The 115,343-nt window shown below is 40.3% G+C and carries 105 protein-coding genes (1 of these 105 running past the window's edge); 46 read left to right on the forward strand and 59 right to left on the reverse strand.

The window, feature by feature from the left end:
• The 3 genes from AC04Q1_RS02920 to AC04Q1_RS02930 all read right to left on the reverse strand — a co-directional run.
• Positions 1-834: the 5' portion of an EboA domain-containing protein gene (locus tag AC04Q1_RS02920; RefSeq protein WP_478361647.1), read on the reverse strand. Its footprint begins 21 nt before the window's first position; the window shows 834 of its 855 coding nt (coding positions 1-834); it begins with the start codon at positions 832-834; its stop codon lies beyond the left edge, outside the window.
• Positions 835-867: 33 nt separating this feature from the next.
• Entirely contained in the window at positions 868-1,248 is a 381-nt protein-coding gene (locus tag AC04Q1_RS02925) for a transmembrane 220 family protein (RefSeq protein WP_478361649.1), read from the reverse strand.
• A 240-nt stretch (positions 1,249-1,488) separates the two neighbouring features.
• Complete coding sequence (locus tag AC04Q1_RS02930) at positions 1,489-1,770, reverse strand: hypothetical protein (RefSeq protein ID WP_478361651.1); 282 nt, start codon at positions 1,768-1,770, stop codon at positions 1,489-1,491.
• Between the two features lie 173 nt (positions 1,771-1,943).
• Between AC04Q1_RS02930 and AC04Q1_RS02935 the strand changes: the two genes are divergently transcribed.
• Together AC04Q1_RS02935 and AC04Q1_RS02940 are read left to right on the forward strand one after the other, a co-directional pair.
• A complete protein-coding gene (locus tag AC04Q1_RS02935; RefSeq protein WP_478361653.1) occupies positions 1,944-2,798 on the forward strand; it encodes an AraC family transcriptional regulator in 855 nt (284 codons plus the stop codon).
• Between the two features lie 75 nt (positions 2,799-2,873).
• Positions 2,874-3,566: an SIP domain-containing protein gene (locus AC04Q1_RS02940; protein WP_478361654.1), complete on the forward strand. Its 693-nt coding sequence runs from the start codon at positions 2,874-2,876 to the stop codon at positions 3,564-3,566.
• A gap of 10 nt (positions 3,567-3,576) precedes the next feature.
• On the opposite strand, the gene AC04Q1_RS02945 is transcribed toward AC04Q1_RS02940, so the two are convergent.
• The 4 genes from AC04Q1_RS02945 to AC04Q1_RS02960 are packed head-to-tail and all read right to left on the reverse strand — an operon-like array spanning position 3,577 to position 6,027.
• Positions 3,577-4,560, reverse strand: coding sequence for a hypothetical protein (locus tag AC04Q1_RS02945; protein WP_478361656.1), 984 nt, complete (start codon positions 4,558-4,560; stop codon positions 3,577-3,579).
• A gap of 13 nt (positions 4,561-4,573) precedes the next feature.
• Entirely contained in the window at positions 4,574-4,912 is a 339-nt protein-coding gene (locus AC04Q1_RS02950; protein ID WP_478361658.1) for a DUF3817 domain-containing protein, read from the reverse strand.
• A 15-nt stretch (positions 4,913-4,927) separates the two neighbouring features.
• The gene (locus AC04Q1_RS02955) at positions 4,928-5,392 is read right to left on the reverse strand and encodes a hypothetical protein (protein WP_478361660.1); all 465 of its coding nucleotides are present in this window, start codon (positions 5,390-5,392) and stop codon (positions 4,928-4,930) included.
• Between the two features lie 50 nt (positions 5,393-5,442).
• On the reverse strand, positions 5,443-6,027 hold the full coding sequence (locus tag AC04Q1_RS02960; RefSeq protein WP_478361662.1) for a TetR/AcrR family transcriptional regulator: 585 nt from the start codon (positions 6,025-6,027) through the stop codon (positions 5,443-5,445).
• Between the two features lie 280 nt (positions 6,028-6,307).
• Here AC04Q1_RS02960 and AC04Q1_RS02965 point away from each other — a divergent pair, with 280 nt between their 5' ends.
• From AC04Q1_RS02965 to mug, 4 genes are all read left to right on the forward strand, one after another.
• A complete protein-coding gene (locus AC04Q1_RS02965; RefSeq protein WP_478361664.1) occupies positions 6,308-6,829 on the forward strand; it encodes an N-acetyltransferase in 522 nt (173 codons plus the stop codon).
• Between the two features lie 88 nt (positions 6,830-6,917).
• Complete coding sequence (locus AC04Q1_RS02970; protein WP_478361665.1) at positions 6,918-7,820, forward strand: aldo/keto reductase; 903 nt, start codon at positions 6,918-6,920, stop codon at positions 7,818-7,820.
• Positions 7,821-7,833: 13 nt separating this feature from the next.
• Positions 7,834-8,217, forward strand: a complete 384-nt coding sequence (locus AC04Q1_RS02975; protein ID WP_478361667.1) for a nuclear transport factor 2 family protein — start codon at positions 7,834-7,836, stop codon at positions 8,215-8,217.
• A 102-nt stretch (positions 8,218-8,319) separates the two neighbouring features.
• Positions 8,320-8,817: a G/U mismatch-specific DNA glycosylase gene (mug, locus tag AC04Q1_RS02980; protein WP_478361668.1), complete on the forward strand. Its 498-nt coding sequence runs from the start codon at positions 8,320-8,322 to the stop codon at positions 8,815-8,817.
• A gap of 300 nt (positions 8,818-9,117) precedes the next feature.
• Here the strand turns inward: mug and AC04Q1_RS02985 are convergent, their stop codons facing one another.
• From AC04Q1_RS02985 to AC04Q1_RS03010, 6 genes are all read right to left on the reverse strand, one after another.
• Positions 9,118-9,348, reverse strand: a complete 231-nt coding sequence (locus tag AC04Q1_RS02985; protein ID WP_478361669.1) for a hypothetical protein — start codon at positions 9,346-9,348, stop codon at positions 9,118-9,120.
• A 9-nt stretch (positions 9,349-9,357) separates the two neighbouring features.
• A complete protein-coding gene (locus AC04Q1_RS02990) occupies positions 9,358-10,983 on the reverse strand; it encodes an MFS transporter (protein ID WP_478361671.1) in 1,626 nt (541 codons plus the stop codon).
• The gene (locus tag AC04Q1_RS02995; RefSeq protein WP_478361673.1) at positions 10,980-12,029 is read right to left on the reverse strand and encodes an HlyD family secretion protein; all 1,050 of its coding nucleotides are present in this window, start codon (positions 12,027-12,029) and stop codon (positions 10,980-10,982) included. The genes AC04Q1_RS02990 and AC04Q1_RS02995 overlap by 4 nt, the downstream gene beginning before the upstream one ends.
• Positions 12,030-12,041: 12 nt before the next feature.
• On the reverse strand, positions 12,042-13,403 hold the full coding sequence (locus AC04Q1_RS03000; protein WP_478361675.1) for a TolC family protein: 1,362 nt from the start codon (positions 13,401-13,403) through the stop codon (positions 12,042-12,044).
• A gap of 106 nt (positions 13,404-13,509) precedes the next feature.
• Complete coding sequence (locus tag AC04Q1_RS03005; protein WP_478361677.1) at positions 13,510-14,373, reverse strand: helix-turn-helix domain-containing protein; 864 nt, start codon at positions 14,371-14,373, stop codon at positions 13,510-13,512.
• Between the two features lie 166 nt (positions 14,374-14,539).
• The gene (locus AC04Q1_RS03010) at positions 14,540-14,878 is read right to left on the reverse strand and encodes a hypothetical protein (RefSeq protein WP_478361679.1); all 339 of its coding nucleotides are present in this window, start codon (positions 14,876-14,878) and stop codon (positions 14,540-14,542) included.
• A 151-nt stretch (positions 14,879-15,029) separates the two neighbouring features.
• Between AC04Q1_RS03010 and AC04Q1_RS03015 the strand changes: the two genes are divergently transcribed.
• Positions 15,030-15,209 carry a hypothetical protein gene (locus AC04Q1_RS03015; protein ID WP_478361680.1) on the forward strand — a complete coding sequence of 60 codons (180 nt, stop codon included), beginning with the start codon at positions 15,030-15,032 and terminating at the stop codon, positions 15,207-15,209.
• 38 nt (positions 15,210-15,247) lie between these two features.
• Here the strand turns inward: AC04Q1_RS03015 and AC04Q1_RS03020 are convergent, their stop codons facing one another.
• From AC04Q1_RS03020 to AC04Q1_RS03030, 3 genes are all read right to left on the reverse strand, one after another.
• A complete protein-coding gene (locus tag AC04Q1_RS03020) occupies positions 15,248-16,120 on the reverse strand; it encodes a helix-turn-helix domain-containing protein (protein ID WP_478361681.1) in 873 nt (290 codons plus the stop codon).
• 55 nt (positions 16,121-16,175) lie between these two features.
• Positions 16,176-16,637 carry a DUF983 domain-containing protein gene (locus tag AC04Q1_RS03025; RefSeq protein WP_478361683.1) on the reverse strand — a complete coding sequence of 154 codons (462 nt, stop codon included), beginning with the start codon at positions 16,635-16,637 and terminating at the stop codon, positions 16,176-16,178.
• 124 nt (positions 16,638-16,761) lie between these two features.
• The gene (locus tag AC04Q1_RS03030) at positions 16,762-17,172 is read right to left on the reverse strand and encodes a nuclear transport factor 2 family protein (RefSeq protein ID WP_478361685.1); all 411 of its coding nucleotides are present in this window, start codon (positions 17,170-17,172) and stop codon (positions 16,762-16,764) included.
• Positions 17,173-17,399: 227 nt separating this feature from the next.
• Between AC04Q1_RS03030 and AC04Q1_RS03035 the strand changes: the two genes are divergently transcribed.
• From AC04Q1_RS03035 to AC04Q1_RS03060, 6 genes are all read left to right on the forward strand, one after another.
• Positions 17,400-18,263 carry a helix-turn-helix domain-containing protein gene (locus tag AC04Q1_RS03035; protein WP_478361687.1) on the forward strand — a complete coding sequence of 288 codons (864 nt, stop codon included), beginning with the start codon at positions 17,400-17,402 and terminating at the stop codon, positions 18,261-18,263.
• 202 nt (positions 18,264-18,465) lie between these two features.
• Positions 18,466-19,449, forward strand: a complete 984-nt coding sequence (locus AC04Q1_RS03040; protein WP_478361689.1) for a type I glyceraldehyde-3-phosphate dehydrogenase — start codon at positions 18,466-18,468, stop codon at positions 19,447-19,449.
• Positions 19,450-19,472: 23 nt separating this feature from the next.
• Positions 19,473-19,700 (forward strand): hypothetical protein, encoded by a 228-nt coding sequence (locus AC04Q1_RS03045; protein WP_478361690.1) that lies wholly within the window; start codon positions 19,473-19,475, stop codon positions 19,698-19,700.
• A complete protein-coding gene (locus AC04Q1_RS03050; RefSeq protein ID WP_478361885.1) occupies positions 19,628-20,089 on the forward strand; it encodes a pyridoxamine 5'-phosphate oxidase family protein in 462 nt (153 codons plus the stop codon). The genes AC04Q1_RS03045 and AC04Q1_RS03050 overlap by 73 nt, the downstream gene beginning before the upstream one ends.
• Positions 20,090-20,601: 512 nt before the next feature.
• Complete coding sequence (locus AC04Q1_RS03055; RefSeq protein ID WP_478361691.1) at positions 20,602-22,152, forward strand: DHA2 family efflux MFS transporter permease subunit; 1,551 nt, start codon at positions 20,602-20,604, stop codon at positions 22,150-22,152.
• 1,088 nt (positions 22,153-23,240) lie between these two features.
• Entirely contained in the window at positions 23,241-23,837 is a 597-nt protein-coding gene (locus tag AC04Q1_RS03060; protein ID WP_478361693.1) for a GIN domain-containing protein, read from the forward strand.
• Between the two features lie 72 nt (positions 23,838-23,909).
• Here AC04Q1_RS03060 and AC04Q1_RS03065 read toward each other — a convergent pair whose 3' ends face one another.
• Positions 23,910-24,803 (reverse strand): LysR family transcriptional regulator, encoded by an 894-nt coding sequence (locus AC04Q1_RS03065; protein WP_478361695.1) that lies wholly within the window; start codon positions 24,801-24,803, stop codon positions 23,910-23,912.
• Positions 24,804-24,875: 72 nt separating this feature from the next.
• Between AC04Q1_RS03065 and AC04Q1_RS03070 the strand changes: the two genes are divergently transcribed.
• Together AC04Q1_RS03070 and AC04Q1_RS03075 are read left to right on the forward strand one after the other, a co-directional pair.
• The gene (locus AC04Q1_RS03070) at positions 24,876-25,421 is read left to right on the forward strand and encodes a GNAT family N-acetyltransferase (protein ID WP_478361696.1); all 546 of its coding nucleotides are present in this window, start codon (positions 24,876-24,878) and stop codon (positions 25,419-25,421) included.
• On the forward strand, positions 25,421-26,296 hold the full coding sequence (locus AC04Q1_RS03075; protein WP_478361698.1) for a DMT family transporter: 876 nt from the start codon (positions 25,421-25,423) through the stop codon (positions 26,294-26,296). Before AC04Q1_RS03070 ends, AC04Q1_RS03075 begins: the two co-directional genes overlap by 1 nt.
• 9 nt (positions 26,297-26,305) lie before the next feature.
• Here the strand turns inward: AC04Q1_RS03075 and AC04Q1_RS03080 are convergent, their stop codons facing one another.
• The 9 genes from AC04Q1_RS03080 to AC04Q1_RS03120 all read right to left on the reverse strand — a co-directional run bounded on the left by AC04Q1_RS03080 (position 26,306) and on the right by AC04Q1_RS03120 (position 38,198).
• On the reverse strand, positions 26,306-26,938 hold the full coding sequence (locus AC04Q1_RS03080; protein ID WP_478361700.1) for a DUF5710 domain-containing protein: 633 nt from the start codon (positions 26,936-26,938) through the stop codon (positions 26,306-26,308).
• 128 nt (positions 26,939-27,066) lie between these two features.
• Positions 27,067-27,750, reverse strand: coding sequence for a lipid-binding SYLF domain-containing protein (locus AC04Q1_RS03085; protein ID WP_478361701.1), 684 nt, complete (start codon positions 27,748-27,750; stop codon positions 27,067-27,069).
• Positions 27,751-27,863: 113 nt separating this feature from the next.
• The gene (locus tag AC04Q1_RS03090; protein WP_478361703.1) at positions 27,864-28,985 is read right to left on the reverse strand and encodes a redoxin domain-containing protein; all 1,122 of its coding nucleotides are present in this window, start codon (positions 28,983-28,985) and stop codon (positions 27,864-27,866) included.
• Positions 28,986-28,995: 10 nt separating this feature from the next.
• Complete coding sequence (locus AC04Q1_RS03095) at positions 28,996-30,120, reverse strand: redoxin domain-containing protein (RefSeq protein WP_478361705.1); 1,125 nt, start codon at positions 30,118-30,120, stop codon at positions 28,996-28,998.
• A 32-nt stretch (positions 30,121-30,152) separates the two neighbouring features.
• Positions 30,153-31,121, reverse strand: a complete 969-nt coding sequence (locus AC04Q1_RS03100) for a discoidin domain-containing protein (RefSeq protein WP_478361706.1) — start codon at positions 31,119-31,121, stop codon at positions 30,153-30,155.
• A gap of 16 nt (positions 31,122-31,137) precedes the next feature.
• Positions 31,138-32,511, reverse strand: a complete 1,374-nt coding sequence (locus AC04Q1_RS03105) for a RagB/SusD family nutrient uptake outer membrane protein (RefSeq protein ID WP_478361708.1) — start codon at positions 32,509-32,511, stop codon at positions 31,138-31,140.
• Positions 32,512-32,521: 10 nt separating this feature from the next.
• Complete coding sequence (locus AC04Q1_RS03110; protein ID WP_478361710.1) at positions 32,522-36,010, reverse strand: SusC/RagA family TonB-linked outer membrane protein; 3,489 nt, start codon at positions 36,008-36,010, stop codon at positions 32,522-32,524.
• 387 nt (positions 36,011-36,397) lie between these two features.
• Entirely contained in the window at positions 36,398-37,504 is a 1,107-nt protein-coding gene (locus AC04Q1_RS03115) for a FecR family protein (protein ID WP_478361712.1), read from the reverse strand.
• 124 nt (positions 37,505-37,628) lie between these two features.
• Positions 37,629-38,198: an RNA polymerase sigma factor gene (locus AC04Q1_RS03120; RefSeq protein WP_478361714.1), complete on the reverse strand. Its 570-nt coding sequence runs from the start codon at positions 38,196-38,198 to the stop codon at positions 37,629-37,631.
• Positions 38,199-38,315: 117 nt separating this feature from the next.
• Between AC04Q1_RS03120 and AC04Q1_RS03125 the strand changes: the two genes are divergently transcribed.
• From AC04Q1_RS03125 to AC04Q1_RS03150, 6 genes are all read left to right on the forward strand, one after another.
• Positions 38,316-38,954 (forward strand): NAD(P)H-binding protein, encoded by a 639-nt coding sequence (locus AC04Q1_RS03125; RefSeq protein ID WP_478361715.1) that lies wholly within the window; start codon positions 38,316-38,318, stop codon positions 38,952-38,954.
• 257 nt (positions 38,955-39,211) lie between these two features.
• On the forward strand, positions 39,212-39,835 hold the full coding sequence (locus tag AC04Q1_RS03130) for a response regulator transcription factor (RefSeq protein ID WP_478361717.1): 624 nt from the start codon (positions 39,212-39,214) through the stop codon (positions 39,833-39,835).
• A gap of 91 nt (positions 39,836-39,926) precedes the next feature.
• Positions 39,927-41,024, forward strand: a complete 1,098-nt coding sequence (locus tag AC04Q1_RS03135; protein WP_478361719.1) for a DUF4856 domain-containing protein — start codon at positions 39,927-39,929, stop codon at positions 41,022-41,024.
• Between the two features lie 81 nt (positions 41,025-41,105).
• On the forward strand, positions 41,106-42,221 hold the full coding sequence (locus AC04Q1_RS03140; RefSeq protein WP_478361720.1) for an imelysin family protein: 1,116 nt from the start codon (positions 41,106-41,108) through the stop codon (positions 42,219-42,221).
• A 6-nt stretch (positions 42,222-42,227) separates the two neighbouring features.
• Complete coding sequence (locus tag AC04Q1_RS03145) at positions 42,228-43,601, forward strand: HTTM domain-containing protein (RefSeq protein ID WP_478361722.1); 1,374 nt, start codon at positions 42,228-42,230, stop codon at positions 43,599-43,601.
• Positions 43,598-46,027: a TonB-dependent receptor domain-containing protein gene (locus AC04Q1_RS03150; protein WP_478361724.1), complete on the forward strand. Its 2,430-nt coding sequence runs from the start codon at positions 43,598-43,600 to the stop codon at positions 46,025-46,027. The genes AC04Q1_RS03145 and AC04Q1_RS03150 overlap by 4 nt, the downstream gene beginning before the upstream one ends.
• A gap of 276 nt (positions 46,028-46,303) precedes the next feature.
• Here the strand turns inward: AC04Q1_RS03150 and AC04Q1_RS03155 are convergent, their stop codons facing one another.
• Positions 46,304-46,834 (reverse strand): STM3941 family protein, encoded by a 531-nt coding sequence (locus AC04Q1_RS03155; protein ID WP_478361725.1) that lies wholly within the window; start codon positions 46,832-46,834, stop codon positions 46,304-46,306.
• A gap of 40 nt (positions 46,835-46,874) precedes the next feature.
• Between AC04Q1_RS03155 and AC04Q1_RS03160 the strand changes: the two genes are divergently transcribed.
• A complete protein-coding gene (locus AC04Q1_RS03160; protein WP_478361727.1) occupies positions 46,875-47,234 on the forward strand; it encodes a hypothetical protein in 360 nt (119 codons plus the stop codon).
• A 162-nt stretch (positions 47,235-47,396) separates the two neighbouring features.
• Here AC04Q1_RS03160 and AC04Q1_RS03165 read toward each other — a convergent pair whose 3' ends face one another.
• The 3 genes from AC04Q1_RS03165 to AC04Q1_RS03175 all read right to left on the reverse strand — a co-directional run bounded on the left by AC04Q1_RS03165 (position 47,397) and on the right by AC04Q1_RS03175 (position 50,737).
• Positions 47,397-48,503: a glycoside hydrolase family 88/105 protein gene (locus tag AC04Q1_RS03165; protein ID WP_478361729.1), complete on the reverse strand. Its 1,107-nt coding sequence runs from the start codon at positions 48,501-48,503 to the stop codon at positions 47,397-47,399.
• A 32-nt stretch (positions 48,504-48,535) separates the two neighbouring features.
• On the reverse strand, positions 48,536-48,871 hold the full coding sequence (locus AC04Q1_RS03170) for a hypothetical protein (RefSeq protein WP_478361730.1): 336 nt from the start codon (positions 48,869-48,871) through the stop codon (positions 48,536-48,538).
• A 291-nt stretch (positions 48,872-49,162) separates the two neighbouring features.
• Positions 49,163-50,737 (reverse strand): family 43 glycosylhydrolase, encoded by a 1,575-nt coding sequence (locus AC04Q1_RS03175; RefSeq protein WP_478361732.1) that lies wholly within the window; start codon positions 50,735-50,737, stop codon positions 49,163-49,165.
• A 276-nt stretch (positions 50,738-51,013) separates the two neighbouring features.
• Here AC04Q1_RS03175 and AC04Q1_RS03180 point away from each other — a divergent pair, with 276 nt between their 5' ends.
• Entirely contained in the window at positions 51,014-54,199 is a 3,186-nt protein-coding gene (locus AC04Q1_RS03180) for a ligand-binding sensor domain-containing protein (protein WP_478361734.1), read from the forward strand.
• Between the two features lies 1 nt (position 54,200).
• Positions 54,201-54,977 (forward strand): response regulator transcription factor, encoded by a 777-nt coding sequence (locus AC04Q1_RS03185; protein ID WP_478361736.1) that lies wholly within the window; start codon positions 54,201-54,203, stop codon positions 54,975-54,977.
• Between the two features lie 89 nt (positions 54,978-55,066).
• Here the strand turns inward: AC04Q1_RS03185 and AC04Q1_RS03190 are convergent, their stop codons facing one another.
• The 7 genes from AC04Q1_RS03190 to AC04Q1_RS03220 form a co-directional block, all read right to left on the reverse strand.
• Positions 55,067-56,422: a Gfo/Idh/MocA family protein gene (locus AC04Q1_RS03190; RefSeq protein WP_478361738.1), complete on the reverse strand. Its 1,356-nt coding sequence runs from the start codon at positions 56,420-56,422 to the stop codon at positions 55,067-55,069.
• A gap of 8 nt (positions 56,423-56,430) precedes the next feature.
• Positions 56,431-57,168 carry a 3-keto-disaccharide hydrolase gene (locus AC04Q1_RS03195; protein ID WP_478361739.1) on the reverse strand — a complete coding sequence of 246 codons (738 nt, stop codon included), beginning with the start codon at positions 57,166-57,168 and terminating at the stop codon, positions 56,431-56,433.
• A gap of 302 nt (positions 57,169-57,470) precedes the next feature.
• Positions 57,471-58,472 (reverse strand): DUF4973 domain-containing protein, encoded by a 1,002-nt coding sequence (locus AC04Q1_RS03200; RefSeq protein ID WP_478361741.1) that lies wholly within the window; start codon positions 58,470-58,472, stop codon positions 57,471-57,473.
• Positions 58,473-58,488: 16 nt separating this feature from the next.
• Positions 58,489-60,567 carry a RagB/SusD family nutrient uptake outer membrane protein gene (locus AC04Q1_RS03205; protein ID WP_478361743.1) on the reverse strand — a complete coding sequence of 693 codons (2,079 nt, stop codon included), beginning with the start codon at positions 60,565-60,567 and terminating at the stop codon, positions 58,489-58,491.
• A gap of 12 nt (positions 60,568-60,579) precedes the next feature.
• Complete coding sequence (locus AC04Q1_RS03210; protein ID WP_478361745.1) at positions 60,580-63,714, reverse strand: SusC/RagA family TonB-linked outer membrane protein; 3,135 nt, start codon at positions 63,712-63,714, stop codon at positions 60,580-60,582.
• Positions 63,715-63,738: 24 nt separating this feature from the next.
• Positions 63,739-65,124, reverse strand: a complete 1,386-nt coding sequence (locus tag AC04Q1_RS03215; protein ID WP_478361747.1) for an IPT/TIG domain-containing protein — start codon at positions 65,122-65,124, stop codon at positions 63,739-63,741.
• Between the two features lie 1,080 nt (positions 65,125-66,204).
• A complete protein-coding gene (locus tag AC04Q1_RS03220; RefSeq protein WP_478361749.1) occupies positions 66,205-67,338 on the reverse strand; it encodes a DEAD/DEAH box helicase in 1,134 nt (377 codons plus the stop codon).
• Between the two features lie 128 nt (positions 67,339-67,466).
• Between AC04Q1_RS03220 and AC04Q1_RS03225 the strand changes: the two genes are divergently transcribed.
• From AC04Q1_RS03225 to AC04Q1_RS03235, 3 genes are read left to right on the forward strand one after another with little or no spacing between them, the layout of a single operon-like run.
• Positions 67,467-68,036, forward strand: a complete 570-nt coding sequence (locus AC04Q1_RS03225; protein ID WP_478361751.1) for a Crp/Fnr family transcriptional regulator — start codon at positions 67,467-67,469, stop codon at positions 68,034-68,036.
• A 45-nt stretch (positions 68,037-68,081) separates the two neighbouring features.
• Positions 68,082-68,450 carry a DUF4260 domain-containing protein gene (locus AC04Q1_RS03230; protein ID WP_478361753.1) on the forward strand — a complete coding sequence of 123 codons (369 nt, stop codon included), beginning with the start codon at positions 68,082-68,084 and terminating at the stop codon, positions 68,448-68,450.
• Positions 68,451-68,497: 47 nt separating this feature from the next.
• Positions 68,498-68,842: a lipocalin-like domain-containing protein gene (locus AC04Q1_RS03235; protein WP_478361755.1), complete on the forward strand. Its 345-nt coding sequence runs from the start codon at positions 68,498-68,500 to the stop codon at positions 68,840-68,842.
• Between the two features lie 23 nt (positions 68,843-68,865).
• Here AC04Q1_RS03235 and AC04Q1_RS03240 read toward each other — a convergent pair whose 3' ends face one another.
• The gene (locus tag AC04Q1_RS03240; RefSeq protein ID WP_478361756.1) at positions 68,866-69,450 is read right to left on the reverse strand and encodes a hypothetical protein; all 585 of its coding nucleotides are present in this window, start codon (positions 69,448-69,450) and stop codon (positions 68,866-68,868) included.
• Positions 69,451-69,754: 304 nt separating this feature from the next.
• Between AC04Q1_RS03240 and AC04Q1_RS03245 the strand changes: the two genes are divergently transcribed.
• The 3 genes from AC04Q1_RS03245 (at position 69,755) to AC04Q1_RS03255 (ending at position 75,615) form a co-directional block, all read left to right on the forward strand.
• Entirely contained in the window at positions 69,755-71,119 is a 1,365-nt protein-coding gene (locus tag AC04Q1_RS03245) for an APC family permease (RefSeq protein ID WP_478361758.1), read from the forward strand.
• 199 nt (positions 71,120-71,318) lie between these two features.
• Entirely contained in the window at positions 71,319-72,017 is a 699-nt protein-coding gene (locus AC04Q1_RS03250) for a DUF1826 domain-containing protein (RefSeq protein WP_478361759.1), read from the forward strand.
• A 529-nt stretch (positions 72,018-72,546) separates the two neighbouring features.
• Positions 72,547-75,615: a beta-L-arabinofuranosidase domain-containing protein gene (locus AC04Q1_RS03255; protein WP_478361761.1), complete on the forward strand. Its 3,069-nt coding sequence runs from the start codon at positions 72,547-72,549 to the stop codon at positions 75,613-75,615.
• Between the two features lie 213 nt (positions 75,616-75,828).
• On the opposite strand, the gene AC04Q1_RS03260 is transcribed toward AC04Q1_RS03255, so the two are convergent.
• From AC04Q1_RS03260 to mnmE, 4 genes are all read right to left on the reverse strand, one after another.
• The gene (locus AC04Q1_RS03260; RefSeq protein WP_478361763.1) at positions 75,829-76,389 is read right to left on the reverse strand and encodes a hypothetical protein; all 561 of its coding nucleotides are present in this window, start codon (positions 76,387-76,389) and stop codon (positions 75,829-75,831) included.
• 34 nt (positions 76,390-76,423) lie between these two features.
• Complete coding sequence (locus tag AC04Q1_RS03265) at positions 76,424-76,978, reverse strand: hypothetical protein (protein ID WP_478361765.1); 555 nt, start codon at positions 76,976-76,978, stop codon at positions 76,424-76,426.
• Between the two features lie 852 nt (positions 76,979-77,830).
• Positions 77,831-78,325 (reverse strand): hypothetical protein, encoded by a 495-nt coding sequence (locus tag AC04Q1_RS03270; RefSeq protein ID WP_478361766.1) that lies wholly within the window; start codon positions 78,323-78,325, stop codon positions 77,831-77,833.
• A gap of 887 nt (positions 78,326-79,212) precedes the next feature.
• Positions 79,213-80,571: a tRNA uridine-5-carboxymethylaminomethyl(34) synthesis GTPase MnmE gene (mnmE, locus tag AC04Q1_RS03275; protein ID WP_478361767.1), complete on the reverse strand. Its 1,359-nt coding sequence runs from the start codon at positions 80,569-80,571 to the stop codon at positions 79,213-79,215.
• Between the two features lie 243 nt (positions 80,572-80,814).
• Here mnmE and AC04Q1_RS03280 point away from each other — a divergent pair, with 243 nt between their 5' ends.
• Positions 80,815-81,939 (forward strand): AI-2E family transporter, encoded by a 1,125-nt coding sequence (locus tag AC04Q1_RS03280; protein WP_478361769.1) that lies wholly within the window; start codon positions 80,815-80,817, stop codon positions 81,937-81,939.
• 191 nt (positions 81,940-82,130) lie between these two features.
• Here the strand turns inward: AC04Q1_RS03280 and AC04Q1_RS03285 are convergent, their stop codons facing one another.
• Complete coding sequence (locus tag AC04Q1_RS03285) at positions 82,131-82,907, reverse strand: sulfite exporter TauE/SafE family protein (protein ID WP_478361771.1); 777 nt, start codon at positions 82,905-82,907, stop codon at positions 82,131-82,133.
• 75 nt (positions 82,908-82,982) lie between these two features.
• Entirely contained in the window at positions 82,983-84,755 is a 1,773-nt protein-coding gene (gene argS / locus AC04Q1_RS03290) for an arginine--tRNA ligase (protein ID WP_478361772.1), read from the reverse strand.
• Between the two features lie 302 nt (positions 84,756-85,057).
• Between argS and AC04Q1_RS03295 the strand changes: the two genes are divergently transcribed.
• The 5 genes from AC04Q1_RS03295 to AC04Q1_RS03315 all read left to right on the forward strand — a co-directional run bounded on the left by AC04Q1_RS03295 (position 85,058) and on the right by AC04Q1_RS03315 (position 91,335).
• A complete protein-coding gene (locus AC04Q1_RS03295) occupies positions 85,058-86,503 on the forward strand; it encodes an arginine deiminase family protein (protein ID WP_478361773.1) in 1,446 nt (481 codons plus the stop codon).
• Positions 86,504-86,627: 124 nt separating this feature from the next.
• Positions 86,628-87,542 (forward strand): citrulline utilization hydrolase CtlX, encoded by a 915-nt coding sequence (gene ctlX / locus AC04Q1_RS03300; protein WP_478361775.1) that lies wholly within the window; start codon positions 86,628-86,630, stop codon positions 87,540-87,542.
• Positions 87,543-87,953: 411 nt separating this feature from the next.
• Entirely contained in the window at positions 87,954-88,532 is a 579-nt protein-coding gene (locus tag AC04Q1_RS03305) for a PhnA domain-containing protein (protein WP_478361776.1), read from the forward strand.
• A 360-nt stretch (positions 88,533-88,892) separates the two neighbouring features.
• Complete coding sequence (locus tag AC04Q1_RS03310; protein ID WP_025146786.1) at positions 88,893-90,281, forward strand: arginine decarboxylase; 1,389 nt, start codon at positions 88,893-88,895, stop codon at positions 90,279-90,281.
• Between the two features lie 157 nt (positions 90,282-90,438).
• The gene (locus AC04Q1_RS03315) at positions 90,439-91,335 is read left to right on the forward strand and encodes a DUF72 domain-containing protein (RefSeq protein WP_478361779.1); all 897 of its coding nucleotides are present in this window, start codon (positions 90,439-90,441) and stop codon (positions 91,333-91,335) included.
• 142 nt (positions 91,336-91,477) lie between these two features.
• On the opposite strand, the gene AC04Q1_RS03320 is transcribed toward AC04Q1_RS03315, so the two are convergent.
• Positions 91,478-91,975: a DUF1579 domain-containing protein gene (locus tag AC04Q1_RS03320; RefSeq protein ID WP_478361781.1), complete on the reverse strand. Its 498-nt coding sequence runs from the start codon at positions 91,973-91,975 to the stop codon at positions 91,478-91,480.
• Positions 91,976-92,148: 173 nt separating this feature from the next.
• Here AC04Q1_RS03320 and AC04Q1_RS03325 point away from each other — a divergent pair, with 173 nt between their 5' ends.
• The 6 genes from AC04Q1_RS03325 (at position 92,149) to AC04Q1_RS03350 (ending at position 98,952) form a co-directional block, all read left to right on the forward strand.
• Complete coding sequence (locus AC04Q1_RS03325) at positions 92,149-92,703, forward strand: PH domain-containing protein (RefSeq protein WP_478361783.1); 555 nt, start codon at positions 92,149-92,151, stop codon at positions 92,701-92,703.
• Positions 92,704-92,875: 172 nt separating this feature from the next.
• Complete coding sequence (locus tag AC04Q1_RS03330) at positions 92,876-93,589, forward strand: 3'-5' exonuclease (protein ID WP_478361785.1); 714 nt, start codon at positions 92,876-92,878, stop codon at positions 93,587-93,589.
• Positions 93,589-93,846 carry an Imm32 family immunity protein gene (locus tag AC04Q1_RS03335; RefSeq protein ID WP_478361786.1) on the forward strand — a complete coding sequence of 86 codons (258 nt, stop codon included), beginning with the start codon at positions 93,589-93,591 and terminating at the stop codon, positions 93,844-93,846. The genes AC04Q1_RS03330 and AC04Q1_RS03335 overlap by 1 nt, the downstream gene beginning before the upstream one ends.
• Entirely contained in the window at positions 93,846-95,549 is a 1,704-nt protein-coding gene (locus AC04Q1_RS03340) for an ABC transporter ATP-binding protein (RefSeq protein WP_478361788.1), read from the forward strand. The genes AC04Q1_RS03335 and AC04Q1_RS03340 overlap by 1 nt, the downstream gene beginning before the upstream one ends.
• Positions 95,550-95,798: 249 nt before the next feature.
• Entirely contained in the window at positions 95,799-97,931 is a 2,133-nt protein-coding gene (gene rnr, locus AC04Q1_RS03345) for a ribonuclease R (protein ID WP_478361790.1), read from the forward strand.
• A 46-nt stretch (positions 97,932-97,977) separates the two neighbouring features.
• On the forward strand, positions 97,978-98,952 hold the full coding sequence (locus tag AC04Q1_RS03350) for a polyprenyl synthetase family protein (RefSeq protein WP_478361792.1): 975 nt from the start codon (positions 97,978-97,980) through the stop codon (positions 98,950-98,952).
• A gap of 121 nt (positions 98,953-99,073) precedes the next feature.
• Here the strand turns inward: AC04Q1_RS03350 and AC04Q1_RS03355 are convergent, their stop codons facing one another.
• From AC04Q1_RS03355 to AC04Q1_RS03375, 5 genes are all read right to left on the reverse strand, one after another.
• Complete coding sequence (locus AC04Q1_RS03355) at positions 99,074-99,931, reverse strand: hypothetical protein (protein WP_478361794.1); 858 nt, start codon at positions 99,929-99,931, stop codon at positions 99,074-99,076.
• A gap of 325 nt (positions 99,932-100,256) precedes the next feature.
• The gene (gene rpmA / locus AC04Q1_RS03360) at positions 100,257-100,682 is read right to left on the reverse strand and encodes a 50S ribosomal protein L27 (RefSeq protein WP_478361796.1); all 426 of its coding nucleotides are present in this window, start codon (positions 100,680-100,682) and stop codon (positions 100,257-100,259) included.
• 52 nt (positions 100,683-100,734) lie between these two features.
• Complete coding sequence (rplU, locus tag AC04Q1_RS03365; protein ID WP_025146774.1) at positions 100,735-101,046, reverse strand: 50S ribosomal protein L21; 312 nt, start codon at positions 101,044-101,046, stop codon at positions 100,735-100,737.
• Positions 101,047-101,309: 263 nt separating this feature from the next.
• Positions 101,310-101,684 carry a hypothetical protein gene (locus AC04Q1_RS03370; RefSeq protein ID WP_478361798.1) on the reverse strand — a complete coding sequence of 125 codons (375 nt, stop codon included), beginning with the start codon at positions 101,682-101,684 and terminating at the stop codon, positions 101,310-101,312.
• 213 nt (positions 101,685-101,897) lie between these two features.
• Entirely contained in the window at positions 101,898-103,280 is a 1,383-nt protein-coding gene (locus AC04Q1_RS03375) for a dicarboxylate/amino acid:cation symporter (protein ID WP_478361800.1), read from the reverse strand.
• Positions 103,281-103,441: 161 nt separating this feature from the next.
• On the opposite strand from AC04Q1_RS03375, the gene AC04Q1_RS03380 reads away from it, so the two are divergent.
• From AC04Q1_RS03380 to AC04Q1_RS03390, 3 genes are read left to right on the forward strand one after another with little or no spacing between them, the layout of a single operon-like run.
• Entirely contained in the window at positions 103,442-103,939 is a 498-nt protein-coding gene (locus AC04Q1_RS03380) for an RNA polymerase sigma factor (RefSeq protein ID WP_116250910.1), read from the forward strand.
• A complete protein-coding gene (locus tag AC04Q1_RS03385) occupies positions 103,926-104,525 on the forward strand; it encodes a hypothetical protein (RefSeq protein WP_478361802.1) in 600 nt (199 codons plus the stop codon). Before AC04Q1_RS03380 ends, AC04Q1_RS03385 begins: the two co-directional genes overlap by 14 nt.
• Before the next feature lie 35 nt (positions 104,526-104,560).
• Complete coding sequence (locus AC04Q1_RS03390; protein ID WP_478361803.1) at positions 104,561-105,127, forward strand: DUF922 domain-containing protein; 567 nt, start codon at positions 104,561-104,563, stop codon at positions 105,125-105,127.
• On the opposite strand, the gene AC04Q1_RS03395 is transcribed toward AC04Q1_RS03390, so the two are convergent.
• The 6 genes from AC04Q1_RS03395 to AC04Q1_RS03420 all read right to left on the reverse strand — a co-directional run bounded on the left by AC04Q1_RS03395 (position 105,116) and on the right by AC04Q1_RS03420 (position 112,812).
• Positions 105,116-105,487: a diacylglycerol kinase family protein gene (locus tag AC04Q1_RS03395; protein WP_478361804.1), complete on the reverse strand. Its 372-nt coding sequence runs from the start codon at positions 105,485-105,487 to the stop codon at positions 105,116-105,118. The genes AC04Q1_RS03390 and AC04Q1_RS03395 overlap by 12 nt on opposite strands.
• A 53-nt stretch (positions 105,488-105,540) precedes the next feature.
• Positions 105,541-106,161 (reverse strand): hypothetical protein, encoded by a 621-nt coding sequence (locus tag AC04Q1_RS03400; protein ID WP_478361806.1) that lies wholly within the window; start codon positions 106,159-106,161, stop codon positions 105,541-105,543.
• Positions 106,162-106,221: 60 nt separating this feature from the next.
• Positions 106,222-108,132, reverse strand: coding sequence for a beta-N-acetylhexosaminidase (locus tag AC04Q1_RS03405; protein WP_478361808.1), 1,911 nt, complete (start codon positions 108,130-108,132; stop codon positions 106,222-106,224).
• A 577-nt stretch (positions 108,133-108,709) separates the two neighbouring features.
• On the reverse strand, positions 108,710-109,666 hold the full coding sequence (gene trxB / locus AC04Q1_RS03410) for a thioredoxin-disulfide reductase (protein WP_478361810.1): 957 nt from the start codon (positions 109,664-109,666) through the stop codon (positions 108,710-108,712).
• A 229-nt stretch (positions 109,667-109,895) separates the two neighbouring features.
• Complete coding sequence (locus AC04Q1_RS03415; RefSeq protein ID WP_478361812.1) at positions 109,896-111,059, reverse strand: dipeptidase; 1,164 nt, start codon at positions 111,057-111,059, stop codon at positions 109,896-109,898.
• A gap of 124 nt (positions 111,060-111,183) precedes the next feature.
• Positions 111,184-112,812 (reverse strand): acyl-CoA carboxylase subunit beta, encoded by a 1,629-nt coding sequence (locus AC04Q1_RS03420; protein WP_478361814.1) that lies wholly within the window; start codon positions 112,810-112,812, stop codon positions 111,184-111,186.
• 237 nt (positions 112,813-113,049) lie between these two features.
• Between AC04Q1_RS03420 and AC04Q1_RS03425 the strand changes: the two genes are divergently transcribed.
• Positions 113,050-113,493, forward strand: a complete 444-nt coding sequence (locus tag AC04Q1_RS03425) for a DUF2721 domain-containing protein (protein WP_478361816.1) — start codon at positions 113,050-113,052, stop codon at positions 113,491-113,493.
• Positions 113,494-113,514: 21 nt separating this feature from the next.
• On the opposite strand, the gene AC04Q1_RS03430 is transcribed toward AC04Q1_RS03425, so the two are convergent.
• The 3 genes from AC04Q1_RS03430 to AC04Q1_RS03440 form a co-directional block, all read right to left on the reverse strand.
• Positions 113,515-113,925 carry a hypothetical protein gene (locus AC04Q1_RS03430; RefSeq protein WP_478361818.1) on the reverse strand — a complete coding sequence of 137 codons (411 nt, stop codon included), beginning with the start codon at positions 113,923-113,925 and terminating at the stop codon, positions 113,515-113,517.
• Positions 113,926-114,110: 185 nt separating this feature from the next.
• A complete protein-coding gene (locus tag AC04Q1_RS03435; RefSeq protein ID WP_478361820.1) occupies positions 114,111-114,575 on the reverse strand; it encodes a MaoC family dehydratase in 465 nt (154 codons plus the stop codon).
• Positions 114,576-114,675: 100 nt separating this feature from the next.
• Positions 114,676-115,269 (reverse strand): LOG family protein, encoded by a 594-nt coding sequence (locus tag AC04Q1_RS03440; protein ID WP_478361821.1) that lies wholly within the window; start codon positions 115,267-115,269, stop codon positions 114,676-114,678.
• Positions 115,270-115,343 lie beyond the last annotated feature (74 nt).

Here is a 115,343-nt window from a genome sequence, read left to right on the forward strand (position 1 = left end):
CTGCCCATCAGCAAGGGCAATCTTCAATTCTGGAAAGGTATAAATATAATCTTTGGCGGGCTGATCATCCGATTGCGCAATTGCAAGTGCAATGGCACGCTGTTCGGTTTGTTTATAGCGCTGCAGACCGGTTTTTAAAGCCTCAAAAATTTCCGCATTAATAAATTTGGCTACCAAACGCCAAAGCTGTGGATTTACGTCCCTACCTGCAGCCCAACGTTCTTTTGCATAATCTGTAAGCGTTAAGGCTAGCGCCAAATTAGCACGTTCATCCAGACCAATAATCAGCTTAATATCCTTTTCGGTAAAAAAAGCCTTTAATACCAATTGGTTCCAGGCGGCTTCATCAAGGTATGCCGAAGGATAGGGATTGTTTTCCATGATGGCCTCCAACACCGAACCGATATTGCTTCTAATTCCTTCTGCACAACGTTTCACCCAAATTTCGGGATGGGCCAAAAATGGCAGCGCCGAATATAAAGCTACGGCTTCATTCATCTCGGCTGATAAAAATAACCTATCGATTGTAGCATATAATCTATCCTTATCTTCTTTATTTAAAGCGCTCAATAACCAAACCCGGCAAAGCCTGTCGATGGTCCACTTAGCAACATAACCTAAGCCAATAGCATTGATCAATACCTTTTGCCCATCACTCAGCTGAACAGGCAACTTGCCCGTTTTACGCGGAACCATCACAAAAGCCTGACTTACTTTGGCCGGATCTGATGACTGCACTACTCCTTCCAGCCAGTTTTGACATTCTGCACTAACATTGCTTTTTACAATACTTCCTAAAGCCTGATGTGCAGCTATAATATCATCATCTATCATTTTACACAGAATATTTATTAAAGAAACACAATATTAGCTGGTCATGCCTGCCGAAACAAAATAATTGATCAACAAAGCACCTGCAATGATCAGTAAACCAAAGAACTCGCGGGTTTGCTCAATGTAAGGTTTGGTAGCCTGCATGCTCTGCACCAGACTTTCTCGTCTATATTTTGTAATCCAGTCGCGTACCCCATCTTTCGCAAAAAACAGAATAATGGCGTAAATGAGATAAAAGGCAGTTAAAAATAAATAAGCAAAAGGATAAAACTTCCCTGCCGCAGCCAATCCACATGATATTGCGGCACTTAAGTAGATGGAAACCCAAAGAAAAGCATCGTTATCGTTTAAATTTACATAAGCGAAGCCCAAAAACGAGATACAAAAAATAATGTTTAGAATAATTAAAAGCATTTTAAATTATTTGGTTTAAAATAAACTAAATCGATTTCCGATTCTTTTACCGAAAAACAAAGTTATTTAAACTCACTGCTTTTTCTGCATTAAAATTTGTAAATTATATACTGCTATTTAATATTTTGACATCAGTTAGCACTTAGGAAGTTGCACCTACAATTCCAAAATCTGAAAATTAAGGTGCTAAAGGAATCAAATAATGCTTAAAAATTGATTAACGAAGTCGCATTATTTACTTTACTGCCGCTTTCGACTATTGAGATTGAGGTAAGTTTTAACTTTTTTCCGGAAGCGTTCCAGTTCCTTTATAGTGGGATCTGATTTCATCAGTTTCAACTTCGAAAACTTTTTAAGTAGTTGCGCTAACGGAACAAGAAATTGATCGGTATGGCGGTACATTGCACATAAAACGGCTTCGTTAACGGCACTGTTTACCTCTAGTTGTTCATGCCCGTCTTTTGAGGAGAGTTCCAAAAGGCATTCGAAAAGTAGTTTTTCTGCACTGATCAATTTGTTCATGGTTTTCTTCACGCTGCTTGAGGATATTCATAAACCATGCCAATTTAGTTGTATTTCTCCCCGAATTTATACCTGCACTTAAACCAAATAGTGATACTGCTCAGGTTGATTTCAAAAGCCTTTAAGTTCAGATTTCAGATCACATCAAATAAACAAAATGATTAACTTTGGACATGAACCACATCCCGGTACATTCGTTACAAGACAGAACTACACATGGACTGCAGATTAAACATTTTAATAAGGATGAACTGCCTAAAGATGATGTGATCACACTCGGTGCACACCGCGACGACCACTATATTTTCTTTTTATTGGAAGAAGGTGTCGGATCATTGATGATCGATTTCAATGAAGTGCATTTGTCCGGAAATATGCTATACTACGTATTACCTGCCCAGGTACACCACCGGATCCGAAACGAAGCTGCAACCGGATGGTTTGTTGCCGTTGATACCTCGCTCATTCCGCGCGAATGCAGAAATGTTTTTGAGAGTCAGCTATCACTTCAACAGCCCTACCCACTCCTTGCCAACGAGTCCAGGCAATGTCATGAATTACTGTTGCTGCTCAACGAAAAACAAGGCGAAGATACAAGTGCGCCTTTTTATACCACCATCGTGCATTCTTTACTTCAATCTTTTATTGGTATGGCAGCAGGTTGTTACAGTCAATATGCCGGTTTAAACCTCAATTTATCACGTCCGGCGCAGATCAGTGCACAATTTAAACGTTTGCTGGGTACTGAACTCCACTCAAAAAAAAGTCCCGCAGAATATGCTTCACTTTTAAATATTTCAGAATCTTATCTGAGCGAGGCGCTAAAAAAACATACCGGTTTTCATGCCAGCTACTGGATCCAGCAGGAAGTGATGATGGAAGCCAAAAGGTTGCTGTATTACAGTGAGCTTACCGTGAAAGAAATTGCACATAGTTTAGGTTATAATGACCACTCCTATTTCTGCCGTTTATTCCGCAAGGTAACCGGAACTCCCGCAATAGCCTTTCGGCAGCAGTACCGGAAATAGTCCTATCATTACAACGATTCGGCTATTTTAACAAGCCTGAAAACGGAGTTTCTTTGTAGTATTAAAACATACGATATGGAAACCTCTATTTTACATCAGATCAGAAAAAGAGCCGGAAAGATTATTGAAAACCAATTGCTCAAAACCGGGCGTGTGCTTGATGTGCGTTGTTGGGAATCTTCCGATATGATCGAAATCGACCTGCACCTGCCATCTGCCGATATGCATACCTGGAACCAGATCCCATATATTAAACTTTGCGTGGATGACTTTACTTTTCGCGATTATACACCGTTTGGATGGGATGCAGAAATAGCCACCTGTTCACTGTTGATCGATACCGATCACGACGGTCCGGGAAGCCGTTGGGCCAAATCACTCCGTACCGGCGACACCATCCATTACCTGAAAACGGAAAGTACACGCCAGGCGCCACATCCAACTGATTTTGTGGTTGGCCTGGGCGACGCCAGCAGTCTGGGCCATCTGCTCGCCCTGCAACAGCTCACCATGCCCAAAGCCCGTTTTGATGGTGCAGTGCTCTTACCCAACCCAATCAATGGAAAGTTACTATTAGAATATTTTTCTACACCATTGAATATCCTACCGACAGCTTCGGAAATTACAGATTGGTTATTAAAACAAGGATATTGTACTGCACACACCTGGTTTTACCTTATCGGAAATGATCATTTTGTTGCAGAATTACGCAAATTATTGAAAGGCTTAGGACATCACAATATCCGGGTAAAGGGATTTTGGTCTTGATCAGGTACATCTATGGGATTTCGCTGATGTATTTTTTAATCAGCGCTACCCCATCCCTGTCAATAATAGTGGTACCGATTTTGGGCATATGGTACTCGCCCATTTCGGCCGTTCTTACAATGATATTGCTTTTATTAAACCTGATACCTGTATGGTCTAAATCCGTCTTATAATCAAGATTTAAAGTCGTATGACCAGCAACACCACCCGGTTGATGGCAATGTGCACAATTGATATCCATATATGCCCTGGCTCTTTGTACCAATGGTAAGGAAAGATCATGGTAGTTGGGTAAGCTGGTTAAAGCATCGATTGGTGTCTTTTTAAAAATTCCTTTTTTCATCAGGTAAACCAACTGGTTGATACTTTTGCCATCCCTTTCAACCCTGATGTTGAGGTTTCTGATTTTTGGTCCGATTGGAAGGATTGTTTCATTTAACCGGTGGCAGCTTCCACATTCTTCCCTTGTAGGGATGTGATAGGCGATTTTGAGTTGCTTACCAGTTTGGTTGGTAAAATGGATTGGAACCCTTGCACCTTTGGTTACCAGGAAAGCTTCATTTTGCGCCGCATTCCACCGGAAAGTGGCTACATTCCATTTCGATTGACGTAATATAAGTAAACGCGTTTCTATTATCTGCCTGCCTTTATTGACCACATGTGTATAATAAAAAGTTTTGGCGATAATCGTCCCTTCGGGGAAAACAGGCAAGCCCTCCCCATTTAAGATCACCTGCCTGCCTCTGGGCAATTTGATTAAACGCTGTTTTTCTGCCTCATCGGTAAAAAGCGTAGAAGAAAGCTGCAGGGTCTCCACGCCATTATTGGGTTCGAGGCCAGCCATGTTTCCCTTAAAAAGCTTGTAAAAAGATAACTTGCTATCGAAACTGATTACATTATCAATATTTTTTGTACCTGAGTTATGGCACGACAATACATAAACTACCGGACACAGCAAAACAGCCATGATGAGGAGGTATTTCTTGAATTTCATACAGAAAAGCCGCTTAGTTTAACCTTTTTCCGTCATCTTCATGGATAATGGATTGAGGGATTAAAATATACCTATCGACGTAAAAAGTACCGAAGGGAATTACACAGGCAACGAGCACTTTCCATGTTAGTTTAGAGAATATCCATTTATAGGAAACGCCAACACTGAGCGTAATGAAAACAAACAGGCAAAAAAGCAGGCCATGTATCGGGCCCATGAATTTTACCAGTTCGGGCCGGTTTAAAAAGTATTTAAGCGGAACGGCAACAAATACAAGTACCAACAGAGAAATGCCTTCGAGAAAACCAATGATTCTGAGTCTTCCGATAGGGGTTTTTAAAAGATTGAACATAACAATTGAATGGATTTAAAATGATCTTATAAACGGACGGTTGGCAAGCGGGGAAAATGGCCATGGAATAGCCACAATGATAACCAACAGCGCAAGGACAAACCATATGAGCATGGTAGAAAATTTCTCCTTATCGGCTGGCATTCTTTTGGCTTTGGCCGAACCGATGGTGATCAGTACAACAGCTGTGGCCATAAGCCAAATATGTACATACTTAAAAAATACATGTTCGCTCAGTAATTGATGGGATTCGTTTGTTGGCAAAGCATATTTAACCACCGGGCTAATCATATATAGACTTAACCCCAGCAGCAGCTGAATCTGTGCAATTGTAGCCGTAACATGCCTCATCATATTATCATGGGCGGTAAATGCCCTTTGTAACCAACGGCCCCTACCCGCAATATAAATGCTGTAAAGAAGCGATAAGAGCACGAGCCACCTGTTAACCGAATGTAGACTTAAAAGAATCTGATGCATAAATAAAAGTTTAAAACATACTAATTAGTATGTTTTTGGATAAAAAAATATTAAAGATTGGTTAAATACATTTTAAGGCCTTTCAAATAGGTTTTATAACTTGCTTTACCCAAAGCCTTGCCCACGTTCCTCACTCCCCCATATCCCGAAATGATCAGCATGGCGGTTTCTTCCGGAACAAAAGCACTTTTAAACAGCCGAGCAGATTGTCCCTTATTAAGGGAGGCCACAATTGCATTCTGCCAGTGCAAAACCAGTTTGGACAATGCTTTTTTAAACGTATCGTTCATTGGCGACATTTCTTCAATCATGTTAATTGCAGGACAGCCGTAATCAACATCAAAAAAGGGATCCTTAAGCAAAAGATTTTCCATCATCTCATAGATATCTTTTTTCGGATCATTGCCTTCCACTAATGGCTTAATCAATACGTTATACATACCCGGGTAAAGAAATTCGTTGATCAGGCTTAAACCCATCTCATCTTTCGTCTTAAAGTGATAAAAGAAAGCACCCTTGGTGAGCTGTGTAGTTGCCACGATTTCATCGATACTGGTTCCCTGATAACCTCTGCGGTAGATCAGATCAAAAGATTTCTGCAAAATCATCAAACGGGTATCAGTTGCCTTCGACATAACATACTAATTAGTATGTTGCAAACATAAAGAATATTTTAAGTCGAATTCTAATGGATTTGTCATAAACATCTTGAGGTCATGGTGGAGATCAAACATCATTATATAAAGGCTATTTCGACTAATATCAACGCAATTTCGCCTACTCTCAGCGGCTTTTTAACCTGAAATTTGATTGTAAAGTAATTCATGAGAAAATGGGATCGCAGAGATATCAACTTCATGAACAAGGAATTTAGCGATTCCTGTAACAGAGCCAAGGACTTACAGATTAAATAAAATGGCAACTAGCATCATAACAAAATTCACGATTGGAACCGAGGAAGGCATCAATACCTTATTTTTTATCAGCAGTGAAATAACAAGAGAGCGGTTGAAGGAGAAAATTTCAGATCAGGAACTTGAGGATTATATCAGTACAAACTTTAATAAAGACACCTTAATGGGCGAATTAAACAGCTTGTCTAATCAATACCTTATTGTTTACGCAGATGATAAGCCTGCTGGTTATGCCAAAGTAAGTTCCAAAGGAATAAGGCCATCGATTTTTGGTGGCAAAACACTGGCCAGAATAAGTGATTTTGGCGTATTGGCTAAATATGATGATCCTTTGATCTGTAAATCGTTATTCGAAAAATGCCTTTCGATATCCAAAATGCAACAAGTGATCTGGATAAGTGATTTCGAAGGCAGTCCTTATCTGGACTTATTTGAATGTTATGGTTTCAAAAAAGAAATCAATATTACACTCTCAAAGGAACTGTCCTTGCCTGTAACTCACTTTGTGAAAGAGAAACCGTAAATTTAATAGCTTCACGCTTTTGGCAAAGGTCAATCTAACTGAATTTCTTAATCAATACTGATATAAACACCATTAAATATAGCATTAAATGAATACCAGAAATAACGAATTGAATATGCCAATGCTTGGTTTTGGCACTTTAATACCGGATGCCGCCACTACAATCAGCGCTACAAAGTATGCCTTAGCGGCTGGGTTTAGGCATTTTGATGCCGCAGAACGGTACCGCAACGAAACAGAGGTTGGCATAGCCTTACATGATGGAATTGCCAGTGGCATTAAACGCGAAGATATTTTTGTAACCACTAAACTGTGGAATACCAACCACAGGCCAGAGCGTGTTGAGGCAGCATTTGAGGCCAGCTTAAAACGGTTGCAGCTTACTTATATTGATCTATACCTGATCCATACGCCATTTGCATTTCAACCTGGAGACGAACAGGATCCCAGGGATGGAGATGGAAACCTTATTTACGACCATAGCATTAGTTTGCCCGATACCTGGAAAGCAATGGAACACCTGGTAGATGGTGGTAAATGCAGGGCCATTGGTCTTTCGGATATAAATTTAGAACAATTAAAAGAGATCTACGAATCAGCGAGGATTAAACCAGCGGTGATACAGGTGGAAGCACACCCATATTTGCCTGAAACAGAATTATTGGAATATTGTAAAGAAAAAGGCATTATATTTTTGGCTTTTGCACCACTGGGTCATGGAATAAGACCGGGTCTGCTAGAAAACCCGGTAATTAATGCGATTGCTTCCCGTGTAGAGAAAACACCAGCTCAAGTGCTTCTGGCCTGGGCAGTACAGCGGGGTACAGCACTACTTACCACACCAAAAACAGCTGAACGTGTAAAAGAAAATTTCGATATCTCTCCCCTTCCGGAAGATGCGATGGAAGAAATTAATGCGATAAAAACCAGGCAACGTTACAATCACGTGGTAAAAACTGGTTCGCCAGGTTTCATTCCACAAGGCAGTTAAACAAGTTAAGCTGATGAAAGACGAAAAAATACGTGAAGCCCTTATGGCACACTGGCATGCTTCGGCAATCGGTGATTTTGATGCAGAACATGAGATTTATGATGATGATGCGATTTGCGATTATCCGCAATCGGGTGAACGGATTATTGGACGGCGTAATTTACAGGCTTTAAGGAGTCACCATCCTGATAAACCTTCGGGCTTCGAGATTAAGCGGATCACTGGAAATGGCAACCTCTGGATCACAGAATATAGCATTGATTACCGGGAGCAGTCTGCCTATACCGTAAGCATTATGGAATTTGTTGATGGAAAAGTAGTACATGAAATACAATATTTTGCTGAAGGCTTTCACCCGCCTGCCTGGAGGAGTAATTGGGTAGTGCTGATTCCGTGATGCACATTAGTGATAAATGTTTATGCTGATCCTGCAAAATAATCGATATTAATAACCAGATCCGATAATAAAAAGAGTAATGGCTAATTAGCCCCACCATTTATGCTAACTGATATTATTGACAAAGACCTTAAAATAATTTTCTGTAGAATTAACCCAGGACTAAAATCGGCATGGGACGGACATCATTTTTCGGGCCGCAGCAACCGGTTCTGGAAAACACTTCATCTGGCCGGCTTTACACCCTACCAAATTGATGGGATGAACGATACAAGTATTCTCGATTTTGGTTATGGACTAACTACCGCGGTAGATAGGGCAACCATACGTGCTGACGAACTTTCTAAAGAGGAATTTGCGGCTTCCATCGAAGCCTTTAAGAAAAAAATGATTCACTATCAGCCAAAATATATTGCATTTCTAGGCAAAGCAGCCTACATGGCTTTTTCAGGGAATAAACATTTAACCTGGGGCCATCAGGAAGAAAAATTCTGTGGTGCCTCTGTTTGGATATTGCCTAATCCCAGTGGCTTAAACAGGGGGTTTACACTTAACGATCTTGTGAAACATTATAGCGAATTATATTCAGCTATGTTCTGACGATCCAAATTTCCCTCTTTATCCATATTGCCTAAAACAATCCACGAGACTGAAATCGCTTTACCATTTAAGAAATATAAGGTCATTTTAAATGACATGTCTTATATTTCTTATGGTAAAAGCATGGGCAAGTTAGCTGATAAAGGAGATATTTAACCACCTGGGTGTTTCTAGGTGTCTAAGGCTTTCGATTAAATCTGAAGTTTATATTTTTAAACCCCTAACACCTTAGCGCTCCTGAGTTTCTCTTACCATTTCTCATTGGCGATAGCCCCGATGCATACTTCCAACTAAGCTTTTTTATTGCAATATATTAATGTTAGCATAGCCTTCACAAGGCGATTGAGACTTTTCATTGATGGTCTTATACAATAAATTTATTGGTCCTTCCTTAGAAAATATCTCGTTTAAGTAATCAGGTATGGGTGTTGATTTCTTGAACTCCTGCCCTTTAGTATTAAGCTCATCATTATTTTGAATACTGGTCATCTTTTCTATTGATTTTTCTGTTTGCTGCGCTGGATTTTCCATTTTATTTAATTATTTTAAAGTTTTTAGATTTGAACGATAGTTTAGGTTGTTGATGGTGAATCTCTTCTTACCCCAGTGATAGCTTTTACCTATTGATGGAATAAAGATAATAAGCAAGGCGATGCCGATTAATACCATGCCAAACAGCATAAATATGTCTCGGTTGCCGAGCAATTGACTCTGTTGATTCAGGTTTTGCCAAATGGCAGCATTTGCCAGTGCCGAGGCCTGATCGGCTGTAAAACCCTTAGTGATATATAATCCCCGGTAGAAACTCAGCCTTTCGGCCATATTTTGGCTTTCAGGGCTTAAATAACCTAGAAATCTTTCCTTAAACCTTTGGCTAAGATAGAGTTGCAGGTTATAAAAGCCTGCAAAAGAATTTAAAGTTGCGGTAAACCGCGTACAGGCCGCGAGTACCAATCCTGTTGCACCGGTATCAGCTGGTGCTGAAGATAATACATATATCATCAGGGGAACAAATAACAAACCTGAAGCTGCTCCCTGAATAAATATGGGAGCCAGGAGATCTGCAAAAGAAAGATCGGGGGTGAGCAAAAAAGACATCCACATGTTAACCGCACCCATGAGGCCAAATCCAGTTATAAAAAGCATTTTTAGTCTGACTCTTTTCGCAAGCAGCAATTGAATTGAAATCACCAGCATTCCAACCATTGCTACAATATTGCAGAGCCCCAATTCGATTACCTCCAGTGTGCTCCATTTCAGGATACCTGTTGCATAATTGTAAATTAGGTTAATACTATCCTTACTTCCATAATAAATGGCCAAAAGGCAAATGCCTATTACAAAACTGCGCAATTTAAACGCCTTAAGGTGTACCACGGGCCTTTTAACAATGTGCTGCCTGTACAGAAACATTAGCGCTCCGGTTATCGTGGCGAGGGTGCTGTAACATATGCGTTTATCAGCGAACCAATAATATTTCGATCCATAGATGATAGTATAGGCTGACGCCAGTGCTGTAAAGGCAAAAATCACCATTCCACTCCAATCAATCTGGTAAAGCGGGTAAGCTTTATGACCTGATGACTGCTTCAACATGAGCAGAATGATCAGCACCATTAACAATTGAAACATGATCAGGTAATCATAGCTTACCTTCCAATCGGATGATTCGACCACTATACCCGCAACCAAACCGATAAGCACAGTATTGCTCAATATGGTCCCATAAAATACCGCAGGGGCAATGGTCTTTACCTTTTCGGCCGGCAACCTTGTAAATATCAGGAGCAGTGTAAATACCAACACATTGCCTGTTAAAATCCCTTGAAAAAATCTGATCACCAAAAACAGGTTGATATCCCTACAATAAATACAAAGCGCGTTTAAGCATATCGCCAATAGCAAACTCAATATCAAATAGCTCCTTGCCTGGAAATATCTAAAAAAACGGAACTGGAGGGGGATAACGGTAATGATGCCTGCATAGGTTGCCATTACTGCAAACGAAATATCCTCGGGCTGGGCACCAAGATAGCCAACCATATAGTTCTGGGTAAGTACGAACATACCCAGTTGCGATAACGAAGATAGCAATAATAGGAAAAGTGCAATACGTATGCCCCAGTGCCAGCCAGTTATCCAATCTTTAAAATAAACCGGCTTCATGATTTCGCCTGTTTTTTAACTGCAACAGTTACACTCATACCTGCAAGTACGTTTCGCTCTTCTCCCTTATCAAAGCTTATTTTTACCGGAATCCGTTGAATGATCTTCACAAAATTTCCTGTCGAATTATCAGGTGGCAAAAGCGAGAAACGCGAACCTGTTGAGCCCGCAATAGCGATAATCTTGCCTTTAAATACTTTTCCATCTATTGCATCCACCCTGATTTCTACAGGCTGCCCTACATACATTCCGCTCACCTGTGTTTCTTTATAATTCGCCGTAATCCACTTCTCTTTTTCATTTATAATGCTTACCAATGGCTGCCCACTTTGTATCTGCTGGCCTTCCATAATATTTTTGCGTCCGAGTCTGCCGCTATAGGGTGCACGGATAACAGTATATGATAGGTTTAACCTAGCCAGCTCTAATGCGGCTTGTTTTCTTTTGATATCGGCCTGCAGAATGGCGAAATGGCTTTTTAGTTCTATAATCCGGGATTCACTGGTTTTAAGTCCGTTTTGTGCGCCGCTATAATCGCTCGCCGCTACATCATAACGTGCTTTTACCTGTTCGAGATCGGCACCCGTTGCTGCCTCTTCCTTTACCAGATTGCTATAGCGCTCAATGTCTTGCTGCTGCTGTACATATCGCGCCTTTGCACCATTAATCTGATCCTTATTAACCCGCGTACCTGTTTTGGCCGAACTGATACCTGCGCTAAGCACGGTAAGCTGTGCCCGGGCATCATCCATCGCAGCTTCAGCAGCCTGAAGCTGTGCACGGTACTCCCTGTCGTCTAACACCACCAAGGTATCGCCCTGTTTTACGATCTGATGTTCGTTAAAACGCACTTCCTGTATATAACCTCCAGCCCTGGCCGAAACCGGATTGATGTACGATTCTACCTGTGCATCGTTTGTTTCTGCATAAGCATTACTATATTTCCAGTATTGATAAAAATATACTATACCAACAAGTACCAGTACTATTCCCGCAACCGTGATCACGACGTTTCCCGGATGTATTTTATGATTCTCTTTTTTCATTTTTATTTTTTATTATAAATTGCCACTGCTGTAAAGGACATGGTAATAGATGGCCAGGGCATCAGTTTGTGCCTTTACCAGATTAAATCTCGATTCTTGATAGAGATTATCGGCATCAAGCAGATCAGTCAGCAGAGATAACTGGTTCAAGTATTTGGTATTTACGATCTTGTAATTTACTTGGGCCTGCAGTACAGAATGTTCATTAACTGATATCCGCTTAAGGGCTTCTGCATATCTGATGGCGTAAGATTTTAACAAAATCCGTGCGTCATCACGGGAGGCTTCTTTCTGTATTTCAAGTTCTTTTACCCGTAATTTACTTGCAGTAAGTTTGCTTTTGTTGTGGTATATGGAAGAAATGCTATACTGTACCTTGAAACCCACAAAACCAATGGAATATGCCTGGTCAACAGGTGGAAAGAAAAGGTAATTGGGATAATTTAAGCCATAGCCTGCGTACAAACCAAAGCTGGGTAAATTGCTACTTTGTATTCCTTTTAGTTTCGTTGCTTGCAGTTCCATGTTTTCGGTAACTTTCTGTACCGGGTAGGAAGAAACATCTCCCAGGCCAACAAGGGGTAATAGCGAGGCAATATCCGGTTTGCGCATGCCAGCAGAATCGGCAGGGATGATCATTACCGAATCGGGTACATTCATTAGAACATCTAGTTTTTGGTTGGCTATCGAAATATCATTTTCATTCTGCTCAAGCGAAAGGGCTACATTTGATAAGGCTACTTCTGCGCGTAACACATCACTCCTGGTTACCTTCTGATTTTTATAAAGCGAATTGATATTCTTTAACCGCGTTTGTGCTCTTTTAAGCTGCTCAGCGATAAATTTTCGCAGATCGTATAGCCTTAACAATTCAAGATATTGATTGGCCGTTTGTAAAGCAATATTCCCTGCCTGTTCCCGTGTATTCAGTTTGGCTAGGCTTAACCGCAAATCGGCCTCGCTTTCAAATGCCCGTTGCTTGCCTCCGCTGTAAATATTGAACAACGCATCAATACCTAAAGCAGCACTGTTCGAACCTGGTTTTCTCGGCCCAGTAGTAGCATGATTAAGGCCTTCAGTAAAAAGCGTTAGCCCTGAGAAACGCTGATAAGAAGCGTTCGCATTAACCGTTGGCAAGGCATTGCGATAAGCATCCTTACTGTCTTCGGCACTGGCATCTTGCCCGATATTGGCGGCCATTAGCCATTTATTCTGACTTTTGGCAAATTGTATGGCCTCGGCAAGGCTAACCTTATAGTTCGCCCCAGCTAATACCTGAGCGCTTACCCTGATTGGCTTTGATAAAAAAATATTGAGCAATAAAAGTAAAATTATTAAAAACGGACCTTTGCCGTTACAAGCATATTGATACATGGCTTATTGTCTTTTGATTAGACAAAAATCCTGTAAAATATGGCCCTATAGTCGATTATATTGCGCTAATATTAGTCGAAATGGCGTATTACACTGAAAAGAGTTTTTAATTAAACTGTTTGCGGTACTCGAGGGGCGATATACCGGAATTGGCCTTGAAAAACTTACCAAAAACAGATTGCTCAGAAAAGTTTAACATGCTGCTGATCTGTGATACTGTAAGTGTTTTGTTCTGAAGTAAAACCTTGGCTTCGAGCATCACTGCATCATCGATCCATTTTCCTGCAGATTTGCCGGTCTGTTTTTTTATAGCTGCTGAAAGTGATTTGGGCAATAAAAAAAGCTGATTGGCATAAAAATCGAGTTTACGTTCGTACATGTAGTTTTTGGCCAACAGCTGCCTGAATTTTTTAAAAAGCAGATTGCCTTTTAACGCAGAAGCCGTATCGGGAATGTGCTGACGGTAATAAGCATCAATTTCATAAACCAGTGCAAAAATATAACTCCTGATCAGTTCTTCCTGATGAAAACCACCTGAATCCTGAGTTAATTGAATGAGTTCGTATATTTTGTTGATTTTGATAAAATGGGCATCTTTGAGCGGTAAAACAATAAGTTCGCTATTTTCGAAAAAATTATACTTAAACAGGAAAAACAGATCGGCATAACGTTCCAATAAAAAGGTATCCTTAAAAAATATTACATCCATTTTCAGAAGGTCGCTGCGTTTGCTAAAATACCGGATAACAGATGGTCCTAGCGTAATAATCGCTGGTGCATCAACATCCCATGAGCTTAGCCCAACATTAAGCCTTACGCCCCCTTCTTTAATATAGGCAATGGCATAACTTTCGGCCCTGTAAGGTTCTTCATGGTAAGGATGATCGCCCGAACCAATGAAAAGATACTCCCTGTTATGATCCGGCACTGAGAAAAGCCGGCTGTGCCTTGCAAGAGAAAAGGTCTTCATGTTATCCATTAATATAAAAATACAAAATAGAATCGTTTTCAATGCCATGTGCATTGTTGTATTCTTTTACGATACGCGAAGACCATACCTCACCATTGGCAGAAATATCCCTCAAGAAGGTAATCGCGAAATTTAATGTTGTTTTTATGCTACTACAAAAGAGTAGTTAAGCTTCATCATCGGCTGAAGCAATCCCTAGATTTCTGACCACATTTAATACGCCTGTCCGCCAGTGTAAGTAACCCAATGTTCCACAGATTTCGATTACCTGCTCTTCGATTTTAGCGGGCACGTCATTAACGACACGGAAACGGATTTTATATTTTGGATTGTAACTGATATAGATGATGACATCGGCATTACGCTCCCCAACATCTGAAAGAAACGCCAGATGTTGATCACGCAACTCTTCTGCAGCACGCTGTAAACGTTCATTCATTAACTTCGAAAGCGCTTTATCCGGAACAAAATCAGTCTCCAGAATCGCCAGTACCGTAACAACCATGCCTGCAAAAATAAAAACCTAGGCCATATCTACAAACCCAATTTACCAAAGCATTGAAAATGAGCTATAATAATTTCTCATCCCCATATAAATTTAAATTCTTTTATATCAGCTTAACAGCCTGTTAATAGCAGGCTGTTAATTTGCGTACATGCAGATCACCAGACATAGCTCCAGCCAAATACTTAACGCCATCAAAATAGGCGACCAGATAGAAGATCATCTTGGTAACGAGGGAAGAGTAGTTGATATCGAAATCCTGAAAAAAAATATCGGAATCCAATATTATTTCCGCTTGCATAAGAAAAAAACGATTTTAATTATAAAATAAGCTGATAAAAGTGATTGATCAGTTTAATGAATATACGCTTACATTGCGTAATCTCTTTTAAATTGCTCAGGGGTCAAACCTGAATATTTTTTAAAAAACTTGGTGAAATAGGAATTGTCGTTAAAATTTAACTCGTTTGCAATTTGGGAAATATTGACCTCGCCACTCACTAACAGGCGTTTGGCTTCGAGTAAAATCCGCTCCCGGATCACCTCCCCTGCCTGCGCCCCAATAAGTTCCTTACAAATGGCATTTAAGTGATTAGGTGTGATAAACAGCATTTCCGCATAATCCTTGGGCATTCGTTTCAAGAGATAATTTTCCTCTACCAGCTTTTGAAAATTGCGCAACACCAACATATTGTGTGTTTGGAACTGCGGCAGCTGCGTAACGGCCATATGCTGCTCTACCAATAGGAGAAGGGATAGTAACAGCACTTTTTGAAAATCGATATTTTTATTTTGTACTGTATTAACCTGGTTGTACAATTGTTTACAAATGATCTCTAAATCTGCCCTAACTTCACGGGGTATGGCTTTAACATTTGAATGATGGGTACCTGAAAAAAAGGGGAAACTTTCCAGATAATCTGGTTTTAGCAAAAATGACTGGAAAAAATCCTTTTCAAAATTAACAATATAGCCATCCACATCATCGTTAAAATCCCAGGTGTGCACCTGCCCGGGCGACATAAAATAAATCTGCCATGGAGTTACCTCATATTTATTAAAATCGATAGAATGCCTACCAGCACCAGAGGTAAAAACCACAAAATGATAAAACGTATGCCGATGAGGAAAAATGAGGTTTTTGTGTGTATCCAGATAGTGCTTTAACCGATCGACTAAAATATCACCACGTTGGTTGTCGGTTATTGTACAAGAATCTAGAATGGGGATAACTTCTTTCATTCGCAATATTAATGATTGCGAATCTAATCAATTTAAGAAAGCTCCCCAATAGAAATTAATTTCCATTTGTATTTTCGCCTATCCGGGAGGGATCGTAATGTAATCCCGGAGAGAGCCAGTACAACAAAACCATTCTGGAATACCTGTAATTAAAAGGCGAAAGTAAGGCTACACCAGCGAATATCACAACTACGAAATACCAAAGATTTTCATAAACAATATCAAGACCAAAAACATAAGCGGCTACACTAATCGAAATAATTTCCGCTACATTCATGGCATAGCTTACAAACATGGCCACATAAAAGTATCCGGGTTCGCGTTCGAATTTTAACGCACATACCTTACATACCTCGTTCATCTTTTGAATTTTCAGTCCATAAACCGCACCGGTAAAAACCGATCCCATCCTGCACCTCGGGCATTTTGAATGCACAAAACCACTCCACTGAGATACGGTATGTTTTTCATGACTTAATTTTAAATCTGAAAATTGATTGTTGATGTGCTTTTCCATAAAAAAATTCCTTTATCAAAGGTAAATAGCCAATTGAGATTTTTCATTGTATCAATCAACTTATTAATGGTATTATTTATGGGCTAGTTAATAATTTAACTGTTGCGATTTTGCCTTATCTATTTTATAATCTACGTTCATCTTCTTGTATTGGGAGATCATTGATACTTGCAAATCTTTTTTGCATCAGACCGTTTTCGTCAAATTCCCAATTTTCATTACCATAGGCACGGTACCATTGTGCGTTAACATCGCAGTATTCGTACTCAAATCTAACAGCAATGCGGTTACCGGTAAAAGCCCAAAGCTCTTTTTTAAGTTTATACTGTAATTCTTTTTCCCATTTTCCGGAAAGAAATTCAACAACGGCTTCCCTCCCATTAATAAACGTGGATCTGTTGCGCCACTCCGTATTTTTAGTATAAGCAAGCGAAACCCTAACCGGGTCCTGGCTGTTCCAGGCATCTTCTGCCAATTGTACTTTCTCTATCGCGGTTTCGCGGGTAAATGGTGGTAAAGGAAATTTCTTTTCCATGTCTTTTTGCTTTCAACTTTACCTAAAATTACGCAACCTATGATGAAATAAAATTTATTTGAAAATTTACAGCAAAAAGTACCACAACTCAGTTGAATAGTACCATTTGTGCCTTAAAGGCTATATTCTTCGTTTTCTTTGAGAATAACTGCAGATATACACGCATGGAGAGGAATTAAGCCTATCTCAAATAAGCCTCTTGCTTGAGACTTAAAACAAAGTTATATTTGGAAACAGATCGTTTTACAGCCATGGTTTTTAAAAATAATTCAAATGAGTTTCTATGTGTGACGGAACTGAACAAAGAAAACCAAAACAGCGTTTTCAATGTCCGGGAAACAGATATGACCTTTATTTGGAATACAGGTGATGATTTAAACATCACGGTTGATAAAGTTCCGTACCACCTTTCGAGAAATGAAATTATTTTTCTGACAGAGTTTCATAAAATTGATGCGATTGATATTGATACGGCAAGAATGGTGCGTTTTAATCAACCATTTTTTTGCATCATTAACCATGATAATGAAGTTGGAAGTAAGGGGCTTCTATTTTTTGGGGCAACAGGTGTACCTGTTGTTACAGTTGAGGAACAGTTTGTTAGGGATTTCGAAATCTCATGGGACATTTTCATGAGAGAGATGAGCCAGGATGATATTCTTCAAAAAGATATGTTACAGTCGATGCTTAAACGGATGCTGATCCTATCCGTAAGGATTTTAAGAAAATCGACCAATCTAAATAAGTTGGAAAACAGTCAGGCTGATATGATCAGAGAATTCAATTACCTGGTAGAAAGTCATTTTGCTAAACACCATGATGTTGCCTTTTATGCTTCGAAGCTGAATAAATCGCCCAAAACCCTTTCCAATTTATTCTCTATGGTATCTCAGCGTGCGCCCTTAAACATTATCCACGATAGGATCATGGCGCATGCGCGGCTACAGATACATTACACCAACCTTTCGATTAAAGAAATCGCTTATAAATTGGGTTATGAAGATATCCAAACCTTTAGCCGGTTTTTTAAAAATAAAGAAGGAATATCTCCGGTACAATTCCGCGAAAAAAGTGCCTTGCTTCAAAATTAACCTTCCTTTTCCTCTCGTTTAAAGTTTTCATTAAGGGCATTGCCAGGCCCTTTTTTCCCACTTGCAAACTCATTTGATCCTTTTTTAACCTAAAGGAAAAAATGCCAACTCTTCGGGAAAAGCTGCCTATCAACAGCCTTATCTTTCTTTGCAAATTTGTCCTGTCAAAAAGAAAATAGTGTTTAAATAAAAAAATCAGAAAATGAAAAATATAGCAATTAATGGATTGGGCAGAATAGGCAGAGCAGCACTAAAAGTAATTTTAGAAACTAAAGATTTACAGCCGGTTGGCATAAACGATTTAATGAGCATCGAAAATGCAGTGTATCTTTTGAAACATGATAGCATTTATGGAACTTACGAAAAAGAAGTCAGCCATAAAGACAACTTTATTTATATTAACGGCCAAGCGATCAAGTATACTTCGTTTAAAGAAATAAATGATTTACCCTGGAAAGCGTTGAATGTAGATGTGCTTATAGAAAGTACCGGAGTATTCACCAATAAAGCAGATGCAGAAAAACACATTGCTGCAGGTGCCAGGTTTGTCGTCATTTCGGGACCGACCAAAGATACGCCAACTGTAGTACATGGGGTAAATACAGCAGACGGTAAAGTGAATATATTCTCTTGCGCCAGTTGTACAACCAATAACATTAGTCCAATTATAGAAATTATTGGGCGAAGGATAGGCATAAAAAAGGCCATATTAAATACTACTCATGCCTATACCGCCTCGCAGAGCCTGGTAGATGCACCTTCTAAAAAAGAACCAAGAATGGGTAGGGCAGCCGGAATGAACCTTGCCCCTGCTGCAACTGGTGCAGCCATTGCCACCACCAAAGCGCTACCACAATATTTAGGTAAATTTGATGGCGTGGCCATCCGTGTGCCCGTAGCTATAGGTTCAATTTCTGATATTACATTTATTTCCGAACGGCCAACTACTATAGAAGAAATCAATACCATTTTAAGCGAAGAAGCCGCTACAGAAAGATATCAAAGTGTAATCAGTACCAGTAACGAACCCCTGGTTTCAACAGATATTATCAAAAGCCCTTTTGCTGCGATTGTAGACCTGGAAATGACCCGTGTAGTAGATGGCGATCTGGTTAAAGTAATGGCCTGGTATGATAATGAGTGGGGTTTTACAAATCAAATGATCAGACAGATCCAGTCTCTTTAATTAATAAATCAATACCAATTAAGATGAATTATTCAGAACTGGCATTTACGGATGCCATTAAAAAACTGCAGGAAAGATTGGGCAGCAGGCTCAGTTATGAAAGGATGGAAAAGATGAGCCATGTTGATGGCCTAACGGATTCAGAACAGAGTTTATTGCCCATCTCGATAGTTTTTACATTGCATCTTTTGGTGAAAACGGATATCCTTATATCCAGCACCGTGGTGGACCGAAAGGCTTTATCAAAGTAATCGACAAAGCCACCATTGGCATCGTCGATTTTATCGGCAACCGTCAGTATATTTCCACTGGCAATATCTCAGAAAACCCAAAGGTTTCACTTATTTTGCTCTCCTACCCACTACGGGCAAGGTTAAAAATTTATGCAGAGGCAGAGATCGTCGAAATTGATGAAAATCATAATAATCTGTATGATTTCCTTAAACCCGAAGATTATAAGTTTAAACCCGAACGGATGCTGGTTTTTCATATCAAGGCGTACGATTGGAACTGTCCGCAGCACATCACCCCTAAATACAGTGTAGCGGAAATACAGGAGTTATTTGAACCTCAAAAACAATACATTACAACCTTAGAATTGGAAATTAAAGCCTTAAAGGAAAAGCTCAACAAACAATAATACTGTTTATTATACATCCTATAAGAATCATAAAAGAGGGCGAACATTGATCATGTTCGCCCTCTTTCCGTTTAAAGTCATCACACGTTAAACAGACCTATTTACAGTGAATGGATAGACGATCAATTCATGTGCAACAAAAATAATACAATTAACCGGCTTTGTGTCAGAACGCAAAAGATTAATATATCTCAATAGCAAAAAACAAAAGATCTTTTACCTTCCCAGTAGAAAAATCTCTTCTATCTTAATTTCTGCCATGTAACGGTAATATTTATCCAGGCCAGGCCACAAATAAATACCAATCGGTATATTCGCAACGTAAATTCTATCATTGATAAATCAACCCGGCATTTTGCCCTGCAGAACAAAGACGAATAATAATAAGAAAGAGGATTTCAGACCATAAAAGACGGATTTGGTGTGACTACCACAATCCATTTTTTGATGAAATAAAAGAACAAAAAAATTTAAATTAAAAAATACCGATCGGTATAAAAAACCAATAAAAGATGAACGGATTAAAACGGATCATGTTGCTGATCACAGTAATCGCAGCTGCGATCATGGAGCTTATCGATACCTCAATTGTAAATGTTGCCTTGAACTACATGAGCGGAAACCTCGGTGCTACGCTCGAAGATACCTCCTGGGTGATTACCTCCTATGCCATCGCCAACGTCATTATTATACCAATGACGAGTTTTCTGACAACCAATCTGGGCAGGCGAAATTATTATATCGGATCCATTATCCTCTTTACTTTTTGTTCTTTTATGTGTGGAAATGCCACCAATATCTGGGAGCTGGTGGGTTTCAGGTTTTTTCAGGGATTGGGCGGAGGGGCCTTGCTTTCGGTTTCGGCAGTAGTGGTTTATGAGCTTTTTCCAAAAGAAAAACAAGCCACCGCTGCAGCCTTGTTCGGCATAGGAATTTTTATTGGCCCTACCATTGGTCCTACGCTAGGTGGTTTTATTACCGAAAATTTTTCGTGGCCATGGATTTTTTACATCAACATCCCTTTGGGTATCGCGGCGGCTGTATCCTGTTATTTTTTATTGATGGAGCCTGCCATAAGTTCTGCCAAGCGAAAAATCGACTGGCCGGGCATTGCATTGCTGGCCATTGGCGTTGGCGCCTTACAAACGGTACTGGAGCGTGGCGAAACTGATGATTGGTTTGATGCAGGTTATATTATATTTTTAACGGTTTTAGCCATAATCAGCCTCACCAGTTTTATCTTATGGGAATTAAAGGTAGATAATCCGGTTGTAAATCTTCGGATTCTGAAAAGCAGGTCATTAAGCGTTGCAGCAATTCTTACCTTTATCACCGGCATCGGAATGTATACCTCCATATACCTTACCCCTGTGGTTGCCCAGCGCATACTTGGTTTTACACCCACACAAACCGGACTGATGTTATTGCCTGGCTCGATACTGGCTGTTCTGGCGCTTGTTGTATCAGGCAAATTACTTCAAAAAGGCGTTTCGCCTGCACTTATTATCTTTTTCGGTTTTTTATCCTTTATCTATTTCAATTATTCCATGTTTGGTATAAATCTCGATTCGAGCGCAGCATCCATCACCGGGAATTTGATTTTCAGGGCCTTGGGTATGGCACTGTTAACCGTCCCCCTGGGTACACTTGCCGTTTCTTCTCTCGAGGCTAAGGATATCCCTCAAGGCACAGCTTTCAATAATATGATGCGACAGCTTGGCGGATCGTTCGGAATATCGATCATCAATACCTATATCGCCAGACGGGTGGCCGCACACCGTACCGATCTGATCTCAAATATCAATCCCTATAATGAGGCCGCTGTTAGCCGGATAAATGCCTACACCAATGCATTCCACCAGAAAGGCCACACCTGGAACGACTCGAAACAACAGGCCATGATGTTAATGGAAAAAGTAGTGGTTAAACAGTCATCTTTTGCAAGTTATCTCGACGGTTATTTCTTAATCGGACTTTTTTTTGTGATCGTAATCCCGCTATTGATATTGGTAGCCAAAAGAGATAAAACAAAACCAGTTGTAGTGGCCGGAGGAGATCACTAAATGATTCATTATTTTAAAAGCAAATCTACAAGATCTTCTTTTTCTTTGCAAAGCAGGTGTAGCCTCTTCGGTTGCGGCAGTCCTTCTTTCCGCTCCTATCTTTTTGCGTTCGTAAGTAGATAATGATTGGACCTGCAACAAAAAGGATAACCGCTGCAATAAGGTTTAGGGAACAATAGACCCTGCAAGAAAACATCGCGAAATAACTATAAAAGAACAAATTGGCAACTATGCATCGGATTCCTTGCAGAAATGCCCGTACCTAGCCCCGGGCGCAGCGGCATCCCCGAAGCGCAGCGAGGGATACAGCGAAGCACGGGAACAAACCCAAATAGTTGCACAGTCATTGCGCTCCTAAAAATGAATAATTTAAAAAATGTACAGTGCCTTTTTGTAAAGCAAGTTCATTGCTTTTCGGTCAGGCCAGTCCTTTTTTCCGCTCTTATCTTTTGCGATCGTAAGTAGATAATGATTGGCCCTGCAACAAAAAGGATAACCGCTGCAATAAGGTTTAGGGAACAATAGACCCTGCAAGAAAACATCGCGAAATAACTATAAAAGAACAAATTGGCAACTACAACATCAGATTCCTTGCAGAAATGCCCGTATCTAGCCCCGGGCGCAGCGGCATCCCCGAAGCGTAGCGAGGGATACAGCGAAGCACGGGAACAAACCCAAATAGTTGCACAGTCATTGCGCTCCTAAAAATGAATATTTTAAAAAATGTACAGTGCCTTTTTGTAAAGCAGGTTCATTGCTTTTCGGTCAGGCCGGTCCTTCTTTCCGCTCCTGTCTTTTTGCGATCGTAAGTAGATAATGATTGGCCCTGCAACAAAAGGATAACCGCTGCAATAAGGTTTAGAATACACGGGATACTGCAGGAAACATAGTCAAATATCCAACAGAGGATAAATAGATGATCAACAGTTAAAATGAACGGTTTTTGGCCGATTTATAAAACCCGTTGGTCGAGAATTAAGCACTGTTGGTATAAAGCAGGAATAACCACTGCAACGTTTTGGCTTTACCTGCGTCTCATTATCAAAACAATCACAAAAACATTATATAAAAATATAAACAACAGTATTATGAAAACCTCAATCAAAACCCTGGCAACATCTGTATTCGCAGCAATCGTTTTAACTTCTTCTATCTTCGCTACACATGTAGTTGCAAACGAAAAACAACCTGTTAAAATCTCTGCACCTAAAGGTATCACCAAAGTAATGGTAAGTGGAAATGTAGAAGTTACCCTAATCCAGAACGGAACGGAAGGTGTGCGTTACAACGACGACAATACCGGCAAGGTAAAAGTGATGCAAGATGGTTCTGGCTTAAAAATCAGTTCGGAAGATCAAAGCCCGGCTAAAATTACCGTTTATGTAAAAAACATATACCGTATACAGGCATCGGATGATGCAGTGGTAAAAACAGAAGGCAAACTGGATGTCAAAAATCTTCAGGTATTCTTAACAGGAAACGCCGTTGCCAAAATCAATTCAAATACAGAAAGTTTATATACTGTAATTGAAGATCATTCAGACCTAAAATTAAGCGGTGCAACACAAAACCATAGCCTGGTAATGGGCAGAACACAAAAATTAGATTTAGATCGTTTTTCAGCATTAAAAACAGAGCTGAACACTCCTGAAGCTACCGTGCAAACAGCTTCATTCATTGGCTAAATAAGGCAATATAACATTCACGAAAAGGCGGTAGAAAAATTTTACCGCCTTTTTTATTTATAGTATATGGGGTTATCTTTCATTTTCTTCATGCTCGCCATAATGCTCAAACAGGAGATTTAAAATATTGGCCAGTACAGGGTTATGGTCGTCGGCACGCCAATTGATAAATATATCGGATTTAAAAGGCAGGGAAATAAACCGTAAACCCGGACTTTCGTGATGCAGGTAAGAATCAGGTAAGATGGCTATCCCAAGCCCCCTCCTCACCAGTGCAATAATGGTTGATCCGAATTCGGAGTGTAGAAATGCATCCGGGACAAAGCCGTACGACCTGAACAGCGAATGGATAATGTCGCTATAACTACTTCCCTCATCCTTGGTAGGCAAAATGAATTTTTCCTTTTTAAGGCTTTCGGCAGATAAATCACCGAATACTTTTAAATGATGTTCTTCCGGAACCACCAAAGCCAAATGATCGGAATGTAATTTCTTGGATTTTATACCTGCCTCACTGTTAATGTCTCTGGTAATGGCCAGGTCAATCTTATAGTTCTTCAGAAAATCGAGCTGATTTTCATATAACACCTGCACGAGTTTAATTTGAAGCTGAGGAAATACCTCACTGATCTTGACCAAAATATCGGGCATAATGGAAGCCGATATCGAATCGGGATGTGCAATGGTGATAGCACCGCGTTCGCCCAAGTGGATCTGTTTGGCAAACTGGTGGATATAATCCAATTCGCTCAGTTCTACCTCCCATTTCTCTTTTAAAAACTGACCAGCGGGTGTGAGTTTTACATTTCTTTTATTCCGGTCGAACAGTTGCAAACCCAGCTCACTTTCCAGCGACTGGATCTGGCGGCTTAAAGCAGATTGGGTGATGTTTACCTTTTCTGCTGTTTTCCAATAATGCAGCTGCTCTGAAAGGGCCAGAAAATACTTAATCCGTTGTAAATCCATTAATGCAATTTATGCATTAATAAATGAATAAATAGCATTTTAATACATTTAATAAGTGATTACATTCGTGCCATGGAAAATATCGCAATCGAAAGGGCAATACTTCAGGATGTACTCAAACTTCAGGAAATAGGAAGAACAACATTTGGGCAAACCTTTGCCGAACTCAACAGTGAAGAAAATATGCAAAAATATCTTCTGGAGAGTTTTTCGATAGATAAATTGACCAAAGAACTCAGCAATAAAGATTCTCAAATTTATTTTGCCATCCTCGATACAAATGTAATTGGCTATGTAAAGATTAACCTGAAGCAGGCCCAAACTGAACAGCTTGATCTGGATGCCCTGGAAATTGAACGGATTTATGTTAAAAAAGAATTCCATGGCCAAAAGGTAGGTCAGTTGCTTTATCAAAAAGCCATTGAAATTGCCCATAAAATAAAGGCTACTTATGTTTGGCTGGGTGTATGGGAAGAGAATCACCGGGCCATCGGATTTTACACCAAGAACGGATTTGAGCCTTTTAGCAAACATACGTTCTGGTTGGGAGACGATGAGCAGACCGATCTGTTGATGAAAAAAGTATTGGTAAGGGATAGCGAATCAACATCATCATAATGGATAAAAGAAATACTTTTCTTGTACTACTCATATTAGGAACTGCTTTCTGGGGCATTTCCTTTTCGGTTACCAAACTTGCTATCGGCCCGAACCAGTCTGCTTTATTTTTGTGCTATCGTTTTCTGTTGGCCACAATGGTTTTATCGATTGTTTTCTGGAAACATGTAAAAACATTAAATGTAAACCAGATCAAAACCGGTGCCGGACTAGCAGTTCCGTTAATGCTGGGTATTTATTTGCAAACACTGGGCATTACTCATACCTCTGCTTCGCAGTGTTCTTTTGTAGCCGGTATTACGGTAGTGATGATTCCTGTTTTTAAGTTGATTATTTACAAAAAGGCCGCACCATTAAAAATATGGCTCGCTGTGGTTATTGCGTTGATCGGCTTAGCGGTGATTTCCATTCAGGATAACTTTAACATTGGCACGGGCGACCTTTACACTATTGCAGGTGCATTTTTCTTTGCGGTATATTTAATTCAGATTGAAAGAGAATCAAAAATCAGGAATATTATCCCGACGATTGTTCCCATGTTTGCAAGCTGTAGTGTATTGACTTTTTTGTTATCCTTGAGCCAGGGAAATATAGCCTGGATTCCACAGGAAAGCACTTTTTGGATGGGGATCATTTATTGTGCGCTTTTCTCCACAGCTTATATGTATACCATATCCAACATATCGCAAAAATACATCAGTGCGGAACGGGTATCCATAATTTACCTTTTCGAACCCGTTTTTGGGGCCTTCGCCGCACACTTTATATTGGGCGAACACATTTCTTCCCGGCTTTTGATTGGAGGAGGATTAATCTTTATGGCTACTGTTGTACCCGAAATTAAACTGAAATGGCGGGTAGCAAATGTTACTTAGGACTTAAAATTACTGAAAGGCAGAAAAATCCATCTCTTCAAACTGCTGGCCGCCATATTCTCCTTCAATCGCATAATCATATAGGAGTTCGAAAGAAATAATCTTAATATCAACGGGATCGTAAACAATAGGAAAAAAGGGGCCACCCGGTTCGTCGTGGAGTTCAAAATCACCCTGTAAAACCCCACACGATTTGCAGGTATTTGCCCAATAGGAAGATTGGATGGATTTAGAAAAAGTATATTTGAGCTGTGGGTGAACTTTCTTGAAATATTCCATCGCATCGAGATCTGCACTTTGTACGTAACTAAACAAGGTTGGGTTCTCGCCTTTTACCCATATTACCGCTTCATTGTCAGGATCATCTTCATCTACCTGTTCCAGATGGTAATAATTTGTGGCTGCCGGAGCTACAACGGGAGTATTTTGTCCACACTTCCAGCAGGTTCTATTTGCGAAGGCCAATAGATAAGGTTTTCTGATAATACAGTCTAAACGCCCGGCCGGGATCCATTTGGCAAAACGGTTTACATCAGAAAGATGGTCTGGAATTACCCATTTTTTGATATCAGTGAGCCAAAAGGCGCCGAGTGCTTTGGCCTCGTCTTTATCGGCAAAAGGAACGTTAAGAATGTAAGGCATTTTAGATTAGGCTTGCTACACAAAAATAATCAAAATCTGCATATTCCTAAATCAAGGAACCTGTTATACTAAAAATTGTGATCGGTGTTGTCCTTGGAAAACCCCGATCACAATTTAATTCTTTCCTGTTATTTCATTAATGACAGACTTGCCTTTAATTCCTTCACTTTGGCATCTGTACTGTTTTCGGCACTGAATATGGTATTTGCACTGATTTCTTTTCCATAAAATGCCTTATTCGCTGCTGCATCCACATCCAAAGAAGCACCGTTTAATGAAAGTCCAGCAAAGAGGCCTTTACTCCGTGAGTAAGAATAAACTTCAGCATCCAGCTTATAATCGGTATTGGCCGAAGAACTCCGGCCCACCGGACCGGCCGCAACAGATAAATCGCCACCAAGGGTGAAACTACTTTTCTTGATATCGGTTAAACTGGTGCTGTGTTTAAAAACCAATACCAGCTCTACGGATTGAACACCGATCTGCAATCCAAAACTTCCTCCTGTAATGGTTACAAATACCGGGTTACTCCAGCTACCATCGGCTTTTTTGATCATGGCAATTCCTCTTCCTCTTTTCCCACCAACAACGAAACCGGCATTGATCATCTTGGGTACCACAATAATTCCTTGTGTAACAGCCAACAGTTCAGCAGGTATTGATTCTTTCATTTTGCCAAAATCGGAAAGCGCTACGGTAGCGGTCTCTATTCTTTTTGCTTCTTTATCCTGCGCAAATGCGCCTGAAGTGATTAATAATGCGGCGCACATACATGCCGTAATTTGTAATTTGATTGTTTTAATAAAGTTCATATTTCGGGTTTATAAAATTGCCGGAAGTACTTAAACCGCCGCAACATTGTATAAACGGATAGATGTGAAAGATGATACAGGGCAATGTTTTTTTGATATTCGGATGATTAATTTCATTTGATAAAGGCAGCGATTTTTGCATTTACATCTTCTCCCCTTAAATCTTTTGCTATTACTTTGCCCTCAGGATCAAGCAAAACATTTTGCGGAATGGCAGTGATGCCAAACCTTACTGCAACTTCAGTTTTGAAGCCTTTTACGTCGCTTACCTGTGTCCAGGGTAAATTGTCGTGTTTAACCGCACCTAACCATGATTCTTTTTTGTCATCAAGTGATACCCCTACAATTTCGAAGTTTTTGTTCTTCAATTCACCATAAGCTTTTAACAAAAAAGGATTCTCGGCACGACAAGGCACACACCAACTTGCCCAGAAATCGACCAGCACATATTTTCCTTTTAATGAAGACAGTTTGAATTCATTTCCGTTAGCATCCGGAAGGGTAAAGTCGATCACTTTCCCAACAGCAAACTGCTTTGCTTTATTGTATTTATCTGTTATTTTCTGACCGGTAAAACTCGACAGCACCCTTTTGCTTAACGACTTATAAATCGGGTCAAATTTATTTACGTCAATCACTGCCATTTTATTGCCGATTACCAAAGTTGCAGAATAATAAGAATCGGGATGGCTTGCAATAAATTGATCTAATGTAGATTCCATTTTAGCGATCAGAGGTTTTGCATCTACTGATATTTGTTTTAGTTCGACCGAGTCTTTTGCAGCTTTTGCCTTATAATATCGGTCCACTATTTTTTTGTATTGCATCTGCAAAGGTTTCATTTGCGAATTGTAGTCACTATAATCGCTCTGTGCCCCGGTACCCGAAATAGATGCTGTTGCAATACTGTCATTTCCGGTTACAACGGTGTTGCCTTTTTCTAAAAAGAATTCCTGAAAATCAGCCCTCGTTCTTTTTTCACCTTCTTTTTTTACGGGCCTAAGTTCAAGGTAAGCTGCATTGGCAAATTTAGTAGTACCGGCTAGCAAAAATTTGCCATTCCTGGTTGTTGTACTGTCTTTTACAGATTTCCCTTCGCTATTTATATAGCTCAAAAGAACCATGTTTTCATTTCCGCTTTTAGGAAGATTTCCTGTGATTTTAAACTGATCTTGCGCAACAGCGCCAGTTGTGCTGCATGCAAATAAGGCAACAATTAATATGTTAAGTTTCATGGTTTTATTTTTATTTGATGAATGTTTTAAGTTGTTCTAACAGGTTTTCGCCCCGTAGGTTTTTGGCAACAATGATGCCTTCAGGGTTGACTAAAATGTTTTGTGGCACCGAATTGATGCCGTACATCAACGCGACTTCGTTCTTCCAGCCTTTGAGATCACTTACATGGATCCAGGGCATACCGTCGGTTTTAATGGCATTTGCCCACGCATCTTTATTTCCCTGATCAAGCGATACACTAACAATCTCAAAATTTTTGTCTTTTAACGCCGTGTATGCTTTTACTACATTTGGATTTTCTGCACGACATGGTCCACACCAGCTCGCCCAGAAATCAACCAGTACATATTTTCCTCTTAAAGAAGATAATTTAAAAGGCTGGCCGTTCAGATCCGTTTGTGTAAAATCAGTTGCCCTGGCACCAGCTTGCCTGCGTTTGCCTATTTCTATTTTCTCGACAGTTTTTTTACCAAGCGGGGAAGATTTGAGTGCTGCAGAAAATTGATTAAATACAGGTTCTACCACTACAGGATCAAATTTTGAATCAAGAATAGAATAGTAAAACGTGTAGAGTCCCATAAAAGAATTCAAATGCGTATTCACAAAGTCCAGCTGAATCTTTTTGATACCGGCAACCAGGTTCATTACGGTATCGGAAGCCATTTTACGTTGTTCGGGGGTTGCATGGATTGGCGTTTTATTATACTTCGAATATTTATTGTTCAACCGTATAATATTATCGGTTAAAGGCCGCGTCGATGCATCCAGTGCCCGTCTTTCCTGATCAGATACAGATCCGCTAACTTTTGCATTCTGAATGGAATCGGTACCGGTAATGGAAATTTTGGCGTTTTCCATGAAGAAACCCTGGCTATCTCTGTCGGCTTTTGCAGTATGCTGGCGTTTAACCGCAACCATAACCTGTTGAGGTTCATCAAGTGTTCCGGTAAACTGAAATTTGCCGTTTTTGATTTCTACAGAATCGGTTTCTTTCCATGCACCATCCCGTATGGTAACCAGATAGGCTTTGGCGGGTTCTTTTAACGCGGAAAGATTTCCTGAAAGTGTATAGTTTTTTTGAGCTGCTGCCATACAAGGAAGCATGATCATCATTGAAATTATTATTTTTTTCATCTTCTATTTTTATAAATTACGGGTAGCTTTATTTAATTTCTAAGTAAAATTCCACCCACAAAACCTATGCTGTAAGTAAGCGTTCCAGATACGTAGGGAGTTGCGGTTAAAATGGTGAAACGCAGATATCTTGCGGTAGTTAATACGGGTAGGTTTATGGTCTGCTTTTTCAGTGTATTATTCACGTCAACCGTGTACGTGCCTTTATCTACCCAGGTGGTGCCATTTGAACTTGTTTCTATTTTAGCAGAGGTGGTATACCCGCCAATGGTTGGCGTTACAGTAGTTGGAAAAAAATAGTCCAATCCCGAAAAATCAACGTCCCGTCCAAAATCAATACTAACAAATTGTGGCAATGCCGCTGTGGTAGCACTTGCCCAATAGCTTGTACCTGTGGCCGCATCCACTGCCCTGCCGGCTACATTCGTTCCGGATGTGGAAGATGCGGTGGCCGTTAGGGTAAATCCAGTATGGTCTACATAAAGTGCTTCACCGGTATTGAATACATAATAGACCACCCTGCGTGTTTTTGGATCCTGCACCTGACCGTCAACAGATGCAATAACCAGTGGAAGTACATAGGTACTGCGGGGCCTTAATACGGTTTGAAAGCTAAGATTTAGTACCGCAGCTTCAGAAATGTTGGTTCCGGCCGTAATGGCTACCGTTGGTTTGTAGTAAAGATAGGTTGCTGTAGGAAGCAACAGGGCACTACTTCCATACTTAGCTCTATAGTCAGCAATTTTAGTGGTGTCCGTTGCGAAAGTAACATAATGTACATCTGAAGAAGCAGCACCTTGCAAAGCAGCTTTCATTTCCATACTCACTAAGGTGATATTCTTAATGTCTAAAGATCTTGCTACTACATCTGTTGATGTTGGCAGATCAAAGGTTACACGCCCCTCTGCCAGGGATTCGCGACTGGATTCGTCTTTTTTACAAGCCATAAGCAACAGCACTACTGTGTATATTGCCAGTATATTCAATTTATATATCTTCATTTCTTGTATTTATAGGTTATGGATTCTGTATCATATCCGGATTAAATGCCAATACCTGTATGGGCACCTGCAGGGTATACTTGCTGCTATGCGGCTCCAATGTGGCAACTACCGTATTCTGCGCATTGGTACGGGTAACCACGGGCATCCTGTTTTCCATATCAAACCTCCGCATATCAAACCAGCGCAAGCCGTGAAAAGGTAATTCGCGCCTTCTTTCAGCCAGTGCCTCAGTTAAAACCTCCTCCTGACTTGTAGAACTAAAATCCCTGCTGGTAATGGGTGTACCTGTATACCGATTCCGGCGCACCTCATTGAGATTGGCAAGTGCCTTAGCCAGGTCATTGCTGCGTGCTGCACACTCTGCTGCAATTAGCCGCATCTCCTGTACAGTTGTACCAGAATTCGTTAACTGAAAAGCTGGTGTAACAGCGGCCGCATAAAATAATGTTGCCCCTCTTGTAGTACCTGCCCAGTTATAATACAACACTGTTCTTCTTGCATCATTGGTGGCGAACATACTTTTTAATTCGGCAGATAGTGGCAAACCGGCCGCGGCCGACGCCCTGCCGTAAATCACATCAGGATGCGATACCACATTGGTTGTGGTTGGGAAAGTTGCAGGAGTGGTATAATCAATCATTGTTGCATGTGTACTGGTTAAAGCCAACTCCGCATAGCGTTGGGCTTCACTGTATTCTCTTCTGTAGAGATAAATACGCGCCAATACGCTATATGCTGCAGCCTTTGAGCCACGAAACCGTGCATTGCTATTATCATCAGGAAGGTTGGGAATAGCCGTATTGATATCATCGATAATATGCTGATAAATTTCTGCTGCAGTACTTCGGGCGAGTGTTTTCTGACTTACATCGTCTGATGTAATATAAGGCACGGCAAGATCGGTTGCAGCAGTTGCCGCATTATAAGGCTTTGCATATTCATTTACCAGGTAAAAATACGAATGTGCCCGGCCCAACAGCGCTTCTGCCTTAATACTGCTTTTCTGAGATGCAGTACCGCCGCCAGCAGCATCAATGCCTAATAATACGGTATTAAATAAGCTAATTCGCCGATAATGTTCGCCCCACAAATAAGTGGCCGAGCTTACATCAGTTGTAAACTGTGGCGCCCAGGTATAAATAAGTTCAGCAAGAGTAGTTGGCGGAGTGTTTAGGTTCTGTAAATCAATATTATCCGTCATGTAATTCATGATATTATCGGAATTCGTTTCAGTGGTAAGCACCTGGCTGTTTAACCATAAGTCGAAGTCGTTAGTTGTTTTTAGCAATTGCTTGCCTTTTGGTTCTACATCGAGATATTTATCGCAACCACTTAAAACCATACAACAAAGGATGAGTTGGGCAGCTATATATTTTAATTTCTTCATGACATCATTTTTAAAAGTTGGTGAATAAACCAAGGGTGTACGTAGGGGTTACATAGGGTTTTGCATAACTTCCCGTGGCCATACTAAAGTTATATCGGTTAAAACCAACGGTGTACAGATTTGAAGCCTGGGCCTTGATCTCAAAGTTTTTAAAACCAGCCTTTTTTATAAAAAGTACATTATTTAACCGGTATGAAACCGTTACATCGCCTAATGTCAGGTAATCGCCATGAACCACGTAATTGCTGTTATAACGGTAAGCCCATGATGGGTTAGCACTGTTCAGGTCAACCAGGTTTGGAATGTCGGTGTTTAGTTCATCGCCAGCAACCCTCCAATAGTTATTTGCTCCTGTTAAAGGCCTGTTATCTGCAGGCGTGGGTCTGGGTACCCTAACCTTAAAACCGCCATAATAGTTAATCATCGCAAAGAAGTAAAAGTTGCCAACATCCACCCGGTTACTTAATCCGGCGCTAATGCTTGGAATAGTAGTACCTGAGTATTGTACAAATCCTGAATCTTTATTGGACATCGCGATAACCAAAGGATTGACAGAGGAACTGGTATTTACTACATAAGGGGTTCCGTTAGGATCCAGAATAATTGGATGGCCCTCGTTATTCAGCCCTGTAGTATTGTACGAAAACATAGCCCCTACGGGATAACCATTTACATAACCCAGTACATCAAGGGCCTGGGGATCGTACCGTCCTGCTCTGTAAACATCAAGCACCTTACTGCCATTTTTGGCGATTACAATGCCCGTATTCCAGTTAAAGTTTTTGCTGGAAATCCAATCGGCTTTTAAACTGAACTCCAAGCCATTATTCCGGATGGTAGCATAATTAATTAAGGCAGAAGTGGCACCAAGCGTGGGGTCGATAGTAGAATTACCCATCACATCAGTCGTTTTCTTGGTGTAATAATCAAAACTACCGCTGATATTTTTGAAAATATTGAAATCCAGTCCCAGGTTAAAGTTTTCGGTCTGTTCCCAGCGAAGGCCACTATTGGCATTTGAGGCCAATACAAGCGAAGTAAGCGTAGGTGTATTGGATGTATTGTTCTGCGCTTGCGCGATTACCTGTGGAAGCGAAAGTTTGGCTACATTCCCATTAAACCCGAAGGCACTGCGCAGCTTTAACTGGTGTAACCAATTAATATTATGCATAAAGTTTTCTCGGTCCATATTCCAGGCGGCACCTAATGACCATAATGGTTTATACTTATATCTGGGATCGCTTCCAAAAAGGTTCGACTGATCAATACGGATACTGCCTGATAAGGAATAGGTATCTTTAAAGGAATACACAACATTAGAAAAAGCCGATATAAACCTGTCATCATTGTAGCTCTGATTAAAGAAACTGGTTAAAGATCCCAGTGTATTTCCGGTAACAAGTGTACCCCTAACTGTAGCCAGCCCGTTAAATATGGAAGCATAGTCTACAGGCTGTTGCAGTAAACTCTGGTCATTATAGCCAAAATAAGAGGCTAAATTACCTTTGTTTAATATACTCCGGATTTCACCACCTGCTATGGCATTAATGGAGTGGTTACCAAATCTCCTGTTATAGTTCAATTGCGCGCGCGCAGTATAACCGGTTGAACTGGCATTCTGCTGACGAAGGAAATCACCATCTGGAAGATTTCTTTTGAATGTTCCACCCGCTGTTACGGTATAATTATTTACCCAGGCATTCACCTCCGAGGAACCCTGACCAGCAAGGTGCCTGATTTCTGAACGGGAGGTTTCATATACTCCGCCAAACAAAAGATTAAAGCCCTTTCCAATGTTGTAATTGAAATTGGCAATCGTCTTAATATTCACTGTTTGTGTTTTATCGCTTACTGCATACGCATCAACCAGCGGATAATAATTTTGATCTAACAAACCCTGCGATAGCAGGAAATTATTATAAACCGGTGCATAACTTCTGGAGATGATGGCATTAGGGTTACCATTTACATCTTCATAGCGCTCATAACCTGCAACATCTGCAACTCCTGGGATTGGGGCACCATTAATACGCTGCTCCTGATATTCTGTGGTCAGTTCTAAGCCTAGTCGTTTGGCCAGTTTAAGCGTGGTCCGGCCAGTCAATAAAAATCTGTTGTTATCATTCAGGATGGCATTACTGTGGTTACCCGTATAATTGGCAGTAATATAATAGAGCGCATTGGGTACACCACCTGAAACATTTAAGGTATGCGTTTGCGTAACTGCTGTCCTTTGAAATATGCGGCTATAATCATCCAGATTATCATAGTTAGCCAGATCAGCAAAGGCGCTTTCAGCCTGCGAAGGTGAAATAATACCTGCGGCGAACTGAGACTGAATAAAGAAAGGGATAGAACGGCGTATGCTGCCTACACCTGGATTAAATAAGGTAGACCAGGTAGATGGCGTAATATTAAGGCTCTGTCGCTCCCGTTGATAACTGGCGTTGATCGCCGATGCGTTTGGGTCCCAACGGTAGCGGCTATAATCTTCCTCTGGTTTTAGCCCCAGTGTAGTCCTGAAATTGAATTGTGCCGCACCAGGACTAGCCTGTTTTCGTTCAATAATAATCACACCGTTCGATGCCCTTACCCCATATACCGTGGCTGAAGCAGCATCCTTAAGTATGGTAACCGATTTGATTTCGTTCGGATCGATCATATCGAGCGATAACTCTGTTGGATAACCATCTACAACGATTAACGGACTTTGATTGGCCGACATGGTAGAAATACCGCGGATATTAAATAAGGGCCTTGAAGAGGTATTGCCATTGGGATCGGTACTGTTAAACAGGACGGTGTTATTGATCATTAAGCCTGGTAAACGGTTGACCAGCCCATCAAGAAAATCGCTGCTTACCCGCGATTCATATTCTTTTGTACCAATTTGGGATACTGCGCCGGTACTTTGCTCGGGTTTAATACGCTGATAACCTGTATTTATGGTTACTGCTACATCCTTTAGCTTGCCAACATCAATAGACATGCGGACTATGCCAAGATCTTTTGCTGATTTAATCTCTAGCGGTGTATAACCAACATAGCTGATCACCAATGTAGCACCTTCATCTACATTTTGCAATGTAAAAGTACCATCCGCACCGGTTCTGGTGAAGGATTTTGAATTTTTCACCTTCACGGTAGCGCCAACCAGAGGATTGCCTGTAAGCGAATCAACAACTTTACCTGCTACATTAATGCCTAAAAAATGGTCAAGTACCTCTTCCAGAAAAGGCTTTGTCTTTGATTTTAATGTTACCGTGTTGCTGTTGATTTCGTAAGCAATCGGCTGTTTCTCAAAAATCTCATCGAGCACTTTTTTAAGGTCGCCATTTTTAACCTGAATGTTTACTGGTTTTGCCTTGTCAAGAAGTGCGCCCGGCACTACAAAATTGTATCCACTTTGTATTCTTAAATTCTTGATAATATCTTCCAGCGAAGCATTAACCTTGTTCAGGCTAATTTTCTGTGCGAAGCTAGTGGCACTAACTTGCATGATCGCGGCTATTAATATCACGGTAGTTAATCGCATAATTAGCCATAGTTTATGGGCACACTTCCGTATACCCGGGTTCGTTTTCGGTTGGTTTAACACTTTGTTTGGTTTGTGACAGAAACTTAGCGGCAAAGTGTAATGCCGTCAATATTGCGATAATGGGCAATATTACCTAAGTTTGTTTGTCTGGTTAATTGCAGGCTGCCGGCGTAGTCGAACTTATGGCATCTGCGGTTCAGTTGATAATTTGTGTCAGGACCATACTAACCATATCCTGATTGCAGTCAGGGTATGGTTTAATACAATCTTCATTTCGGTTGTTTGGTTTTTATGTTAAGTTTCTCTACATAAGCCTGGGTTTAGTGTTAAGGTTAAATTGAATAATGATTAGCGTCGCACATAAATTTTTCTTCCTTCAATTTTAAAATGTACGTCGCCGGTAGCTTCGAGCGGAATTAAAACCTTCGAAATATTGTCAAACCGGGATACGGAGCCCCAAAAAGTACCCGCAGGAATTTCTTCCTCATAAATCACTTCAACGTTATACCAACGTGCGATCATCTTCATAATCTCTTTGATATCCAGACGGTCGAAAACAAAATTGTTGTTTTTCCAGGCAATGGCAAATTCGGTATCTACTACACTTAAGTTTATATTTCCACCAGTGTTCGAAGCCTGATTTCCAGGTTTCAATATTTTGCTTTGGCCCCTATCCCCGATTTTAACACTTCCTTCTAATAATGTGGTACGATATGCTTTTTCATCCGGATAAGCATTTACATTGAAATGCGTTCCCAAAACCTCTACCGATTGTGTTCCACTTTCCACAATAAAAGGATGTTCTTTATCTTTAGCCACTTCGAAATAGCCCTCACCGGTGAGTTTAACCCTGCGCACGCCATTGGCAGTTAGCGCTTGATGATAAGTTAAACTTGATGCTGCATTAAGCCAAACTTTGCTTTGGTCGGGAAGGATTAGCATGTAGGTTTCTCCAATTGCTGTCGTTAACGTATTTAGTCCATTGGATTTGCCCTGCCCGCGTTCAATGTGATAAACAATTTGTCCACTGGCAGTCTTTGAAATGGATAAACCCAGCTCTTTTGCGATCTCTCCGTTGCTTGCACCAGTTAAACTGATTTTTTTACCGTTTGCCAGGGTTAGCGTTGCCCCCATTTTCCCTGGGGCTATATCGTTCGCATATTGGGGATGCGATCCGCTATCTTTTAACCACCAAAAAGTTGCCGAAACTACTATAGCTAACAATGCCGCTGCGGCAACAATCCGTGGCCATAATTTTATGGTGCGCTTTTCATACTGTAAAGGCAAACTCGATTTTAGCTTTTCTGACAAAAGATTTTCTTTCTCTATCGGCAATTCCGATTGGCTTTCGGAGGCAAACTTTAGGTACCAGATGTCCAGGGCAGTTTTTTCATCCTGCTGTAATGTTCCTGCATTATATTTCCTGATCAGTTCAGCAACTTGCTGTTCGTTCATTTGTAGACGGTATAAGGTTAATCAATAGATAATCTGAAATAACAGCGCATTGCTGGGTAAATCTCCAGAATATACAGCTAAGACCCCTATCTCCGCCTACCGTCATACGCGGATTAAAAAAAAATTATAGAAAAGGAAAAATAGCTAAAAAGCCATCAATTTTCGGCTTAAGGATTTTCATGGCTTTGTATACCTGCTGTTTGGCCGTTTGGTCGGAAATGTTCAGTCGCTCGGCAATTTCCTTATAAGTAAGTTCTTCTTTTTTGTTCAGGATAAAAACCTCGCGCATTTTTGCCGGCAAGGCCTCGATTTCTTTGGCAATAAGGGCAGATAGTTCCTTTTCCATCAAACGGTCTTCCACAATATTATAGCCTTCAACCAGAAATGCACTGATCGATTCAGCATATCGCAGTACCACTTTTTGATGTGCAAAAAGCTTAAAAATCTTGTTTTTAACCGCTGTGAAGAGGTAACCCGACAGCGAAGTATTAAATTCAATCACCTCGCGTTTTTGCCACAGCTGCATAAAAACATCCTGAACAACATCATAAGCTTCATCATCGTTTGAAAGCAAACGGAAAGCATGGCGGAGCAGGATTTTATTGTACCGTTCAAAAATCTCAGTATAGGCATAGGCATCCCCTTTCCTGAGTAAGGCGGCTAGTTCGTGATCTTTAAGTTTAGGGTATTCCATTTACATCCTGGGGCTGTGCAAGATCGCAAATTATATGTAAAATAAGAATAGGCATGCTATTAATTGTAAAGCTTCTCGGTCCCTTAAGATTTATTTAAGTAATTTTAAAGAAAAAACATGAAAGCGCTGATCATTGGAGCCACGGGTGCTACCGGAAAAGACCTCGTCAACGTATTGCTGCAAGATCCCGGCTATACAGAGGTGGTCATATTTGTACGCCGTCCTACTCAAATTATCCACCCCAAACTGGAAGAAATCCTGACTGATTTTGATGATCTGGAAAAAGTATCCGGAGATATTAATGGCGATATATTGTTTATATGCCTTGGCACCACGCTAAAGGCTGCAGGATCAAAGGATGAACAGCGACATATCGATTATGCCATCCCGCTAAAATTCGCGGAGCTGGCCAAGAGAAACCATATCACCAGGATGGTTTTATTGTCGGCTTATGGTGCATCGCCAACAAGTAAGGTATTTTATTCCAAATTAAAAGGCGAACTCGATGAGGGTATTTCAAAATTAGTGTTGGATCAATATATTATTTTCAGACCAGGGCTTTTATTGCGAAAAGACTCTGACCGATTGGGTGAAAAGATATCTGCCGGCCTGTTAAAATTCCTGAACAGTTTAGGTTTGATCAGGAAATTCAAACCTCTGCCCACTTCCTTACTGGCCGAAAAACTGGCCAAGGCACCAGTCAGTCTAGCAGATGGAAAACACATCATAGCGCTGGATGAGATCTTCAGATTTTAAACGAACAAATAATTGTTATACCACTTCTCTAAATGGTCTACATTTGAAATTTTATTCTTTTAAATCTAATAACCTTCACAACAACCATCACTGATCCTCAAATTGAAAGCGTGCCTAAAAAAACCTGACTGGGCAACCCATTGGGATTTAATTGCGTATTGTCATAAATGGTTGATTAAACCTATCAATACCATTACAATTTTCCAACGAACATATAATTTGCGTAATTTTGTTTATACAAAGTCTAAATAACAACAATGATCAACGTAGTAATTGCAGATAACCAGATCCTTACTCAGGAAGGACTGGTATCAATTTTATCTACCGTTGATGACATCGGTATTGCCGGTACGGCATCAAACATCGCCGAACTGGAAGAATTGGTAAAATACCTTAAGCCTGAGGTGATCCTGATGGACAACGATTTTAGTAATGCTGCACTCGCCCATTCTCATTTTAAAGACTCAAGGCTTCTGATCCTCTCCAACAAAGAAAACAGGGAGCATATTTTAGAGCTCATCAATAAAGGGATGCGGAATTCCATCTTTAAAAGATGTACGCGGCATGAGATTATTCAAGGTATATATGCAACTGCCAGGGGTGAGCGATATTATTGTGAACAAACCTTACAGATCCTACGCGGACAGGATGCAGTTAATCCTTTACAGGGTATAGAACCTAATCTTTCGTACCGGGAAGTGGAAATCGTACAGCTGATAGCGGATGGAATGACGAATAGGGATATTGCCGATAAGCTGTTTCTAAGCGTACATACCGTCAAAACACACCGAAAAAACATCATCAAAAAACTGGGCTTTACCTTTAAACATGCTTCAGAACTGATCCTGATTTTAAGTTATCTCAACGATATCTTTATTTAGATTAATTATAAATATACCCCCAAGGGGGTATTGATTGCCCGTGCTGTCCGTTCTAATTTTGAGCCATAAAATTAAACTAATCAGCAACGATATGAAAAAGTCCTTTACGGCAATCATCCTTTCTTCGGCGGTACTTCTGTTTACGGCAGGCTGCAAAAAATCAGATACACCCACACCAGAAGAACCGACACCAGTATATACCGTACCTACAACCTATAATTTTGCCAATGCGAATTTCGCCGATGCCACTACCCGCCTGGGCATGGTTACCGAAATATCAAACCTGATGAAAAATGCCTTAACAGGTACTTTCGACGGTGCTAAAGCAAAAGCAATGTTGACCAATACAAATGCTCCATTTGCAACAGCAGCATATAATACTTCAGGAATACAGCTTAACGATCAGTTTTCGGCGGCATATAAAATAGACGTATTGAGCGCTATCGATTCGCTAAGTAAAGTAAATGCAGTAGCTTCTACCACTGCCAGCAGAGGCGTAGCGGGTGTAGCCGCAAGTTCGGCAAATGCTGCATCAAAATATGCACTTACCAGCCTTGGTGTAAACTATGCGCAAGTATTTAATAAAGGTTTGATGGGTGGTTTGATTACTTATCAGATAGCAACAACCATGAATGCCGCTGCAAACCAAACTATCGACAATACCACCCTTGTAAACGGCTCAACTGCCTTAGAGCATGCATGGGATCTGGCTTTTGGTTACTGGGGTGTACCTATCGATTTCCCAACCAATAAAGTTGGCGCTAAACTTTGGGGAAGTTATAGCACACAGGTTGACGATGGTTTTAAGGCCAACAAAATCCTGATGGACGCTTTCTTAAAAGGAAGGGCAGCTATAAGCGCTAAAGATAAGCCAACAATCGTAGCACAGGCCAATATTATCCTCACTACAATGGAACGACTCACCGGAGCTGCCGCTTTACAGGAAGTAAAAGAAGCAAAAGAATCCATCAACGACAATATCCTCAGAAACAGCCGTGTATCTGAACTATATGGTTTTGTGAACTCGATCAAATACAATCCAAAAAGGGTTACAACCGATGCACAGATTACCGCCATGCTGGCCCTGTTCCCAAAAAGCTTTTATGATCTTACGCTAACCGATGTCAATACCATCAGGGATGCTGTTGCCAAACAATACAATTTTGAGGATGTAAAAGATATCCTGTAATAGAAGTCAGTTATTACTCAATCATAAATTAACCACCCATGTGCCAAGCAAGGGTGGTTTTAATGTTAAAACAATCCCATTATGCGCAAAATTATCTATCTGGCCGTTATCACAGTATCGGCATTTATACTCGTTCAATCCTGCAAAAAATCAGCTGGCAGCGATGATAACGGAACAGGCGACAAAGGTTCTTCCTTCGACCGTAAAGCTATGCTCACCAACATGAGTACCAACATGATTATCCCGGCATATACGGCCTACCAGGCGACCACTGTAACACTTGATGCAGCAGTAACCGCTTTTAATGCAGCACCCGACCTGGCTAAACTTAGCACATTGCAAAATGCTTTCCAGGCCGCATATAAACAATGGCAATCTACTTCAATTTACGATTTTGGGCCGGCGGGCGATGTGGGTCTTCGCGTAAACACGAATACCTACCCTACCGATGTGAACCAAATTAACGCCAATGTAAATTCTGGCACATACAACCCGCTTTTACTGGCCAACCTATCGGCAAAAGGCCTGCCTGCCCTCGATTACCTGTTGTTCGGTACAGGTGCAGATAATACAGCCGTACTTGCCCAATACACCAGCGATAGCAAGGCAGCAAACCGGAAAACTTATCTGGCCAGCTTAACAGCCGAAATGAAAACCAACGCATCTACCGTACTGAATGCCTGGAATGGTGCTTATAAAAATACTTTTATCAATGCAACGGGCACTGATGTAGGCAGTTCTACCGGACAGTTGATCAACCAGATCGTTTATGATTACGAAACATTGAAGAATTATCAGGTTGGCGTTCCGGCCGGAGTACAATCGATGGGCAACACCTTTCCCCAAAAGGTTGAGGCTTACTATTCAAAAATATCGGCACAACTGGTGCTGTTGCACCTTCAGGCCTTGCAAAATGTTTATCTGGGTAAAGATGGCAGTGGCTTAGATGATTATCTGGTACAGGCCAATGCCAAATACAATGGCGGTTCTTTGAACGATGCCATCAAAAATCAGTTTACGGTAGCCATTGCTAAAGTTCAGACCTTAACCGACCCCTTATCCGCACAGATTACCAGCAACCCGGCAGCCGTAACAGCGGTGTATACCGAATTGCAGAAATTAACGGTATTGCTTAAAACGGATATGACCTCATCACTGGGCATATTAATTACCTATGGTGACAACGACGGAGATTAACCAGCAATGGGCGCTACGGTAATGGAGCAATCATACTCCAGGTTTAATAAACAAACACATATTGCTCCCCTGGCTGTATTACGTATAGCATTTGGGAGTATTATGCTGGTGAGCACCATCCGTTTTTTATTAAAGGGATGGGTATATGCCTTTTATATTAAGCCTAAATTTCACTTTACCTTTTATGGCTTTGACTGGATAAAACCATTAGGAGCATTTGGCATGTACACGCTGTTTGCTTTATTAATCATCGCTGCCATATTAATTATAGTAGGCCTTTTTTACCGGATTGCCAGTATAACTTTTTTTCTATGCTTTACCTATGTGGAGCTTATTGATAAAACAACCTACCTGAACCATTACTACTTCATTAGTGTAATGGCCTTTTTGATGATATGGGTGCCCGCACAGCGGTATTTTTCTTTAGATGTGGTACGCAAGCCTCAATTGCTGGTTACCCAGGTGCCGCTATGGACCACTGGCATATTTAAATTCCAGCTTGTACTCGTTTATTTTTTTGCCGGCATTTCTAAATTGACTTACGATTGGCTCATTGCAGCCATTCCCCTTAAAATATGGCTGCCTGCCAATAGTCAGTTGCCTATTATTGGCGGCTTGTTAACGCAGCAATGGCCAGCTTACCTTTTCAGCTGGGCGGGTATGCTTTTCGATCTGTTGATTGGTTTTCTTTTATTAAGCCGCAAAACACGAAAACCAGCCTACCTACTGGTGATCATTTTTCACCTCGCGACAGGACTGTTTTTCAAAATCGGCATGTTCCCTTATATCATGATCTGCGTGACGGTGATTTTTTTTCCGCCAGAGACCCATATCAGGATCATTGATTTTTTAAGAAGAGTTCTTTTCAGATCAACCAATAGCACCTTAAAAACAGAAGCCGTTTATCAATTATCAGCTTATAAACCGAAACTTGTTTTTACAGTATTGATCATCCATTTTGCCATCCAGATTCTGCTCCCCCTCCGTTATTTATTGTATCCCGGCAACCTGTACTGGACAGAGGAAGGATACCGTTTTTCGTGGCGGGTGATGCTCATGGAAAAAGGTGGCACCGCTTTCTTTCATGTCAAAGATCCGGCTACAGGTAAACAGACTGAGATTATCAATTCAGCTTACCTCACCGGTTTTCAGGAAAGGCAGATGGCTACACAGCCCGATATGATTTTACAGTACGCACATTTTCTGGCACAGGAGTACTTCCAAAAAGGAATTAAAAATCCGATAGTAACGGCCGATAGTTATGTAACGCTTAACGGCAGCGGTAGCAGATTGTACATTGACAATACGGTTAATCTCGCCAAAGAACAAGAAACTTTTGCCCATAAAAAATGGATACTTCCATTTAAACAAACAGAATGAAAAAAACTATTCTATTCATTACAACGATCTTAATCATGGTCAGCCTTAAACTGGCCGCTCAAAATTTTAGCCTCAGCGGCAGTGTAAAAACAGCTTCGGGCAAAGGTATTGCCGGGGCATCGGTTGTTTTAAAAAACACTTCATACCGTACAGCCTGCGATGTGGCAGGCAATTACCGTTTACCCGATGTGGCTGCCGGGAATTATACTATCGAAGTTTCATCCGTTGGCTTTAAACAGATCACCCGTGCGGTAAAGATCAACACGGATATTGTGACAGATTTGGTGATGGAAGAGGCTGTAGAACAGATCAGGGATGTGGATGTAAAGGCTGGTAAAGAAAAAACTTTTGGTATTACGCGTTTAAACTCGGTTGAAGGAACAACCATAAACGCCGGTAAAAAAAGTGAGGTGATTGTACTTGATGATGTTACCGGAAATAAGGCGACCAATAATACGCGGCAGATCTACTCCAAAATAGCAGGACTGAACATTTGGGAGAATGATGTTTCGGGGATCCAGCTTGGTATAGGTGGCCGCGGACTGAATCCGAACCGTGTAACCAATTTTAACACCCGACAGAACGGATATGATATCAGTGCTGATGCACTGGGTTATCCCGAAAGCTATTATTCACCCCCATCAGAACTTACAGATAGAATAGAAATATTGAGAGGGGCATCATCGTTACAGTATGGCACCCAGTTTGGGGGAATGATCAACTTTAAACTTAAGGAAGGTCCTACCGACAAGGCAATCGAGGTTACTTCCCGCGAAACGGCCGGATCATGGGGCTTTTTCAATACCACCAACAGTATAGGCGGGACCATTAAAAAAGTGCAATATTATACCTTTTTTCAGCATAAACAAGGTGATGACTGGCGGCCAAACTCGCAGTTCAATGTCAATACGGCTTATGCGGGCATTACCTACAAAGCTACCGAAAGGCTTGCTTTAACATTCCAGTATACTTATATGGATTATCTGGCACAACAACCAGGCGGCCTTACCGACGCCGGCTTTAATTCAGATCCACGCCAATCGATACGCGAAAGAAACTGGTTCAAAGTAAACTGGAACCTTGGGGCCTTTATATTGGATTATAAACTGAGCGATCATTTAAAACTCAACTCCCGCTTTTTTGGCCTTTCTGCCTCACGTGATGCCCTTGGCAATTTAGATTATATCAGCAGGGCCGATCCAAATGACGACCGAAATTTATTTAAAGACAAATACGGTAACTATGGCAATGAAACCCGTTTACTTTATTCGTATAAACTAAAAGGCAATCCGCAAAACCTGTTATTGGGCCTAAGGTATTATCATGGAAATACCGACCGGGAACAGGGTTTGGGCAATAATGCCAAAACCGGTACAGGATCCGATTTTGATTATAATCCTGCCGATAATGATTACTATTCGAAATATGATTTCCCCAATGAAAACGTTTCTGTATTTGCCGAGAACATCTTTAGGATCACCCCAAGGTTCAGTATTATACCGGGAATCAGGTTCGAAAACATTGTAACTAAAGCCAATGGTTTTTACACACAGGTAAATAAAGACTTTGCAGGAAACATTATTTACAAAAAACTCACCAACGAAGACAAAAATAACGGCAGGAGTTTCGTTATCGGAGGTATTGGCCTGAGTTATTTCAAAAGCGAGGCCATGCAGTTTTATGGCAATATATCGCAGAACTACAGGGCCATTAATTTTAACGACATCCGGTCGATCAATAAAAACATCCAGGTCGATCCCAACCTGCAGGATGAAAAAGGTTATTCGGCAGATCTGGGTATGCGGGGCAATGTATCGGGCGTGTTTAATTATGATGTGAGTGTATTTGCCATTAATTATGACAACAGGATCGGTACGGTTGATACCGTAGACGCCAACTTTAACGATTACCGTTACCGCACCAACATCTCTAAATCGCGCAATATCGGATTGGAATCTTTTGCGGAATTAGAGTTACTTCATTTTATCGCCCCTCAGCAAAATAACACCAAGCTATCCGTTTTCATCAACCTTGCGCTGATTGATGCGCGGTACATCAGCAGTAAAGTATCGGCCTATAATAACCGCAAGGTAGAACTTGCGCCAGATGTCATATTTAAAACCGGACTAACCTATCAATATAAAAAATTGTCAGCAAGTTACCAGCTGGCCTATACCAGTGAGCAGTTTACGGATGCCACTAACGCCGCTTTTACCAGCAATGCCATTAATGGATTAATACCGGCTTATACTGTTATGGATCTTTCGGCTGCTTATCAATTTAATAAAACCTTTAGTCTGCAGGGATCCGTAAACAACCTGGCCGATGAGCGCTATTTTACGAGACGGGCTGATAGTTATCCGGGGCCGGGCATCGTGCCCTCTGATGCAAGGGCCTTTTATATTACTTTACAGGTAAAGTTATAAAGCAGCTTAAAAATTTGCTTTTCATTTCAAATAAAAAGATAAGCTCATGCGGTCTAAGCATTGCTTTTGCTAGTACAAAAGCAATGCTTAATGATCAGCACCTGATAACACCACCTGTTGTAAAATTGATTAACGGTTGAGAGGTAGTCACTACGCATTTAATACAGATATTATCCGGATTTATCTGTCACATGTCCGTTTTAGCCCTTAGTTCTTCACAAGCATTTCTGCCCCCCTTTTTAATGGACTAAAGAAGGTTAAGGGACAGAATAAAGACTAAGGTTTTTCGATTTTTTCTTTTGGACGATCATTATCCAATTTACCGGTCCCTTTATAAAAATGCCAGTAACGCTCAAGTAGTGAAAGCAGCTCATCATGCTTCATGTTGATCTCATCGCTGCTCAGGTGCATAATGAATGTTTTTCGGGCTACGCGTTCTTTTTTCTCCAATCTTGACTGGTATTTTTCGGCAATGGCCTCGTTCGCATGAAGCTCAATGCCCTTCACCAACCAGAATACCCGTGTATTTCTTATCTCATTGATATCTGCCCATAAAACCAACCCTGTTTTGGCACCGTTCACCGTCATCCCTGAAAGCACTCCTGCCTCTGATAAAACAAGAACTGGTTTGCGGTTAAACAACCTGATCAGCATATAACAGAAAGCTACGGAGCAGAGCCCAAAATACAAAATAAAAGATGCGCTGGGAAAAGATATAAGGAAAGCAACCACAGTTCCTAAAGCTATGATTAACCCCAAAAGCACCAACCTTTTCTTAAGGCTGGGGAATAACTTGATTTCTTGCATATCTCAATATACGATACATTGGTTTTATATTGCTTACATCATGATTTTTTTTCTTCAACCCAACATCATTTATGAACAGATTATTTTGCCAAAACAATACACCATTTTCAAAGGTTTTGAGGAAATGAAGGCATTTAATATCTACATCGACCATAATGATCAACAGATCACCCTAACCATTATCCCAAAAGATGATTATTTCAAGATTGTGTATTTCGGCGGAATTTTAGGTGCAATAAGAAAGCAGGGATCTGACTGGATTTTACTTGAAGCAGATGAAATTGAACCTGGGGAACCGGCGCCATTTGATTATAAACAAACAGCAGATGGTCATCATATCACGCTTGGTGTGGCCGAGGTAAACCTGATTTCAGGGGCAATAGAAAACCATTTAAAATAGCAGACTGGTATTTTGGCTTCAATATTTTCATGATCTTGTACTTCTCCTTATCGAAGATAAACCCGGGGTAAATAGCCCGGGCTGATCGGAGTGTGCATCCGCCGGCCGTATGAGAGCGACCGGCGTTATGACCAAATACAGCACACTTATTCTTCTTGCTATTTATTTTTCCAACAGCGCATAAACACACCACAGGTATGGCGACTGCCCATGCGAATCGCCCACATTACGCGGACGGTCGTAATAATATTGTTTGTCGTTCTTTTTATTGGTTCCTACACACACTTCTGCAACATCTCCTTTTTCATTGATGTAGGGTACCATAGCCAACCAGGCTTTTCGCGCTACTGGTCCATATTCCTGCTTATCCAGCCAACCCTGTTTTACTCCGCTGATCAGTGCATAGGTAAACATCGCAGATCCTGATGTTTCGGCCCAACAGTCTGGCTCATCAATCAATTGATTCCACATTCCACTTGGCCTTTGGTAATCTTTCAGGCTTTTCATCATTGTTTCATAACCCTTAAGTATGCGCGGGCGGTCTGTATTATCTTTAGGTAACAAGCGCAACAGTTCCGTCATGCCTGCAGCCATCCAGCCATTGCCGCGCCCCCAGTAGAAGGGCACATCGGGCGCATGGTAAAAAAGGCCGTTGGGGCGTTGAAGTTCATCCAGATAAAGTACCATCTCTTTCGCAGCACGGTCAATATATTTTACATCTCCGGTTGCTTTGTAAGCCTGGGCCTGAACAATGGTAATCATATACATATCGTCAATCCACATGCGTGTTTGCCATGAAAATCCTTTATTGGCCCACTCCTTTTGTTTTGCATCTGCAGTTTGAGGAACAGCCCATTGGGTATCTGCATACGGTATACCAAGGTCGAAATAACGCTTGTCTTTAGTAATCAGATACAATTCCAATGGCAGGCTGCCGAACATATTCAGGTCAACATGGTTCATAATCGGCAACAATTGCTTTTCCTGGGAAGTTAGTTTCTCAAACCTTTCTTCCAGAAGGGATAAGAGTTTTTTATCTTTTGTTAATTTAGCATACTTAAGTGCTCCGGTCCAGTTGAACGTTTCCGGATAGCTGATCCACTTTCCTGCATGCAGCATATGTTTTCTATCCAGGAAACGGTAAGCTAAGCGTTTCCCTACTTCTTTTGGGCCAGATCCTTCAGGAAAATCTTTTAAAAGATTGTTCTGGGCAAACAGGAACTGGGATGAAATTAAGAGTACAAATAAGGCAATTAATTTTTTACACATATTGATTTATAATTTGGTTTAAAGTCTATTCCCTACAGGAAAAATTTTTCTTTTAAAAAGATGTAATCAGATACGACATTTAACATCGTTTCATAATAAACGTTCCTGTTTACGCCTTCACCTTTGAAGCATACCATATGACCATTACCCCTGCCGATTTCAGAAAAAACCAATTTAAAATCTGGCGAATAAAGCCAGGAATGCAATGCTGAATGGGATTGATCAATGTGGCAGTCGATACTATATTCCCTCGGAGATAAACCCGTAAAACTTAGGTTGTATACCACTGGCAATTCAACGATGCCATAACCCAAAAGATCGATCAGGACTTCTATTTTTTTAACTACTTTTTCGATCATCCTTTCCATACCGTTGTTTTTAGCATTACGAGCTGTAAAAAAGTTAGGGCCATAATTCTTTTGGGTAGGCGCTTATATTTCATATCTGGTTAAATTATTGGGTGCGGGAAACCTTATGGATAAACCGGCACGGGTAACTAAGCGGATTTACTAAGCTGTAGTGCAGGCTTTATATTCGGTTTTCTGGTAGCAAAGTAAAATAATGCGGTCAATAAAAACTGTTCATTCCTTTGTCGTTTCATCTCAAATTGATATGGATGGTTTAACGCTTGCGTAATTCTGATACAGTTACAAACAGCATTATTCTCCAACAGGAACCGGAATGTTGAGTCCTGTTGCTACAGCAGTTCCAAAATTTGGTGAGCCATCTGCATTCCACGTTAGCTTTTGCATCCGCGGTGTTCTGGATCCATTACCGGTATTGGCTACACTGCGCGCATGGTATATAAACCAATTTTCACTGTGCAACACCCCGTTTGGATCGGTATAGCTACTGGTAAAAAAGCCATTGTGACCAGGGCCATACACCCCATTCACATCGCTTTTAACAAATACCTGCTTTTTATTGATCCAATCGGCAGGTAACAAAGGATTGCCCCCGGTTTTTAACTGAATCTGTGCCAGGCAATAATTATCGCTGCTGTATCTGCTGGCAGAATAAATAATAAATACCGGACTGCTGGCATCCTTTCTGAGCATGATCGGCCCTTCGTTAACACCCGCACCTAAAGAACCACTGGGTTCATATTTTTCCCAGTTATTGGTTGGCGATGATATTTTTACCCGGTCACCACTTATCGTCCAGGGGTCAGACATTGGTGCAATGTAAATGTATTGCTTAAACTTAGTGGCTACATTTTCCCATCCCGACCAAATAAAATAGTTTGTTGTACCAATGGTCAAAATAGAACCGTCAATAGCCCATTGATCACTTGGATCGCTGACTTTCCCTTTAAAAGTCCATGTTCCGGTAGTTGGGTCGGCATTGGAATTTTCCAGTACAAACATGCGGTGGCTTACATCGCCTCCATCATTGGCAGCAAAGTAGAGATACCATTTACCAGAGAGAAAATGTAACTCGGGCGCCCAGATATTGGAAGAATAAGCGGCACCTGCCGGGGGAGTCCACACCACTGTTTCTACTGCTGTGGATAACAGCGACATCGATCTGGTTTTTCTGAGTCCGATATTATTGCCCCGAGTATACATAAAATAATAATAGCCATCTTTTTGGGCAACATAGGGATCAGCCCGACTTGCATTGATCAATGGATTCTGGAAATTGGTATCATGGAAATTAAACATCCCCTGCGTACCGGTTAGGGTTATTTTTTGCCTTATTTTGGCACCAGGTGTACTGCTTTCAGGATCAACGGCCATTTTCATGCCCGTGGCTTTGTTGGTAAGGGTATATACATTATTGCTCCCCGTATAATCGATAGTCCACTGTTGCGCATCACTACCGTCGTCGGTACCTTGTTGCAAAATGGCTCCAGATGTAGCTGAAGGCGATTTCAAACATTTATTGCTGGTGATATTGATCAGTTTGTAATGGGTGGCATCGGTTTTTACCAGCTTCCATTTCTGCCCGTTGTTAGGAAACCACGACCATTGCTGGATGGCAGCATTTTCTGCCGTTGAGTTACCGGTAACCTCAACCACGGGGCCATCTGGTAAGGATGACATGCCGCGGATCCGATATATTGCCCCGTCAATTAAGGTGCCTAACGGAGGTGCTGCCGCAATTACATTTAATGCTGCCAGTTTCCCAACTTTGTTTAGGTCATCAGTTCTATCGGTTGATGGACCTTTCTGACAAGAACCTGTTAAAACCAACAATGTGGCTGTCACACGAATCAATAATTTGTTTCTCATAAAAAGCACTAAAACTGCATAGACATGGTAAGCCGGTGGAAGAAATTTGCAGCAAGGTTATTAATTTGGTTAAATATCGAATCAAAGTAAAGCAATGATACCCGTAAAATTTGTTCATCTTTTTGTTGATATGTCTCAAATCATTCTATCAAAACCAAAGCTTAACACACAACAAACTGATAATCAACAACCAACAAAACAGCCGATCTGTAACAAAATGGTGCAAGAGCTGAGCGATGGATCACAGCACATTCTATTTATATATATTTGATATTCATGATTAAACGGTTTATATTATTCCTTTTGTTATTGGCTCCCTTTCTTGCGGCTCCGACTTGCAATGGGCAATCTCATTATTTTAAACAGTACCAGGCTGATGATGGCCTGGCCCACAATTCGGTACAAGCTATTATTCAGGACAAAAAAGGTTTGATCTGGATTGGAACCAGGGGTGGACTCAACCGCTTTGATGGTTATACCTTTAAAACCTTAAAAAACGAAAAAAGCAAATTCGGGAATATTGGCAATAATATCATCATCAGTCTTGTTGAAGACAAACAGGGTATGCTGTGGATCGGAACCGGTCGTGGCCTTATTAAATACAATCCTTACAATGAAGTATTTACGCCGCTCGAAAAGGCTCCACAGAATTATATCAGTCACATTATAATCGATCACCATAACGACCTGTATTTTTTGGCCAACAATGAATTGCATCAATATATTCAGCGCAGCAACAAGGTACTGAACCTGAAAATTTCGGCCTCCTGCATCGCCATTGATGCGCAGGGAAACATTCTGATGGGCAATGACGACGGGCAATTAATAATTTATAATCCGCAAAACAGATCGAAGACAAGTATCAGGATCATCAGTCAGAATGTTCCGGTAAACCTTCGCTCCATCAGTAAAATATTTCCGGCTGCTGGTAACAAGCTATTGATAGGCTGTTTTAAACAAGGCCTAAAAAGTTATGATACCAAAACTGGACTGATTAAGTCGCTGATCTTGCGCAATAGTGATAATACTGATATTTATGTCCGTGATATTACCGAAGGAGAAAATCAGAAGTACTGGATCGCTACAGAATCTGGTATTTATATTTATGATCTGGCAAGCAATACCAGCCAAAATCTCCGTAAAAAAGCCGGCGATCCTTACTCCCTCCCTGATAATGCCGTTTATACCATTTGTAAAGACAATGAGGGGGGGATGTGGGCCGGTACTTACTTTGGCGGATTGGGCTACTATTCAAAGCGCAATGCAAGGTTCGAAAAGTACTACCCGCTTTTGGGGAGCAATTCCATTTCTGGAAACGCAGTAAGAGAGATTTGTCCTGATGAAAAGGGCAATTTATGGATAGGTACCGAAGATGCAGGCATCAATAAATTAAATTTAAAAACAGGCATTTTTACCAACTATACCGCCAAAGGCAACAAAGGTGATGTATCCTACCCGAATATCCATGGCTTATTTGCATTCAATAACCAACTGTTTATTGGCCCATTCCTTCATGGGCTGGAAATCATGGATATCAAAAAAGGAACCGTTACCGACCGGTTTAAAACTATTGTTGAAAAAAATGAAGCGACCAGCGATTTTGTATTGTCTATATACGTATCCAGAGACAGTACCATTTATGTAGGTACAGGTTATAATACCCGATCGGGACTGTTTGTATTTAATCAAAAGGCCAGAACATTTAAACGGATCGAACAGATTCCCAATTCATCCGTTTACGACATATACGAAGACAGTTTTGGTTACATCTGGACAGGGAGCTTTACAAGGGGTGCATTTTATTACCATCCCAAAACAGGCGAGCACGGCAACATCAGCTTAGACGACGATATTAAAGACAAAAATGTAAGCCATTTCGCGGTTTGCGGTATCATGGAAGACAGCAACCATGCCATGTGGTTTACCACTCAGGGAAGTGGCCTGATCAGGCTGAGCCCGGATAGGAAGGTACTAAAAAAATTTACGACCGAAAATGGCCTGCCCACCAATATCCTGTTCCGGGCGCTTGAAGACGATTCGAAATGCCTGTGGATAAGCTCACTTAAAGGACTGATATGCTTGGATTTACGTACTGAAAAAATAAAGATTTACACCAAATCCAATGGATTGATAGCCGATCAGTTCAATTTTAGCTCTGCCTATAAAGATCAGAACGGCAAAATGTTTTTTGGATCGGTAAAGGGAATGATTTCTTTTAAGCCATCTGATTTTGAGCAGAAAGATATTGCTCCCCCAACTTTCATTACAGGCTTTCAGATCAACAATCAGGAAGTTTTTCCAAATACCGAAAATAGTCCGTTAACAAAATCCATTTCTTACACCGATACTATAGTGCTTGCGCACGACCAAAATAATTTTAATATCGAATTTGCTGCGCTTAATTATGCCTCACCCGAGGTGACCAGGTATGAATACCAAATGGAAGGTGTAGACCAGGTGCCCACCTACCTCAGCAACAATAGAAAGGCATATTTCACCAATTTATCTCCCGGCAGTTACACATTTCTGGTGCGGGCAAAGAGCAATGTGGGAAGCTGGACAGGTAAAGAGCGTCGGCTTTTTATTAAAATCCTTCCACCTTTTTGGAAAAGTATTACGGCATACATTTGCTACCTGCTGATGATTGCAACATGGCTTTTTCTGGCGATACGCTATTACCACCGTTACATCGAACGAAAAAACCTCAATAAGTTACAGCTGTTTGAACACGAAAAGGAAAAGGAAATTTATGAGGCCAAAATCGAGTTTTTCACCAACATCGCCCACGAAATACAAACCCCGCTGACCCTGATTTTGGGGCCGGTAGAGATGATGATCGAAGAGGCTGACGGCCAACCTATTAAAAGTAGTTTGCTTATGGTTGAAAAAAACGCCAACCGTTTGGCTAAGCTCACCAATCAGTTGCTTGATTTCCGAAAAACGGAAATGCATCAGTTCGGTTTAAATTTTGTGAATACCGATATCAATGTCCTCTTAAAAGAGCAGATTGATGCTTTCAAACCCGAGGCACTAAAAAGCAATATCATTCTAAATCTTGACCTGCCTAAAAACCATATCATTGCCTTTGCGGATAGAGAAGCTTTGGTAAAGATCTGCAATAACCTGATTTCTAACGCCATAAAATACGGAGCGAGCAGAGTGGATGTAAAGTTAACTGCATCTGATCAAACAAACGGACACTTCACCATTACCTTTACCAACGATGGCAGAGGCATACCACAACAATACCAATCACAGATATTCGAGCCCTTTTTCAGGTTATACGGCAAAGATAAACCTGGTACGGGAATCGGCCTTTCGCTTGCGAAATCGTTAAGTGAATTGCATAATGGTTCGCTAAAATTATTGGAAAGCAACGTTAACAAGGTGGTTTTCGAGCTAAATTTACCAATTCACCAAAAATTCGAGTTTAAGCTGAGCAGTTGGAAAAAGATAAAATAATATGACTGATAGTATTCTAATTATTGATGACAATGAGGATATCCTCGAGTTCCTGACACAAGTTTTCGGGAATACTTACAAACTACACCTGGCCATTAATGGAGCGTTAGCACAGGAAATTCTGGACAATGAGATCGTAGATCTGATCATTTCAGATATTATGATGCCCGGGATTGATGGTTTTGAACTTTGCAGACTGATCAAATCGAACGTAGAATATTGCCACATCCCAATTATACTGCTGACTTCCAAAAACACCTATAAGGCCCACATTGAAGGACTGGAAGTTGGTGCCGATCTTTATATTAAAAAACCATTTTCACCGCAGCTCTTACGGGTTCAGGTGGCTAATCTGCTGCAGAACCGTTTAAAAATCAAGGCCCATTTTGCAAATGCGCCCTTCGAAGATGTGCGCGTAGTGGCCAATTCAAAAATAGAAGAAGCATTTTTAAAGAGGCTGGATGAATATGTCCGTAAAAATATCCAGGATCCTTATCTGGATATCGACCAGCTAGCCGAGCACATGCACATGAGCCGTCCTACCCTTTACCGCAAAATAAAGGCGATTTCGGCCCTATCGCCTAAAGAATTAATTGATGTTACCCGCCTTAAAAAAGCCACCAAATTGATTGCCCAGAACGAATTCAGTTTCTTCGAGATTGCAAAGATGGTGGGTTACAGCTCCCAAAGCCTGTTCAATAAAAATTTCCTGAGGTATTTTAAGGTAACGCCACAGGAGTATATGAATTCGTTGGCCAGGGATACGAAAGAGGAGTAAAAAGTAAGCTGATTTTTTCTAAAATATCATCAAAAAAGATCAGGGATGCCTGAATTTTCTCCAGTGCATCCCTGATCAGTTGAGAGGCGTTAATATTTGAATATTTTTCCTTCTGCCATTACCTGCTGACGGGTGGCATCAAAAGTTGCTTTTCCTCCGGTACGCACCGCAGCATTGGTCATGATGTTGGCAATAGAGTGCATATAACCTGCTTCTACCGGGGCATTAGGTTCCTTTCTGCTCCGGATACACTCCAGCCAGTTGCGCATATGGTTAGAACTTAACACATCGGCACCGGTGTTGGCCGATGCCGCAGCAGCAGATGGCGCAGCAAGTTTGATTTCGGGTAAAAGATTCGGCTTCATCTTCATTGCAGCTGCCGCTCTTGCCGTTAAACCTCCATGAGGTGATATGGTATTGGTAATGAGGTTTAATTCTCCTCCGTTTGAATAATAGATTTCTGCCGGTCTTTCATCACCATTATGCATCCTGGAAGTAAATACCACCTGGAAACCTTTGGTCATGTCGTTAAGCGGGCCATAATCAAAAACAGCTGTCGTGGTATCCCAATTGCGGCGACCATCTTTCCATTGATAAATGCCACCGTTGGCGGTCACGCTTCGCGGGTGAGACAATCCGGTAAACCAATGTACGGTATCGATCTGATGGCTCATCCACTGCCCTGGCATGCCTGAGGAGTAGGGCCAGAAAAGGCGGTATTCGAGATAGATCCTTGGATCAAAGGCTTCGTATGGGCGGTTTAACAAAAAGCGTTTCCAATCGGTATCCTGTTCTTTCAACCTGGCTACAAGATCGGGACGGCGCCAACGGCCGGGCTGGTTGACATTCCAGCTCAACTCTACCATGGTAATATCGCCAAATTTACCTTCTTTGATAAAATCGGCAGCAGCCTGATAGTTTTGTCCACTGCGCCGTTGCGAACCAATCTGTAGAATCTGCTTCGAAGACCTTACGGCTTTTAATGCGGCATTGGCATCATCCATGGTTTCGGCAAAAGGTTTTTCGCAATACACATCTTTTTTGTTTTTAACGGCTTCGATGGCATGCGATGCATGTGCAAAATCAGGCGTGCTGATGATAACGGCATCAAGATCTTTCATTGCATAAAGTTCATCGTTGTTTTTACAGGAAGTAATGCCATGCCCGATCTTGTTTTTGATATGATCAGCCCCCAGCTCACGGCGGTAGTTCCATAAATCAGAAAGTGCAACAATATCAAAATTCAGTTCTTTGTTATGGTTTAAAAAGCATGGAAATAGTGTATCCTTAAAGCGATCGGAAAAACCGACCACTCCAACCCTAACCCGATCGTTGGCACCAATGATATTCGCATAACTTTTGGCCGACATCCCAAAAGTACCTACATAGGTTCCTGCTGCCGCAATTGCAGCCTTCTTTATAAAATCTCTTCTCGATTCTTCCATAACACGTATTATTTAAGTGTTTTTATTTTAATGTTTCTGTACGAAACATTGTTGCCGTGATCCTGGATCAGGATGTGTCCTTGTTTGGCTTCGCCAAAGTTTTTCCAGGTTTTGTATTTACTTCCAGCCACCAGTTTTTCAAACGCATCTGAACCGCGCTCATATTCAAGCACTTTTACGCCATTTAACCAATGCTCAACATGGTTATTGGGGTAAACCTTAACCTCTCCACTGTTCCATTCGCCAATCGGCTTAATAACTGATACTGGTTTGTTAGAAGGAATAAGATCATATAAAGAACCCAGTTTGCGGTTGCCGTTTTTGCCCAGTTTCGCATCCGGATGTTTTTCGTCGTCCAATACCTGGAATTCTAATCCAATGCCCGACAAATTGGTTTTCTCCTGCTCGGTTACAAAATACTTTATGCCACTGTTGGCACCCGGGCTCAGTTTGAAATCGAATTTTAAGATAAAGGCCGAATATTCATCCCGGGTTACAATGTCGCCACCAGAGCCCTGCTCCTGTCCGTTCGAGGTCAGTACCGTTAATATTCCATCTTTCATTTCCCAACCCTTGGCCGGAAACTGTTCTTTAAATATAGCCCTCCAGCCCGTCGCGTCTTTACCGTTCCAAAGCAGTTTGAAACCTTCTTTTTTTTCACTTTTGCTTAGGGTATTTTGTGCATGAGCCAGGTTCAAGGCAAAAAGGCTTAGTAATAATGTGTAAATTAACCTGTAGTTTTTCATTGAATTTAATTTATAATAATTGTTTATGTGTTTAAAGATTTAGTTTTTACGACTGCTTTGCGGGCAATAAAGCGCTAAATAAGCGAGATAAAGAAATTGGTCCTCAATGCTGGCTATTGCATTTGTAATTCGATGTGTTGAATAAGTTTATAAATGGTTCTATTGCCAAAGTAAACCAATGGCTACTGCAATATATGTTCAAGTTATTGTCGATTTGTCTCAAATGGCATAAAACAATTAAAATACGATAGGGCTGTCGGAAAATTCCCGGCAGCCCCATACGTGCAATCTAATTATCTCCTTTACCATTGAATCTGCTGATCCTGGTCTGGAATTAAGGTATTCAGGTCGCGCTGCATCGATAATGTCCCATCTACCCTGTATTTCAGCCTTTGGCCGGGCACCGTAGTATAATCTTCAAACTCGTAGGATAAATAAAGTGTGGTATAAATATGTTTCAGGTAAGGAAGCTTTGCGTCCCATGCTTCATCCCTGGTATAATAAGATTGAGCCGCCCCCACTTTGAATTTATTATTTGCGGTATTGTCGCTCCAGATTTCCAGTTTTTTCTTTTGAATATCTATATTCTGATCAGTAAACTTTATAAATACCTTATAATTTTTACGGTCCAGATAGTCTATGTCCCTGATTCCGGCGTATAGAAAAATGGTTTTTTCATCCACCACAAAAGTGCGGTGGGTATTTAAGGTCAAAGGTTCGGTATCCCCTTCGAGATATATTTTGTACAAAGTGCCGCCATACTCGCCAGAGTAATCGTTAAATGGCGTAATGCGCAACATGGCCCTTCTATAATATTTATGTGGGTTGGCCTGATAATCATATGATGGATCATCTAAAATCTGTAGTGGCAATACCCATTTATCAGATTGATCCAGATCTCCCAATGTAAAATCGATCGGTATGGTAACCGTGCTTACGCCAGCCGGGACATCTATAGTTTGGGGCATGGTATAATACTTCTGATCCAGCTGTTTAAAATAAAGCTCCTGGCGGTGGCCATATTGCTCCTGGTTTAATCTGGCAAGTGTATCAGGGTCTAAACCAAGGTGTATGGTACGGTTTTTAAGATTGGGCGTAGAACCACTGATAATCACCGGAAGATTGAACCTTACTTTTCCGGTCGCATTATAACGTAGATAGCTCCAGCTTACCCCCTGGGCCGTTGGATCCGTTTTAAATGATGCCATTTGAGTAAATTGCTCCTCTTTCCATTCATCATTACATGAAACAAAGCATACCGCTGTTGTTATCAATAAAAATAGACTATATATATACTTCTTCATTTTTGCAGATTTATAATTATTCAGGATTTGTCCAGCCTGGGTTTTGTGTCAGGTATTTATTGCGTCTTAACTCATCAAAATGGATAGGCCAGAACCACATTTTAAGCGTAAAAATGGATGGTAATGACGGCGTTTCCACTACATTGTGAAAAAGGGCAGCCTGATCTTTAGTGGCATAAGCATTATATCCATACACCGGGGCCGACTCTTCCGACTGGGCATCGGTCCAGCGGCGCAGATCGAAATATCGGTGTCCTTCGGCAAATAACTCCACCTGGCGCTCCCTTTTTAACCTGATACGGAATTTATTCGGATCAGCATACACATCACCTGCATAATCAGCTAATCCTGCCCGGATGCGGATAGGCTGGATCCCCCTTTTCATTTCTGAGATATTCCGCGATATTGCATGTGTCTTGCTGCCATCCCAGGATGGGATATTATAAGATCCGTTTAGTTCATTTAAGGCTTCTGCATAGATCAGCAACACCTCTGCATAACGGATGGCGGGATCAACCTTTTGTTTCATACGGCTTTGATCGTATGCCGTAACAGCCACATTACTGATATCATCGGGATGGACATATTTTTTAATGCCCACCCCCGTACGTGGCCAATAGGTCGTATTTTTATAACCATTCGGATCGCCTCTGTAATAGAATATCTGAACATTACTCTTCTCATCTCTCACGCTTTCAGCATTTAGAAGATTCCATGTAGAGCCATTATACGATACTGACGCATAAAAACGGGGTTCGCGCTGAACAAACTGTTTATTTACTCCAATGCCCAATGGACCTAACTCTGGGTATTTGGCCAGTTCTTCTTGTGTTACAAAACCTGTTGTCCGTGGTTGGGTATTATACCGGCCTTCATATCCCTGTCTGCCGGCATACATGCTGTTCATGCCTGGTATATCGCTACCGTCGTTCATGGAATACGCATCAACCTGTTTTTGGGTCATACCATGCGAATTATAACCTTTTCCCTCCAGTCGCGGCAGTTGATGTACCACCAAAACATTTATACCCTCACCACCCTGATTCTGGCCACGCGTAAAAATCAGTTCCGGATTTTGGTAAGCAGGAACTGTTCCGTTAAACAAAGCACGGTACGATTCATAAGGATCGATGTCGCTCCAGCCCGAAGGCCAGGCGCTATTGGAAAAATTATTGTCGAATGGAGGAGTAACAGTCGCAGGGTAAGCAGCATCGCCTGTCGTTTTCTTAAAAGCAACATACAAACGATATTGACCAAGATCCATCACATCTTTTGCAGCGGCAGCAGCCCTGGCCCATTTGGATTCATCATAACTACGGGAAAGCAGCGGTTTCCCATCTTTCGTTACCAATGCCGCAGCTACTTCAGCAGGCGCTTTTCCGTTGGCAAGCGGACTTGCTGCGTACAACAATATCCTGGCACGAAGGGCCAAAGCCGCGCCGCGGGTTGGGCGGGCAATCTGCTGGATCCCTTGCTGGGGCGATAGTCCTTTTGCGGCTTCTACCAGTTCGTTTGAAAGATAAACCGCACATTCTTCATAGCTATTGCGGGGCTGCGCAATATCATCATACTCTTTGGTATAGTCGATACCTTCATCTGGTATAATAGGCACTGGCCCATAGGTACGCAACAGTATCCAATAATAATAAGCCCTTAAAAACCGGGCCTGCCCTTTGAGGTTTTCAATCTCAATTTTGGTAAACGTGGTATTTATATCAATACTGTTGATGAAAATAGAAGCCTGTCGGATCCCTTTATATGCAGTGTTCCATATCTCCTTGCTTTCGCCATTTATCCCATTTTCGGTATATTGTCCGTTTTTCCATCTTTTGTATCCGTCACTTTCATCGCCGTAATACATATCGTCTGCAAAATTAAAAGGTATGGATTTTTTACTGCTCACATCCTGCAGATAATTACTGCCCAGATAGGAATAAGCCTTTGCTAACCAGCGGTTCGCATAATCCGAGTTGGTAAAAACCTCCTCTGTGGTCAACCGTTCATCAAAGAGATAATCCGAATCGAGAAATTTTTTACATCCGCCGATAATTAATACAGCGCCCGTAAAGGTTAAAACGATCAATATTTTTTTCATGTTCTTCATTGCTTATAAGTTAACTGATACCCCTAACGATAATGTTTTGCTAAGCGGATAAACTTTTCCGGTTGAGTTTCCAAGCTCCGGATCCCATAGCTTAAATTTGCTGAATGTAAATAAGTTGGTGCCGATTAAAAAGAAACGGACGTTATTGAGATGGGCCTTGTTCACCAGGCTTTTTGGTAAGGAATAACCCACATCCAAGGTCTTTAAACGCAGATAAGAGCCATCCCTGAGCCAGTATGTAGATGCACGGTAATTATTAGCGTTTGGCCCATAGGTCAGGCGGGGATAATCTGCATTCGGATCTTCATTGGTGCCTAACGTCCAACGGTTACTGTCTGCGATATCATTGAGGATATTTCCCCAGTTCTGACCCAAACTGAACATGTAAACCGAAGAACCATTAATAAAATAAGTCGACTTTCCTATTCCCTGGAAATGGACATTGATATCCAGCCCTTTCCAGCTTGCTGAAAGACCAAATCCATAAGTAAGGTTCGGCCGGGTGGTAGCACCGATAGCCACAATATCATTATCGTCAATAATCCCGTCGCCATTGATGTCTTTGTATTTGATATCGCCGGGCATTACCTCTCCGAATGATTGTCTGGCACTGTTGCGGATATCATCGTAATCTTTGAACAGACCTAAGTCCACCAATCCTCTTGCCTGGTCTACGCGATGTCCTTCCTGAAGCTTATAGCCGTAAATTGTATTCTCTTCATCTCTTTCCAGAATCTCACTCTTGCTATAAGTGGCATTGCCACGCAGGGTCAGATCTACACCAGCGATCTTTTGTTTGAATGTAAAATTCCCATCAAATCCATGTGCTTTTACTTCACCCACGTTAGCAGAAGGATTGTTTTCGAGGCCCACATATCCTGGCAAAAAATTACGGCTCATATAAATTCCTTCCCGGCGTTCGGTAAAGTAGTCTACCGCCCCGCTAAACTTATCATGGAAGAACGAGTAGTCGATACCCAAATCCTGTTTGGTAGCAATCTCCCAGGTTACATTTGGTGAGGCTACCGAAGTGAAACCCAAACCACCCCATGGACGCGCTGAAGATTCATAATCGCCAAACTGATAGCCTCCCACACCTATCGGGGTTCCATCAGAATAGTATTGAATATTTCCGTTGGCATCCTTTTGGTAAAATTGCTCTAACGTGTACAGATAAGGAAATCTGATGTCGCCCAGGTTGTCGTTTCCGGTTTTTCCGTACGAATAGCGGACTTTAAACATGTCTACCCATCCCAGTTTCTTCACGATCGGCTCTTCTCCTATATTCCAAGCACCCGAAATGGCCGGGAAGAATCCAAAACGGTAATCCTTATGAAAATTCTCAGAACCGGTGTAGCCAAAATTAAAATCAACATAATAACGTGAGTTCCAGTTATAATTAACACGCCCTGCCAAGCCCTGGTTCCGGCGTGCAATTCCATTTTTAAGATCTGTACCAATATTCTGGGTAAATACCTTTGAATTCTGGCTATATTTTAGAACCCCGCCGAAATTATGCGCGCCGATATTGTTGTTATAATGCGTCTCCCATTCAAAAAACTCGCGTTTATCGCCATCCGAACCTGAAGTCTGGGTCATCTTTTGTTCTTCCTTTATGCGTTTAAACACTAGATTTCCTGCAGTGTCGCGGTAACGATTGGCGCTCCATAGCTCAGGAAACTTATACCGCTTGATATAATTATTGTTATAAGTATCATAGCCAAAGCGGCCGATAAACCGCAGACCTTTGGTAATAAAATCTAACTTCTGATCTAAATTTAAAGTGGTCTGTATGTTATTGCTCCAGCTTTCATTATAACCCGTCATGGTTCCCTGAACCAGGGGATTGAATCGGTCCATGTCGTTATTCGGATCATTATCGCCATCATCACTGGCCGGGATCTTTCCATCCGAATACCGGATTGGCGAGGTGATCGCATTATAGCCCATCAGCGCAGTCCATATCGCATTAGTGCCTACTCCAGGGTCATTTTGTTTTCGCAGTGACCCCGACACGCCTACGGTTAATAGGGTAGATTTGGTGATATCCATATCTACACTCAAACGATATGTATATTTGTTGAAATTGGCATTGGTATTATAATCTCCAAGGGCATCATCTACCTTGTACATGCCCTGCTGGTTCTGGTAACTTCCTGACAGATAATAACGGGCAGTTTTTCCACCCCCACTCAAGTTCAGGATACTACGCTGACTTTTTGCGGCGTCGCGCAATACCACATCCATCCAGTTTACATTAGGGAACAGGTCAGGATCCAGTCCGAGGCGCAGTACTTCAAGTTCTGTGTTCGAAAAAAGAGGCTGTTGATTTCGGGCAACCTTTGCCTCATTGGCCATAGAGGCATATTGGTATCCGTCAACAAATTCGGGAAGTTTGGTAAGGGTATTGTAAAAGCCTTCTACTTTGGCATTAATATTCACTTTCCCCTCCTTGCCCCGTTTGGTCTTGATCAGGATCACACCATTGGCGCCCCTACTGCCATACATTGCGGTTGCAGAAGCATCTTTCAATACAGAAAAGGATTCTACATCTTCAACATTGATTTCATTCATATCCCGTTCAAAACCGTCAATCAATACCAAAGCCGCATTGCTGGCCCCGAAGGTAGAGATACTACGCACCCAAAATTCAGAGATGCTGCCCGGACGTCCCGAAGTTTGCATAGCCTGAATACCTGGCACAACCCCGGCCAATGCATCTGCCATGGAAGTGGAAGGGTTCGACTTCAACCGATCAACGTTTACCGTTGTAATGGCTCCGGTAATGGCTATTTTTCTTTCACCCCCGGTGGCAGTTACCACAACCTCATTTAGTACGCTGGCGTCTGATTCTTTTAGGGTGACATTCACAATCCTTTGTTCTTTCACCAGTACTTCTTTCTTTTCATATCCAACATAGGTAAATACCAATGTTTGATAGGGAGGCATCTTGATGCTATATTTTCCATCTCCATCAGTAATGGCACCCAAACCAGGCAAATTACTGATCGATATGCTTACTCCCGGAATGGGTAGTTTTTTTTCATCGGTTACCACTCCCTTAACGATTACATCCTGAGCCAGGACATCAAAGGAAATCGCCAGGAAAACCATGCATGTTAGTAAAATAAATCTCATCGTTATATAGTAGGTCTTCATCTGTTATTCTTCTTTAGCTATTTTGCGGATAAGCCAGTTGCCCGTATCACCGATATAAAAAACTTTCTTGGTTTCATCATAGGCTATGGCCTGCGGATTGTTGAAACGGGCTTCCGTACGTAAATCGCCATCTGCATAACCGCTTGTACCATTGTTCCCGCGACCGGCGAATGTGCTCACTCTACCCTGTGGGGTCAAAATGCGAATGGCATGGTTGGCCTTATCGCAGAAATAGAAATCGTACTGATCTCCCCCTGCTGTTTCATAATCCGGATTTTTCACAAATACGCCTTGCACAGGATTGTTTAAACGGGCGTTTGTGCCAATTCCGTCGGCATAACCTGAAGTACCTGCTGCTCCGCAGATGGTATATGGGGTTTTAAAGGTTTTCTTTTCCCGGTCGTAATCGGTGCGCATGATAAAATGTTTTTCAAATTCGACCAGATAGGCATAGTCTCCTGAAGGGTGCATCACCATGTAAACGGCCACTGCACTATAGGGATTAGAGAACACCAGTTTGTCTTCCTTGGTATTAAAATCATACCTGCGGATATCACCCGCTCTATAACGCGAATAGTATAACTCCCCGTTTTGCGGATGAACGATCGTACCGTTTACCCCTCTGGCATAAACCTCAATAGCTTTTTTCTGAATAAAATTCGACTCACGGGTGAACAAATAATTGCCGTTTTTGGTATCGCTGGAGTGGTTATGCGAAACAATCATGTCTTGATCTCCATCAATTCTCCAGTTTAATATCGATACCCTGTCGAGATCCGTTCTGAAGTAACTGACAAACTGTTTCTCAAAATCAATCAAACGGCAACTGTTTACATCGGCCGAAAAATACAAGTGGTTGTAGTTTTTGGGATCAAAGGTGAGCCACAGAATCCCTTTAAATGCACCACAATCATTAAACGGACCTTCCTTTTCTTCAAAACTTGTAGGCACCTGATAATATTTGCCCAGGAAAGTGGAAACAAGCAATTTTCTGGTATATGAAAATGCTTGTTTTGATGCGCCATGCGCAAGTTCTTCCTTGTTATCGCCAAGAACACTCACGACAATGTCTCCGGCATAGGCTTTCTCCGGAATGATGCAATAAATGGCATTATTTTTTACGCTGATCACTTTGGCCGGTTTTCCTCCGATCATTACTTTTATTTTGGAAAGATCGTTTCCGAAATTCTCACCATATATCACCAGGTTGTTTCCTACACTGCCTTCCTTAGGATAGAAGTCGCTAACAGTGACCGGTTTAGACGGATCGTAAGCAGCTTCTTGTGGCAACTCATCCTGTTTACAATGTGTTAAGGAAAGCGCAATCAACCCGAGCAGCATCCAACGGATTTGCCAGCGTCTGGTTTTAACCTTGTTTTTAATTTTCATATACGTATTGCTTTTATCCGGCTATAGCCGGGTTACATTGGATTTTATTATTTCTTTCCCCGCTCGGGCTTATCACCAATACTGGTTGCTGTATTATTTTCGAAATGGCAGGACTCCAATACGGCTAAACTGACACCATCAAACCATATTTCCTAAGGAATGGGCATAGCAATGTCCTTCGGCGTGATAATCGTCACGCCGACCAGTGCTCTGCTTAGAGCCCTCATCTTTTTGCAGGAAACATTATTGGTCTACCTGTAAACCGGAAATATCGTAAAGGATGTCCTAAACTGTTTTGCTTTAGTTATTGGTGTTTAGATAAAATAATCAGTAAATCGTTTTACAATTGACACCAACAATCTTGGTCCGCAATAACATCAGATCCGCTGCAAACAGCCATCTGAATGCGCCACTAAACTCAGCGTTATATTACCGTTATAGGTCTCATTTTTTAGCTTTTTGTTTGGGGGCTAATTACGGATTTGCTTATTCTGGTACGGGGTATGTATTTAGGACGGATAAGTATTTATTGAGCATAGCATCGTTTTAGTTAATTTCCCTTATTTAATTGGTTTAGATAAATTATGGAGGATCAATCGTCTGAAATAAATAATTTGTTTCTCATAAAAAGTATTAAAACCGCAAAAGCATAGTGTTGCTGCTTGAAGAAATTTGCGGTAAGGTTTGTTATTTGGTTAATTGAAATCAAAGTAAAGGAATACCGCTATTAATATCTGTTCAACTTTTTGTCGATTTGTATCAAAGTTTCGAATACAACAGCAATAATTGATGATCAGCAATTAGAATTAACCATAATGAGCGAAATGGTATCCCTTTCGGAAAGCAGCATGGGCATGGGGTATTGCCAGGTATTTTTGGTTTGAGCCATGCAACCTAAGGAACAATATAAAGCAGGAGATTGAGCTAAAATGCCATTTGAGGCTTCTGCCCTATGCCAATTATGACAACACTACATCTGTCAAATCATGGGAGTTGATCCGTTTTAAATGCAGCAAAGATGGGCTGAAATAATATCCATTAAGCGGAAAATATCCAGTAGAATGAAAGTACTTGCAGCAATTAGTGATTCATATTTTCGCTATCTATTAATTTGACCTCCTTGCCCATTTTCTTTTGTATCACCTCAAAATGATGAAGTTCATCAGGACTTACCAAAGAAATGGCTTCGCCTATACTCTCTGCACGGCCAGTTCTGCCGATACGGTGGATATAATCTTTAGGCGATCGGGGCAATTCGTAATTAATCACAAAAGGAAGCTGGTCGATATCAATGCCCCGCCCCATTAAATCTGTGGCCACCAATATCCTGAGTTTACCTGATTTAAAAAGATATAAAGCTTCGTTTCTTGCCCCCTGGCTTTTTTTGCTGTGGATCGCCTTTGCATCAAAATTATTTTTACGGAGTTTGTTTACAATAGCATCGGCAGTGTGAACAGACGATGCAAATATCAACACCTGTTTCATTTCATGGCGACGGATCAGATCACGTAAAAACGGGCCTTTCTTCACCGCCGAAACGATGTAGGCCACCTGATTAATCTGTTCAAGTGTATCTTCCCGGCTTTCAATTTTAATCACCAGCGGATCATGGAGCAGTACCTGATGGATCAGCTGAAGATCTTCATTTAAAGTTGCAGACAATAATATGTTTTGACGCTTCCCGGGTAAAAGAGCAATAATTTTATCTACTTCCTCCTTAAAACCCAGATTAAGCATCTTATCGGCCTCATCGAGCACCAAAGTCTCTATACTGGATAAATGTACAGCATTTGCATCCACGAGCTCCAACAGTCTTCCGGGGGTGGCCACAAGCACATTTACGTTTTGAAGGGCAGTCATCTGGGGATTAATGGAAACACCGCCATAAACGGCCAAGGTTTTAACAGGTACCGGAAGTCCTGGACTAAAAGTTTTGAAAACATCTTTTACCTGCTCCGCCAGTTCGCGGGTGGGCACCAATACCAGTACATTAACATGCCTGTTTTTTAGCACCTGTGTTTGCTGCAGGTTCATCAATATGGGTAAAACGTAACTGGCCGTTTTCCCGGAGCCTGTTTTAGCAATACCTAAAACGTCTTTTTTATTTAATATGGCTGGTATGGCAGTCTGCTGTATAGGCGTAGGTGTATTGAAATGCTGTTGTGATAGTATTTTTATTAAATCTGGCGATAAGCCCAGAGCGCTGAATGGCATATTCTTTTTTTTGTCAAAAATAGATAAAAATCGGTATTAATGGGTTTTTGCTTTTTAACAGATTGAAAAACCATTTGGCCTCATGCTGCTAAAAACGGATTTTAACAGTTAAAGATTAACTTTGGATCATGAACGAACTGGAAAACTACATCCAACATTATTTTAGCATCGATCCGGAAGATTGCAGAAAAGTAGCCGATCTGTTTAAGATCGAAAAGCTTGACAAAGGGGCATACTGGCAAAAAGCAGGTGGCCGATGTGAAAAAATGAGTTTTATCAGTGCGGGTATGCTCAGGGTGTTCGTTACCCAACCCAACCGTGAGGTAACACAATGGATCGGTACATCAGGTTATTTCATGACCGATATTTCCTCATTCCTTTTCGGACAGCCGGCAAGATTTAATATACAGGCCCTCACCGAAACTATGGTTTTCACGATAACACGTTCGCAGTATCTCGAACTCGGGAAACTTGTACCAAAATGGAACGAATTTGAAAAAATGTTTATCAGTAAGTGTTTTGTGGTGATGGAAAGCAGGATTTTTGACCTCATCTCCCTATCAGCTGAAGAACGTTACACCAAACTTTTCGATCAACACCGCGAGCTCTTCAATCAGGTACCCTTACAATACCTGGCTTCTATGCTGGGCATGACCCCAGAAACTTTCAGCCGCATCAGGAAAAAGATGATTTCTTGATTTTTATCAAGCGCAAAGGCTTATTTCGGCATATACCTTTGATTTATGAAAACAGCCATTAAAATCGAAGAAGCGGCCATTACCGTCATTTCTATATATTTTTTATCAAAATTCAGTATGGGGTTTCCCATTTGGGCATGGGCATTATTGTTCTTTAGTCCGGATATTTCTATGCTGGGTTATCTGATCAATACCAAAGTTGGCGCTTATACCTATAACCTCTTTCATCATCGTGCAATAGCTTTAATCATCGTGGCAATTGGATTACTAAGCACTGCAAATATGTTGATCAGTATAGGCATCCTGCTCTTCGCCCATTCTTCATTCGACCGCATGCTGGGTTACGGACTAAAGTTTAATGATGATTTTAAACACACACACCTGGGCTGGATGGGCAAAAAAACCGATAAGTAGCTCTTTTTTCCTATTGAAATGCCTAACTTAGTTTCAAAAGAACAACTATGAAACTCGTAATTACCTTTTTATTTTGTGTGGCTGCTTTTGTTTGTCAAGCCCAAACCTCAAAAGAACTTATTGGAAAATGGAAGCTGGTAAAACAGACCAAAGATGGCGTGGTAACTGCACCAAGCGATGTTTATCAGGTTTTTCAGGATGGCGGCGTATTCCAGGGCATTAATGGCAGTAGCTCGCGCAAAGGAAAATGGAAATTATCAGATGATAATAAAACCTTAACCGTGAAAATCAGCATTATTTCTATTCCATTTTCTGTAGATTATTTTGATAGTAAAAAGCGGACAATCAGCAATGATAAAACAGGTACCCTGGAATATCAAAAAGTAGAATAAGCGTATTAATATTAATTCTATGATTACTTTTTCTTTTTGGCAATTGTCTTCAGGTACTTTCTAACATCCTGCTCTTCAGGGCTAAAAAAGCTAATTCCAGATGTATGTGTGTTATTCGAAATCATAAAAGTATAACCAGTACGATGTTTATTGCCAGATTTTCTTGTGTATTTGAATTCAATAAACTTAAAGCTTGAAGTGCTATCGATCCTTGCGCCCACAAAATAAGTAGAATCATTTACCTCTGGTCCTGAACTCGATTTTTTTCGTTCGTTATCGAGCAGAACATACATTGAGATTGTATCTACTTTGGTATAAGGCACTTTTTTGGTGAAGAGAATGAATTTATATGGGTTTAACGTGTCAACTAGTAGCTCAATGTTTCTCTTTTTGTGAATCATCGCTAACAGTTCATTCTTAAACTGTTCATCCTCCTTTTTTGCAAGTACCCTATCCAGTCTTTCTTTATTCACTAACCGGTAGTTATTGGGTAATTTTATTGTAGCCCCCAGATTCACCAAATCATATTCCAAGGGGCCATTATTTTCCTGACAACTTTGGGCAAATAAAAAGATTATAGCAATAGGCAAATAGGAATAGTGTTTCATGGAGGGCGCTAATAGTTCGTGATTAAAATGGTTTATGCAACTTACAAAATTTTCCAGATGTCTAAGAGCGCAACCATAAAAGAACCTAAATATGGTGGAGTTTTTTTAGAAGGCTATGGAAACATAACACATTCATACCTAAAGCCAATCATCTCACTTCCTGACAGATTCCGCAAGGAATTTAACAGAATCTTGAAATATTGGTCTATTCGCCGTCATTTTCACTTATCTACCTACAAAAGCAACTTGATTTATAATATATTCACCCCCGTTAATCTAAACGCCTCCCTTTAATAGGAAAAAAATGCCCGACAGCACACAAAAAAGGAGTTTAAAGCTCATCCATGCCACATCGATAAATATGACCGATATGGTCGGCATAGGCCCATTCATTACCCTGCCGATGGTAATCGGGATGATGAACGGACCATTTTTCTTATACGCCTGGGTTGCGGGAGCCTTTCTTTCGATGATAGATGCCATGGTGTGGAGCGAATTGGGTGCGGCCTTTCCAATGGCCGGTGGATCGTATAACTTCTTAAAGGAAACCTTCGGGAAGGAGAAACTTGGAAAATTGATGAGTTTTCTTTTTGTATGGCAGACCATGATACAGGCGCCACTGGTCATCGCTTCTGCCTCCATAGGTTTTGCCTATTACTTTTCGTATCTGTTTCCTTTAACCTTACTTTGGTCAAAGGTGCTAAGTGGAACTGTTGTAGTGCTCATTGTTGTATTACTTTACCGAAAAATTGAGGCTATTGGAAAGATTAGTATCGTGATGTGGACAGCTGTGATATTAACGCTTTTCTGGATTATCGGTGGCGGTATTGCCCATGGAAATTTCCTTGGCCCCATCCGGCATATCAATGATGGCCTATCAGTAAACTATGCATTTGTAACCGCTATTGGTTTTGCCAGTGTGAAAAGTGTATACAGTTATCTTGGGTACTATAATGTATGCCATTTGGGCGGAGAGATCGTTAATCCCTCAAAGAATATCCCCAGAAGTATGTTCCTTTCTATTATCGGAATTACGCTGCTTTACCTCATGATGAACATTAGCGTGGTGAGCGTAATCCCCTGGAATGAAGCAAAGGAGAGTAAATTTGTAATCAGTGCTTTTATGCTGAAACTAGCAGGTCCTCTGGCAGCGAGGGCGGTTACCTGCCTTGTACTTATCGTTGCATTTGCTTCTGTATTTTCAGCAACATTGGGTTATAGCAGGGTGCCCTATGCAGCCGCAGCAGACGGCGCATTCTTTCCCGTTTTTGCAAAGCTCCATCCAAAAGGGAACTTCCCTTATATTTCCCTGTTGTTTATTGGAGCAGTTGCGTTTGTATTTAGCTTGCTCTTTAGACTCAGTGATGTGATCAGCGCGATATTGGCCATGCGGATCCTCGTCCAGTTTATTGCACAGGCCATTGGGCTGATTCTCCTCAGACGAAAAAGAAAGAATATCGGCTTCCCTTTCAAAATGCCCTTCTTTCCGCTTCCGGTTTATCTGGCTATTCTGATGTGGTTTTTTATTTTGATATCTACTGGCTACATCATGGTACTCGGCGGAATCGCTGCAACATTGATTGGTGCCGCCGTATATTTCATTAAGGCCAAAATAAAGAAGGAATGGCCATTTCAGGTAAAAAACGCACCCCATATATTAGATTATTGACGCAAGAACAGTACTCTTCTTTAATCTGGCAGGATAAAAAAGGCGTAATCTGTAAATCCTCACCCAGATTATATAAGCTGAAATCTGTTTTAAATAACCATTGATTTTCGAAAAAAGGCATTTAAAGAAAAAAGATAGCCTTTTTAGTCCACTTGTTCATTACTTTTACATCCAAATCAGTTAACATTCTTGCAAATACATGGACAATACTTTTTCTGATTACAATCAAATTCAGATGGTTTCTAATTTTTCTGAACTTATAAACACCAATTTTCAAATGGCTACGAATGCGATCTGTTGGCGCAGAAATTTGAATGGTGATTTTAAAGAAATTGTGTCTAAACTTGAACTAAAAGAGTGCATTACCGAGGTTTACACTGAAGATCTTTTATCTCTTCAATTAACAGTACAAGGGCATTTAGCAAGAGAGATTATTTTAAATGATCTACAGTTATTAACTGATTTCGGAGCCTCTCCCTCACTCAATTTACTTAAAAGTTATGAACGGGATGAGGAGTTAGACTTCATTTCAACAGATGTATATTCTTATCACGTAGATCGTTCACCAATAGCTACCCATACTTTTTTATGCACGTATCATGGTACTGCAAGTGACATCCTGCCTAATGAGCAGGCGATACAAAAAATCTTGCTCCCTGAAATCCGGGAAAAGCTTAAAGAATTACACAATGGTAAAGAAGAGGAATTTGAAACATTCTTAAAGGAGAATTATTTCGATCTGCATTATCAACCTAAACCCAATGCCAAGCCAATAAATTTAGGGCTTGGCGATGTATGGAAATTAGCAGTAGATCATCCCGGACAAAAAGTTTTACCCTGTATACATCGCGCACCCATTGAAAATGACGGTGAATACCGACTTCTTCTGATTTGTTAGGTTATTAAAACCCGTCCGGATTTTACAGGTCATTTTTGGCTTTTTAATGACAAGCTATTTCAGCGCAAGACAATATACTGAAAGAATATCTTGATGAAATGCAGGCATCTGCTCTGATCACATCCAAGATCAATAAGAACGGGAACCGTGTCTTTAAGGCGGTTCGTTAGGAGTATCCTGACTCTAAAACCTGGTATCCAAAAAAAGCCTGCACACTGCAGGCTTTTTTTGGATACCAGTTACAGTTGTTCTTATTAATTCCCAAATATTTGAGCATCCCTTCTCCTTGTAAACGGAAAGCTTAATTCCAGTAAAACAGGCTAAGCCTGCAGTATATTTCGCCTTGCAAGAATAACCTCTGTATATATGTTAATATCTTGCACCAACTGGATAAGAAAGAACCATAGAAACATTGGAGGGAATGCTAATTTTATGCAGAATTTTTAAAAGGATTCAAACCATTGGTCCAGGCTATTATAATACATTTCATTTTATAAATAGATCTGGCAGTTAAGTTATAATTGTAAAGATGAAAATATACAAAGTACTGTTAGGCAAAATCTTTTTATTTATCGCATCAATTGGTATAGTAAATGTTGCACAGGCACAAAACGGCGACCAGATCCTGGATGGGATCGGTGAAACAGGGTTAAGTGCACGTTATCTTTTTAATGGAGACGTAAAAGATTGGTCGAGAAATAATCTTCAGGGCAAATTTCAGGGTACCGAAGCCAAATTTATCAATGATAGCCGCTTTGGAAAAGTTTTGTCGCTTACGGGCGAGAATAATTCCTTTTTAACAGTTCCATCAGAGGCTTTAACAGATATAGAATCACTTAGTGTATGTGGATGGATATATCTGCGTTCAAAGCAGCCCGGTCAATATTTTTTTGACTTTGGAAAAGACGGTACTAAACATTTTTTTGCGGCACCTGTAGGAACCAGAACACAGGAAGGATTTCAGGCATTGGTAACTACAAAAGAGAGTAATCAAAACGGCGCTGTCTCTGCTGCTGTCGGACTTAATAAATGGGTCCATCTTACCATCGTGATAGACCTTCCGTCAAAATCAATTATGACCTATCTGGATGGAAAACCTGTAGGCGAAGCAAAAGATATCGCATTTGATTTAGCTGAAGTATTTGGCCTGCGGCCGGCAGATAAAAAACTGCTTTATATTGGAAAATCCCTCTCGCCGGAAAACCCACCCCTTAATGCAATGATACATGATTTCCGTATTTATCGTGTGCCCTTAAGCAAAAGACAGGTTGCTGGAATTTACAATAACGCTCAAGGTGGATCACAAGGAAGTCAGGTCAATACCACTGCCAAGAAAGAGGATGATCTTCCTAAGTTCCCTGCAACGCAGAAACAGCTTTATAATAGTTTTTTAACCCACGTTTCGGATGTGGAAGTGGAAACAACTGTGGGCAATTTGCCCAGGTTGCCAAGTGATGTTCAAGGCACTTACTCCGGTGGCATCAAAGGACCCAAAGTACGTGTATTATGGCCTTCTGCCATGGATAATACAGCCGCTTTAAAAGCCAGACGCTATACCGTTACCGGTCGTGTTGCCGGAACAGATTTTCAACCAAAAGCCTTTATAACCGTCAAAGCACCTAATAAGTTGGCCATAGCGGCACGAAAGCTTGAAGTTTTTCCTTTGGATCAGGTTTCTTTGAAAACAGATGATCATGGCCATAGCACTAAATTTATCGAAAACCGTGACAAGTTTATCACCACATTGGCTAAAACTGATCCCAATTCCTTTCTCTACATGTTCAGGCATGCTTTCGGCCAGAAACAGCCCAATGGCGCAAAACCTCTGGGGGTGTGGGACAGTGAAGAGACCAAATTAAGGGGACATGCAACAGGCCACTATCTCACGGCAATTGCACAAGCTTATGCCGGAACGGGATACAACAGGGAACTTCACGAAAATTTCTCTAAAAAGATGGAGTATATGGTGAATGCCCTTTACGAACTGTCGCAATTATCGGGTAAACCCAGGAAAACTGGAGATCCCTATGTTTCAGATCCTTCAGCAATACCATTCGGTCCCGGAAAGCCCGCTTTTGATTCGGATCTTAGTCTGGCTGGTATTCGTAATGATTATTGGAACTGGGGAAAAGGATTTATCAGTGCTTATCCGCCGGATCAATTTATTATGCTGGAAAACGGCGCAAAATATGGTGGACAGAAGAATCAGGTTTGGGCACCATACTATACCCTGCACAAAATTCTGGCCGGTTTGATGGATGTGTATGAAGTGAGCGGGAATAAAAAAGCACTCGAAATTGCTACGAATATGGGGGATTGGGTTTATGCCCGATTGAATCAGCTCCCGCAGGAAACACTCATCAAAATGTGGAACACCTACATTGCCGGCGAGTTTGGGGGAATGAATGAATCGATGGCCCGTATGTACCGTTTAACAGGAAAATCTGAATACCTGAAAACAGCACAGTTATTTGATAACATTAAAGTATTTTATGGTGATACAGCCCATTCGCATGGACTTGCAAAAAACGTTGATCTTTTCCGTGGATTGCACGCCAATCAACATATCCCCCAGATTGTAGGGAGTATCGAAATGTACCGTGTGTCTAAAAATCCGGAGTACTACAAAGTGGCAGATAATTTCTGGTATAAGATGGTGAATGATTATATGTACAGTATTGGTGGCGTTGCGGGGGCACGTAATCCGGCGAATGCAGAATGTTTTATTGCCCAGCCTGCTACATTGTACGAAAATGGTTTTTCTGAAGGCGGACAAAATGAAACCTGTGCTACATACAACATGTTAAAATTAACCGCAGATCTGTTTCTCTTTGATCAGCGGGCAGAATTAATGGATTATTACGAGCGTGGACTGTACAATCATATCCTCGCTTCTGTAGCCGATAACAGTCCGGCAAACACGTATCATGTACCACTCAGGCCAGGCGCCATCAAACAGTTTGGCAACGCAGATATGACCGGATTTACCTGTTGTAATGGTACTGCACTAGAAAGCAGTACAAAGCTCCAAAATTCTATCTATTTTAAAAGTAAGGATAACCAGTCGCTTTATGTAAATCTGTATATTCCTTCTACGCTAGATTGGACAGAACGCAAGATAAGGATAGTGCAAACTACCAATTTTCCAAACGAAGACCATACGCGGTTAACTGTTAAAGGCAATGGAAAATTTGATATCAATGTACGTGTACCAGGCTGGGCTACAAAAGGCTTTTTTGTTAAAATTAACGGGAAAATACAAAAACATCAAACGCAACCTGGCAGTTATTTAAAAATCAGCCGCATATGGAAAGATGGCGATACCGTGGAACTGCAGATGCCTTTCCAGTTCCATCTGGATCCGGTAATGGATCAACAGAATATAGCCAGTCTGTTTTACGGGCCAATATTGCTGGCCGCACAAGAGCCTGAGGCAAGAAAAGACTGGCGAAAGCTTAACCTCGATGCAGGAGATATCAGTAAGACTATTATTGGCGATCCGCAACAACTCCGGTTTAACATCGACGGCGTGGTTTTTAAACCATTTTATGAGACATATGGACGGCATTCAGTTTATCTGGATGTGACGTTGAAATAACCCGGGGCAGCCGAAAAGCCAACAGTTCGGATAAAATCAGCAGGTACTGTAAGCCTCTTTTCCGGATTGAAAGCTACCGCTCAGTTCAACTTATGGATCTATAAAAGGTATTTCCTTATGGAACTTTTTTAGTAAAAACAGAACGAGCGGCCATTTTCCCTGAAGCACCCACTTATATCATTAAGTACAAAAATTAACTTGTAAAGCTATTCGCTACAAACGAATGCTGTAAGTCATGATTTCCGTGCCATTAGAATTTCTCACAATTTCTTTAGTATTTCTGAGTATTAATGTATGGCTTCCAAGTTTGCTATATGAAACAAATTCTCCATCTGGAGTTTGTTCACTGATAATAAACATATGCCAGGCTGCGTTTGACGGAAGTGAGATAATTACTTTTTTCTTAGCCTTCAATTCGTTTTCTATTGTTCTGAAGAGGCTATCTATCGGAAAGTTCGCGTCTCGCGGCAAAACAAATTTTTGAAAAAACGTAATGCCGTACAAATTTTTCTTGTCAAAATCACGGAAAGATCCATCGGTTTTGTTTCTCCATTTATTTTGCAGCTCGTAAAAATCAAAATCTACCACTTTATAATACTTTAGTATCATTTCAACAGCTGATGGAATGCAAGAAAATTCAAAGATTTGATCGTGGTTATTTACGACAGTATTAAAAAAAAAACAATTATCGATTTTTTGTGCTTGAGCCCTCGAATGAAAAATAACTGAAGTGGATAATAACACGACTAAACTAAAGAGGATTTTTTTCATCATTTAAATTATTGCAGTAAAATATGCTTATCTCCAATTATAGACCAGTGCTGTAAGTCATAATTTCCGTACCGTTAGACTTTTTCACGATTTCTTTTGTATTTCGGACTATCAATGTATTGCTTCCGTATTTACTGTATGAAACAAATTCTCCATTTGGAGTTCGTTTATGTACAACAAAAATCGGCCAGCTATTTTCCATCTGCAACGCGATAATTACTTTTCTACCCAACTTCAATTCATTATCTATAGTTTGAAAAAGACTATCTAACGGAAAATTTCCATCCCGGGACAATTTAGATTTTTGGTAAAATGTAACTCCGTATAATTTCTTTTTGTCAAAGTCACTGAAGGAACCATCAGTTTTGTTTTGCCAGTCATTTTGTAATTTATAAAAACTAAGATTCACTGCTTTACATTGCTTTAGAGCCAGTTCAATAGCTGATGGAATACCAGAAAACTGAAAGATTTGGTTATGGCTGTTTACGATCGTATCAAAAAAATCACAATTATCTTTTTTTTGTGCCTGGGCCTGAAAAATAAACAATGTAGATATTAATACGATTAAAGCAATACGGACGTATTTCCTCATTTAATAATGCGTTGTTTTATCAAATATAATGAAAAATTGTAGTTTGCCACAAATTGGGGATTTTGCTAAAAGTGTAAACCAGATTTCATTCCAAACTGTGTATCCCGCTTTTTACCATCCGGTCTCGATGGAATCGTGAAGACTGAGCAAAATATATGCAATCTTCCCAGATTCTTTCTCTTCATTTTCCAATTTACCTTTCCTGCATATTTCACTAATAGTGGTTCTTCCCCACTTTTGGTGGTGGCCTAAGTCTCTACTTAATAGTGATTACTAAAACCACTTTCAAATGATATTATTAAGGCTGTCAAGTTGCAAATAATTTCTTTACCACCAAAAGTGGGGAAGAACCTAATAGTGCCCCCTCCATTTCAGTGCAAAGTGGCCGCCAAATGGATTGCGGAGTAAATACTATATTGTTCCTTTCCCTCTGAACAAATACCAACAACTCCCCCCAACTGCTTGTTGGATTCAGTTTTTTCTAAAATAATTCATCCTTGACTCAAATTAGCCCAAAACCAGACGTTCTGGGTAACCCAAGTTACGAAATCTCAGAAAATGCGATATAAGCAGCTCAGAACGACTGATGGACTAACAACACCACACCTTTAATTGTGAGAGCTTCCTACAGGCTTTAATTTCGCTTAAATTCGAAGAAATATTTCTTGAAAATATGATCTAAAAAAGCAGCTTAGACAACCAAAACGACCACTTTGCTCCCTAATCGAGCGTCAGTTTGAAGCGAAATGCGGCGTCACTTTGAAAACGGAACGACCGGCCATTTTCCCTGAAATACCCAACTTAGCAGTATCTTAAGATTGAAAGTTTCAAACTGACGAGAATATTTTAAAACTAAAAGGGTTCCATATGAATTTTTATGTTTGGCAACCCTTTCTTAAGCTCTTCAATTTTTTCAGGTTTGGTTATGCAGTGACTCAATAATATTTCCTTTAGCTTCTTACATGATAACAAAACATCAACAATTTGGGGGATAGAACTATTTGGAGCAAGAGAAAATGATATAGTTTCTAATTCAGGTAATTTCTGCAGTTCAGCAGGCAGCTCTTCAATAAATAAATTTACAATATGCAGATCCTTCAGTCTTATGTAATTTTCAATGAAATGCGGAATTTTATAATAGGGAATATCTTTAGGGATGATGTTTTTAGGGGGGACAACCAATATCCGATTGTTTCGAACTAACAAAGTGGTTGCATCAACCGAAGAGGGGTGCCGTTGGAAATAACTTTCATTAAAATGATTTACTGGAAGATCTAAAACCATATTTTTGCGACATGAATTTAATGTTAAAAATATAAATAAAACAACTATTGTATACCTTTTCATTTTATAAGTTTTTAATACGATCGCTTAAAGCATAATAAACTTTTTGTGCATCATGCGCTAATCCAGTTTCAATTTTTAAGTAAATTTTCTGTTCGCTATAAATGTTTTGAATAGTTGAGTGGGCATTTCGGCAAATGTCTACGCACGTTTCGCATTTATGCTGACACCTTGTTTCGCTCCAAACTGTACGACCTGATCTTCAGGTCAGGATTTCTTCACCCGGCAGTTCCAATAAAATTTCTAAGTTCAGGCCAAATTAAAGCCCCAGAGATAAAATCGATACTGATGTGATCTCGCATTCATCAGATTGATTTTAAACGCTTCTGAGCGTCTTTTTAATGGATTTACCGGCTTCATCCGAAGAATGATGGAATGGTGATCTAAAGGAAAGCAGGAAATGAGTACCCCGAACGGGAAAACGCGGAGTGCCTAGGAGAGGAAGTAGATTTGCTGCTAAGCCGCTATGCGTTCAGGGGGAAAGGAATGACTTAGCAAAAAATCCGGCAGCCAAATTCGTGTACAGTTTTGCTGAAATACGCATTCTAACCCTGTATGCTCTTTTTGCGCAATTGTCACCGCAATACTTAGTCCGACGAACTCATGCCCGAGTATTGGCAGATTCTCGTAATCTTAATATTCGAACTCATAACATTTTATTTTTCGGATATGAAGACGCATTAAGGTACATTAGAGTACAATAAGATACCTTAAGCAAAGTTAATTCTCCGAGATTAAAAAGATTATAAGAGTTCAGCTTTGAGGGACAAATGCGGGACAAATTTTACCAAAATAAAGCAAAACATTAAAAACTTGGCCAAAAAACAATTCAACATAAACAGTTAATTTTCAACACTTTATTTTGTTTTGCTTTGCTTAATTTTACCGTCTTACTTACCGATGCAAAATTTCGTAAAAATATTCTCCAGTAAATCATCCGTTGTAACCGTACCCGTTATCTCGCCAAGATAATGTAAGGCCTGTTTGATATCCATGGCCAAAAAGTCTGAAGTTACCGGATTATCTACATTAGCCAATACACGTTGCAGTGCGTGCTCGGTTTGTTTCAAAGCCTCCACATGGCGGATGTTGGTAACCAATGTTTCGCTGGTATTGATGTGGTGTAAGTTTACCTGCTCCAATAAAGTTGTTTTCAACTCATCTATACCCTGTTTTTCTTTAGCAGAGATAAATACCACATTTAAAGTTTCGAAAGCTTTACGCTGAGCATTAGCCATCAGATCGCTTTTGTTCAGCAGGATTAAATATGGGATGGCCAACTGTTCTAAACCGCGGACCTGCTCTTCAATTTCCGAAATGCTTTGCGCCGCATCAGCCATATAAATAATCAGCTTGGCCTGCTTCATTTTCTCTAAAGTACGCTCTACGCCCAAAGCTTCAATAATATCGGCGGTATCTCGGATTCCTGCTGTATCGATAAAACGGAAAACGATGCCACCAATCGTCAGTTCATCCTCTATGGTGTCGCGGGTGGTTCCGGCAATATCTGAAACTATGGCACGTTCTTCATTCAACAGTGCATTCAATAAAGTAGATTTACCCACATTAGGTTTACCTGCAATTACAATCGGGACGCCATTTTTAATCACATTCCCCATTTCGAATGAAGAGATCAAACGTTGTAAAACGTAATTGATTTTATTCACCAGGTTTTTTAGCTGCTCGCGGTTAGCAAATTCTACATCTTCCTCAGCAAAATCGAGTTCGAGTTCAATCATCGAAGCAAAATGGATCAGCTGCTCACGTAGTCCCTTTAGTTCAGTAGCAAAACCACCGCGCATCTGCTGCATCGCTACATCATGCGAAGCTTTCGAATTCGAAGCAATTAAATCGGCCACCGCTTCGGCCTGACTTAAATCGAAAGCACCATTTAAAAAAGCACGCAAAGTAAATTCGCCGGGTTTGGCGGCCCGTGCACCTTTGCTAACCAAAAGATTAATAATCTGTTGAATAATGTAATTAGAACCGTGACAAGAAATCTCCACCACATTTTCTTTGGTATATGATTTTGGCGCAATAAACAATCCCGCAACCACCTCATCAACAATATGATCACCATCTTTAACTAAACCAAAATGTAAAGTATGTGAAGCCTGCTTTTCTAAATCTTTCCCTGAAAAAACCTCATTCGTCAATGAAATAGCTTCCGGACCAGATAAGCGGATTACGCCAATGGCACCAGAACCCGAAGGCGTAGATAAAGCAATAATGGTATCTTGATTGTACATGTGCTGTTTTAAAGCTGCAAAAATAAGCCTAATCTGTGGGTATATCGTGTATGGGAAGTAATTTTTTTAACTGCCGGGTAATCGGTTAACTGTTTAAACGGGTTAATCGATGCCCAATGCCAAATTCTCAACTCCAGGCGTAGCTGTTAACTGATGCTAAACGCCCATCGCCCCGCCCGAAAAGAACTTTTTAAAACATTTTCACTACAAATCTGTTAAACCTGAAATCAGAATAAGCTTTTTATGTTGAACAATTTACCCCTAACCGTTAAACGGTCTATAGAGTTATTGGGCCTTATGGCCATTGTAGCTGTTATGGTTATCGGCCGCGATATTATCATGCCGATGTTAATGGCTTTCTTTATTAGCATTATGCTCCTACCCGTTTATCGCTTTTTAAAACGTAAAAAAATTCCTGAATCGCTATCCATCATCATATCCATTTTATTGGTTGCGCTCTTTGTAGCTCTCATTATCTGGTTCTTTTCCAATCAGATTGGCATTTTAGTTAAAGATTTCCCACAGATAAAAGCCAATGTTACGCAACATATCAATTCGTTAAGCGATTGGATCAGCCGCATAACACATTATGATGATAAACAACAAAAAGCTTTTATACAAGGCAAAAGCGACGATTTGATGAACATGGGTACCTCGCTAGCCGGTGGTGCAGCGGTTACGCTGAGTGGTATTTTTGTATTTATCGGTCTGTTGCCTATCTATATTTATCTGATGCTCTTCTATAAAGACATTTTATTGCGTTTCATTTTTATGTGGTTTAAAACAGATGACCACCCAAAAGTGAAGGAGGCCATTTATGAAACCGAATCGATTATTAAAAGCTATTTGATAGGATTATTGATCCAAATTACATACATGACCATTTTACTGGGTGGGATACTGATGTTGATCGATATTAAACATGCGCTGTTAATCGGGGTAATTTTCGCCATTTTAAATCTGATTCCTTATGTTGGAGCTTTAATCGGTAATGTAATCGGCGTATTGCTCACACTTACCTCTTCACAAGAATTGTGGCCGGTGGTTACCGTTCTGGGCGTGATTGCCTTTGTTCAATTCTTAGACAATAATATCCTGATGCCCCGCATTGTAGGCTCTAAAGTAAAAATAAATGCATTGTTTGCCATCCTCGGCGTATTTATAGGTGGCAGTATCGCTGGAGTCTCGGGAATGTTTCTGGCCTTGCCAATTGTGGCGGTATTAAAAATTGTTTTCGACCGTACAGAATCCTTTAAACAGTGGGGTGTATTATTGGGAGATGAGCGTCCGGCCAAAAGCCCTATGACCTTCCCTAATTTCAGAAAAAAGAAGCCCGTGGCAACTAAAACAGGGATTGAAAAGGGGTAGTTTGAGTTTGGAGTTTGGAGCTGGGAGTCCATAGTCCATAGAAAGAAAAGGGATTCAGAGTGAAGATTTAATCAGGAATATTAATTATTTTGTAATCAGTTCATGGTCAATAGTCAGATAGCCAATTTAAGGTCGGCCATCTGCTTTACTAATGAACCAATGGCCGATGAACTATTAAACTAAAAACCATTTCACATCATCAGTTTTGTCTTCAAAATATCATAGGCAAACCTCAAAATGGTTCCAAATACAACGATCAGGAAGAATACCCTTACAAATTTATTCCCTTTAAGTAAAGCCAGTTTTGTTCCAAAGAAAGCTCCACTCAGGTTAAAAATAGCCATGGGTACCGCATATTGAAACAAGATATGCCCGGTAGAACTGAAATAGATAATAGCCGCCAAATTGGTCGCCATATTCACGATTTTCGCATGTGCACTGGCACCGATAAAATCGAAACCCAATACCGCAATAAAAACCAGAATGAGGAAAGAACCCGTTCCCGGTCCGATTAGGCCATCATAAAAACCGATCAATATGCCGAATAGGCCTGCCATTAAAACCTGCTTTTTAACAGAATGGTCTTTCTCCTGATGGATGCCAAACTGTTTATTAAAATAAGTATAAAGCGCAACCAAAATCAGCACCACCAGAATTACAGGTTTAATCACCGAATTATCGATCCTGCTCACCAAAAAGGCACCCAAAAGTGCGGCACAAAATGCAGTAAGCACACAGGCGGCAAGCACCTGATAATTAAACCGGACCTCTTTCGAGTATTTAAAAGCAGCAAGTGTAGTGCCTGCCAGGGATGGGATTTTGGTAGTCCCTAAAAGTGTAGCAACAGGATAATGGGGCAAAATAAGTAAAATGGCGGGAGTTTGTAGTAAACCGCCGCCACCCACAATAGCATCTATAAATCCGGCAGCAAAAGCAACCAGAGAAAGTAAAATCAATTCGTACATCATGAGCCAGGATTTTTAGGATGGCAGGAATTAAAGATCAGATCTATCATTTACATTTTCCATCTCACTTCATCCATTTTACATCCGCTCTGGCGAAGTAATCCCTAAAATCAGCATTCCGGCTTGAATAATATCAGCAGTTTTCTTGCTCAGGTTCAAACGGAACTGCTTTGTTTCAGCTTCTTCTGTTTTCACAATTGGCGGTACCTCATGATAAAACTTATTAAACAGTTTTGCCAGCTCGTATAAATAGTTGGCCAAACTTGCCGGACTATATGCTTTAGCTGCAATCTCAATTTCCTTTGGATACTTAGCTAAATGCAAAATCATTTCCAATTCTACATCAGAAATACCAGTGTAATCATCACTTGTTAAAGCGAATTTATAATCTGCTTTAGTGAGCAAAGACTTGGTTCTCGCATGAGTCCATTGAATAAAAGGACCAGTATTTCCCTGAAAATCAATACTTTCATTTGGATCAAAAAGTAAACGTTTCTTAGGCTCAACCTTTAAAAGGAAGTATTTTAAAGCACCTAAACCGATATTTTTATAAAGTTCTTCTTTATCGGCTTCGCTGAAATCGTTGGTTTTACCCAATTCTTCCGTTTTCTCGCGGGCGGTGGTTACCATGCTTTCAATCAGTTCATCAGCATCAACAACGGTACCCTCACGGCTTTTCATCTTACCATTTGGTAAATCAACCATGCCGTATGAAAGATGGTATAACCCTTTCGCCCAGCTTTTCCCCAGTTTCTCTAAGATCAAAAACAACACTTTGAAATGGTAATCCTGCTCATTCCCTACCACGTAAATCGACTCATCCATATTGAAATCGTCGTGTTTCATTTCGGCAGTACCCAAATCCTGTGTAATATAAACCGATGTTCCATCCGCACGTAAAACCAGTTTCTGGTCTAAGCCATCAGCAGTTAAATCGATCCAAACAGAACCATCTTCCTTTTTAAAGAAAACGCCTTTCGCTAAACCTTCATCAACGGTGCCTTTTCCCAATAAATAAGTATTGCTTTCGTAATAGAATTTATCAAAATCTACCCCAAGGTTTTTATACGTGACATTAAAACCTGCATAAACCCATTCGTTCATGGTTTTCCAGAGCGAAACCACTTCTTCATCCCCTGCCTCCCATTGCTGAAGCATGGTTTGTGCAGCTTTAATCAATGGTGCGTTTTTCTTGGCTTCTTCTTCTGTTTGTCCTTCGGCTTTTAAAGCTTCAATCTCTTTTTTGTATTCTTTATCAAAAATCACATAGTATTTCCCAACCAGGTGGTCGCCTTTTAAACCCGTGCTTTCGGGTGTTTCACCATTGCCCCACTTTTGCCAGGCCAGCATCGATTTACAGATGTGGATCCCACGGTCGTTAACCAGGTTTACCTTCACCACATCATAACCGTAAGCTTTAAGCAACTCCGAAACCGAATAACCCAATAAATTATTACGTACGTGCCCCAGGTGAAGCGGTTTATTGGTATTTGGCGAAGAATATTCTACCATTACCTTTTTACCGTTTGGCGCATAAACCCCAAAATCGGGTGCTAAAATTTCTTCGTTAAACTGTTTCAAGAAATAACTTTCGGCAATGCTTAAGTTTAAAAAACCCTTAACCACGTTAAATTTAGTTACATCGGTTACATTGGCAACCAAATATTCACCAATTTCATTCGCGGTCTGCTCTGGCGATTTTTTCGAAATTTTGGTAATCGGAAAAACAACGATTGTTGCCTGTCCTTCAAATTCTTTACGTGTTTCCTGTATGTTGATTACACTTTCGGCTACTTCTTCCTGATAAAGTTCAAAAATGGCTTTCTGTGTTGCGGCAATAATAAAATTCATGCGCCAAAAATAGAGAAAAAAGTCCGAAGTCGGGAGACCGAAGTCCGAAGATTTTTTAGCCTAAATTTCAATTTTTACTGTTTTTGGAGGGTTTGGAAAGGTAAGGTAGTGCCGGTAGGTTCCGATAGGCCTTCTTTCCGCTATAGTCCCGATTAAAGGAATCGGGAGCTGCCGCTATTAAGGTTTATTAAACTGGCTATGTGCAATAAATAAACTCTTCTAAATAACCGTCTATCTCAAATCTCTCCTCTCAATTCTCATATCTGAATTTTTCTAATAGATTTGCAATAACTAATTTATTTATGAGCGAGCAGAACCCAAATTTTAAAGTGAGCGTTAACACCGAAATCGGCAGGTTGCGTAAATTATTAATACATAGTCCTGATAGTGGATTGGGCAAAGTAGTACCCTCTAAGGCGCAGGATTGGCTTTTCGAAGATATTGTACATTTAGATACCATCCGCAAAGGCGAATACGATTATTATATTAAATTGCTGATGTATTTCCTTGATCCCGAAAAGATTAAAGGAAAACTTGCCGATATAGATTCAGAAGCATCCGAGCGTAACTTTTTTAAACCCAACCACCCCGATTTTCACAATTCTAAATCTGTTATCGAGATCCAGAACCTGTTGAGCGAAATGTTGGAGAACGAGTCCATCCGTAAAAAACTGGTAGCGGCAGTTTGTGCCATCGAAGGTTGTACTTATAAAGTACAGCTGGAATTAACCAATACCGATCCGAAACAATTGGCAGAGATTTTTATCTCCGGAACACTGGCCAACGATACCATGATTTTTGCGCCGATCCCGAATTTAATTTTCACCAGGGATGTGGGTACAACGATTAACAATCATATTCTGTTAAACAAACCCGCAAAAAAAGCACGGGTGCGCGAAACGCTTTTAATGCGTTATATTTTCTTCAACCATCCGTTGTTTGAAGCATACCGGAACAACATTCTCGAAATTCCGGATGTTACGATGCACTTTTTGCGCCCTGGCGATGAACCTGCATTTAGTACCACTTTAGAAGGTGGCGATGTAATGATGGTGAGTCCAAACCACGTATTGATTGGCTGTAGCGAAAGAACATCAGAACATGGTGCAAACGAAGCGATTAAACTGCTGTTCGATCAGGATGTAGTAGAGAAAGTTACCGTGGTAAAAATACCAAGCAAACGCGATTATATGCATTTAGATACTGTTTTTACACAGGTTAAACGCAATACCTGGGTTATCCTGAATTCAATTGCGCATTCGCCGAAATACAACCCTTACGAGCCGATCAATTTTTTAAAAGAGCCCGAAAAACTGGAGGCAACCACAGCTATTCAGTTTACTAAAGCCAATCCACAAGAGCCTAAACACTTTGAACATGTAGAAGCTTTGTTGAATGATATCAGTCAGAACGATTTAAACAGCAGCGAACCAACCAAAATTATCTATAGCGGAAACAACCAATTCCCATACGATTCGCGTGAGCAATGGACAGATTCGTGTAACCTTCTGGCCATTAAGGAAGGTGTTGTTTTGGGTTACGACAGAAACGACAAAACCGTAGAAGCTTTTAAAGCTGCCGGTTTCGATGTAGTAGATGTAAAAGATTTAATCCAGGATTTAGAAAGTGGCAAAGTAAATGCCGAAACCATAACCGATACGCTGATTTTAATGCCTTCGGCAGAATTATCACGTGCCCGTGGCGGTTTCCATTGTATGAGTTTACCGATTTTAAGAGACAATATTTGAGGTTTAAGGCGTAAGGTATAGGGTTTAAGGTTAAATTTGCCTATAGTATAATTGCCTGATATTTAATGAATACTTTTTGGGGCAGTATGAACCTTAAACCTTACGCCTTTTACCTTTCACCATTATGCAGACTACCAACCATATCCTCATGATCCGCCCTGTTGATTTTAAATTCAATGCGCAAACCGCAGGGAATAACAAATTTCAGATGGCATCAACCGAAACCAATGTACAAAAAGAGGCTTTAAAAGAGTTTGATGCCTTTGTTGATTTATTAAGAAAAAACAATGTAGATGTAACAGTGGTAGATGATACCTTACAACCTGAAACGCCCGATTCTATTTTTCCAAACAATTGGGTTTCCTTTCATGAAGACGGCTCAGTATATCTTTATCCAATGTTTTCTGAAAACCGCAGGTTAGAACGCAGAAAAGAAATACTGGATGGTTTAAAAGAAAACTTTGAGGTTAACCACATCAGCGATTTGAGCTTTTACGAACAACAACATGCGTTTTTAGAAGGAACTGGAAGCATGGTATTAGATCGTACCAACAAAATTGCTTACGCCTGCTTAAGTGTGCGCACTGATGAAGAAGTGCTAAACAACTTTTGCATGCTTACCGGATATGAACCAGTGGCTTTTCAAGCGGTAGACGGATCAAACTTCCCGATTTACCATACCAACGTCATGATGAGCATCGGCGACCGTTTTGCGGTAATCTGTCTGGATTCGATTAAAGATCCTGAGGAGAAATTAAATGTAACCATCAGTTTAAAAGGCAGTGGAAAAGAAATCATTGAAATCAGCCTGGAACAGATGAACAAATTTGCAGGCAATATGTTACAGGTGACCAATGCAGAAGATGAAAGTTTATTGGTGATGTCGGAGCAGGCTTATTTGTCATTAAATACAGAACAGATTGCTGCGCTTGAGCAATACAGCAGAATAATTTACACACCACTGTATACCATTGAAAAAAATGGTGGCGGCAGCGCCAGGTGTATGCTGGCTGAGGTGCATTTACCATTTAAGGCTTAATGGCTAGTGGCGCACCAGCCAAATAAATAAAAGTTGGCGAGCGACCAACCTTGAAATTAGACTTTCCATTGCCTGCCATGGTTCGTGTCTCCACGAACCATTTTTATTTTTGCCACGGAAACACAGACAACACGGAAACCCCTTCGCCTGGATACAATCGCTATTCAACCCTCAATAGCAGCACCAGTTCAACTTAAATAAACCTGATCGGAACGAACACGAGTGCAACGAGTAAAGTGGAGAGCAGGGCTAACCCAAACCGATAAAAACAGGAACTTGCTTTCCAAATAATCAGCAAACATGCTCTCCATCTCTAATGCCGTCGAAATGATAATTTATGTTTGCTTCTCCCCCTTTACAATCATCTATTCCGATTAGTTTTATTACTTTCGCCAAAAATCCAGTATCAAGATGTCTTTAGCACAAGAATTACAGACCCGTTCGGGTAATAAATGCGAATTATGCACTTCCGAAGCCAATTTATCGGTATATGAAGTGCCGCCTACCAGTAATGCCAATAGCGATAACAGCATTTTAGTTTGTAAAACCTGCTTAAACCAGATTGAAAAAACAGAACAGCTAGAGCCCAACCATTGGAAAATATTAATAGAAACCATGTGGTCGGAATTTGCCCCGGTGCAAGTTGTGGCCTGGAGAATGTTGAGCAGGTTAAGAAATGAAGGCTGGGCGGCAGATAGTCTGGATATTTTATATCTTGAGGATGAAACTTTGGAATGGGCTAAAAAAACCGGCGACCATGAACAAGATGGAACGGTAGAATTTCATCAGGATAGTAACGGCACGCGTTTATTTGAAGGTGATACTGTGGTTTTGGTTAAAACACTGGATGTAAAAGGCAGTACCATAAGCGCAAAACTGGGTACGGTGGTTAAAAACATTAGATTGGTACACGACAACACCGAACAGATTGAAGGTAAAGTAGAAGGACAAACCATTGTAATTTTAACCAAATACCTCCGCAAAGGATAAAACTTTATTTGAGGATTTAAGCGGTTCAATAGGCCGCTCGCGATCAAAACCCCAAATCTCTACACTGACCTTGCCAGGTAAACCTGATCGGAACGAACACGAGTGCAACGAGTAAAGTGGAGAGCAGGACAAACCCAAACCTATAACAACAGGAACCTGCTTTCCAAACCCCTAAACTCAAAGCACACTACACACTCTTTTCCAGACATTTAATAAATTAATCCACCCTATTTACCCGAAAAAACAATTTGTACTTAAATTTTGTAGTTAGGCTAAGCGTTTCCCTACAGTAAAAATATTTTTATTAAAGATTAATTATCGATTTAAAATTACATTTTTGCAAAAATTATTTAAAAGTAAATGCAGAGTTACTCAGAATTTCTTGATCTAAGTGTTGGTTTCCCGCAAGAGGGTTTCGATGTTATAGATGATGAATTATATTTTCAGGATTTAAACCTGATGGAAATGATTGAAACTTACGGTACTCCCCTACGTTTCACCTACTTACCAATGGTAAGTAAGAAGATTCAACAAGCGAAGATTCTTTTCCAGACCGCTATTTTAAAGAACAACTATCGTGGCGATTATAAGTATTGCTATTGTACAAAAAGCTCGCATTTTAAGCATATTGTAGAAGAAGCTTTAAAAAACAACATCCACCTGGAAACTTCTTCGGCATTTGATATGCCGATGGTTGATGCTTTGGAGAAAAAAGGTGTATTAACAAAAGACACCACCATTATTTGTAATGGTTTTAAAACCTACCAGTATAAGCAATATATTATCGATATGTTGCACGATGGTTATACCAATATAATCCCGGTTTTAGACAACAAAGAGGAATTTAACCTTTTTGATGATGAGGTTGATATTGATACACCTTGTAACCTGGGTATCCGTATTGCGGCTGAAGAGCAACCAGATTCGCAGTTTTATACTTCGCGTTTGGGTGTACGTATGGAGGATATCATTGATTTCTACAATAATAAAATTGTGCACAACCCTAATTTCAGGGTTAAATTATTGCACTTTTTCATTAACTCGGGTATTACCGATTCGCCTTATTACTGGAACGAGTTAGAGAAATATGTAACGCTGTATTGCAAATTCAAAAAAATCAATCCTGATTTAGATACCCTTGATATTGGTGGCGGTATGCCATTTAAAGACTCGTTGGTGTTCGATTTCGATTACGAATATATGGTAAACGAAATTGTGAAAAGGATTAAAGAAATCTGCGCCATCCACGAGGTAATGGAACCAGATATTATTACCGAATTTGGTAAATATACGGTTGCTGAAGCTTCTGGTATTTTGTATAAAGTTTTAGGCCGTAAACAACAGAACGACCGTGAGCGTTGGTTGATGCTGGATGGTTCTTTCATCACCAATTTGCCTGATGTTTGGGCATTAAATCAAAAATACATCTTATTGCCGATCAACAATTGGGATGCGGAATACGAACGGGTAAACTTAGGTGGTATTACCTGCGACGGACAGGATTATTACAACCAGGAAGCGCACATGAACAGTGTATTTATGCCCAAAACGCGTAAAGTACAATATTTAGGCTTCTTCCACACGGGTGCTTATCAGGAGGTATTGAGTGGTTATGGTGGTATCCATCATTGTTTATTGCCAAGCCCTAAACACGTATTGATCCGTAGAAACCGCGATGAAAGTTTCAACTTCGAGGTTTTTGGAGAAGAACAGAACAGTAAGCAGGTATTAAAGATACTGGGTTACTAGTTCAGTTTGCAGTTTGGAGCTCTCCCAAATAAACTTTCAACAATAGATTAAAGCAAAAACAAGTTTTTTATTTTTACAATATATAGATACCTTAGTTAAATAAACTAGGGTATTTTTTTGCCTTAAACCTTTTAACTGACACTAAAAACCTCTAAAAATGCAATTCGGTAAAGTAGACGACCCTTCAATAATAGATTATACCCTTCCTGCTGATGCGCCTGAAACAGCCGCGGTTTTAGCAGCAAATAAACCTAAACAAGCTTTCAAAGCTTACGTGGGTTGTGCCAAATGGAACAAGGCCGATCTGAAAGGCTTTTATCCAAAAGGGACCAAAGATGAGTTGACTTATTATTCTACTCAATTTAACTCCATTGAGTTAAATGCTACCTTCTATGGTATGCCTAGCAGTGAGCAGGTAATTACCTGGACGCAGAAAACACCAGCGGATTTTAAGTTTTTCCCTAAACTGACCAATACCATCAGTCATTTTAAAAGGTTGATCAATGTTAAAGAGCCTGTGGAGCAATACTGTGATGCTATCAGCAATTTTGAAGATAAATTGGGCATGGCTTTCCTTCAGTTGCACGATAATTTTAAGCCTAAAGATTTCGAAAGATTAAAAACCGTGATCAACGAATTCCCAAAAGTGATTCCATTGGGTGTTGAGGTGAGGAATGGTGAATGGTTTTCAAACCCAGCCATTGCCAATGAATTTGCGCAACTGTTTCAGGATAATGGCGTTGCCAACATTATTGTAGATACGGCGGGCAGAAGAGATATGTTACATATGCGATTAACCTCCCCTACGGCTTTTGTTCGATTTGTGGGGGCAAATGATGATGAAATTGATAAAAAGCGTTTAGACGATTGGATTGAGCGAATAGTAGATTGGAAAGAGCAGGGTTTGGAAAACTTATATTTCTTTGTCCACCAAAATGTAGAGCTTTCCTCACCGTTATTCTCCGCATATTTTACCGATAAATTAAATAAAGCTGTAGGAACAGATTTAAAAATCCCCGTGATGGCGAACCAAGCTTCACCAAGTTTGTTTTAACCGATAAATAACCTATCAGGTTTCGGAAACCTGATAGGTTTGAGTATAGTGCTGGTCGAGATTTGCAATCTCGTCCGAATGAGTTGTGGATTTGTAATCCACTTAAGAAAGTTCGAGATTTGTAATCCCTACCAACGACATTTTACTTTCTGTTATAAACCGTTTCGGTAGCTTTTGCCTCATCCCCTTCCGGCGAAATATTATAGGCAGTTAATACAAACTTATTATCATCAGCAATTTCTAAAGTTGTTCTCCAGCCCCAGAGCTGTTCGCCATATTCCGGACTACCATATTCTCCAAAAACCGAAAAACCAACCGTAGTCGCTTCACCGCCAGAAAGCATGATTTGTGTCCCCATATGGAAACTATCCACCCAGCTTATAGTAAACCTCTGGTAAGGAATATCGAAACCAATAATCATTTTACCTTCAAAAGCTTTGCCATCAAGGCTTCCCTGATAATCAAGCGAAATAAACCGATCGCCCAAAATGGAAGTAATCTTAGCTTCAGCAGGAGATTCATCTGCCAACACATCTTTTTCGAACCAGGTTTTAGTTGTTCCTTTCCAATCACCAGTTAACTTTTGGAGTTGCCTATGAGCACCATCTGCTAAAGATTGCTCGAATTTACTTTTTGCCATAACCAAACTTATCAAATAAATTTTCAACAAAAAATATATGGAGACTAAAAACAGGTGAAACAAAAGTGATTTATTTTATCGAATTTTAATATTAAATTAAAGCTTTACTGAACAAAGACCTAGAAATAACAATTTACACAACTAGCAATAAAACCAAACAATCCAATAAATAAATGACAAATTACGCAATCGAAAACGAACTAAATCCTAACTTAAGCACAGGCGAAAAATTAATATGGACAGGAAAACCTAAGACAGGAATTTTATTTAGAACCTCAGATGCATTTTTAATCCCATTTAGTTTGCTTTGGGGTGGCTTTGCTGTATTTTGGGAAACAGGTGTCATTACATCTAATGCACCTTTTTTCTTTAAGCTATGGGGAATTCCTTTTGTTCTGGTTGGATTATATATCACAGTAGGACGTTTTTTTGTTGACGCAAAAAAGAGAGCAAATACCGTTTATGGAATTACTTCTGACAGGATTATTATTAGCACTGGAATATTTAGCAAAGAAATCAAGTCCTTAAATATCAGAACGTTGAGCGACATCACAATTAATCAAAAAGCTGACAATAGCGGAACAATTACCCTAGGACCAACGGATTTTAGATATGCAATGATGCAGGGAATAGAATGGCCCGGTATAAAGCAACCAGCCTCCCTTGAGTTAATTGAAGACGTCAAAAACGTTTACGATAAAATAATCAACCTCCAACGACAAAAATAATAGCTTAACTGAAAGGTTTGGATCCCGATATCTGCCTTAACACAAAGCTATTCAAATTTAATCACTGATTGTAACCACTCATCTAAACGAGGAAACCCAACAAAACAATAATAATAACAAACTATGATTATGAACAGAAAACTGTAAATTGTTAACTGAAAACTATCTACATATGTTAAAGGCGTTAGATCTCAATCAGGTAATGGTTATCGATATCGAAACCGTACCTCAATACCCATCTTATCAGGATGTGCCGCCCCATTTACAGGAACTTTGGGAACAGAAAACGCATTATCAAAGAAATTCAGATCAAAGTCCTGAGGAATTTTACGAAAAAGCAGGTATTATGGCCGAATTCGGTAAAATAATCTGTATCAGTTTAGGAATTTTTAATGTACAGGATCAATCTTATTCTCTGCGGATCAAATCTATTTTTGGTCACGACGAAAAAGAAATGCTTTTGCAGTTTTCCAGTCTCTTAAGCAAACAAGCGCCTACTTTAATGTTCTGTGCACACAACGGTAAAGAATTCGATTTCCCTTATTTATGTCGCAGGTTATTGGTTAATGGCATAGAAATCCCCATTCAGTTACAGCTTTCGGGCAAAAAGCCCTGGGAAGTGAACCATATCGACACCATGGAACTTTGGAAATTCGGCGATTATAAAAATTTCACTTCCTTAAACCTATTGGCTGCAATTTTGGACATCCCTACCCCAAAAGATGACATTAACGGTTCGCAGGTAAGACAGGTTTATTATGAAGAGAAAAATCTCGATCGGATAGTAACCTATTGCCAGAAAGATGTAATTACTACCGCGCAGGTGCTGTTAAAATTTAAAGGAATGGATATAATTTCAGCAGAAAATGTTACCATTGTAACGTAATGAAAATTGAATTAAATATTCCGGAATATTCCAGAGAAAGCGGAATGATTTTTAGTTGGGAGGATGGATTTACCATAAAAACTGATGTAACCGAAAATCAGATTGTTATTGCCGCTAATAAAGAAGGATTAATTTCCCTTGCAAAACAGCTACTCTTTTTAGCGCAGGATAAAGCTCCGGTTGACCATCATTTTCATTTAGATGAATATAATTGTTTAGAAACAGGATCAAAAGAACTCGTGATTACAAAAATCTGATGCTAAACGTTGAAAACCTAAATATTGATTTTTATAACCAGGAAGAAAAAACCTGGTTTAAAGCCGTTAAACGAATCAGTTTTAATGTAAAAGAAGGAACGGTTTTAGGTATTGTAGGCGAATCGGGCTCCGGAAAATCGGTCACTTCCTTCTCCATTATGCGTTTGCACGATGAAAAGACTGCAAAAATTACGGGTGAAATCGATTTTGAAAACGTAAGTCTGCTCAACTTCAATTCAAATGAAATCCGTCAGATCAGGGGAAACCAGATTTCGATGATTTTTCAGGAACCCATGACTTCATTAAATCCTGTTTTTACTTGCGGCGAGCAAGTGGCCGAGGCCATTATGCTACACCGAAAAGTAGATAAAGCAGAAGCAAAAAAACATACCATCGCTCTTTTTAATGAGGTGCAACTGCCCCGCCCCGAAAAAATATTCGATAGTTATCCGCACCAGATATCGGGAGGACAAAAACAGCGGGTAATGATTGCAATGGCGCTAAGCTGCGATCCGAAATTGTTAATTGCGGATGAACCCACAACTGCATTAGATGTAACCGTTCAGAAAACAATTCTTCAGTTGCTTTTAAAACTGAAAACTGAACGGAACATGGCGATGATCTTTATTTCGCACGATTTAGGTGTTGTAAATGAAATTGCCGACGAAGTTGCTGTAATGTATGAGGGAGAAATCGTAGAACAAGGCCAGGCAAAGTTTATTTTCGAAAATCCGCAACATCCTTATACCAAAGGCTTGCTCGCCTGCAGGCCTTCGCCTAACTTACAGCTAAAGAAATTACCAGTAGTGGCCGATTTCCTTACTGGAAAAATTGATGATGCCTCAGCGCATTTACAAGCCTCAAATCAGTTAACAGACGCTGAAATTGCTTCCAGAAGAAATAAACTTTATGCACAGAAACCTTTGCTTCAAATCAAGGATCTTTGTACCTGGTACCCCATTCGTAATGGCCTTTTCGGCAAAACTACCGATTATGTTAAAGCTGTTGATCAATTGAATTTCGAAGTTTTTCCAGGAGAAACTTTAGGTTTGGTAGGCGAATCGGGCTGTGGCAAAACCACTTTGGGCCGGACTATTTTAAGATTGATCCAACCTACTTCCGGCGGGATTATTTTTAATGGAGAAGACATTACCCACCTCAACAAAACAGATTTAAGAAAATTAAGAAAAGATATCCAGATCATATTTCAGGATCCCTACGCTTCATTGAATCCTAAACTAAGTATCGGTCAATCGATCATAGAGCCCCTACAGGTACATCAATTACACCGTAACAATGCCGAACGGAAACAAAAAGTATTGGAATTATTGAATAAGGTGGGTTTAAAAGACGAACATTATAACCGCTATCCACATGAGTTTAGTGGCGGGCAAAGGCAACGTGTAGTAATCGCAAGGGCCTTAGCTTTGGAGCCCAAATTTATCATTTGCGACGAATCGGTATCAGCTTTGGATGTTTCCGTGCAGGCGCAGGTTTTAAACCTGATTAAAGATCTTCAGCGCGAATTCGGACTTACCTACATCTTCATTTCTCACGATCTGGCTGTAGTAAAACACATTTCTGACCGTATTCTGGTGATGAATAAAGGAAAAATAGAAGAAGAAGGTTTCCCTGAACAGATCTTTTATGCCCCAAAAGCGGAATATACCAGAAAGTTGATTGCAGCTATTCCGGGGAATTGATATAAAATGGGAAATGGATAGTCCATAGGATGGAATGGTTGTTAGTAAGAAGGTTTAATCCAGAATTAATTACTATGTTCACGGTCATAGTCAGATCGCCATTTTCCATAACCACCATGGCTATAAACCAGCAGCCAATTCAAAGTCGGCAATTTGCTCAATTAATGAGCTACTCAATACCCTCCATTATCCATTTTCCATCATCCATCTTACATATTTTCTGTATCTTCGATAAATTCAGTTTAGCATATGGCAAAGAAAAAATCGGCAAATATAAAATTGGTTCTGAATCAATTGGTTAGTGATGTTTTTGAGAAAAACAATAATCAGCTGCTTAATTACAAGCAGGTTTCGGCCAAATTAAATTTGAACGATCAGGAATCTAGAGAAACCATACTCGAGATCTTAAAAGAAGGGAAAAGTGCAGGCATTTTCTTAGAACCGGAGAAAGGTAAATTTAAACTTAAAGAGCTGCAAAACTTTATTATTGGTACGGTTGATATGACCGCCGATGGTTCAGCGTATATCATTCCGGAAGATGAATTTGAGAAGGATATTTTTGTAGCACCCCGAAAACTTAAAAATGCCTTACATGGCGATACCGTAAAAGCTTATGTTTTCGCAAAGAAAAGCGGCCGTAAAAATGACGGGGAAGTTGTAGAAATCATTAAACGTGCAAAATCAGATTTCACCGGTGTAATCAAGATCTCCGATCGTTTTGCATTTGTAATTGCAGATGATAAAAAAATGATGCACGATATTTTTGTACCGTTGGCCGATACCCACGATGCTAAAAATGGTCAGCGTGTATTGGTAACGCTATCCGACTGGCCAGAAAGTGCTAAAAACCCCATCGGTATTGTTAAACATGTGCTTGGCAACCAGGGTGAAAACAATACCGAAATGAATGCCATTTTAGCACAGTACGGTTTTCCTTTAGAGTTTCCACCTCAAGTTGAACGCGAAGCCAATGCCATCCCAGAAGAAATCCCTGCAGCAGAAATTGCCAAAAGAAAAGATTTTAGAAAGGTTTTAACTTTTACAATAGATCCGGCAGATGCAAAAGATTTTGATGATGCCATCTCCTATCAAAAACTACCTAACGGAAACCACGAGATTGGTGTGCATATTGCCGATGTTTCGCATTATGTAATCCAGGGAACCGACTTAGATAAAGAAGCTTATAGCCGTGCTACCTCTGTTTATCTGGTAGACCGTGTGATACCGATGCTGCCCGAACGATTGAGTAATGGCGTATGCTCATTACGCCCACATGAAGATAAATTGTGTTTTGCAGCAGTGTTCGAACTGGATGAGCAGGCAAATATCCAATCAGAATGGTATGGCAGAACAGTAATCCACTCCGACAGGCGGTTCAGTTATGAAGAAGCACAGGAAGTAATCGAAAATAAGGCTGGCGATTATGCTCAGGAAATACTAAAACTGAATGAGCTGGCTTACATCCTCCGCGACCGTAAATTTAAAAATGGCGCCATCAGTTTCGAAAGTACAGAAGTTAAATTCAAACTTGACGAATCGGGTAAACCGATCGGTGTTTACGTAAAGGAGCGTAAAGATGCCCACAAACTGATCGAAGACTACATGCTTTTGGCCAACCGCAAAGTGGCTGAGTTTATTGCCAAAAAAACCAGGGGAAAAGATAAACTGACCTTTGTTTACCGTGTGCACGATTCGCCAAACATGGAAACCTTAAACACTTTTGCAACTTTTGCTTCCCGTTTTGGTTATAAAATCAACACGAAATCAGATAAAGAAATCGCCAGATCGCTAAACCATTTAATGGCCGATGTAGAAGGCAAAAAAGAGCAGAATATTTTAACTTCTCTGGCCATAAGGTCAATGGCCAAAGCGATCTATTCGACTAAAAAAACCAGCCATTATGGCCTTGCCTTCGAATATTATACGCACTTTACTTCGCCAATCCGCCGTTATCCGGATGTAATGGCCCACAGGCTTTTACAAACTTATCTGGATGGCGGAAAATCAGCTGATATGGAATTTTATGAAGTCGCCTGCGTACATTCTTCCGCAATGGAGAAAAGAGCTGCCGACGCTGAACGTGCATCCATTAAATACAAACAGGCCGAATACCTTGAAAACAATATCGGAACCGAATACAAAGGTATTATTTCGGGTGTTACCGAATGGGGCATGTATGTAGAGATAGAAGAGAACAAATGTGAAGGTATGATCCGCTTAAGGGATATATCAGACGATTTTTATGTACTCGATGAGAAAAATTACTGCATTGTTGGTCAACGCAAGAAGAAAAAATATCAATTAGGAGATGAAGTAATGATCAGGGTAAAAAAAGTAGATCTTTCTAAACGTCAAATCGATTTTACCTTAATTCCAGATTAAAAATATAAACTTTGTGTCCTAAACACGGGTTTACGCAATAATTACAATGCATACTACAGAACAATTACAACAAATTTTAGATACTGCAATACAAAATTTAAAGTTCCCGGATCACCCTAAACAGCTGTACGATCCGATTACTTATATCATTAATCTTGGCGGAAAACGCGTAAGACCTTTATTGGTTCTAATGGCTACCGAGCTGTTCGGAGAAGATGCAAACGAATCGATCCATGCAGCAATGGCCATTGAGGTTTTTCATAATTTTACGCTCGTTCATGATGATATTATGGACAATGCCCCTCTCCGCAGGGGAAAAGCTACCGTTCACGAAAAATGGAGTATCAACACCGCCATTTTAAGCGGTGATGTTATGATGGTGGAAGCAAATAAAAACCTGGCGAAGGTTAACCCCGCTTTTCTTGGCCCGGTATTAAATACATTTAATGCAACGGCACAAGGTGTTTGCGAAGGTCAGCAGCTGGACATGGAATTTGAAGGCCGTGATGATGTAAGCATTGAAGAATACATCAATATGATCAGGTTAAAAACCGCTGTACTTCTGGGTGGTGCATTAAAACTCGGTGCCATTATAGCTGGCGCTTCCGAAAAAGATGCAGATCTAATCTATCAGTTTGGCGAAAATATCGGTATCGCTTTCCAGTTACAGGACGATATTTTGGATGTATATGCCGACCCTGAAAAATTCGGAAAACAGGTTGGTGGCGATATTATTGCCAATAAAAAAACCTTCCTGCTGTTAAAAGCCTTTGAGCTTGCCGAGGGAGAAACCAGGACATCATTAAATACCTGGACAGGATATAAAGAATTCAACGCACAGGAAAAAGTAGATACTGTACGCCAGGTTTACGATACCTTGGATATCCAGGACATTGCGAAGGAAAGCATGAACAGCTACCTCAGCAAAGCCTTAAGTGTGTTTGCACAAATTAATGTGAGTGATGAAAAGAAGTCAAATCTTTTAACACTTACGGAGCAGCTAATGGCAAGAGAATATTAATTAAAAGAGTTGTCAACTTTTATAGCTAACGGGCAAGAAAGCTGACAACTTTATACTTTTTTTTACTCGTCAGTCCTGGCTTCCAGAAGAAAGTCGGGACAAGTGTTCGAATACAAATAGGTTAAGCTTTTACTAACTTATATTTAATCCAAAAATCAGAGGATTTAGATGCTGTTTCACCGCCTTCTTGTGGACGTTGACCGCCACCGCCTCCCCCCATTCTTCCGCCACCCATACCACCACGGCCACCGCCGCCCATTCCTCCGCCTCCCATTCCACCTCTACCGCCTGATCTACCACCTTTACCTCCGCCTGCACCTTCAGATCTGCCATCTCTCTTAAAACCAGATTTATTCGGCTCATTAATTTTAATATTGTATACCAATGGCTTTTTAAGGTCAAAACCTATCTGTAATTGTGATAAAGGGATACTCAGTTCGTAAATAAGATCTCTGTTGGGATGGATACTCATTCCGATTTCAATTCCATCTTGATTGATAGCTGGCAATTCGCCATCAGGAATATTTTTAAAGCCTGAAACGCGTATACCTTTATTCATAGCCGCAGGATCATGTAGCTCAGCATTTCCATCTGGCGATATAGGAGCGCGCTCACGATGCCCCTCTCCTTCCTTAGGCATCGGAGGTCTATCCATTAAGGGAAAGGTTAACTTCATGCCATCTTTCTTTTTGCCCTCAGTATTAATGTTTAAGGTAATGCCACCTCTCAACACACTAAAGGTTGTCTGGGGATCGAGCGACTCAATAATAATGTATAAATTTTGATCATCGTTAGCCAGTGCAAAAGCCAGTTTTGTGGCGTCGTTGTATTGGTTAAGCGGTTCGTTCCACTCGTTCGATACGCCGTCGGCTTTGAATGGTTTCACCATGCGGATATTTTCTTCTATATCCTGTGCTTTAGCTGATAAACCACAAAGAATGATGGAAAAAACAGATAAACTGAGGGTTTTAAAATTCATCGTAAAATAATTAAATAATGATACACGAATGTATTGCGATGAATTGTTAAATTTTGTTATTTAACATGGTTTAACACTAGTTGAGTTTGGAGTCGGGAATTTTAGGTTTGGCGTCGGTTAAGCAATCCACTCAAGAGAGGTTACTATGCGCGGAGCCGAAGGGCCATTACCGCCTGGAGTTCGGAGTTTGGAGCTGAGCGTCAATTAACCGATTAACCAATTTATACAGTTAACCGCAATACATGACAAATAAACCAGTGAACCATATAAAAACAAAAAAAGTCCTGATGAAAATCAGGACTTTTCTTTATAACTTTAATACTAATTATTCTGCAGGTGCAGCTTCTTCAGTAGTTTCGTCTTTTTTAGCTTTTTTAGCAGGGGCTTTTTTAGCAACTGGTGCTGCTTCAACAACCTCTTCAGCTACAACTTCTTTCTTTGCAACCGCTTTTTTAGCAACTGGTGCTTTAGCTACTGCTGCTTCGATTTCTGCTTCTGTAATAGGAAGGATAGACACATAAGATTTGTTATCTTGTTTCTTTCTGAAAATTACAGTACCATCTACTAAAGCGAATAAAGTGTGGTCTCTACCAATTCCAACACCTTTATCAGGGTGGTGTTTTGTTCCACGTTGACGTACTAAAATGTTTCCAGCGATAGCCAATTGCCCACCGAAAATTTTAATACCTAAACGCTTACTATGCGATTCACGTCCGTTTTTCGAACTACCGGCTCCTTTTTTGTGTGCCATGATTTTATATTTTGTAACTCGCTAAAAAGCGAATTATTGGGTTAACAATTAATTATAGAGTGATGTCAGAAATCTGAATCTTGGTGAAAAACTGGCGGTGACCATTTTTCTTTTTGTAACCTTTTCTACGTTTTTTGTGGAAAATAATTACTTTATCACCTTTTAAATGAGATACGATCTTAGCTGAAACTTTAGCACCTTTAACTGCAGGAGCTCCTACAGTAATTGCACCACCGTTGTCAACCAACAATACATTATCAAATTCAATACTAGCGCCTTCATCTCCTTGTAATCTGTGTACAAAAAGGTGCTGGTCTTTAGCAACTTTAAATTGCTGCCCTGCTATATTTACTATTGCGTACATTGTTTAAATATTAGTTTTATAATTTTTATTTAACGAGGTGCAAATATAGAACAAATTCAATTAACACACAAACACATATCGAAAATATTTTTCAATTAATTCTACTGGATCAGGATTTGGAGGATTAATGGATTTCAAGATCAATTTATCAGGTATTTAATTGTTAAAAACACCAAGCGTGCAACCCAAATGCAAGACCAGCTAACCGACCTCAACCTCGTTATATCAACTTCTGATTCCCGACTTCATAGCTCGGACTAATTCTACTTACCACTTCTCTTTTCAGCCATATTTAAAACTTCCTCGATAATCTTTCTCATCTGTACAGCAGCATCCAGCAATTTAGGATTACCATCAAAATCTCCGTATACCACCACATGTTTTGTTTTCTCTTTGTATTTGAATAACATATCGTAACGTGGCACAGCCATTGCTTTTGCACTCTTTTTCCCGATGGTATCCGGAAAATTCCAAAGTCCGATTTCGTTTGCTTTAGTGTGCATGTATAAGATATCGTCGCTCTTTAAGAATATTTTCTTATGAACAACAGAATCTACATTACTGATGTACTGGTAATCGCCGGTTGCAGAATTATAATGATTTTCTAAGGTATCTTTCACACCCCATTTATATTCCATTGATACAAAATCCTTTTTTCTGAATGGTGCATTTTGAATAATGGGCTTATAATAAACGTAACAATAAATAATCATTGGCACGATGATACTAAGGGCTAAGAATATTTTTTTTCCTCTACTTGACACTTGATGTTGAATTATTGATTAACTGAATGATTGAATGAGTGAGTAATGTAATTATTGATGATTAGATAAGACTCCAGACTAAGGACTCTAGACTGTTGACTCTTTAAGCTCCCCTTCCCACTTACTTACTACTGCAGTTGCGATGCTATTTCCTACTACGTTGGTTGCCGAACGGCCCATATCCAACAAGGGATCAATACCGATTAACAAAGCCAATCCAGCTTCGGGGATATTAAAACTTGCAATGGTTCCGGCAATTACCACTAACGACGCCCTTGGCACACCTGCAATTCCTTTACTGGTTAACATCAGGATTAAAAGCATCGAAATCTGTTGCTCAAAACCCAAATGAATACCATAAGCCTGTGCAATAAATAAGGAAGCAAAGGTCATATACATCATCGAGCCGTCTAAGTTAAATGAATAGCCCAATGGCAATACGAAACTTACAATTTTATCTTTACAGCCAAAACGCTCTAACAGCATCATTGTTTTTGGATAGGCGGCTTCACTGCTTGCTGTACTAAAAGCCAGCAGCGCTGGTTCTTTCATATCATTTACCAAATGGAAAATGCGTTTTTTCAACACTAAAAACCCCAAAAAGATCAATACACACCATAAAATCCCTAACCCAAGGTAGAACTCACCGATAAATATGGCGTAGGTGTTCAATACATTGAGACCTTGTTTAGCCACAATGGCGGTCATGGCTCCAAAAACTGCTAAAGGGGCAAAATTCATCACATAACCTGTCATTTTTAAAATCACATGTGCAATGGCATCAAATGCTTTGATCACAATCTGCCCTAAATCGCCAATAGCGGCTGTTGCTACGCCAAAAAACAAAGAGAATACCACAATCTGTAAAATCTCATTGTTAGCCATTGATTCGGCAATACTCTTGGGAAAAACGTGCGCAATAAAATCTTTAACACTCATTGATGCCTTCTGGATCCCTGTATTGACCAATTGATCAGGTAACGATAATTTCATATGCCTTCCAGGCTCGAATAAGTTTACTAAAATCATCCCCAGTACCAACGACATTAATGACATGGCCAGAAACCAGCCCAGCGTTTTGCCTCCAATCCTGCCTACAGCTTTAATATCGCCCACCTTGGCTACGCCAACCACCAGGGTTGTAAATACCAGGGGCGCAACAATCATTTTAATCAGGCGAAGAAAAATATCACTTAATAACGTAAAATATTCTAGTTTTTTCTCCCGGATATCTTCGTTTTCTTTCTTGATTTTGGCGTTGGCTTTTCGCTCTGCTTTAAGCTGTATGTACCCTATACTGGTGGTATCGGTAGTTTTGGCTATACTTACCTCTATGCTTTTAACTTTCGCATCCGCGTTGAGTATATTCTGATTGTACACATCGATTGAATTGACATTTAAAATATAGCCTAATGCAATACCCGCAATCAGCGCTAAAAAAATGAAAAGCGTGAGTTTGTTTTTCTTCATGAATATAAAAAGTTTGTGCTACTCTTAATTTGGTAAAACTACGATATTTACGGCGTGTAACAAATTTTGATCACGGCTGGCATCAAAAAATATATTATTTTTGATTTCTGGTGTAACAAAAAATGTCCACCAACATCTAAAACGCAACTATAAACCCCTAAATGGAACAAAAAGACAAGTTATTTAAAGAGATCTTCGATTCAAATTCCAAAAAGATATTCCATTTATGTTATGGTTATACTGGTGATACCGATGCAGCCAACGATCTTTTACAGGAAACTTTCTTAAAGGTTTGGCAAAATCTGGATAAGTTTAGGAACAAATCGCTAATTTCTACATGGATTTACAGGATCGCGGTAAACACCTGTTTAACCTACCTCCGATCGGAAAAGCGACAGGCTAAAGATGAATTGACTGATAACATTATAGAAAATAAAATAGAGGAATTTTCAGAGAAAAACGAGCAGGTTGCCCTACTTTATCAATGTATATCCAAACTTGAAGAAAATGACCGTTTAATAATTACAATGGTATTAGATGAATTACCATACCATGAAATTGCCGATATCTCTGGGATAAGCGAAGGCAATTTAAGGGTAAAAATCCACCGAATTAAACAAAAATTAACAGAATTATACAGCCAGTATGCAAGCGTTTGATCAAATACAGGAGTTGTGGCAAAACCATGAGGTAGAAGTTAAGGTTTCTGCTGATGAAATGCTGCAACAAGCGAAGAAAGAAGTAAATGGATTGAAGCTGAAATCTGCTTTGAACATTTTAGGGATGTTGGTATCCTTTATTGCCATTGCCGCATTGTGGATATTTTTTCACTTTGAATCGTGGACTACTCATGTAGGGATCAGCATCACCATTATCGCCATCGGCGTATATACTTTAATCCTTTACCGTGATTACAGGCTGATTTCGAAAACTGATTTTACAGCCCATCCTCACGAATATTTAAATAATTTAAAAACCTATCAGTTAAACCGCTTTAAACTATACAATTCTTTATATTGGTTTTACATGATCGCCCTGTCACTGGGTCTTATATTTTATTTTGTAGAAATTCTGGCCCACTTTAGCACCGTTCAAAAAGTATTGGCCGTGGGCTTAACTGTATTATGGATGTTATTCTGTTCAACCATTTTGAGAAAGGCGGTAATGAGCAGGGAAAAAGAACGTATAGCCTTATTGATCGAAAAATTCGAACGCATCAGCGGACAGATTTCGACTCCGGAGTAATTTAGGCACGGTTTTTTCATTGTAAAAACCGACACATGAAAAAATTGATTTTACCCTTATTATTTTTGCTGGCATTGCCATGTACTTTTGCTTTTAAACAGGATTTTTCACAACCGGTTCAGCTGGATTGGGATATACATTTTAAAGGCAATCCGGATATGCGCTCACCATTTTTTGCCTTAACGGCCATGACATGGAAATATAGCTATGAAAGTACCGTTTACCGCAACCGAGTGGCTATTAAACTTAAAAATGAGGTTACAATAGATAAGGCCAGATCGTGGGTAAAGTTCGATAAAATTAAAGACCCCGAAATCAGGGCAAGCCTTTTACACCACGAACAGGGTCATGCCGATATCCAGTATGTTTTGCTTTTGGAGGCCGAAAGGGTATTAAAAAACAGAAATTATGCGGTAAGCAATTATAAAGCGCAAATTTCTGAACTCGCGAATCAGATCAGCTCTTTTTTTGACACCATGCAACGTAATTATGATGATGAAACCGAACATGGAAGCAATCATAAAATGCAGGCCCGCTGGGACGATATTATCCAGGAAAAGATTGAAGAATCGAGGGCGGCAATGGCCGAATTACAAAAATAGTTTTGGAATAAAAATAATCAAACCAACTGCTACCGCCAAAAATGCGGCCACCAATACCGCAGCAGCGGCCAGATCTTTTACCACCTTAATTTTTGGATGATAACCTGGTGAAACCACATCAGCAAGTTTTTCGATAGCGGAATTTAAGATTTCGGCAACAAAAACAGCCGAAATAACCGACAAAACAGCAATCCACTCCAAACCAGAGATTTTTAAATAACAAGACAGACCAATCGCAACGATTGCCGCGAACAGATGAACCCTCCCATTATGATCATGAATAAAAAAGAGCTTTAAACCATTAAATGCATATTTAAAGCTCCTGATCCGATCGACAATTGAGAATTTTTCGTTGTTCATAGTTTTAATTGTCCGCATTTGGCCACACACTTAACTCTCCACACCTTTAGGCTTTAACTTTTAGCTTTATTTCCATCAGCCTTCACTTCGCTTGTCGAAAAACTATTTCCGCTTAGTTTATATTGCAATGTTTTGTTAATCGTTTTAGTACTATCAGCCGGGTCTTTTACAGGAAAAGAACGGAACAGATCGCCATTTTTAATAAAAAAATTATCGTTCCCCAAATAACCTTTTTTCTGGCTTGAGTTTAATGAAGGGAAACTGATTTTGTTAAAATCGCCACCAGCATATTCGAAAACATTAAGATCTGAAACAGTCTTTTTGCTTAGCAATTGGATATACAACTCCGGATTTCCATCATTGTCCAAATCCATATTCCAGGCATCTATGATAATGCCTTTACGGTCTACCGCAGCGGATCTGTAATTGTTACGGATAGAATCAGACATTAAAATCTGATACCCGCCAATAGAGTCGACACCCTTACCCCAGCTTAAGATTTCGAAATTTAATCCTGGTTTTACTTCTATGTCCTTATAAAAACGAAAAGGATTCTTTTGAACTTTTGTGGTTTCTGTCTTAATTTCTTGGGGTTTTTCTTCTGTGCATGCAAAACAAAACAGCATCCCTGTGATTAACAGGAGATGCTGTTTTGTATATTTCTGTAGTTTCATTCTATTTAGGACGTTTTGGTTGCCCCAAATTAAGTATTTTAGCCAATCAAAGCAACAATTTTATTTCTTTGCTTCTGTTTTAACTTCGGGTGCGCCATTGTTTAAAATAGTTTCCGTAGTAACACTTCTTCTACCGCTTGGTGCAATAACGATTGTTTTTAACACTCTTTTTTCTCCCTGCGGAACAGTTATTTTAATCGGCGCAGTGTATAAAAATGCATTTTCTGAAGGACGTGCCAAATCTATCGTGTAATAAATCTTTCCTCCTCTAACCGGTACTTTTAAGTCGATGGTAAAATCACCACCGGTTAAAGGTTTATCGCTTTGTCCAATCGGTGTTGGTACCCAATAATTAATATCCATTTTATCTAAACGTGCCAAATGTACTGGTAAACGCTGTTCGGCAAAGTTTTTCAAATCTTTGCGTTCAACCGGCGACCATGCAATTTCGGCCAATGCCAGTAAACGTGGGAAAGCATGATTTTCTGCTTTAGCAGTTGTTTTAATATACTCCGTCCACATATTGGCCTGAACGCCTTTGATATATTTTCTTTCATCCGCCGTTAATACCTTCGGTATCGGATCGTAGGCATAAATCTTTTGGTATGGCGCAAATCCGCCAATGGTTACCGGTTCGTCAGGAGAATTGGATTGTTTATGGTCGATATACAAACCCATCGATCCCGGGGTCATAATTACATCGTGTTTTTGTTGCGCAGCGGCAATCCCGCCATCTTCGCCCCGCCAGCTCATTACGGTTGCATTTGGTGCTAAACCACCCTCCAAAATCTCATCCCAACCAATAATAGAGCGTCCTTTTCCATTTACGTGTTTTTCAATCGTTTGGATAAAATAACTCTGTAATTCGTGCTCATCTTTCAAACCTTTTTCTTTCATGAGGTTCTGGCAGAAAGTAGATTCCTTCCAATAGGTTTTAGGTGCTTCATCACCACCAATATGGATGTATTTTGAAGGAAAAATAGCAATCACCTCATCCAGCACATTTTCTAAGAAAGTAAAAGTATTTTCCGAAGGCACAAAAATATCATCAAATACGCCCCAGGTTTGTTGTACCTGTTTGCCTTTTCTGCTACCTGCCCATGGTGTTTTATCGCTAACAAAGGTATCGCGATCAGGAAAACAGCTTAATTCAGGATAAGCAGCGATTGCCGCAGAAGCATGACCTGGCAATTCAATTTCCGGAATTACCGTAATGTATTTCGAAGCAGCGTATCTCACAATCTCTTTGGCTTCCTCCTGTGTGTAATATCCTTTAACTGGCGTAAGATAATTGCCATTTCCCGGGTAATTGCCAATAATACTGCCATTACGCGAAGAGCCGATCTCGACCAGTTTTGGATATTTTTTAATCTCAATTCTCCAGCCCTGATCATCAGTTAAATGCCAGTGAAAGGTATTGATCTTATAATAAGCCAGCTGATCGATATATTTTTTGATGAAAGAGATCGGGAAGAAATGACGACATACGTCCAACATCGTTCCACGATAAGCAAAACGTGGATAATCGTTAATATTAACTGCAGGAACAGTGATTTTATCGGCAACTTTATCAGGCAGCATCTGCATGAGCGATTGTACGGCATAAAAAAGCCCTGCTCCTTTTCCCGTTAAAACAATTTGATTAGGGCTGACTTTAATAGTGTAACCCTCGGCAGGCAATTGATCTGCTCCAACAGATGTTAAAACAACCGCTTTTTGATTAGGTTGCGTATTTTTGGTTTCTCTTAGGGCAAAACCTGCCTTGGTAACGATAAAAGCGTTTAATAAATCAGTCATCTTTGCGCCGTCGATGCTCTGGTTTACTAAAACTGTAGTCTTATCTAAAATAAAGTTTCCGTTGGCCCTGGTAATGGCAACAGGTGCAGGTATGATGCCCAGATTGGGATCACTCTGCGCAAATGCACTCGTGCTGATTAATACTCCAATAAAAATCGATAATGCTTTGTTCATGTTTGTGTTGTGGTTTTTATAGATTTATTTGATTATTTGAACCAAGATAGAGATTATGGGAAGATTCCAAATCTCACATTCTTGTTACAATCTAGATCAACCGTTTGACTGCACAGTGTAATGCAGATAAATTTAAACATTAAATATCAATACGTTTTTGCTATGCGTTGATAATATTAACAAGAGAAACTTTATTCTTTTTTCTTGGAAATTAGGTACAGCAGTGTTTGGGTTACGATAGCCCCGCTCCCGCTTCAGCCAATTGAAGAAATTGGCATCCCGCTTCGATCGGGTTTAAGTGGCACGGCCTGTTAAACTATTTTAGGATTGCAAAGTGCCGAAGGGCAAATTATGAACTATCAGTTTAGCCCTCAATAGTAGCAGAAACCTCAGTGTATAAACCTGATCCGATAGCTATCAGATGGAGCGGTAGCTCCCGATTGAAAAGAGGGACTACAAGTGGAAAGCAGGACTAACATTTAAAAGAAATACTGCAGCTGCTTTCCAAAAAAATATCATTCACAAAAAAAGAGAAACCGTTGCTGATTTCTCCTTCTAAAATTATATTAAAATATGCTTACGCCACTACTGGATGCTCTTTAGCAGCTAAGTATCTTTCTGCATCAAGCGCAGCCATACAGCCAGAACCTGCAGCAGTTACCGCTTGTCTGTAGTACATATCCTGCACATCACCACAGGCAAAAACACCTTCGATGTTGGTTAAAGTAGAACCTGGTTTAGTCGCTAAATAACCGGTTTCATCCATATCTAACTGACCTTTAAAAATATCGGTGTTCGGCTTATGACCAATAGCGACAAAGAAACCTTCCACGGCGATATCAGATTCAACACCTGTTTTATTGTTCAATACTTTAACAGCAATTACATTCTTACCGTTACCTAAAATTTCCTGAGTTTCGGTATTGTAATGTACCACGATGTTTGGCGTTGCTAACACACGGCTAACCATTGCTTTAGAAGCTCTAAACTCATCTCTACGCACCAATAAATGAACGGTTTTACAAAGTTTTGCTAAATAAGTTGCTTCTTCAGCAGCGGTATCTCCGGCACCTACAATGGCAACATCCTGTCCCTTAAAGAAGAAACCATCGCACACCGCACAAGCCGAAACACCAAAACCATTGTATTGCTGCTCACTTGGTAAACCTAGCCATTTAGCTGTAGCGCCCGTTGCAATAATTACGGTATCGGCGGTAATGGTTTTAATTTCGTCGACCACCACTTTATGTGGCGTTGAAGAAAAATCAACCGAACTTACATACCCAAAACGGATGTCGGTACCAAAACGCTCTGCCTGCTTGCGGAAATCTTCCATCATTTCTGGCCCCATGATTCCTTGTGGGTACCCTGGAAAATTTTCTACATCTGTAGTTTGCGTAAGCTGTCCACCGGCTTGCATACCAGTATACATAATTGGTTTTAAATCAGCCCTTGCAGCATAAATTGCCGCAGTATAACCTGCCGGACCTGAACCGATAATTAAACACTGAACGTGTTCGTTTTCTTGTGACATTATATTGTGTGTTTGAAATTCATTAATTGTAATACAAATTTAATGCTTTAAACAATTGTTAACAAGTGTACATTGTCAACATAGTTTACTTATTAACAGTCGGACGATAAGCGGCCGTGTTAGGCATTAAATCGTTGTACACACCGCAAGCCCAAAACGCTCCTTATTTGTAGTGCCCGATGTTTCCATCTTACTGCCCAACATTTTTAGTTGTGCTTCCTTGACAAAACTACTTTCCTTTATTCTTCCTGATCAACTGAATTACATTACCTCCAAGAATTTTCTTAATATCGCTTTCTGAGTAACCGTTTTTAACCAGTTCGGCGGTAATTTTAGGATAATCAGCTACACTGTTCATCCCTAAAGGGAAAGATTCTGCCCCATCAAAATCTGCGCCTAAACCAACATGATCAATACCAATTAATTTTACAATGTGATTGATGTGTTTAATCACTAGCGCAATCGGTGGGCGTATGGTTTCTGCCTCTGTCTGATGATTGAAGATTAAAGTATCAATTGCATTATTTCTACCGTATTTGGCCGTGAGTATTTTAAGTTCGTTATCATATTTCTCAAAGAAAGCTTTTTGTTTGGTATTAAAAGTAGAGTCTAAAAAACCGCTATAGAAATTAATGCAGATCACTCCCCCGTTTCTACCAACCGCCTTAATCTGATCGTCTTTTAAATTTCGTGGAACCGGATTTAAAGTATAGGCACAACTATGTGAAACAATTACGGGTTTTTTAGCAATTTTGATTGCTTCGTAAAAGGTTTTTTCGCCTACATGGGATAAATCCACCATTACACCAAGCTTATTCAAACGTTTAACCACCTCTTTTCCAAAATCGTTTAATCCTGCATTTCCGGGCTTCACTTTACCTGAAGTTTCTTCGGCAGCGGAACTTGCCCATGGCGTACTGTTGTTCCAGGTTAGCGTGAGGTAGGCCATTCCACGCTTTTCGAGGCTATCAATATAATCTAAATGGCTTTCGATCATATGGCCACCCTCTACGCCAATCATTGCGGCCAGTTTTTGTTGGTTAATACTTATTTCTAAATCTCTAGCTGTTGTAACCAATTGGATCCGGTCAGGATATCTTTTGATCAAACTACACAGTGAATCGATTTCCCGGTTCGCAAAAGCATACCCACCGGTTTCATCACACCATATGGAGAAAAACTGAACATCCAAACCACCTTGTTTAGCCCTTACCAAATCGAAATTACCTTTGGGCTGAAGCTGACCAATATCGATACCCGATTTAATCTGATTGAATAAAATATCGCCATGCGTATCAATTACAATAGCATTTTGATGAATTTTATTAGGATCTTGAGCATAAAGATTGATCTGCAAAAGTATAAGGGCAAGAAAAAGACAATAATTTCTCATGCTCTATATATAATATTAATTGTTCTTGTAATCTTTCCACAAGGTTCAAAACTTGATATAATCGGGGGCTAAGGTTGTTAAAAATGGCAGCTGCCAGATAGTCACATCTTCGAGCATATGATACCTAAGTTTGTATAATCCCAACATTAAATTTTTTCGTGATTGGCGACTGATTGGCAGCCTCAATGCCCATCGAAATCACCTTCCTCGTTTCCAGTGGGTCGATAATTCCATCTACCCAAAGGCGGGATGCGGCATAGTATGGCGTGGTTTGGCTATCATATTTATCGGTGATTTCTTTTAAAAGTTCAGCTTCTTTGTCTGGTGTAATCACCTCCCCTTTTGCTTTTAGCGAGGCTTCCTGAATCTGCAATAAAGTTTTAGCTGCCTGCGAACCACCCATTACAGCAATTTTTGCAGTTGGCCAGGCATAAATCAATCTTGGATCGTAAGCCTTGCCACACATGGCATAATTACCAGCGCCGTACGAATTACCCAATACAATGGTAAATTTGGGCACAACAGAATTGGCTACGGCATTCACCATTTTGGCCCCATCTTTAATAATGCCGCCCTGTTCCGACCGGCTGCCCACCATAAAACCGGTAACATCCTGTAAAAACACCAATGGGATTTTCTTCTGGTTACAGTTCATGATAAAACGGCTCGCTTTATCAGCACTATCCGAATAAATTACCCCACCAAACTGCATCTCCCCTTTTTTTGATTTCACCACTTTACGCTGATTGGCTACAATACCAACGGCCCAACCGTCAATGCGGCCCAAGCCACAAACAATGCTCTGTCCGTAGCCTTTTTTGTATTCTTCAAATTCGGATCCATCAATCAAACGGTTAATGATATCCATGATTTCGTAAGGTTTGTCGCGGTTCTCTGGGAGGATGCCGTACAATTCTTCCTCCTTTTCTTTAGGTTTAGCTGGTTTAATCCGATCAAAACCTGCATTTTGAGGCGCACCCAACATACTCATGATGTTTTTAATGCTATCTAAGCATGCCTGATCGTTGGGATGTTTATAATCGGTAACACCAGAAATTTCGCAATGTGTGGTTGCACCGCCTAAAGTTTCATTGTCGACTTCTTCACCGATAGCCGATTTCACCAGATAAGATCCCGCTAAAAACACAGAGCCTGTTTTATCTACAATCATGGCCTCATCGCTCATAATGGGTAAATAGGCCCCGCCAGCCACACAAGCCCCCATAATAGCCGAAATCTGTACAATTCCTTCCGACGACATGATGGCGTTATTGCGGAACATCCTGCCAAAGTGTTCTTTATCTGGGAAAATTTCATCCTGCATCGGTAAATATACGCCTGCACTATCTACCAGGTAAATGACCGGCAAACGGTTTTCCATGGCAATTTCCTGTGCACGAAGGTTTTTCTTCGCTGTCATTGGAAACCAGGCACCTGCTTTTACAGTAGCATCATTAGCCACAATCATACATTGCCTTCCGCTTACATAACCAATGCCGCAAACTACTCCTGCTGATGGACAGCCACCCTGTGCTGCATACATACCTTCAGCAGTGAAAGCGCCTACTTCCAAAAAATCAGAATCCTTATCGATCAGGTATGCAATCCGCTCGCGGGCCAAAAGTTTTCCTTTTTCTTTTTGTTTGGCAGCGTTTTTTTCGCCACCGCCTAAATATATTTTTTTGAGTCTGGTTTTCAGTTCGTATACCAACTGTTTGTTCACATCCTCGTTTTTATTGAATTCGATATTCATGGAGGCAATTTAAATTTAATTTTAGAAAAACAGTATTGACCAAAACGGTTTCTGGTCTACCATTAGTTTAACCGCAAAGTGCACAAAGTTTTTTAACCACAAAGCACACAAAGAAAAACAACTAAAAAACACGGTTATGCCTTGATTATATTAAATTTCTTTGTAGAAACTCAGCGTCCTTTGCGGTTAATATTAGAGATGTCCGTTTAAAATGATATTTTTGATTAAATCCTAAAAATGGAACTCACCATCAATATTCCCGCGCTATTATTTCCGGCTATTAGTTTAATTATGCTGGCCTATACCAACCGTTTTCTGGCTTTAGCAAGTTTAGTGCGAAGCTTAAAGTCGAAATATGAGGATGGAGATAAAAATTCAGCCCTACATAAACAGATTGAAAATTTACGGTACAGGTTAAGATTAATTAAAAATATGCAGGCTTTTGGAGTACTCAGCTTTGCGAGCTGTCTTTTTTGTATGTTTTTTATTTATTTGGAGTGGAATACCGCTGCCGAAATCCTTTTTGCATTGAGTTTAATATTTTTCATGATCTCCCTTGTGATCTCGTTGATTGAAATCCAGATCAGTACCAAGGCGTTAGAGCTTGAACTGAGTAGCCTGGAGGAACTCGAAAATCCATCCGTCGTAAGTAGGTTAAAAAAGAAATTTGATAAGGATTGATTATAGAAAGATCCACAAAGGCTAATTTTGGTAAACTATACCATTGATTTTCAATTTTTTAAAGTTATCTACCCAGCCTTTTCCCTTAATATATTTTACCTGTGAAGAATTTCCTTTTAAATTCGGGTGATAAACCGGATCAAAAGAAAAGGTCATGATAGAATCCGACTTTTGAACTACGGTTACTTCGTTATCATTTTCATCCTTTTCTCCGGTAGTAAAAAACTTATCGCCCATTTTCGCATTAAAATCGGCCCTTACATAAGTTTTTAAAGAATCATCCGGATAACTCTCCACTAATTTATTCTGCTCATCTATCCTGAGATAAAACGTACTGCTTGCGTCGCCACCAATCAAAGAATAAAACTTATAAAAAAGTTTCTTATTGATCCTAACAGTATCCTGGATTTCGGTATAAGACTGAGCGTTCATGAACCATAAATTACCAATATGCATGGGTAAAAATGAATTAGCCCCATCATTTTGTACCTTTTTCCTTAGGCAGGATAGCACGAACAGACTCACTAAAATAAAACTTAGAAATTTTAAGGCTTTTATCATGAGCGCATAGCTTTCTTATTTAAACGTTAAAAATCAACAATGCGCTACCTCGTAAATCATGAATTCACAAAATGATACAAGAAAACCACTTCTCCGCTGAACGCAGGCTTTTTCTGATCTTCAATTTCCATTTCGATAGCCATATTTACTTTGGTTACGCCACGAAGATTAATAATGGAGGCCAGTTTAGCTTTTAACCTCACTTTGCTGTTTACGGTAACTGCCTGGGCGAACCTCAAACTTTCGATCCCATAATTGATTTCCATTTTTAGCTTTTGGATATCAACGATTTCTTTCCATAAATAAGGAATTAACGAAAGTGTTAAATAGCCATGTGCAATAGTTGCCTTGAAAGGACCTTCGTTTTGTGCACGTTCTTCATCAACATGAATCCACTGATGGTCTAATGTGGCATCAGCAAACTTATTAATCTGTTCCTGTGTAATGGTGTGCCATGAAGAAACGCCTAATTCCTTGCCAAGGTATTGTTCAAATTCTGCGTGGGAGGTAATGATTTGCATTGTGATATATATTTGAGCACCAGGCATTTTGCGTCTGGCGAATTAATAATTATTATTTAAACTCGATACTTGCTATGTACTACTTAATATTTGCTAATTTCTAACTCAGATTCCGCTCTCTAAACCAAACTTCATCAGGAACTGCAGAAAAATCATCCATTTTGCTGATCAGCGTTTCGGGATTTGATTCATTAAAGACCAGATCACGATTGGCCGGTTTTAAGAATTTACTTTGTACCATCATGTCCATTTGGGCAAATAAAGGGTCGTAAAAACCATTTACATTTAATACACCGATAGGTTTAGTGTGTAAACCGAGCTGTAACCAGGTAAGCACTTCAAAAAATTCTTCCAGCGTACCAAAACCACCAGGTAGAATCACAAAACCATCACTAAGGTCAGCCATTCTCTGTTTTCTTTGGTGCATATTCTCTGTTACGATCATTTCGGTTAAACCCTTATGCCCTACTTCCTTATCCATTAAAAACTGAGGAATTACTCCTGTAACCAAACCACCCAACTCCAATACATCATTAGCCAGTACGCCCATCACTCCTACACTGCCACCTCCGTAAACCAATCTGATCTGTTGTTCTACCAGCGTTTCTGCCAATTGTTTAATTGCATTGCGCAACACAACATCTCCATTAAAGTTTGATCCGCAATATACACAAACCGAATTAAGCTTATTCATCCCGTTAAAAATTTACCGAAGTTAAGACTTTATCGGCTTTCTATAAATTTTAATTCTGCACAAAGCTGTTATAG

It is taken from the genome of Pedobacter humicola (assembly GCF_056490705.1).

Bases quoted from the DNA above. Each gene is read 5' to 3' on its own strand.
- AC04Q1_RS03340 (WP_478361788.1), top strand. From the start codon at position 93,846: ATGCTAAACGTTGAAAACCTAAATATTGATTTTTATAACCAGGAAGAA.
- rnr (WP_478361790.1), top strand. From the start codon at position 95,799: ATGGCAAAGAAAAAATCGGCAAATATAAAATTGGTTCTGAATCAATTG.
- AC04Q1_RS03075 (WP_478361698.1), top strand. From the start codon at position 25,421: ATGGATAAAAGAAATACTTTTCTTGTACTACTCATATTAGGAACTGCT.
- AC04Q1_RS03390 (WP_478361803.1), top strand. From the start codon at position 104,561: ATGAAAAAATTGATTTTACCCTTATTATTTTTGCTGGCATTGCCATGT.
- AC04Q1_RS03090 (WP_478361703.1), bottom strand. From the start codon at position 28,985: ATGAAACTTAACATATTAATTGTTGCCTTATTTGCATGCAGCACAACT.
- AC04Q1_RS03145 (WP_478361722.1), top strand. From the start codon at position 42,228: ATGGGCGCTACGGTAATGGAGCAATCATACTCCAGGTTTAATAAACAA.
- AC04Q1_RS03005 (WP_478361677.1), bottom strand. From the start codon at position 14,373: ATGAAGACCTTTTCTCTTGCAAGGCACAGCCGGCTTTTCTCAGTGCCG.
- AC04Q1_RS03105 (WP_478361708.1), bottom strand. From the start codon at position 32,511: ATGAAGAAATTAAAATATATAGCTGCCCAACTCATCCTTTGTTGTATG.
- AC04Q1_RS03225 (WP_478361751.1), top strand. From the start codon at position 67,467: ATGAACGAACTGGAAAACTACATCCAACATTATTTTAGCATCGATCCG.
- AC04Q1_RS03435 (WP_478361820.1), bottom strand. From the start codon at position 114,575: ATGCAAATCATTACCTCCCACGCAGAATTTGAACAATACCTTGGCAAG.
- AC04Q1_RS03190 (WP_478361738.1), bottom strand. From the start codon at position 56,422: ATGGAAGAATCGAGAAGAGATTTTATAAAGAAGGCTGCAATTGCGGCA.
- AC04Q1_RS03200 (WP_478361741.1), bottom strand. From the start codon at position 58,472: ATGAAGAAGTATATATATAGTCTATTTTTATTGATAACAACAGCGGTA.
- AC04Q1_RS03100 (WP_478361706.1), bottom strand. From the start codon at position 31,121: ATGAAGATATATAAATTGAATATACTGGCAATATACACAGTAGTGCTG.
- AC04Q1_RS03430 (WP_478361818.1), bottom strand. From the start codon at position 113,925: ATGAACGCTCAGTCTTATACCGAAATCCAGGATACTGTTAGGATCAAT.
- AC04Q1_RS03045 (WP_478361690.1), top strand. From the start codon at position 19,473: ATGAATTATTCAGAACTGGCATTTACGGATGCCATTAAAAAACTGCAG.
- AC04Q1_RS03310 (WP_025146786.1), top strand. From the start codon at position 88,893: ATGCAGAGTTACTCAGAATTTCTTGATCTAAGTGTTGGTTTCCCGCAA.
- AC04Q1_RS03110 (WP_478361710.1), bottom strand. From the start codon at position 36,010: ATGCAAGTTAGTGCCACTAGCTTCGCACAGAAAATTAGCCTGAACAAG.
- AC04Q1_RS02935 (WP_478361653.1), top strand. From the start codon at position 1,944: ATGAACCACATCCCGGTACATTCGTTACAAGACAGAACTACACATGGA.
- AC04Q1_RS03195 (WP_478361739.1), bottom strand. From the start codon at position 57,168: ATGAAAAACTACAGGTTAATTTACACATTATTACTAAGCCTTTTTGCC.
- AC04Q1_RS03250 (WP_478361759.1), top strand. From the start codon at position 71,319: ATGGACAATACTTTTTCTGATTACAATCAAATTCAGATGGTTTCTAAT.
- AC04Q1_RS02985 (WP_478361669.1), bottom strand. From the start codon at position 9,348: ATGGAAAATCCAGCGCAGCAAACAGAAAAATCAATAGAAAAGATGACC.
- AC04Q1_RS03175 (WP_478361732.1), bottom strand. From the start codon at position 50,737: ATGAGAAACAAATTATTGATTCGTGTGACAGCCACATTGTTGGTTTTA.
- AC04Q1_RS03395 (WP_478361804.1), bottom strand. From the start codon at position 105,487: ATGAACAACGAAAAATTCTCAATTGTCGATCGGATCAGGAGCTTTAAA.
- AC04Q1_RS02950 (WP_478361658.1), bottom strand. From the start codon at position 4,912: ATGTTCAATCTTTTAAAAACCCCTATCGGAAGACTCAGAATCATTGGT.
- AC04Q1_RS02955 (WP_478361660.1), bottom strand. From the start codon at position 5,392: ATGCATCAGATTCTTTTAAGTCTACATTCGGTTAACAGGTGGCTCGTG.
- AC04Q1_RS02965 (WP_478361664.1), top strand. From the start codon at position 6,308: ATGGCAACTAGCATCATAACAAAATTCACGATTGGAACCGAGGAAGGC.
- AC04Q1_RS03025 (WP_478361683.1), bottom strand. From the start codon at position 16,637: ATGGAAAAGCACATCAACAATCAATTTTCAGATTTAAAATTAAGTCAT.
- AC04Q1_RS03165 (WP_478361729.1), bottom strand. From the start codon at position 48,503: ATGTGTAAAAAATTAATTGCCTTATTTGTACTCTTAATTTCATCCCAG.
- AC04Q1_RS03355 (WP_478361794.1), bottom strand. From the start codon at position 99,931: ATGAATTTTAAAACCCTCAGTTTATCTGTTTTTTCCATCATTCTTTGT.
- argS (WP_478361772.1), bottom strand. From the start codon at position 84,755: ATGAATTTTATTATTGCCGCAACACAGAAAGCCATTTTTGAACTTTAT.
- AC04Q1_RS03415 (WP_478361812.1), bottom strand. From the start codon at position 111,059: ATGAGAAATTATTGTCTTTTTCTTGCCCTTATACTTTTGCAGATCAAT.
- AC04Q1_RS03380 (WP_116250910.1), top strand. From the start codon at position 103,442: ATGGAACAAAAAGACAAGTTATTTAAAGAGATCTTCGATTCAAATTCC.
- AC04Q1_RS02925 (WP_478361649.1), bottom strand. From the start codon at position 1,248: ATGCTTTTAATTATTCTAAACATTATTTTTTGTATCTCGTTTTTGGGC.
- AC04Q1_RS03315 (WP_478361779.1), top strand. From the start codon at position 90,439: ATGCAATTCGGTAAAGTAGACGACCCTTCAATAATAGATTATACCCTT.
- AC04Q1_RS03420 (WP_478361814.1), bottom strand. From the start codon at position 112,812: ATGAATATCGAATTCAATAAAAACGAGGATGTGAACAAACAGTTGGTA.
- AC04Q1_RS03370 (WP_478361798.1), bottom strand. From the start codon at position 101,684: ATGGAATATAAATGGGGTGTGAAAGATACCTTAGAAAATCATTATAAT.
- AC04Q1_RS02930 (WP_478361651.1), bottom strand. From the start codon at position 1,770: ATGAACAAATTGATCAGTGCAGAAAAACTACTTTTCGAATGCCTTTTG.
- AC04Q1_RS03335 (WP_478361786.1), top strand. From the start codon at position 93,589: ATGAAAATTGAATTAAATATTCCGGAATATTCCAGAGAAAGCGGAATG.
- AC04Q1_RS03375 (WP_478361800.1), bottom strand. From the start codon at position 103,280: ATGAAGAAAAACAAACTCACGCTTTTCATTTTTTTAGCGCTGATTGCG.
- AC04Q1_RS03160 (WP_478361727.1), top strand. From the start codon at position 46,875: ATGATTTTTTTTCTTCAACCCAACATCATTTATGAACAGATTATTTTG.
- AC04Q1_RS03210 (WP_478361745.1), bottom strand. From the start codon at position 63,714: ATGAGATTTATTTTACTAACATGCATGGTTTTCCTGGCGATTTCCTTT.
- AC04Q1_RS03080 (WP_478361700.1), bottom strand. From the start codon at position 26,938: ATGCCTTACATTCTTAACGTTCCTTTTGCCGATAAAGACGAGGCCAAA.
- AC04Q1_RS02960 (WP_478361662.1), bottom strand. From the start codon at position 6,027: ATGTCGAAGGCAACTGATACCCGTTTGATGATTTTGCAGAAATCTTTT.
- AC04Q1_RS03085 (WP_478361701.1), bottom strand. From the start codon at position 27,750: ATGAACTTTATTAAAACAATCAAATTACAAATTACGGCATGTATGTGC.
- AC04Q1_RS02940 (WP_478361654.1), top strand. From the start codon at position 2,874: ATGGAAACCTCTATTTTACATCAGATCAGAAAAAGAGCCGGAAAGATT.
- mug (WP_478361668.1), top strand. From the start codon at position 8,320: ATGCTAACTGATATTATTGACAAAGACCTTAAAATAATTTTCTGTAGA.
- AC04Q1_RS03055 (WP_478361691.1), top strand. From the start codon at position 20,602: ATGAACGGATTAAAACGGATCATGTTGCTGATCACAGTAATCGCAGCT.
- AC04Q1_RS03015 (WP_478361680.1), top strand. From the start codon at position 15,030: ATGCAGATCACCAGACATAGCTCCAGCCAAATACTTAACGCCATCAAA.
- AC04Q1_RS03020 (WP_478361681.1), bottom strand. From the start codon at position 16,120: ATGAAAGAAGTTATCCCCATTCTAGATTCTTGTACAATAACCGACAAC.
- AC04Q1_RS03215 (WP_478361747.1), bottom strand. From the start codon at position 65,124: ATGAAAATTAAAAACAAGGTTAAAACCAGACGCTGGCAAATCCGTTGG.
- AC04Q1_RS02975 (WP_478361667.1), top strand. From the start codon at position 7,834: ATGAAAGACGAAAAAATACGTGAAGCCCTTATGGCACACTGGCATGCT.
- AC04Q1_RS03135 (WP_478361719.1), top strand. From the start codon at position 39,927: ATGAAAAAGTCCTTTACGGCAATCATCCTTTCTTCGGCGGTACTTCTG.
- AC04Q1_RS03325 (WP_478361783.1), top strand. From the start codon at position 92,149: ATGACAAATTACGCAATCGAAAACGAACTAAATCCTAACTTAAGCACA.
- AC04Q1_RS03010 (WP_478361679.1), bottom strand. From the start codon at position 14,878: ATGGTTGTTACGGTACTGGCGATTCTGGAGACTGATTTTGTTCCGGAT.
- AC04Q1_RS03030 (WP_478361685.1), bottom strand. From the start codon at position 17,172: ATGGAAAAGAAATTTCCTTTACCACCATTTACCCGCGAAACCGCGATA.
- AC04Q1_RS03040 (WP_478361689.1), top strand. From the start codon at position 18,466: ATGAAAAATATAGCAATTAATGGATTGGGCAGAATAGGCAGAGCAGCA.
- AC04Q1_RS03295 (WP_478361773.1), top strand. From the start codon at position 85,058: ATGAGCGAGCAGAACCCAAATTTTAAAGTGAGCGTTAACACCGAAATC.
- trxB (WP_478361810.1), bottom strand. From the start codon at position 109,666: ATGTCACAAGAAAACGAACACGTTCAGTGTTTAATTATCGGTTCAGGT.
- AC04Q1_RS03305 (WP_478361776.1), top strand. From the start codon at position 87,954: ATGTCTTTAGCACAAGAATTACAGACCCGTTCGGGTAATAAATGCGAA.
- AC04Q1_RS03320 (WP_478361781.1), bottom strand. From the start codon at position 91,975: ATGGCAAAAAGTAAATTCGAGCAATCTTTAGCAGATGGTGCTCATAGG.
- rplU (WP_025146774.1), bottom strand. From the start codon at position 101,046: ATGTACGCAATAGTAAATATAGCAGGGCAGCAATTTAAAGTTGCTAAA.
- AC04Q1_RS03060 (WP_478361693.1), top strand. From the start codon at position 23,241: ATGAAAACCTCAATCAAAACCCTGGCAACATCTGTATTCGCAGCAATC.
- AC04Q1_RS03425 (WP_478361816.1), top strand. From the start codon at position 113,050: ATGGAACTCACCATCAATATTCCCGCGCTATTATTTCCGGCTATTAGT.
- AC04Q1_RS03400 (WP_478361806.1), bottom strand. From the start codon at position 106,161: ATGAAACTACAGAAATATACAAAACAGCATCTCCTGTTAATCACAGGG.
- AC04Q1_RS03095 (WP_478361705.1), bottom strand. From the start codon at position 30,120: ATGAAAAAAATAATAATTTCAATGATGATCATGCTTCCTTGTATGGCA.
- AC04Q1_RS03235 (WP_478361755.1), top strand. From the start codon at position 68,498: ATGAAACTCGTAATTACCTTTTTATTTTGTGTGGCTGCTTTTGTTTGT.
- AC04Q1_RS03125 (WP_478361715.1), top strand. From the start codon at position 38,316: ATGAAAGCGCTGATCATTGGAGCCACGGGTGCTACCGGAAAAGACCTC.
- AC04Q1_RS03220 (WP_478361749.1), bottom strand. From the start codon at position 67,338: ATGCCATTCAGCGCTCTGGGCTTATCGCCAGATTTAATAAAAATACTA.
- AC04Q1_RS03170 (WP_478361730.1), bottom strand. From the start codon at position 48,871: ATGGAAAGGATGATCGAAAAAGTAGTTAAAAAAATAGAAGTCCTGATC.
- AC04Q1_RS03255 (WP_478361761.1), top strand. From the start codon at position 72,547: ATGAAAATATACAAAGTACTGTTAGGCAAAATCTTTTTATTTATCGCA.
- AC04Q1_RS03285 (WP_478361771.1), bottom strand. From the start codon at position 82,907: ATGATGTACGAATTGATTTTACTTTCTCTGGTTGCTTTTGCTGCCGGA.
- AC04Q1_RS03150 (WP_478361724.1), top strand. From the start codon at position 43,598: ATGAAAAAAACTATTCTATTCATTACAACGATCTTAATCATGGTCAGC.
- rpmA (WP_478361796.1), bottom strand. From the start codon at position 100,682: ATGGCACACAAAAAAGGAGCCGGTAGTTCGAAAAACGGACGTGAATCG.
- AC04Q1_RS03180 (WP_478361734.1), top strand. From the start codon at position 51,014: ATGATTAAACGGTTTATATTATTCCTTTTGTTATTGGCTCCCTTTCTT.
- AC04Q1_RS03440 (WP_478361821.1), bottom strand. From the start codon at position 115,269: ATGAATAAGCTTAATTCGGTTTGTGTATATTGCGGATCAAACTTTAAT.
- AC04Q1_RS03240 (WP_478361756.1), bottom strand. From the start codon at position 69,450: ATGAAACACTATTCCTATTTGCCTATTGCTATAATCTTTTTATTTGCC.
- AC04Q1_RS03070 (WP_478361696.1), top strand. From the start codon at position 24,876: ATGGAAAATATCGCAATCGAAAGGGCAATACTTCAGGATGTACTCAAA.
- AC04Q1_RS03350 (WP_478361792.1), top strand. From the start codon at position 97,978: ATGCATACTACAGAACAATTACAACAAATTTTAGATACTGCAATACAA.
- AC04Q1_RS03205 (WP_478361743.1), bottom strand. From the start codon at position 60,567: ATGAAAAAAATATTGATCGTTTTAACCTTTACGGGCGCTGTATTAATT.
- AC04Q1_RS03230 (WP_478361753.1), top strand. From the start codon at position 68,082: ATGAAAACAGCCATTAAAATCGAAGAAGCGGCCATTACCGTCATTTCT.
- AC04Q1_RS03280 (WP_478361769.1), top strand. From the start codon at position 80,815: ATGTTGAACAATTTACCCCTAACCGTTAAACGGTCTATAGAGTTATTG.
- AC04Q1_RS02970 (WP_478361665.1), top strand. From the start codon at position 6,918: ATGAATACCAGAAATAACGAATTGAATATGCCAATGCTTGGTTTTGGC.
- AC04Q1_RS03115 (WP_478361712.1), bottom strand. From the start codon at position 37,504: ATGAACGAACAGCAAGTTGCTGAACTGATCAGGAAATATAATGCAGGA.
- AC04Q1_RS03155 (WP_478361725.1), bottom strand. From the start codon at position 46,834: ATGCAAGAAATCAAGTTATTCCCCAGCCTTAAGAAAAGGTTGGTGCTT.
- AC04Q1_RS02990 (WP_478361671.1), bottom strand. From the start codon at position 10,983: ATGAAGCCGGTTTATTTTAAAGATTGGATAACTGGCTGGCACTGGGGC.
- AC04Q1_RS02995 (WP_478361673.1), bottom strand. From the start codon at position 12,029: ATGAAAAAAGAGAATCATAAAATACATCCGGGAAACGTCGTGATCACG.
- AC04Q1_RS02945 (WP_478361656.1), bottom strand. From the start codon at position 4,560: ATGAAATTCAAGAAATACCTCCTCATCATGGCTGTTTTGCTGTGTCCG.
- AC04Q1_RS03000 (WP_478361675.1), bottom strand. From the start codon at position 13,403: ATGTATCAATATGCTTGTAACGGCAAAGGTCCGTTTTTAATAATTTTA.
- AC04Q1_RS03270 (WP_478361766.1), bottom strand. From the start codon at position 78,325: ATGAAAAGGTATACAATAGTTGTTTTATTTATATTTTTAACATTAAAT.
- AC04Q1_RS03385 (WP_478361802.1), top strand. From the start codon at position 103,926: ATGCAAGCGTTTGATCAAATACAGGAGTTGTGGCAAAACCATGAGGTA.
- AC04Q1_RS03245 (WP_478361758.1), top strand. From the start codon at position 69,755: ATGCCCGACAGCACACAAAAAAGGAGTTTAAAGCTCATCCATGCCACA.
- AC04Q1_RS03065 (WP_478361695.1), bottom strand. From the start codon at position 24,803: ATGGATTTACAACGGATTAAGTATTTTCTGGCCCTTTCAGAGCAGCTG.
- AC04Q1_RS03330 (WP_478361785.1), top strand. From the start codon at position 92,876: ATGTTAAAGGCGTTAGATCTCAATCAGGTAATGGTTATCGATATCGAA.
- AC04Q1_RS03120 (WP_478361714.1), bottom strand. From the start codon at position 38,198: ATGGAATACCCTAAACTTAAAGATCACGAACTAGCCGCCTTACTCAGG.
- AC04Q1_RS03265 (WP_478361765.1), bottom strand. From the start codon at position 76,978: ATGAGGAAATACGTCCGTATTGCTTTAATCGTATTAATATCTACATTG.
- AC04Q1_RS03405 (WP_478361808.1), bottom strand. From the start codon at position 108,132: ATGAACAAAGCATTATCGATTTTTATTGGAGTATTAATCAGCACGAGT.
- AC04Q1_RS03260 (WP_478361763.1), bottom strand. From the start codon at position 76,389: ATGATGAAAAAAATCCTCTTTAGTTTAGTCGTGTTATTATCCACTTCA.
- mnmE (WP_478361767.1), bottom strand. From the start codon at position 80,571: ATGTACAATCAAGATACCATTATTGCTTTATCTACGCCTTCGGGTTCT.
- AC04Q1_RS03185 (WP_478361736.1), top strand. From the start codon at position 54,201: ATGACTGATAGTATTCTAATTATTGATGACAATGAGGATATCCTCGAG.
- AC04Q1_RS03140 (WP_478361720.1), top strand. From the start codon at position 41,106: ATGCGCAAAATTATCTATCTGGCCGTTATCACAGTATCGGCATTTATA.
- AC04Q1_RS03130 (WP_478361717.1), top strand. From the start codon at position 39,212: ATGATCAACGTAGTAATTGCAGATAACCAGATCCTTACTCAGGAAGGA.
- ctlX (WP_478361775.1), top strand. From the start codon at position 86,628: ATGCAGACTACCAACCATATCCTCATGATCCGCCCTGTTGATTTTAAA.